This is a genomic window from Actinophytocola sp. NPDC049390 (assembly GCF_044466355.1).
Lineage (GTDB): Bacteria > Actinomycetota > Actinomycetes > Mycobacteriales > Pseudonocardiaceae > Actinophytocola.
The window spans coordinates 203,220-294,774 of sequence record NZ_JBITMQ010000002.1 but is presented as its reverse complement, the minus strand read 5'-3'; the positions used below and the strand labels follow the sequence as shown (position 1 = coordinate 294,774).

Genomic DNA, 91,555 nt, shown 5'->3' with positions numbered 1-91,555 from the left:
GGTTTTTTTTTCTGGTTGCTATAGTTGTGCCAGCGCCGTCTGCCCCGACGCTATGGGCTCCCCCCGCGGGGCGGGGGGGCGGGGCCCCGGGGGGGGGGGGGGCGCCCCCCCCCCCCCCCCCCCCACACCTCCACATCCTGCGCCGGGTCGTCCGGCGTCGCCGAAGGGGGTTCGCCCGATGCGCCTTCCCGGTCTCGACGTGCCGAGGGAGAGCAGGCTGCTGGTGTTCGTCGGGCTGGTCGACGCGATCGGCACCGGGCTCTACATCGCGGGTTTCGCCGTCTACTTCACGCTCAGCGCCGGGCTGTCGGCCACCGAGGTCGGGCTCGGCCTCACCATCGCGAACGCGTGCGGGCTCGTGACGCTGACCCCGCTCGGCATGCTGGCCGACCGCATCGGCCCCCGCGCCGCCTCGATCCTGCTGCACTACTGGCGCGGGATCGGGTTCGTCGCGTTCGCGTTCGTCGGCGACTTCGTGTCGTTCCTGGTCGTGGCCTGTTTCGTGGGCATCCCGACCAGGGCCATCGACCCGGTCAGCCAGATGTACGTGGACCGGCACATCGGCAAGGACCTGCGCATGCGGGTGATGTCGGTGATGCGTGTGGTCTACAACATCGGCTTCTCCGTAGGCGGACTGCTCACCACGGTGATCCTCGTGGTCGGCACCCGGCCCGCGTTCCTTGTGATCGTGCTCGGCAACGGGGCCACGTTTCTGCTCGCCGGGTTCCTGCTGGCCAGGGTGCCGCTGCTGGCCGACGACCCGCCGGACCGGCGGACGGCGCGCGGCTGGCCGCGGTCGCTGCGGCAGGGCAGGTACCTGGTCGTCACCGGCCTCAACGCGGTGCTGGTGCTGAACACGACCGTCCTGACGCTCGGCATCCCGCTGTGGGTGACCACGCGCACCGACGCGCCACCCGCCGTCGTCGCGCCGCTGATGGTGCTGAACACGGTGCTCGTCGTGCTCCTGCAGGTGCGGCTGAGCAAGGGCACCGACACCCGCGAGGGCGGGGTCCGCGCGCTGCGGTGGTCGGCCATGGCGTTCGCGGCCTGCATGGTCGTCCTCGCGCTGTCGGCACCGCTGGCCCCGGCCGGCGCGGTGGTCGCCGTCGTCGTCGCGACCGTGCTGCTGACGTTCGGCGAGCTGTGGCACTTCGCGGGCAGGCTGTCGGTCTCCTACGCGCTGGCGCCCCGGGAACGGCAGGGCGAGTACCTGTCGGTGTTCTGGCTCGGCTCGGCCGCCGCGCTCATGGTCGGCCCCGTACTCATCACCGCCGGGGTCGTGGAACAGGGCGTGACCGGCTGGCTGGTACTGGCCGCCGTATTCGCCGCGGTCGGGCTGTTCATCGGGCCCGCGGTCGCCGCCGCCGCACGGCAACTGGACGGGACCGACAAGGAGGTGACGTCCCATGCGGCGTGACGACCTGCCCCTCGGCACGCTCGTCGAGCGGCGGCTCGTGCCGTTCGCGGGCGAGGGGTCGGGCGAGGGCGAGCTGGCGTTCGGGCAGATCGGTCTGTGGCAGGCGCTGGCGACGGGCGTGTCACGGACGGTCGCCCACGTGGCGCGTCCCGCACCCGGCACGACCGTCGACGAGGTCGCCGACATGCTCGGCTTCATGGTCGGCAGGCACCAGGCGCTGCGCACCACGTTCGTGCTGCGCGGGGACGGCAGGCGGCCACGGCAGCGGGTCGCCACGAGTGGCGACCTCCCGCTGCTGGTCGTGTCCCCCGGCGAGCACGACCCGGCCGAGGTCGCCGAGGCGCTCTCGGCGCACTGGCAGACCGAGCTGTTCGACTACGAGACCGAGTGGCCGGTGCGGATGGCCGCGGTCGTCGCGGACGGCGACATGGACGGCGACATGGACGGCGCTGCGGTGACCCACCTGGTGACCGTCATCCTGCACACGTCGATCGACGCGTTCGGATTCAGCGTCCTGGCCGCCGACATCGGTGCGCGCGACCCCGTGACGGGCGCGCCCGCCGGGCCCGTCACCGCGCTCGCGCCCCTCGCGCAGGCCGCCAGGGAGGCGACACCCGCGGGCAGACGGCAGAACCAGCGGTCGCTCGACTACCTGGAGCGGGTGCTGCGCACCGCCCCCGCACACCTGTTCGGTCCGCCGCGCCACGACGGTGAGCCGCGGTTCGACATCCTGCGCTACCGGTCGCCCGCCATGAGCCTGGCCGCGCGCGCCGTCGCCGCACGGGAACGCATGGACGACTCGCCCGCGCTGCTCGCCGCGTTCCTCGTGGGCGTCGCACGCGTCACCGGCGCGACGTCACCGGTGACGATCATGACGGTGAGCAACCGGTTCCGGCCCGGCTACGCCGAGTCGGTGAGCGCGCTGATCAAGGTCGTCCCGTTCGTGCTCGACGTCGCGGACCTCACCGTCGGCGAGGTGGTGCGGCGGTCCGCCGCCCGGTCGATGAGCGCGTACCTCAACGCGTACTACGACCCCGACGACCAGGACGAGGTGGTCGAGCGGGTGCAGCGCGAGCGCGGCGTGGTGTTCGACCTGGCCTGCTACTACAACGACCACCGCCAGCGGGACCGCGTCCACGCGGGCGCCGAGCCGCCCTCGGCGGACGACATCCGTGCCGCGCTCGCGGACAGCGAGCTGACCTGGCCGAACGAGGTGTCGGTCCCGAGGACGAAGCTGTACCTGGACATCGACGACCAGTCCGGTGCGGTCGAGCTGACGCTGTCCGCGGACGCGCGGTACCTCTCCCGCGCGGACATGACGGCGCTCGCGCAGGCCATCGAGGAAGCTGCCGTGCAGGCGGCGCTCGACCAGGGACGTGCCGCGGTCGAGCGGCTGCTGGTGCCGTTCGCGGGCGAGGGCTCCGGCGAGGGCGAACTGGCGTTCGGGCAGCTCGGTCTGTGGCAGTCCATCGTGGAGTCCGGCAGTTCGAAGACCGTCGCGTATGTCGCCGACGCCGCCCCCGGCACGACCGTCGCGGCGGTCGCCGACATGCTCGGCTTCATCGTGTCGCGGCACCAGGCGCTGCGCACCACGCTGCTCCTCCGCGGTGAGGGCCGGCCACCCCGGCAGCGGGTCGCGGCGCGCGGCGAGATCCCGTTGCGGGTGGTGGCCGCCGGGGAGGACGGCCCGGTGGCGGTGGCCGAGGCGCTCTCGGAGCGGTGGCAGACCGTTCCGTTCGCGTACGAGACCGAGTGGCCGGTGCGGATGGCGGCGGTCGTCGCGGGCGGCGCCGTCACGCACGTGGTCACCGTCATCCTGCACACCGCCATTGACGCGTTCGGGTTGAGCGCGCTCGTCGCCGACATCGGCGCACGAGACCCGCTGACCGGTGCCCCCGCGGGCCCCGTCACCGCCCTGCCGCCGCTCGCGCAGGCCGCCAGGGAGGCGTCCCCGGCGGGCCGCAGGCAGAACGACCGGTCGCTGCGGTACCTGGAACGCGTCCTGCGCACCGCGCCCGCGCGCCTGTTCGGGCCACCGCGCCACGACGGCGAACCGCGGTTCGAGGTGGTCCGTTACCGGTCGCGAGCCATCGCCATGGCGCTGCACGCGGTCGCCGCACGCGAACGGTGCGACGACTCACCGGCGTTGCTCACCGCGTTCCTCGTCGGCGTCGGCCGCGTCACCGGCGTCAACCCGCTCGCGACGATCCTGTTGGTGAGCAACCGGTTCCGGCCGGGACTGGCCGACTCGGTCAGCTCACTGCTCAAGGTCACCCCGTTCGTGGCCGACGTCGCGGACCGCACGGTCGGCGACACCGTCCGGCTCGTCGCGTCCAGGTCGCTCAGCGCCTTCATGAACGCCTACTACGACGCGTACGAGCAGGAGGAACGCATCCGGCGGATCGAGCGCGAACGTGGCGAGGAACTGGACCTGTCCTGCTCGTTCAACGACCGGCGGCAGGGGGACCGCGTGCACGCCGGCGTGCCAGCCCCGGGCGACGACGAGATCCGTGCCGCGCTCGCGGGCAGCGAGTTCTCGTGGAAACAGGACGCGAGCATCCCCAAGGCGAAGCTGTACCTCAGCATCGACGACCCGCCCGGCGCGGTCGAACTGGTGCTGTCGGCGGACCGGCGGTACTTCAGCCGCGCGGAGATGACCGCGTTGGCCCTGGCGATCGAGGAGGTGGCCGTGCAGGCGGCGATCGAACCGGGCACCCCGACCGGTGTCGGCAGTGCGGTGGCGGCGGAGGCGGCCCGATGACCTCGGCAGTGGACACGGCGGTCGGGCTGTACCGGACGGTCCGGCTGATCCGGCGGTTCGAGGAGCGGGCGATCGAGCTGGTGCGCTCCGGGGACATCGTCGGCGGCATCCACCCGTACCTCGGGCAGGAAGCCGTCGCCGCGGGCGTCTGCGCCGCGCTCGGGGCCGACGACCTCGTCACCGGCACCCACCGCGGCCACGGCCACGTGCTGGCCAAGGGCGCGGACCCGGCCCGGATGATGGCCGAGCTGACCGGCCGCGTCACCGGGCTCAACAAGGGCCGCGGCGGGTCCATGCACGCGGCGGACTTCGGTGTCGGGATCCTCGGCGCCAACGCGATCGTGGGTGCCGCCGGTGCCATCGCGGCCGGCGCGGCGTGGGCACGGCAGCGGCTCGGCACCCCGGCCGTGGCCGCCACGTTCTTCGGTGACGGCGCGGTGAACGAGGGCATGCTGCTGGAGGCGTTCAACCTGGCCGCGCTGTGGCGGGTGCCGGTGGTGTTCGTGTGCGAGAACAACGGCTACGCCACCACCATGCGCGTCGAGGAGGCGGTGGCGGGCAGCATCATCGGGCGGGCCGAGGCGTTCGGCATCCCGGCGTCCGTCGTGGACGGACAGGACGCGGAGGCGGTGCTGTCCGCCACGTCGGCGGCGGTGGCGCGGGCACAGGCCGGTGAGGGGCCGTCGTTCCTCGAGTGCCGCACGCAGCGCTTCGACGCCCACCACACGTTCGAGCACAAGGTGCGGCTGCGGTACCGCACCGACGAGGAGCTCGCGGCCATCCGGTCCCGCGACCCCGTCGACATCCAGGGCGCACGGCTCGACGACCCCGTCCGCGCACGCGTGGACGAGGAGGTGGAGTCGGTGCTCGCGGCCGCGGTCGCGTTCGCGCTGGAGAGCCCGTTCCCCGACCCGGTCACCGCGCTGGACCACCTGTACGCGAGCGGGTTGACCCCGCGGCCCGGGAGTGATGTCTGATGCCGTGGCTGTCCTACCAGAAGGCGCTCAACCGGGCACTCGCCGACGCGATGGCCGCCGACGACACGGTGTTCGTGCTCGGCGAGGACGTGCGGGTCGCGGCGTCGAACGTGACCACGGGCCTGGTGAAGCGGTTCGGGCCCGACCGGGTGCTCGACACGCCGCTGTCCGAACAGGGGTTCACGAGCTTCGCCACCGGCGCCGCGCTCGCCGGGATGCGGCCGGTGATCGAGTTCCAGATCCCGGCGCTGCTGTTCCTGTCGTTCGAGCAGATCACCAACCACGCGCACAAGTTCTCGCTGATGACCGGCGGGCAGTGCCACGTGCCGGTGACCTACGTCGTGCCGGGGTCGGGGTCGCGCACCGGGTGGGCCGGGCAGCACTCCGACCACCCGTACAGCCTGTTCGCGCACGTCGGCGTGAAGACGGTCGTGCCTGCCACGCCCACCGACGCGTACGGGCTGCTGCGGTCGGCCGTCCAGGACCAGGACCCGGTCGTGGTGTTCGCGCCGTCGGCCGCGCTCGGGGTCCGCGAGGACGTGGACTTCGCGACGCTCGCACCCGTGCCGCTCGGGGTCGGCCGGGTGTGCCGCGCGGGCTCGGACGTCACGGTGGTGGCCGTCGGGCAGCACGTGCACGACGCGCTCGCGGTGGCCGACGACCTCGCGGGCAGCGTGTCGGTCGAGGTGTTCGATCCCAGGACGCTCTACCCGTTCGACTGGGACGGCCTGACCGCGTCCGTGCGCAGGACGGGGCGGCTCGTGGTGATCGACGACTCGAACCGGACGTGCGGGATCGCGGGCGAGGTGATCGCGACGATGTCGGAGCGGGTGCGGCTCGCCGCGGCGCCGGTGCGGGTGACCCGGCCGGACGGCGCGGTGCTGCCGTTCTCCCTCGAACTGGACCGGGCGACCCAGCCCAGCAGGGCGCAGCTGGCGGCCGCCGTCAACCTCACGGTGAAGGAAAGGTAGTCATGGCAGTGGTTTCGGGGGCGTGGGAACGGCTGGACTCCGATGTTCGATCCGCCATGATCGAACGTGGTCGGGCGAACTGGACCGGTATCTACGAGGGTGTCGCCACGAAGAACAAGCGATGGCGGCCGTTGCGTCCGCCGGTGATGACGCGTGCGTCGTATTCGTCTTTGACGTCCTTGACCGCTCGGCTTGCCGGACTGGTGCTCGACGCGTGCCGGCGACGGGCGTCGACGGTGGGGGAGTTGCGGGAGCGGCTCGGGGTGCCTGCCGGGTTGATCGAGTTCCTCGACGAGTCGGCGCCGTTGACCGACGACCTGGTCGTGGCTGTCCGACCGGACGTGCTGATGTCCGACGGGGTGCCGAAATTCGTCGAGTGCAACGTGGACAGTGCGTTGGGGGGTGCCTTCGACTCGGACGGGATCGCTCGGCGGTTCCTGGCCGCTTACTCGGACGTGCCGGTGTCGTTGTCGGTGCCTGATTCCGCTGTGGACGCGCGGTTTCACGCCATGCGGGACCAGTTGGGGCTGGGTTCCGGTGCCACTTCGGTGATCTTGTTCCACATGGGGAGTGACTATCCGGACACCCAGGACGGGCATACGTTGATCAAGCTGCTGGAGCCCGTGCGGGATCGGGGGCGGGCCGCTGGGCTTGACGTGGTCGTGTACCCGTTGGAGTGGTTGACGTTCTCCGATGGTCGGTTGTGGGCTGGGGAGACCGCGCTTGACTCGGTGATGCGGATGTTCATTCCACAGGACGTGCCGCATGGTGCCGGGTACGACGCTCTGGTGGCCGCGCTTCGTGTCGGGGCTACTCGGATGTTCACTCCTTCGGCTACGTGGTTGCTGGCCAACAAGGCCACGTTCGCCTGGTTGTGGGAGGACGTCGAGCTGTTGCCGGCTTCGGATGCCGATCTCGTGCGTGCCCATGTGCCGTACACGCGGTTGGTGACCGGGGTTGACGTCGGGCCGCGAGCGGGTCTGGTGTTGAAGCCGACGGGGACGTATGGCGGGTCCGGGGTTGTGGTGGGGCGGGAGGTGTCCGACTCGTCGTGGGAGTCCGCCTTGCGTTCGGCGGTTGGCTCGGGTGGGCATGTCGTGCAGGAGTTCGTGCCGGTGGATCGGTTGGACATGTCGTTCGTCGAGGTGGCTACCGGGTCGGTTCGGTCTGCTTCCGTGCCTTACTGTGTGGCGCCGTATCTGTTCGGAGGGCGGGCGGCTGGGGCCTATCTGCGGTTCGCTGTGCCTGATGCGGCTTCCGGGTCGATTGTGAATCTCGGGCAGGGGGCGTTGACCAGTGGGTTGCTGTTGACTGACGGGTGAGGTTTCCCTCCGGGGATCCCCGCCGGACGGGCTTGGCCTCGGACATGCGCCGGGCTGGTTCAGTTGCCCCTCGCGTGCTGGCGCGTCTTCTCCAGGTGGGTGCCCAGTGTGCGTACCGCTTCCGCCAGGGCTATCGCGTCGCTGCGGGCGTTGCCGTGGCGGCCGTCGCTGCTGTACAGGTTCGGGTCCGTCGCGGCTGGGTGGGCGGTGAGGTTCACGTGCAGGGTGCCCAGTTCCTCGGCGATCGCCTTCGTGCGTTCCGAGAGGGTCTGCATTCGCTTGCGCAGGCCGGGGCGGAGCCAGTCCGCGATCTCTGTGGACGGGGAGTACGAGACGTTGTACAACCCCACCGTGATCACCTCCGCGCCCGACTCCTGCAGTGCCACCACCATGGTGCGGAGCTCGTCGGCCACCGGGTCCGGGCGGTACGTCGCCGGGAACGCGTCGTTGCCGCCGCACACGACCAGGGCAAGGTCGGGGTGGAACGCCAGTGCCGGGACCAGTTGGCGTTCCCGGATCTCTCTGGTGCGGAGGCCTCGGTGACCGAGGTTCAGGTACTCGAAACCGGGTGCGGTCGCGCGCAGTTCGGCGGCTATGCGGTCGGCCAGCTGTACCTCGCTGTAGCCGGGTACCGGCTCGGCGAGGCCTTCGGCGACACTGTCGCCGAGCACGGCGAACCGGCGCCACGGGTGGCCGGCGAGCAGGCGGGCGCTTTCCCCTTCGCGCAGGCAGTAGGGGTCTTGCGACTCAGCGGAGGTGCACATGTCAACTCACGAGGATACAGATCGGGGCCCTTCGCGGGCCGGGAAGAATACGGTGACTGCCATGGACTTGCGGGATCTGCGGGAACCCGACCGGCGCGTGCTCGCGGTCACCACGGGCATCGTCGAGCAGGTGCGGGACGACCAGCTCGACCTGCCGACCCCGTGTGACGGCTGGACAGTGGCCGACCTGCTGCGCCACATGGTCGGCAACAACAACGGGTTCGCCGCCGCCGCGCTCGGTGAGCCACCGGCCGCGGAGGTCTGGGACGGTGTGCACGTCACCGACCCGGTGGGGGAGTTCGCCGCTTCCGCCGCTCGGGTGGACGACGCGTTCGCCGCCGTGGAGCCGTTGGCCGGGACGTTCGCCGTGCTCGGGTACGGGGACGTGCCCGCCGGTCAGGCCGTCGGCATGCACTTCATCGACTACCTCACCCACGGCTGGGACGTCGCCGTGTCGATCGGGGCCGACCCGCGGCTCGACGAGGAAGCGTGTGCCGCGGTGCTGCGGATCGGGTCCGGGTGGCCGTTGGACTCGCCGAAGATCTGGGGACCCGGCACCGCGTTCGGGTACCGGGTCGAGGTGCCCGACGACGCACCCGTCGCCGACCGCATGCTCGGGTTCCTCGGCCGCTCCCCGCGGTGGCCGAAATGACACCTGATCACCCGGCCCCGCCGACGCGGGCGGGTGGCGGCGTCGCCGCGCCCGCGCTCCGGCGCCACGACCACACCCACGGCGCCGCGGTGGCGAGCAGGCACAGCACGCCCGCCACGAGGATCGCCGGGTCGATGCCCAGCCCGGTGACCGCGAGACCGCCGAGCACACCGCCGATCGGGATGCCGGTGAACGTGATCGCCGTGCACACGCCGAACGCCCGTGTCTGCAGCTCCGGCGGCACCCGTTCGTACAGCATCGCCCCGATCACCGGGTTGACCGCGGCCATCGCGAGACCCGACAGGAACATCACCGCACACACCACGACGACCTCGTGGGTGAGGCCCAGCACCAGCAGCCTGGGGGCGCCCGCGAGCAGCGCGCCGAACATGAACGTCTGGTACATCGGCAGCTTCGGCGAGATCGCGGTGAACACCACGCTGCCGAGCACGGCACCGGCCGCGAACGTGCCGAGCACCAGACCGAGCGCTTCCGGTGTGTGCAGCACCTGGTCCACCCACAGCGGGACGAACACCGCGATCCCGGCCTGGTTGAACATGTTGAGCGCGAGCAACATCACGATCATGCTGGGCAGCAGGTCGTCCCGCCACAGCACCCGGAACCCGCCGCGCAACGCGACGAAGTACCGTTCCGGGGCCTGCTGGGGGAACGCGTCCTCGGGCAGCCGCACCAGCACCGCGACCACGAGCGCGCACAACGCGAACGACACGGCGTCCACCCAGATCGCGCCGAGCGGGCCCACCCACGCGATGAGCAGGCCGCCCGCCGCGCTGCCCAGCAACATGGCGGTGCGCGAGAAGCCCTCGTAGGCCGCGGTCACCCGGATGACCTGGATCCCCGCCTCCTCGGCGAGCGGACGCAGCATCACGTGCTTGACCCGGTCCCCGAGACCCCTGGTGGCACCGGCGACCGCCACCAGCACGAGCAGCCACCCGAACCCGAGCTGCGGCGCCGCGGCGATGCCCGCCATGGCGAGCGCGCTGCCCGCGTCGGTGACGATCGTGGTGCGGCGGACGCCGAAGCGGTCCGCGAGCGGTGCGGCGAGCACGCCGGACAGCACGTACGGCAGCATCTCCGCGCCCGCGACCAGCCCCATCTTCGTCGCGCTGCCGGTCGTGACCAGCACCAGCCACGGGATCGCCAGCATCGACACCCTGCTGCCGAGCACCGACACCACGTCGGCGGCGAACAGCGCGACGAACCTCCCCCTCGCGGTCATGGAGCTAGCCACCGATCTCCACAGGCGGGTGCTCGGTGGCGTAGCGGGTGCGCAGTGCCTTCTTGTCGATCTTGTTGGCCCTGGTGAGGGGCAGCCTGTCGACGAACTCGACGGCACGTGGCTGCCACATGTCGTTCAGCTCCGCGCCCACCAAAGCGGCCAGCTCGTCGCCGGTGACCGTCGCACCGTCGACCGGCACCACGTACGCGTGCACGACCTCGCCGACCACCGGGTCCGGCACGCCGATCACCGCGGCCACCCGGACCTGCGGGTGCGCGGCCAGCACGTCCTCGATCGGTCGCGAGTAGATGTTCCACGACCTGCGGTGCGTGATGATCATGTCGGTGGTGCGGTCGACGATGTAGACGAAGCCGTCCTCGTCGAGGTGGCCGACGTCGCGGGTGCGCACCCAGCCGTCGACGAGCGTCTCCGCGGTCAGCTCGGGGTCGCCCCAGTAGCCGGCGAAGTTCAGCCTGCTGGCGATCCAGATCTCGCCGTCGACCCCCGTCGGGACCGGGTTGCCGTCCTCGTCGCGGATCTCCAGGCGCACGTCGCCGTACGGGGTGCCCGCCGACCGGATCCGCTGCGGGTGCTCGGGATCCTCGGTCAACCCCGGCAACGCGGTCGTCACCACCGACTCCGACAGTCCGTACACGATGCGGATCACCGGACCCCACAGGCCGATCGCCTGCCGCAAGCGTGACGGGGCGGCCGGGCCCGCACCGATGTTGAACATGAACATGTGGCTCATGTCCGTGGTCGCGGCGGCCGGGTGGTCGAGCACCTCGTAGAGCATCGGCGGGGACATGAACGTCGAGTTGACCTTCTCGCGGGCCACGGTCGCGAGGAACCGCTCGGGCGTCCACGCGTCCTCGAGGAACAGCACGCCGCCGGTGAACAGGTTGACGAACGCGGTGATCTGGCCGCTGACCAGCCACATCGGCGAGCTGGACAGGTGCCGCAGCAGTGGCGCGCCCGCGGCGGTGAACTGTCCTTCCGCGATCGCGAGCACCTGCTGGAAGAACGTGTGCGGCAGGTGCACGAGCTTCGGCGCGCCGGTGGTGCCGCTGGTCTGGAACACGGCCTCGGGCTCGACGTCCTGGTTCGCGAGGTCGCCCGGCTCGGCGTCCTCCTGTGCCGCCAACAGGTCCGGGCCCGCGCCGCCGGGGCCGAGGCAGAACACCGGCACGTCGAGCGACGCGCCGATCTCGGCGCCGAACTCGCCCTGCGTGCGCGGGTCGTAGACGAACGCGTCGGCGTCACAGCGCTGTACGTAGTCGAGGATCTCGCGACGCGCGGTGACCGGCGCGACCCAGAACGAACGACACCCGAGCAGGTGGACCGCGAGCTGCAGAACCGGACCTTCGAGCGGATTCGCGACCATTATCAGAACGTTCGCGCCCGGTGCGACGCCGAATGCCCGCAACCCGGCAGCCATTCGGAGCACAAGGGTGCGTAAATCGGTATACGAAAGGCGTCGACCGTCCTGGACGACGGCCTCCCGGTCGCCGTAATCGGCGAACAGTTCCAACGCGCGCGTCACATACGGTTGCGTCCGTTCGGCCGCGATATCCATACCCACTCCGCTCGTCCATTCGGCGAAATCACGCGCGGTGACGGGCCCCCGCGATTCGGAGTGGAGAGTACCCGCCGCGCCGGGGTGGAGCCAGGGTGATTTGCCCTTGTGGGCGGCGCTTCGCGGCCGCGTCGTAGCTCCCGGCTATCGGTGAATCGCGCTCGGTTCCCGCGTAGTGCGGATGGGTTTGAATGATTGGTCTGGTCATACGAGTACATTGGTGCCGATCGCGCGGGAGGATTGACCGCGAATCGCGGCGGCGGCTACGTTCCGGGCCCATCACACGCGACGGCCTTCGCACCGGCCGTGCTCAGGCTTTTCCTGGAGGTTCCACCGAATGAAACACCCGAAGAAATGGCGGTCGCTGATCGCCACGGGGGCGTTGACCGCGGTCGTGTCGACCGTGCTCGTCGCCAACGCGGGCGAGGCGGCCGAGGCGCGGGAGGCCCGGCACGGCTCGGACAAGGACTGGGTCGGCAGCTGGGCTGCCGCCGTCACCAGGGGCAACCTGAGTGGATCCACCTTCGTGGGCCTGAACAACCAGAGCGTGCGGATGATCGTCCACGGCTCGGTCGGCGGCTCGAAGGTCCGCATCCGACTGTCCAACCTGCACGGCGAGAAGTCGGTCACGGTCGGCCGTGCCACCGTGGCGAAGCCGAACACCGCGACTCCCGAGCTGTCGGACATCGACCCGGCGACGACGAAGGAGCTGACCTTCGGCGGGGCGTCGTCCTTTGTCATGCAGAAGGGCGCCGAGCTGCTCAGCGACCCCGTCGACCTGCGTGTCGGCAACGACCAGGACCTGGTCGTGAGCGTCTTCTTCCCGACCTCCACCGGCCTGACCACGTTCCACTCGACCACCCGGCAGAACAACTTCGTCGGCCCCGGTGACCTGGTGAGCGACCCGGGCGGCGCGGGCTACACGACCACGCGCACCTGCTGCTGGTTCTTCCTGGCCGGCGTCGACGTGCTCCGCGAGGACGCGGCCGGGTCGGTCATCGTGTTCAGCGACTCGCTCGCCGACGGCCACGGCACCACGTTCAACGGCAACATGCGCTGGCCCGACCAGCTCTTCGACCGCCTGCAGCGCAGGGTCGACCGCGACGACCTGCCCGGCGTCCTGAACATCAGCCGTGGCGGCGCACGCCTGAACCACGAGGCCATCGAGCCGGGCGACGGCGGGTTCCCCGGGTTCCCCGAGCTCGGTGACAACGCGTTCTCCCGGCTGAACGAGGACGTGTTCTCCGAGACCGGCGCGCACGCGGTCATCGTGAGCCTCGGCGTCAACGACATCTGGATGAACAACGACTCGGCCGACGCGATCATCGCCTCGCTGCGTCAGCTCAACCAGCAGATCCAGTCGCGCGGCTACACGACGATCTTCGCCACCATCGGCCCGTTCAACGGCCTCAACGGCGGCACCGCGCTCGTGTGGACGCCGGAGAAGGAGGCCACGCGCCAGGCGGTCAACGACTACCTGCGCGACCACCGCGGCGAGTTCGGCGCGGTCGTGGACTTCGACGAGATCGTCCGCGACTCGGCCGACCCGACGAAGCTCAAGGCGGAGTACGACCCGGGTGACCACATCCACCCGAACGACCGGGGCTCCAAGGCGCTGGCGGACGCGATTCCGTTGCACCTGATCGTGCGCTGACTCACAGGGTCCCGGTGGCATTCGTGCCACCGGGACCGCTCACGTTCGTAGAAGAAGGGACGACAAGGGAACGTGGAAGCCGACGCCATCGTGGCGGACCTGTACACACCGCAGGCCCGGCACGACCCGAACCCGTGGTACGCCAAGCTGCACGAGCTGGGCCCCGCCTCGCCGCTGGACCCCGCCACGAGTGTGTACTCGGTGGTGGCGAACGGGTTCGACGCCGTCGCCGACGTGCTGCGCGGGCCACGGTTCCTCAAGGGCATCGGCCCGAAGGACAAGCTGCACCACCCGGTGCTCGCCACGCTGTCCCGTTCCATGATGTTCAGTCTCGAACCCGACCACGGCCGGATGCGTGGCCTGTTCAACAAGGTCTTCACCCCGCGTCGCATCGCTGGGCTGGAGAACGACCTGATCGGCGCGATCGACGGGCTGCTCGACCGCATGGCCGAGCTGGGCGCGGGCGGCGAGCCGGTCGACTTCATCGCCGAGTTCGGTTACCAGTTCCCCACGAAGGTGATCGGGCTGCTGCTGCACCTGCCCGAGTCCGACCTCGGGTGGTTCCGCGAGCGGGCCGAACGCATCGACCGGTACCTCGACCTGGGCGGGAAGACCGACGACAAGCTCTCCTCGGCGGACGACGCGGTGAACGAGCTGACCGAGTACTACCTGAAGCTGATCGACGACCGTCGCCGCGACCCCGGGGACGACATCATCAGCCACCTCGTCGGCCTCATCGACTCCGGCTCGGACAGGATCACCGACATCGAGCTGGTCGCGAACCTCGTGGTGCTGCTGAACGCCAGCTTCGTGACCACCATGAACCTGCTCGGCAACGGGCTCCTCCCGCTGCTCGCGCGGCCGGACCTGGTGGACCGCGTGCGTGCCGACGCCGACTTCGCGTCGCGCTGCGTGGAGGAGATCCTGCGCTACGACAGCCCGGTGCAGCTGCTGTCGCGCATCGCGGGGGAGGACACCGGGCTGGCCGGGGTGCCGATCGCCGAGGGCGCCGACGTGCTGGTGCTGATCGGCGCGGCCAACCGCGATCCGCGCAAGCACGCCGACCCCGGCACGTTCGACCCCGACCGCGCCGACCTCGGGCACCAGAGCTTCGGCGGCGGTGCGTACTTCTGCCTCGGCGCCGCACTGTCCAGACTGGAGGGACGGCTCGCGTTCCCCAGGCTGTTCCAACGGTTTCCGGACCTCGCGGTGGCGGGCGAACCGACCCGCGGCGACGGGTTCCTGCTGCGCGGGTACAGCGTCATCCCGGTGACCACCGGAGGTCACGGTGCCGCTTGACCCGCGATTCGCCGCGATGCGCGACGAGCGCGTGCGCCGCGGCGCGACACCGCTGTACGAGATGACCCTCGACGAGGCCCGCGCGGCCGACCTCGCCGACATCCGTGCCGCCGCCGGTGCGGGTGAGCCCGTGCACGAGGTGACCGACCGGACGTTCCCCGGCCCGGACGACGACCGGCCGGTGCGGATCTACCGGCCGTCCGCCGACCGTCCACTGGGGACGCTCGTGTACTTCTTCGGCGGTGGCTGGACCCTGGGCGGCATCGACACCTCAGACGGGGTGTGCCGGGCGCTGGCCAACGCGGCCGGGTGCCTGGTCGTCACACCCGGCTACCGGCTCGCACCCGAACACCCCTTCCCCGCGGCGGTGAACGACTGCGTGGCCGCGGTGTCCTGGGTCGTCGACCACGCCGACGAGCTCGGCGCAGACCCCGGCCGCATCGCGGTCGGCGGCGACAGCGCGGGCGGCAACCTCGCGGCGGTGGTGTCGCTGCTCGCCAGGGAGCGGGCGCTGCCGATCGCGGCGCAGATCCTCGTGTACCCGAACACGTGCCACCACGCGGACACGGAGTCGTTGCGGGACAACCACGACCGGTACCTGTTCAACCGCCATTCCGTGGACTGGTACTGGCACAACTACCTTCCCGACCCGGCGGACGGCCGCGACCCGAGGGTGTCGCCGCTGCTCGCTCACGACCTGTCCGGGCTGCCGCCCGCGCTGGTGATCACCGCCGAGTACGACCCGCTGCGCGACGAGGGCGAGGAGTACGCCGAGCGGATGCGGCAGGCCGGTGTGCCGGTCGACCTGACCCGCTACGACGGGATGGCGCACGGGTTCTTCACGATGTCCGGTGTGCTGCCCGACGCACGCCGTGCCGTCGTGCAGGCGGCCGAGTACCTGAGGAAGACCGTGTCCGATGGCGCGTGAGGAACCGCTGACCGTCGCCGACGTCGCGCGACTCGCCGAGGCACGGTTGACGAAGGAGCTGTGGGACTACGTCGAGGGCGGCAGCGGCGCGGAGATCACACTCGCCGCGAACCGCGCCGCGCTCGACGCGGTCTCCGTGCTGCCGAGGGTGCTGACCGGCGCCGGCACGGTCGACCCGTCGACCCGCCTCGTCGGCACCGACGCCGCGCTGCCGCTCGCGGTGGCGCCGATGGCCTACCAGCGGCTGCTGCACCCCGACGGTGAGCAGGCCGCCGCCGAGGCCGCGGCGGCGGCCGGGGTGCCGTTCGTCGTGAGCACGCTGTCCAGCGTGTCGGTGGAGGAGATCGCGAAGACCGGCGCCACCACCTGGTTCCAGCTGTACTGGTTGCGGTCCCGTGACTTCGTCGCCTCGCTCGTCGCCCGCGCCGAGGAGGCGGGCTGCGCGGCGCTGGTGGTGACGGTCGACGTGCCGATCATGGGCAGGCGGCTGCGGGACCTCCGCAACTCCTTCGCGCTGCCCGGGGACGTGGTCGCCGCGCACCTCGACGAGGGCGTCGTCGGCCGCGCGCACGACCAGGTGGCGGGGGAGTCCGCGATCGCCGCGCACACGGCGGCCGCGTTCGTACCCGGTCTCACGTGGACGGACGTGTCCTGGCTGCGGGAGCGCACGTCACTCCCGTTGGTGCTGAAGGGAGTTCTCGACCCGAGAGACGCCGAGCTGGCCGTCGAGTCCGGTGTGGACGCGGTGGTCGTCTCCAACCACGGGGGCCGTCAGCTCGACGGCGCGACCCCCAGCATCACCGCGCTGCCCGCGATCGCCGAGGTGCTCGCCGGCCGCGCGGGCGTGCTGCTGGACAGCGGGGTCCGCAGTGGTACCGACATCCTCCGCGCGCTCGCGTGCGGGGCGGACGGCGTGCTGGTCGGCAGGCCCGTGCTGTACGGGCTGGCGGCCGACGGCGCCCGCGGTGCCGGTGGTGTCCTTTCCCTGCTGGCCGAGGAGTTCCGCGCCGCCATGACCTTGGCCGGGTGCGCCGACACCGGCGCGGTGCGGGCGCTGTCCACCGTTCGAACTGCGAGGGCCTGATGAGTGTCGCCGACCTGCCGGGTCAGCTGTCCGAGGAGCCGCCGGTGGCGCTGGCGTCCGTGACCGACCTGCCGACGCCGCCGCCCGCACGGACGGACCTGAACACCGCGGACCTGCACCCCTCGCTCGAGGACCCGGCGCTGAACTCGATGAACTTCCTCAACGAGGTCGCGAACCACTACCCGGACGCGGTGTCGTTCGCGGCGGGCCGCCCGTTCGAGGAGTTCTGGGAGGTCGACGAGCTGCCCCGGTACCTCGCCCGGTTCGGTGACCACCTGCGCCAGGAGCGCGGGTACACCGAGGAGCAGGTCCGCAGGACGCTGTTCCAGTACGGCCGTACCAAGGGCATCGTGCACGACCTCGTGGCGAGGAGCCTGGAGCTGGACGAGGGCGTCGTGGCCGACCCGGAGTCCATTGTGGTCACCGTGGGCTGTCAGGAAGCCATGGTGCTGGTGCTGCGGGCGTTGCGGTCCGGGCCGCGGGACGTGGTGCTCGCCGTCTCGCCGACGTACGTGGGGCTGACCGGCGCCGCGCGGCTGGTGGACATGCCGGTGCTGCCGGTGGCGAGCGGCGAGGCCGGTGTCGACCTCGACGACCTGCTGGCCACCGTGCAGCGGGCCCGCGCGGCGGGGTCGCGGCCGCGTGCGTGTTACGTGATGCCGGACTTCGCGAACCCGTCCGGGGTGAGCATGTCGGCGAAGACCCGCGAGGCGCTGCTCTCGTTGGCCCGCGAGGAGGACTTTCTCCTGTTGGAGGACAACCCGTACGGGTTGTTCCACGGGGACGGCGACCGGGTACCGACGTTGAAGGCACTGGACACGCAACGTCGGGTGGTGTATTTGGGGTCGTTCGCGAAGACGGTCCTGCCGGGCGCCCGGGTCGGGTATGTGGTCGCCGACCAGACGGTCACCGGTGCGGACGGGTCCGTGCGGTTGCTCGCGGACGAGCTGTCGAAGATCAAGAGCATGCTGACCGTCAACACGCCCGCCCTCGCCCAGGCCGTCGTCGGCGGGAAGCTGCTGGAGCACGGGTGCAGTCTGGTGCGGGCCAACCGGCGGGAGCGGGAGATCTACGCCGCCAACCGGGCGCGGGTGGTCGACGGGCTCGCCGCTCGCTTCGGTGCTGGGGGCCCGGTGCGGTGGAACGTGCCCGCCGGTGGGTTCTTCGTGGTGGTGACCGTGCCGTTCGTCGTGGACGACGCGTTGCTGACGCGGTCGGCGCGTGACTACGGGGTGTTGTGGACCCCCATGCACCACTTCTACGACTCGGGGGAGGGGCGTGACGGGGTGCGCGCCCTGCGGTTGTCGTGCAGCGTGGTGACGCCGGAACAGATCGAGGACGGTCTTGATCGGCTGGCCCGGTTCGTCGAGGACGAGCTGGCCCGGCGCCGGTGACGCCCGGCCGCCGGTGAGCGGTGGGCCTACGCCTGCCGGTTCGCTCGCGCTGCGGGGGCGTGTCCGACCTTCGCACGACCCGGTCCACCGGCGGTTTCCCCGATTGTTCGGCGGCTAGGAAAAGGCTTTCCCCGGGAGCGGTGACTGCGCCGATCGGGCGTTGTTCATGAGGAAAGCCCTTGCCTAGCGGTTCGCGGCGTATCACACTGGGCGGCACGCGCCACACGTCGATCACACCCCCGGTGGTCGGGCGGCCCGCACCCCGCGTGCCGTCCACTGTGGCGTGCCCGGACCTGCCGTTGGTCAAAGCCGACCCGCGAGAGGATGCCCATGCCCGTCTTACGGAGAACGGCCGCCGTGGTGCTGATGGCGCTGCTGGCGAGCCTGCTCGCTGCCACCCCCGCCACCGCGCACACGAGGTTCACCGTCCTCGTGTTCTCAAAGGTCACGAACTTCTACCACGACTCCATCCCGGCGGGGATCGCCGCGATCCGGGACCTCGGCGAGAAGCACCACTTCGCGGTCGAGGCCACCGACGACGCCTCGGCGTTCACCGACGAGAACCTCGCCAGGTTCGACGCGATCGTCTTCAACAACACCAACTCCACCCCGGAGGCCGGTGACCTGCTCAACGCCGACCAGCGGGCCGCGTTCCAGCGGTACATCCGCGCTGGTGGCGGCTTCACCGGCATCCACGCCGCGTCCGCGAGCGAGCGCGACTGGGCCTGGTACGAGGGCCTGGTCGGCGCCATCTTCGAGAACCACCCCGCGCCGCAGGTGGGCCGGGTCAAGGTGCTCGACGGTACCCATCCGTCCACGAAGGACCTGCCGCAGCTGTGGGAGCAGCAGGAGGAGTGGTACAACTGGCGGGTCAACCCCACCGGCAAGGTCCACACGCTCGTGCAGATCAAGACCCGTGACGGGGTCACCGGCCTGAACGAGGGCGTGGACCACCCGTGGTCGTGGTGCCAGCGCTACGACGGCGGCCGCTCCTGGTTCACCGCGGGCGGGCACGCCGCCGAGAAGTTCTCCGACGCCTGGTTCCGCGGCCACCTGCTCGGCGGCATCGAGTGGGCCGCCGGCGCCAAGCCGGGGGACTGCACCGCGACCCAGACCGGCAACTTCCAGCGCGTCCCGCTGGTCGACGAGGGCCTCGCCGACCCGTTCGAGCTGGCCGTCGCACCCGACCGGCGCGTGTTCTACATCCAGCGCACCGGTGCGCTCAAGGTGATCGACCAGGCCACGCTGACCGTGACCACGGCGCTCGACTTCGCCTACACCCCGGAGATGACGAGCCAGTCCGACGGCCTGCTGGGCCTCGCGCTCGACCCGAAGTTCGAGAAGACCAACTGGCTCTACCTGCAGTACTCCGACAAGGAGAAGAAGCAGGTCAACGTCTCCCGGTTCACCGTGTCGGCGGACAACACCGTCGACCCGGCCACCGAGAAGCGGTTGCTGGAGATCCCGACCTACCGCGACGAGGGCCGCGCCAACTCGCACATGGCCGGGTCGCTCGCGTTCGACTCCCTGGGCAACCTGTACATCGCCACGGGCGACAACACCGACCCGTTCGCCTCCGACGGCTTCGCGCCGACCGACGAGCGGGCGGGCCGCCGCGCCTGGGACGCGCAGGGCACCAGCGCCAACACCAACGACCTGCGCGGCAAGATCCTCCGGATCACCCCGCGCCCGGACGGGACCTACACGGTCCCCGAGGGCAACCTGTTCGCGCCGGGCACGGAGAAGACCCGGCCGGAGATCTACGTGATGGGCATGCGCAACCCGTTCCGCATCACCGTGGACCCGAAGACGAACGCCCTGATGGTCGGTGACTACGGCCCGGACTCGCGTTCGGCGAACCCGGACCGCGGCCCCGCGGGCACCGTCGAGTACCTCCGGGTCACGAAGGCGGGCAACCAGGGCTGGCCGTACTGCACCGGGAACAACACCCCGTTCCGCGACTACGACTTCGCCACCGGCACGTCCGGCCCCGCCTACGACTGCGCGGCGCCGGTGAACGACTCGCCGAACAACACCGGCCTGCGTGACCTGCCGCCCGCCCAGCCCGCCTGGGTCTGGTACAGCTACGCGACCTCGGCCGAGTTCCCCGAGCTGGGCTCCGGCGGCGGTGGCCCGATGGCCGGTCCGGTCTACAAGTACAACCCGGGCAACCCGATGGTCACCAAGTTCCCGGAGTACTTCGACGGGAAGTGGTTCACCTACGAGCTGACCCGGCGGTGGTTCAAGACCATGTCGGTGCAGGAGAAGGACCAGAGCTTCACCGACCCGCGGTTCCCCGACGCGAAGGCGGGCGACCTGCACTCCATCAACGGCGTCTTCGCCGACATGTCGTGGACCCAGCCGTTCGAGGCGGACTTCGGGCCGGACGGCTCGCTGTACGTGATCGACTTCGGCGCGGGCAGCGGCACCGGCCGCGGCGGCACCAACGAGGGCTCCGGCATCTACCGGATCGACTACGTCGCGAACGGGCGGGCGCCGACCGCGGCCGTCAGCGCGTCCGCCGAGTCCGGGCCCGCGCCGCTGGCCGTCCAGTTCTCCAGCGAGGGCTCCGGCGGCGGCTCCGGCGAGCCGGTCACCTACGCGTGGGACCTCGACGGCGACGGGGACACCGACTCGACCGACCCGAACCCGTCGTTCACCTACACACAGCCCGGCCAGTACCGGGTGCTGCTGACCGTGACCAGCACGACCACGGACCTGACCGCGGTCGCCGCCACCACGATCACGGCGGGCAACACCCGGCCCGAGGTGCGGATCGTGTTCCCGCCGCACGGCGGCATGTTCGACTGGGGCGCGACGATCCCGTTCGAGGTCCGGGTCACCGACCCGGAGGACGGACAGATCGACTGCTCGCGGGTCGTGGTGCAGTCCCAGCTGGGGCACGACGACCACCTGCACCCGATGGACAACGTCACCGGCTGCACCGGCACGGTCCGGACCGACACCGGTGACAGCCACGGGCCGGGGCAGAACCTGTACGCCGCGGTGAGTGCGCAGTACACCGACGGCGGCGCGCCGGGCGCACCGGCGCTGGTCGGCTCCGCGCACGTCACGCTCGAGCCCAAGCACAAGGAGGCTGAGCACTTCGAGCGCACCGGTGGCGTGCAGGTGCTGAACCGGACGGACGCGTCGGCCGGGAAGCGCCTCGGCGAGATCGAGCACGGTGACTGGGTGGCCTACGACCCGGTCAACCTGACCGGGATCGACTCGGTGACGGTCACCGCGTCCTCCGGCGGCATCGGCGGGAAGATCGAGTTCCGCGCCGACGCACCGGACGGTGCGCTGCTGGGCTCGGTCGACGTGGCGAACACTGGCGGGTGGGGCACGACCGTGGACCTCACGGTGCCGCTGACCGACCCGGGCCGCACGGTCACGTTGTACGCGGTGTTCGTGAACCCGAACTGGACGCCGGAGGGGGCCGACCTCATGTCGGTCGACGAGCTGCAGTTCAACGGGCAGGGCGTCAACCAGTGAGCGAGGACCGGGCGGGCACGGTGCGAGAACCGTGCCCGCCCGGTCGTCACCAGCATCGGATGGGTGCCCATCACGGAGGAACGCCACCGGGACCGCACTGGCCACGGCGAGCGACGTGCGGACCATGGCCACGGCGGACTGGTCGGTGGCCGACACGGTCGCCCACGTCGGCACGATCGCCGACATGTACGGCCGTCAGGAGCGGCGGCGCGGCTTCCTGGCGCTCTGCCGGTGCCGGTTCGTCTGCTGGGGCCGGGGTTTGCGGGCCGTGGCGCGCTTCGGTTCCGCCGGTGGCTGCGCACGGCCACGGGTGCTGTTCACCGTCCGTCCCCGGACGATCCCGATGAACTGCTCCATGAGGTCGGTGGTCTCGTCCTCCGGCCACGACAGCGCGACCCTCGACTGCGGCGCGTCCGGGAACGGCCGGTACGTGAGGTCCCTGCGGTGGTGCAGGCGGGCGAGGGACTGCGGCACGACGAGCAGGCCGACACCGGCCGCGACCAGTTCGACCGCCTCCGCGGTGGTGGCGGGCCGGTGCGCCGCGGGCACGCCGGGAGGTCCGGGCCAGTCGAGGGTGTCGTCGAGCGGGTGCAGCAGCACGCTATCCGAGATGTCGGATTCCGCGATCTCGTCGGCGGCGGCCAGGTAGTGGTCCTTCGGCATGACGACCACGGTCGTCTCGGTGTAGAGCGGGATCGCGTGCAGGCCCGTCCGGTCGATCGGCAACCGCAGGAGGACCGCGTCCGCGTTCCTCTCGCGCACCAGGCCGGCGGCGTCCGCCGGGGACACCTGGACCAGTTCGAGCGGCACGTCGGGCACGCGTTCCGCCCAGACACGCACCCATTTCCCGGGCGTCACGCCGGGCACGTAACCGAGCGTGAACGATGCGGGAGCGTCCGGGCAGGTCACGTGGGCAGATTACCCGGCGTGCACGGCGCCGCCGCACGGCCCGTTACCCTCGTGCGATGACGTCGCGCAAGACACCCCAGACGATGAAGCCCGCGACCGCGGCGAAGAAGCTGGGGGTGTACCTCGAGGCCACCCCAGACGAGTTCCGGGCCGGTGCCGTCTCACGCGACGACCTGAACGCGATGCAGGCCGATCCGCCGGAGTGGCTGCGCGACCTGCGACGCAACGGCCCCCACCCGAGGCAGGTCGTGGCGGCGAAGCTGCGGGTGTCCATCAGCGGCCTCGCCCGCGCGGGCATCACCGCCCCGCTCACCACCGAGCAGATCGACGAGTTGAAGGCGGCCAACCCCGAGTGGCTGCGGCGCGAACGCGCCACCCAGGCCGAGGTCCGGGACGAGGCGGCGCGGCAGAAGACGGCGGGGCAGCGGCGCGACTGAACCCGCGCGCCGTGGCGTTGCTCACGGCGGGGGAGCAGTTTCGGAATTCCTGTTGCGCGGACGGGGCTTCGGCCGATGTGTCCGGCAGCCGAAACCTCCGTCCGTGCCCGGACACCGGGGTCGAGGTGCTGCCGAAGTGCCGTCGAAGTGCCGTTGAGAGGCCACCCCATGCGCGCCGATCTCCGCAGGCTGCTCCGTCCGGGCAACAGCCCACTCGTGCGTGACGTCGACCGCGTCGAGCGCACCACCGTGCTCGCGTGCGTCCTCGTCGCGGTGCTGCTGATCCCGGTCGCGCTGACCGCCGGTGCCCTGACCTCCCGGGTGCTCGCCGACGCGGCGAGGGCGGAGGCCGCCGCCCACCACCGGACCGTCGCGGTCCTCACCGAGGACGTGCCCGCCGCGGGGGCACGGGGTTACGCCGTTGGCACCACGCCGTCCGTGCGTGCGCGGTGGCGGCTGCCGGGCGGCCCCACCGGCGTCGGCGTCGTGCCCGTTCGCAACGGCATGACCGCGGGGGACACCGTCGAGGTGTGGCTGGACCGGTCCGGCAGGCCGACCGACCCGCCGATGTCCACATCGGACGTGGTGGGCACGGGCATCGCGGTTGCCGTGTTCGGCTGGCTCGGCGCGGCGGCGTTGCTCACCCTGGCCGGTTACGGCCTGCACGCCCGGTTCGAGCGGCGGCGGATGCGGGGCTGGACGGACGAGTGGGCCGCTCTCGAACGGGAACGGACCCAGTGAGCGTCGTCGCAGGCACGGTCGTCGGGACCAAGTCCTCTGGCGTGAACGGGGACGGGCAGGTTCTGTTCTCGGCAGGGGCCGAAGGAGGCGACACGCGGTGGACGAGATGACGGTGGCCGCGGTGATGACGACGAGCGTGGTGGCGGTGGTCGCGGAGACGTCCGTCCCCGACGTGGTCGCCACGATGACCGAGACCGGACTGAGCGCGCTGCCGGTGGTCGACGCGGACGGCCTGCCGCTCGGTGTGGTGTCCGACGCGGACCTGCTGCCCGTGTTCGAGCTGCCCCGCCCACGCGGACGTACCGCGGTGGAGCTGATGGGCGGGCCGGTCCGCGCGGTGCACACGGCGGAACCGGTGAGCTTCGTCGCCGACGTGTTCGCCCGCAACGGGATGCGCAGGTTGTTCGTCACCGACTGGGACGGCAGGCTGGTCGGTGTGGTCTCCCGGCGCGACCTCCACCGGACCGGCGCGAGGTCGATGGCGGCGGGCCGTCAGGTGGCGGTGACCTGACGGGGCATGCCGTACGGGCCGGGCGTCCTGGGATGACATCCTGTGCGCATGGGCCGTGACGAGATGAGGGCCGGCGACAGTGACCGCCAGGCCGTCGCCGACAAGCTGAAGCAGGCGCTCGACGAGGGCCGTCTCGACCTCGCCGAGTACGACGAACGCCTGCAGCAGACCTACGCCGCCAAGACCTACGGTGACCTGAACGGTTTGCTGGACGACCTGCCCGGCGTCAACCTGCCCGAGCGGGCCGCGGCCACCGAGCCCGCGGCGCGGACGGACGCGCCGCGGCCCCAGCTGTCGTCAGCGCGGGCCGGGCAGCTCGTGCGGGCGTGGCTGGGCGGGTTCGGCGGCATCTTCGTCCTCGGCTCGGTGATCTGGCTGGTGTCGAGCATCGGGTCGGGGGAGCTCCAGTACTTCTGGCCGATGTGGCTGCTCATCCCGATGGTCCTCGGCGGCCTCGGCCGGTTCGGCCAGGGCGGCAGGCGCGACGGCTGACAGGCGCGGAGTGACACGGACCCCGACGCCGGGAGCGGACGGTGCCTGGTCACGGACACACCGAGCGATAGGGCAGGCCCTGCACGTACTGGTCCCACTCCGCACTGGTGATCGGGTCTCCCGCGGTGGCGCAGACGTGGTCGATGGCGCGCTGTGGATCGACGAGCCACAGCCGGGTGATCCGATCGTTGCCGCTGCCCGCGAGAACGTGACCGTCCGGGCTGAACGCGACGGAGTTCACCCCACCGGTCGGCGCGGTGAGAGTGGCCAGGTGCCGGGGTTCACGGACGTCGGCGACGTCCCACAACCAGATGGTGCGGTCAGCGGTACTCGCCGCCAGTAGCCCCCCGTCCGGGTGGAACGCGACGCTGAAGACGTAGTTGCTCGGCCCGGTGAGGATCGGGCCGACGGGGGTCGGTCGCCTGCGGTTCGTCACGTCCCAGAACCGCACGGTCTTGTCCGAGCTGCCCGCGGCGAGCGTCCCGCCGTCGGGGCTGAAGGCGACGGAGTACACGTAGTTGCTCGGCCCGGTGAGCGTCGCCAGCGCCTCGGGCGACGTGGGGTCCGCGATGTCCCACAGCCGTACCGTGGTGTCCACGCTCCCCGCGGCGAGTGTGCGGCCGTCCGGGCTGAAGGCGATCGAGTAGACGTAGTTGGTCGCGCCGATGAGGGGGATCGCCTGGCCAGGCCGCGCCGGATCGGTGACGTCCCACAGCCACACGGTGTTCTCGTCGCCGCCCGCGGCGAGCGTCCGGCCGTCCGGGCTGAAGATCACGAACTCGGACTGCGTCGTGAGCCCGGTGAGTGGGGCTCCGACAGGCACCGGGCGCGCGGGATCGCGCACGTCCCAGAGCTGGGTCCCGCCGTCGAGCCCGCCGGCGGCCAGGAGACGACCGTCCGGGCTGAGCGCGACCGCACCCACGGACCGGTTGGCGGGCTTCGGGTTGTGCACTGGCTGGCCGAGTCGCCTCGGTCGTTCGCGATCGGTGATGTCCCAGGACCTGATCTGGCCGTCCGCGCTGCCACTGCCGGTGAACAGGACCGTGCCGTCGGGGCCGAAGAGCGCGCTGAAGACGGTGTCCGAGGACTCGGTCATGGTCGGACCGGGGACCGTCCACAGCCGTGCCACACCGTCGGACGCGCCAGTGGCCAGTGTCGCCCCGTTCTCGGCATAGGCCACCGCGGTCACCGGCGTCGGGTGGGGCAGGGTGTGGCTGGTGGTGCGGGTCGCGAGGTCCCACAGCCGCACGGTCGCGTCCGAACCACCCGCCGCGAGGGTGCGCCCGTCGGGACTGAAGGTGATCGCGTTGATCCAGCTGGTCGCGCCGGTCAACGGGGCGCCTGCCCTGTCCGGCGCGTCGCGGCGGGTGAAGTCCCAGAGGTAGACGTTCTTGTCGGCACTGCCCGCGGCGACGGTACGGCTGTCCGGGCTGAAGGCGACCGTGAACACCTTGCCTCCCGGCCCGGTCAACGTGGCGAGCGGCCGCGGCCGACGTGCCAGGTCCCAGAGCCGCACGGTTCCGTCGGCGCCGCCCGCGGCGAGCGTGCGGCCGTCCGGGCTGAACGCCACGGCTTGGACGTAGTCGTCGAACCCGCGGAGCGTTCCGGCGGCCACGGGTGTGCCGACATCCGCGACGTGCCACAGGTGGACCGCGTTGTCCGCACTGGCCGCCGCGAGAGTGTGGCCGTCGGGGCTGAAGGCGATGGAGTAGACGGTGTTGCCCGCGCCCGTCAGGTGCCCGAGCGATGTGGGTTTCGCGGGATCGGTGACGTCCCAGAGCCGGACGACCCGGTCGCCTCCCGCAGCCGCGAGCACGTCGGCGGCCGGGTTGAACGCGACGGCGAAGATCGTGTCGGTGGCGCCGGTCAGCGGGTTGCCGAGCGGCGCCGCGCGCGACCGCTGGTGCAGCCGCCACAGCCGGACCGTCCGGTCGCTGCCCGCGGCGGCCATGAGACGCCCGTCCGGTGTTATGGCGACGGCTTGCATCGCACCCTCGGGCCCGAGTACGCGGGTGGCGGTGGGGGCGGCCGTGGCGTCGAGCAAGCTTGCCCTGGCCTCCGGGGTCGGGCTGATCGCGTAGGCCGCCACCGCCAGCTGCTTGGCCAGGGACGCGTCGTGGCCGCGCAGGCGGTTGGCCTCGCCGGCGACCTGACGGGAGATGGCCATGTCGCGTTCGGCGATGGCGATCGTGCGCTGCTGGAAGACGTAGGCGGTAAGACCACCCGCGATGAGCACCAGCACGGCGAGTGCCGCGACGAGCCGCCGAAGCACGGCAGTTCGCCGCCGCTGTTGACGTTGTTCCGACTCCTGCTCCCGGACGCTCGCCGCGAGGAACTCGCGTTCCAGTGCGTTGAGGTCGCCGTCGTGCCCGCTTCCCGCCGCCCACTCCTGGGCGGTCGCAAGCTTGCCGCCCCGGTAGAGCGCGCCGGGGTCGCGATCGGTGTCCTGCCAGACCTTCGCGTCGTGGGCGAGCCGACCGTGCACGCGCAGGCCCGCGCGGTCGGCATCGATCCAGCCCCGCAGCCTCGGCCAGGCGGTGAGCAGAGCCTCGTGGGTGATGTTGACGGTCTCGGTGTCGGCGGTCAGGAGGCGCTGTTCCACGAACGTGTCCAGCACCTCGCCGACGGCAGCGCCCTCGTCGTTGTCGCCCTCGGTGAGGATCTCGGCGTACGACACCCGCCGTCGGGCGTCCGCCACCCGGTCCCCGAGATGGACCAGTCGCAGCAGCAACCGGCGGGCCACGCGTTGCTGCGCCTCGGTGAGCCGGTCGAACACGGCGTCGGCGGTGCACGCGATCGCCTCGGTGATCCCGCCGGTCGCGGAGTAGTCGGCGATGGTCATCGTGCCGCGCCGCGCTCGGAGCCAGGTGGCGTGCAGCGCGTGAGACAACAGTGGCAGGGCGCCGGGTTCGTGGGCGGACCCCGGGGAACCGTCCGCACCGGGGTCCAGTTCGTGCAGGAGCAGTTCGACGAGGCCGTCGTCGATGTCGAGGCGGGCCGATCGGGCCGGCTCGATGATGGTGCTGCGCAGCTCGGCCGCGGTCATCGGCCCGACCACGACCTGGGCGTGCTGGAGCGCGCCGAGCAGTTCGGGACTCCGCGCCGCCTGGGGGTAGAAGTCGGCGCGCAGGCCCAACACGAGCAGAACGGCCCGGGGTCCCTGTCGCAGGGCGGTCAACTCGGCGAGGAAAGCGCGGCGCGCCCTGGGGTCCGGGCACAGGATGAACAGTTCCTCGAGTTGGTCGACGACGACGAGGAGTCCGCTGTCGTCCGGTGCGGCGGCGAGCCGGCGCGCCAGCTCGGTCCTCGGGTGGGCGCCGGGCGTGAACAACACGGGACGCCAGACGTGCACGTCCGGCACCGGTGACTCACGACCGCACAACGCCGGGATCAGTCCGGCCCGCAGGAGCGAGGACTTCCCGGAACCTGACGGCCCGACAACGACGACCGGATCACCGTCGGGCCACTGCCCGACCACGCGGTCGAGCAGGACCTGGATCAACGACTCGCGGCCGTGGAACCACTGTGCGTGCTCGGGTTCGAAGCTTTCCAACCCACGGTAGGGGACCGGGGCGTCGGACGGCCGCCTGCCGGGTGCGCGCCGCACCTGGTTCAGCACCCGGCGCCATTCGTGCAGTTCCTCATCGTCGTTGACACCGCAGGCGCGCAGGATGTCGGTGAGCAGGCTGACCGGTTTCACCGGTGGCAAATGGCGGCCGCTGAAATAACCACCGGCCGTGCTGTCGGGAATTCCGGCGGATTTCGCGACGTCTCGGACCGTGAGCCCGGCGAGTTCACGGACCGTGGTGAGTGCTCGGGCGAAGTCCTGCCGTGATCTCACGTCCGCCAACGTCGTCTTCGGGCCGTGCTCGAAGGTAGTGTCCGCCACGGGATCTCCTGGAGTGGGGGATGTGCCCCGGATATCGCGAGCAGATGGACATCGCGACGGTATGTCCTGTAACTGTCCCGTAGTTGGCCACTCCACGAGTTCGGTAATGCCCGTACAACTCCGTACAGGTGGTCGTTGGCCTGACTTGTACTGGTGTCGCCGATGTCCTTCACGTGCGGCAGCATTGGCCGTTTTACTCCGTGCATGGAGAGGAGGGCCAGATGACCGACCTGCCCAACCCGGTGCGTGCGGAGCGGCGCGACGTCCTGCGGCTCGCGAGCACGCGGGCGGTTTCCGACCGGGCCGCCACGGAATTTCCCGGCTGCGTTCCGGTGCACCGCGCGATCGTGGGGATTGACGTGGTGAACTCGTCCGTGCGAGTCAACCCGGCGAAGGGCCTGCTCCGACACCGAATGCACGGAATTCTCGAGGAAGCCCTGTCTGCGAGCGGAATCACGGACCAGAAGCGGGATGCGGTGGTCGACCGAGGCGACGGTGCGCTGGTTCTGGTCAGACCCCTCGACGAGGTGCCGAAGACGGTTCTCCTCGCGGAGGTGGTTCCCGCGCTCGAGCACCTCCTCGCCGAGCACAACACGCGTGATCCCCGGCACGGGTTCCAGTTGCGGGTGGCCGTGCACGCGGGGGAGGTGCACCACGACAGGTGGGGGCCGTTCGGGGAGTCGCTCGACCTCACGTGCCGTCTGTTGGACGCACCCGTGCTGAAGGCGACGCTCGCCGACGTCGACGTGCCGCTGGCGCTGGTGGTTTCCGACGATTTCTACCGGTCCGTCGTCCGGCACGGCTATGACGACGTCGACAGCACGCCGTTCACTCCGCTGGTGCGCGTGGAGGTGGCGGGGGCGAGTCACGCGGGCTGGATCAGAGATGTGCGGCCCGCGAGTCCGGCCGGCTGGTAGCCTGCAAGTAGAACACGTTCTACTTTGTGGGGTGCGCATGCGGTTCGGGGTCGTGTTGTTCACCAGTGACCGTGGGGTTGCGCCCGCCGCGTGTGCCTCGGCGGCCGAGGACGCCGGGTTCCACTCCTTCTACGTGCCCGAGCACACCCACATCCCCGTGCGGCGGGACGCCGCGCACCCGAGGACCGGCGGCGCCGAGCTGCCCGACGACCGGTACCTGCGCACCCTCGACCCCTGGGTCTCGCTCGCCATGGCGGCCGCCGTGACCTCGTCGATCCGGCTCGCCACCGCCGTCGCACTGCCCGTCGAGTCGGACCCGATCACCCTGGCCAAGACGATCGCCTCGCTCGACTTCCTCTCCGGCGGGCGGGTCACGCTCGGGGCCGGGTTCGGGTGGAACACCGACGAGCTCGCCGATCACGGCGTGCCGGCCAGGTTCCGGTACACCGCCCTGCGCGAGTACGTCGAGGCGATGCGCGCGCTGTGGACGCAGGACGTCGCCGCCTACGACGGGCGCTTCGTCTCCTTCGGTGGCAGCTGGGCCTACCCCAAACCCGTGCAGGAGCACGTGCCGCTCCTCGTGGGGGCGGGCGGGACCGACCGGACGTTCGGCTGGATCGCCGCCAACGCCGACGGGTGGATCACCACCCCGTACGAGACCGACATGGCCGACCGGGTCCAGCTCCTCCACAAGCACTGGGCCGACGCGGGCCGCACCGGCAAGCCGTACGTGGTCGCGCTCGGTGGGCGGGCCGATCCCGGGCGGGTGGCGGACCTCGCCGCGCTCGGGGTCGACGAACTGGTCATCGGGCTGCCCGACAAGGACGAGGACGCCGTGCTCGCGTCCATCGCCAAGATGGGCGCGCGGCTGCACTGACGCCCGGCGAACACGACGGTGGCGGGCACCCGCCGGGCACCCGCCACCGTCGTGTTCAGCTCACACCGTCGTCAGCACGGACCCATGTCGAGCCACGAGCTGGTGGTGCCGGGCTCCTCACCGTAGGAGTACCAGTTCGCGAGGATCCAGACGTGGCCGTTGTGGCTCACCTCGTCGCCGAAGAAGTACAGCGCCGACGCGCTCCACGCGGTCGTGCCGTCGCACGCGGGCGGCTCGCCCGGGTCGCCGGGGTCACCCGGGTTCGGGTCGGCGCCCTCGCCGACGAACAGCAGGTTGTTCGGCGAGCCCGCGCCCGCGTTGGTCACCTTGCCGATGCTGGCGAACTCCTTCAGCGCGGTCTGCACCGCGGCCGGGGCCGCGTCCGGGTGCGAACCGAGGTACACCGCGGCGGCACCGGCCACGTGCGGGGTCGCCATCGACGTGCCGCTGATCGTGTTCGTCGCGGTGTCGCTGGTGTTCCACGCCGAGGTGATGTCGCGGCCCGGCGCGAAGATGTCCGTGCAGGAACCGAAGTTCGAGAAGGACGACCGCGCGTCGGTCCGGTCGGTCGAGTTCACCGTGATGGCCTCCGGCGTGCGCGCCGGGGTGAAGTTGCAGGCGTCCGCGCTCGAGTTGCCCGACGCGATCGCGTAGGTCACGCCGGAGCTGATCGAGTTGCGGACGGCGTTCTCCAGCGTGGCGTTGGTGCCGGAGGCACCGAGGCTCATGTTCGCCACGGCCGGCTTCGCCGCGTTCGCGGTCACCCAGTCGATGCCCTGCGCGACACCGGCGAGCGTGCCGGAGCCCTGGCAGTTCAGCACCTTCACGGCGACCAGGTCGACCTGCTTCGCGACACCGTGCGCGGTGCCGCCGACCGTGCCCGCCACGTGCGTCCCGTGGCCGTTGCAGTCGGTGTTGTTGGAGTCGACCGTGTTCGTGCCCCACGTCGCCCGGCCGCCGAAGTCACCGTGGGTGGTGCGGATGCCGGTGTCGATGATGTAGGCGGTCACACCGTTCCCGGCGTTCGGGTAGGTGTAGCTGGAGTCGAGCGGCAGCGTGCGCTGGTCGATCCGGTCCAGACCCCACGACGGCGGGTTCGGCTGCGTCTCCAGCGCCTTGATCACGCGGTTCTGCTCGACGTAGGCCACCGACGGGTCGGCGGCCGTGCGCTTGGCGTCGGTCTCGCTCATGGTCGCCGCGTAACCGCGCAGAGCGGTCTTGTAGGTGTGGGTGACCTTCGCGTTGTGCGCCTGCGCGACGCTCGTGGCCGAGGCGGACGCCCCGTCCTTGAACACCACGATGTAGCTGTTCTTGATCGTGCCCTCGGCGTCGGTGCCGAGGACCTTGCCCTCGGCCGCCTGTGCCGGAGTGACGAACGCGAGGCTCACCGCGGTGACCGCGGCGGCAACTGCACCCGCCCTCAGCAGTTTCACGCTTTTCGGACGTCTCATGTCCGGTCCTCCTCAATGCAGGGCGTGCGCGGCGCCCGTGCCCTGGGAGGGCCGCACACGTGAAGGACGATCACCGTGTGGTGATCCACTCCCATCCAAACGCACTGATCGGACAACATTCAACGGTCTGGGAACGGGTAGGGCTGAAGGACCCCCAAGATCCGGCCGCGTGGCCTAATCCTGATCACACCGGAATCGATCAGGCACCGTACGCGCGGATGATCGTCTGCGTGACCGTGCTCCCCGCCGAGTCCGTCGCGTGGGCCCGCAGGGACACGTACCGCGCGCCTCGCGGGTGGTCGATCGTCGCCGTGCCGCCGTCGGGCCGGTCCACCGCGACCGGCACCGGCCGCCACGTGCGGCCGTCGTCGAACGAGGCGTCCACCGTCAACGTGGTGAGCGCGGCCGCGGGCGCGTTGAACGGGCGTTGCACCGTCACCGGGACCACGGCCCGGCCGGCGGTCGTCGCGTTCTCGCGGTCCAGGTCCGGCGGGGCGAACCGCACGGCCATCAGCGGCAGGCCGGTGCCGTCCTTGCCCTTCGGCTTCGGGTCCGGGTCCTCCGGCGGGCGGGCCGACGTGAACGTCCACACGCACGAGATCCGCGTCGAGAACTCCGACACGTCGTCGCGCCGCGACTCGACCTCCAGCCGGTACGCGGACGGCTCGGCGGGCACCTCGAACTGGCCGACGCCCGGCTGGCCGGTCTCGCCGACCAGCACGCCCTCCCGGTACAGCGCCGTCCGTCCGGACTCCACCTCGGACACCCCGGCCCGGTCGAGGCCCGCGTCGGAGTACAGCGGCAGGGTGAACCCGACGACGTCCCCCGACCGGCTCGCGAAGACGCCGTCGGCGGTGAAGCCCGGACCGAACACGGCCGTGTTCCACTCCTCCGCCGCGACCGCGCCCGGCCGGTGGTCGACCGGGCCGCCGGTCAGCACGGTCTCGGTGTGGACCTGCTTGTCCACGAACGCCCACTGCTGCAGCTCACCCGACCACCGCAGGCCGTCGACGTTGTGGAACTCGGTGCGCGACAGCGGGAGCAGGAACCCGAACCCGAAGCCGTTGCCGATCCCGGCCCTCGGTTCCTGCGCGAGCCACACCTTCGTGCCGCGCTTGCGGTCCGCCTGCGACCGGTAGGTGGCCCGCACCTCGGCGAGGTCGCCGTCCACGACGTGGCGTGCGAAGCCGGTCGGCACGGTGCCGTAGCCGAACCACGCCAGGTTGTAGGTCACGGTGCTGCGTGACACGTCGCCCCGCCCGTCCGGCACGGCCCACACGCCGCCGATGCTCGTGATCAGCTCCTCGTCCGGCACCGGGTCGCCGACCTGGCCGACGTCGATCCGCTCGAGGTCGTCACCGAGCACGCCGGTGCTCACCGAGTTCCTCGGCGTGAACCGGTTGTAGGCCACCGCGACCGCCTCCGCCGCCACCCCGGCCCGGTCGAACGTGACCGTCACCGGGCGCGCGGTCCTGGCGTCGAGCGTGACGGTGGTGTCGGCCCGCACGTCGACCGTCGGGTGCACCACCTTCGCGGAGTCGAACAGGGTGCCGCCCGGCCGCGGCGTGCTGATCGCGGCGTCCACGTGGTAGCGGCCCGCCCGCACCCGCAGCGTCCCGGCGCCGCCGATCCCCGGCACCGGCCGGTACCGCGCCTCGTCGAGCCCGAAGACGAACGAGAAGTGGTCGTCGGTCGGCGCGCCGGTGCCGTCGAGCGTCCGCAAGGTGAGGTCGTAGCTCTCGGGTTCCCGGTCCACGGCGACGGGCGTGACCACGTGTACGCCACTGCCGTCGGTGGCGACGATGTGCGCGCCGAACGCGCCCTCGGCCGCGGGGAGCGCCGTGTCGACCGTGACCGCCACGTCGGCCGTGCCCCGGGCGGGGACGGTCACCGTCTGCGCGGAGAGCCGGAACATCCCGTCCGGCACCGGTTCGCCGCCGGGGCCGCGCGTGGACAGCGTGAGCCGCAGCGTGCGCGGCGAGTCGCCGTCGTTGCGGTAGGTGACCGTCCTGGTCACCGGTGCGTCGTCGTCGTGCGGCCACACCGCTCGTCCCACCGAGACGGTCGACGGGGTGGCGGCCACGTCCTGCGCGACGGCGCGCGCCGCGTCCACCCGGCCCGCGCCCTGCTCGTACACCCCGGCGTCCGCGCTCGGCTCCGCCGACCCGATCAGCGCCGCCTTCAACCGCGCGCCGGTCCAGTCGGGGTGCCGCTGCGCCAGCAGCGCGGCGGACCCGGCCACGTGCGGGGTCGCCATGGACGTGCCGCTGAGCGTCACGTACCGGTCGTGGCGGCCGCCCCGGCCCGAGAACCGGGACCGGGCCGCGGTGATCTCCACCCCCGGCGCGGTGATCTCCGGTTTCAGCGCGGCGTCGTGCACCCGGGGCCCGCGGCTGGAGAACCCGGCGACCGCGTCCTGGTCGTCGACCGCGCCCACGGCGAGCGCGGCGTCGGCGCTGGCGGGGGAGGAGACCGTCTCGGCGCCGTAGCCGCCGTCGTTGCCCGCGGCGACCACGAACAACGTGCCGTACTCGGCCGACAGGCCGGCCACGGCCAGTTCGAGCGGGTCGTCGGCGGCCGTGTCGGGGCCGCCGAGGCTGAGGTTCACGATCTTCGCCCCGTTGGCGGCGGCCCACTCCATGCCGGCGAGGATCGCCGACTCCGGGCAGCCGTACCCGCCGCACACCTTGCCGACCAGCAGTGTCGCGCCCGGCGCGACGCCCTTGTGTGTGCCGCCCGAGGCCGCGCCGGTGCCCGCGATGGTCGACGCGACGTGCGTGCCGTGCCCGTCGGTGTCGCGGACGCTCCGGTCCGACGTGAAGTTCTTCATGGCGCTGATCTGCCTGCGCAGGTCGGGATGCGTGTCGTCGATCCCGGTGTCGAGCACGGCGACCGGCACACCCGCGCCCGTGTAACCCGCCGCCCACGCCCGAGGGGCGTTGATCCGCGGGACGCTCACGTCGAGGCTCGGGTGCCGCAGCCCGTCGAGCCAGACGCGGCCGCTGCGTGCCCGCCAGAACTCGGCGGTGCCGGACTTGGGCTGGCGCACGGCCACGGCGTCCACACTGGACAGCGTGACGGCCGCGCCGGCGCCCGCCGGGCCGCCCTGCACGATCAACGGGATGTCGGCACGTCGGGCGTCGCCGTAGCCGTCCCGCAGGAGCGCGGCCACGTCGAACAGCCGCCGGTCGACCTGCCCGGTGCGCACGTCGGTCCACGCGTCGCTCGGCACCACCAGCAGCGAGTCGGCCACCGCGGTCGTGGCGAAGTGCAGGTGCTCGCGGCCAGGGCCGGCGGTCACCTGCGGCACCAGGTGCCCGCCGATCTCGCGCACGGTCACGTGGTCGCCGGTGACCAGGGTGACCGCGCCGACGTACCTGCTCGCCGTGGCGGGTTCGGTCACCGCGTGCCCCGGCACCGGTGACCCGCCGAGGGCGACCACCGCCGCGAGCAGCACCGTCGACAACTTCGCCCCGACCCGCATGGCGCCTCCCGGCTCGTGTGTTCCTTTCAAACAAACCGGTCGGCGCCGCGCCGTCAAGCCGCCGAAGGGACCGATCACCTCGTGGACGCCCGCACGTTGGCGATCCGCGTGGGGGCACCGCTTGATCGGTCAGGGCATGCCGTAACCGTGCTCGACGATGCGCGTGGCCATGCCGGCGTAGGCGCCCTCGTCCTGGGGCGCGAAGGTGGCCAGACCGTCGACGTACCGGTTGAACATGCAGAACGCGGCCGCGATCAGCACGGTGTCGTGGATCTCGAGGTCGGTCGCGCCCTCGGCACGCGCGGCCTCTACGAGGTCGGTGGTCACGTTCTTGCCGCCCTCCTGCACGGCGCCCGCGATGTGCAGCAGAGCCCGGAGCTTCGGTGAGACCGGTGCGGCTGCGAGGTTGTCGCGGACCTGGTCCACGAGCGTCATACCGGTCGGCAACTGGGCGGCCGCGAACGCCGAGTGCGACGAGCAGCAGAAGTCGCAGTCGTTGAGCCCGGACACGTAGGCCGCGATCAGCTCGCGCTCGCCGGGGGTCAGCGGGTGGGGTTGCTTGCGCAGCAGGACTTCCGCCAACTCGTTCAACGGTTGCCCGGTCTCCGGCCGGAACCGCATGGGCCCCGTGATGCCGGGAAACCGCTTCTCGTCGACGCCGAGATCGATGTGTGCCATGGCCTCGAAGCTAACGGCGGCGCGGTCGTCGCGACAGCTCGCACCAGCGGCGGTCAGCACACCGTCCAGCGAACCGCGCACGGTGGTCTCGGTCTGGCACACGGTCCGCGTCGCGGGCGAGATGCTCGGGAAGCCCACCCCGAGGTGACGGGTGCCCCGGCCTCGTCGCGTGCGAGGATGGCCGCGCATGTCGTGCCTGATCAGGCACGACATGCGCGGCCACAGCGACGACAGCGACGAGGGGAGCGCGGTGAGCGGCGACATCTGGCACGAACAGTTCGGCGAGTCGCCCGGCTACCTGGACTTCGCGCGGGTCGGGCCGCCCTCCCGCGCGGTGCTGGCGGAGAGCGCGGCGTCGCTCGCCAGGCTCGCGGCCGCCGACGCATCCACAGTGGACGACCTGATGGCGTTCGACGCGCGGGCACGGCGGGCCGTGGCCCGGTTGTGCGGCGCGGACGAGGGCCGCGTGGCGCTCCTGCCGCACACGAGCCAGGGCCTGTTCCAGGCGGCGTTCAGCGTGCCCGCCGGTGCGGTGCTCGTGTCGGCGTCCGAGTTCCCGGCCAACACCTACCCGTGGGTGCGCGCCGAGCAGGCGGGCAGGCTGACCGTGCACCGGCTGCGCCCACCGGACGGCCGGGTCACACCGGCGGCCGTGGCGGCCGCGTTGACACCGGACACGACCGCGGTCACGGTGAGCGCGGTCGACTTCCGCACCGGCTACCGGGCCGACCTCGCCGCGCTGCGCGAGGTCGTCGGCGACCGGCTCCTCGTGGTGGACGGCATCCAGGGCGTCGGCGTCGTCGACGAACCGTGGGCCGCGGCCGACATCCTCGTGTGCGGCGGGCAGAAGTGGCTGCGCGCGGGGTGGGGGACAGGGTTCGCCGTGCTGTCCGAGCGCGCGCTGCGCCGGACGGCGCCGCTGCTGTCGGGGTGGACCGGCGTCCGGGACGCCGGCGTGTTCGACGACGAGATCCACGACATGGCGCCGGGTGCGGCGGCGTGGTCGGTGACCAACCTCAGCCCGGTGACCGCCGGTGCGCTCGCCAGGGCGCTGGAGCTGCTGGAGGAACTCGGGCCCGCGGTGGTGTCCGGCCGCATCGCGGACCGGGTGGCCGAGCTCGACGACGTGCTGCGCGCCGCGGGTGCCGAGATCGTGTCGGCGACCGACCGGCGGGCCGGGATCCTGTCCTTCCGCGTGTCCGGCCATGCCACCGAGGACGTGGCGGCGGCGCTGGCCGACGCGGAGGTCACGGCCACGGTGCGCCCGGACCAGATCCGGCTGTCCCCGCACGCGTCGACCGGCCCCGGTGCCGTGGCACGCGTCCGCGCGGCGCTCGCCGGCCTGCGACGCGCCGCAACGTCCACGCGGTGACCACCGTGCCGGGCCCCTGCGAACGGCACCTCCACGCCGCCATCGCCTGGTGCGCGCCGCTGCTGCGGGCCGCCGTGACCGGGTTGTGCGGACTGTTCGGGCTCGCCGGAAACCCGGGTCCGGCGCTGCCGCTCGCCGTCGTGCTCGTCGTGGTGGCGACCGCCCTGCCGTGCGCGCAGAGCCGGTGGCACGCCGCCGCGCCGTCCGTGTTCCTCACCGGGACCGCCGCGGTCGTCGTCCTCGTCGGGCTCAGCCAGGTCGTGCTCGGGGCGCAACCGAAGAGCGGCTGGCTGTTCGCCATCGTCTCCATCACGGCGGTCACCTGCTACAGCGAGTGGCCCACCCGGCCGGTCGCCGGGCACGTGCTCGCGGGCCTCGCCATCGCGGCGCACAGCGCGGGCTGCGTCCTCGCCGGAACCGGTGTGCCGGCGACCGGCCCCTGGGAACTGGTGGTGCAGGCGCTGCTCGCGTGGACCGGGCTGGTGCTCGTCCGGCACGCCGCGCGGTTGTGCGACCGGCTCGTGGCACGGGCCGAGCGGCGGCGGGTCGCCGCGGCCGCGGAACGGGCACAGCGCACCGCCGACCGCGCCTACCTCGCGATGCTGCACGACACCGCGAGCACGACGTTGCTCATGGTCTCCACCGACACGACCGGCGACTTCGGCTGGCTGCCCGCCGCCGCGCGCCGGGACGTCGACGTGCTCACCTCCCACCCACCGGACCCCGACCGGGACGTCGACCTCGCCGAACTGCTCGCCACGCTGACCGGCTACCCGGGCCTCACCGTCCGCACCGACGTCACCGGCCCGCTGACCGTCCCGCCGAGACCGGCGTACGCGATCTACCACGGCGTGCGCGAGGCCCTGAGCAACGTCCGGCGGCACGCGGGCGACCGCACACCGGCGCTCACCGGGTACGACCGCGACGGGCAGGTCGTGGTCCGGCTGGCCGACCAGGGCCGTGGGTTCGACCCGGACCTGGTCCCCGCGCACCGCCGGGGGCTCGCCGAGTCGATCCGCGCCCGGATGGCGGCGGTCGGCGGGGTCGCCGAGGTGCGGTCCGCGCCCGGGGCGGGCACGACGGTCGAGTGGACGTGGTCGCGTGGTTGACCCGACCTACATCGAACGCAGGCTCGCGGCGACGATCACCGTCGTGCTGCTCGCCGTGGCGCTCACCGTCCAGGTGGGACTCAACGGCCAGGTGCTGTTCGCACCGGCGGGCGGTTCGCGCACCGAGCTGGTCGTGTACGGCTTCCTCGCGGTGCTCGGCGGCGTGAGCGCGGTCGCCCTGTACGTGCGGGGCCGGGTCCCGGGTGTGGTCAGGTGGCCGGGCGTCGTCGCGCTGCTCGGCTGCTCGGTCGCGCTGTCGGCGGACCTGTCCGACGCGCTGTGGCCGCGGCACTGGTCGATCGGCCTGATCGGGTGGTACGGCCTCGTCCTGCTCTACGACCTCGCCATCGGCTGGGTGGTCGCGTTGCTCCTCGCGCACTCCGCGATCGTGGGCTGGCCGGTGCTGGTGCACGGGACGGCCGCGGAGACCGCGGACATGGCCGTCGCGCTGGTGTCGGTGGCCGGTTTCCAGGTCGGGGTGGCGTTGAGCGCGCGGCTCGTGCGGTCGATCGCCCGCAGGGCGTCCCGCGCCGCACTGGCGGAGGAGCGGCAGCGCATCCGCGACGAGGAGGCGGCCGCCGCCGCCCGCAACCACGAACGCCGGTACGCCGACCTGCGTCCCACCACCATCCCGCTGCTCGCCGGGCTGGCCGACGGCAGCCTCGATCCCCGTGCCGACGACGTGCGCCGCCGGTGCGCGGTCGAGGCCGCGCGGATGCGCAGGTTGCTGAGCGAGGGCCACGGCGAGGGGGTGACCGATCGGCTCGCGCACGAGCTGGGTGCGATCGTCGACATCGCGGAACGGCACGGCGCCTCCGTGCATCTGACGGTGCGGGGCACGCCGGGTGACGTGCCCGAGCACGTGCGCCGCGACCTGCTCGCGCCGATCTCGGAGGCGCTCGTGACGGCGCGGTCACCTGCCCGGGTCACCGTGCTGCACGCACCGGACCAGGTCCGGGTGAGCGCCCGGTGCGCGGCCCCGGAACTGCCCATCACCCCGCCCGAACAGGGCGAGGTGTCGCTCGTCGAGTCCGTCGCGGACGGACAGGTGTGGTTGGAGACGTCATGGCGATCACGGTGACGGTGGTGGACGACCACCCGGCGATCCTGTCCGGGGTGCGGGCCTGGTACGCCGAGGCGGCGACGCCGATCGAGGTGATCGCCGCGGGCACGACGGCCGACGTGGCCTGGACGCCGCCCGGCGACCAGGCCGACGTGGTCGTGCTCGACCTGAACGTCGGCGCGGGCGACGCGCCGTACCAGCGCGCGGTGCGGCGGCTCGTCGACGCCGACCGCAAGGTGATCGTCTACACCATGCAGGACAGCGAGGACGTGGCGCTCACGTGTCTCGACCTCGGGGTGAGCGCCTTCCTCACCAAGGCCGAGGGGCGCGAGCACCTGGTGGCCGCGACCATCTCCGCCGTGGAGAACCGCCCGTACCTGCCGCCCACGCTGGCGGGCGCGATCGCCGCGGACCTCGGACCGTCCCAACCGCGACTGTCCGATCGGGAGCGTGAGGTGCTCACGCAGTGGTTCCAGTGCGAGTCCAAGCAACTCGTGGCGGACCGGATGAACATCACGCCGCGGACCGTCGACACCTACCTGGACCGGGTCCGGGTCAAGTACGCGAACGTCGGCCGTCCCGCGCCGACCAAGGCGGCGCTGCTCGCACGGGCCATTCAGGACGGTCTCGTCGGACTCGACGACCTGTAGCCGAATTGAGGGGTGTTCACCCGACACCGCCGCGTCGCGGCGCTCCCTAGCATCGGCGACACGTGCGGCCGACCCTGCTTCCGGCCGCACGGCCTACCTGTCGCCGTGTCGGAAACCGCGAGAATACGAGCCGCGTCGAATGTCAACCCCCGCCGTTCCACCCCCGTACGACCCCAACGCCGAGTTTCCCCCGAAGACGGTCAAGAACGTCAAGATCGCCGGGATCGCCGCACTGGTCACCGTGTTCGCCGCCGTCGCGATCTTCATCGTGGTGAAGGTGCTCAACCCGCCCGCGCCCGCGTTCGCCGCGGGTGACTGCGTCGAGGTCGTCAACGGAGGCCAGTACGCGGCACAGATCGAGAAGGTCGACTGCGGGTCGGACGCCGCGCTGTACGAGGTCGGCGTGTACCTCGACGACCCGGACGCCGAGTGCCCGGGCGAGGACTACGCGCGGTACCAGCAGACCGGCGGGAACCAGCAGTCGTACCAGCTCTGCATGATGCTGAACGTCGCCGACGGGGACTGCCTCGAGATGCCGATGATCTCGGCGGGCCAGGAGAAGAAGGTCGCCTGCGCGAGCGACGAGGCCAACGTGGCGGTCACCAAGGTCATCGAGGGCACCGCCGACAGGTCCGGCTGCCCGGCGGAGTCCGCCGAGAACGCCCGCGTCTACCCCGACCCCAAGCGGACCGTCTGCCTCGGCCGCGCACCGGTGTGAGCCGGTAGCGGACGTTCGTCGAGACCGGAAGCCTCCGGACGGTGGTGCGCTGCCGCACCGCAACCCGGAGGCAGACGCGGCGGCCTCGGCGAAGAAGAACGGGCAGGCCGCGACCACCGTCGCGACCTGCCCGTTTCGCCGCGGCGCGATTCACCAGCGCGGCACGGTGAACCCGCCTGCCGCGACCGGAGCGCGCACCGCCGGGCCGGTCAGGGTCGACCGGTCCGGATCGCGGAAGCCGAGCGCGGGTACGGGCCGCACCGCGCACCGGCGTGGCCGCTGTCCAGCCACGACCAACCCCGCCACCGCACCCGGCACGGCGACCGCGAGGACCGCGCCCGTGTGGCCGCGACCGTGCTGCTCACACTGCGTGGCACCCCGTTCGTCTTCCAGGGCGAGGAGTTCGGCCTGTCCGACGCGGTGGTCCCACCCGAGCGCCGCCGGGACCCACTCGGCCGCGACGGCTCCCGGGCACCCGTGCCGTGGACCCCGGAGCCCCGCCACGGCTGGGCGGGCGAGCCGTGGCTGCCGTGGCCACCGCACGCGGACGTCCGCAACGCGGCGGCACAGCGCGCCGACGGGACGAGCGTCCTGTGGCTGTACCGGAAGCTGATCGCACTCCGCCGCGACCACCCCGACCTGCGCGACGGCGACCTCACGGTGCTGGACGGACCGGACGACGTGCTCGCCTACCGTCGCGGCACGCTCACGGTGGTCGCCAACTTCGGTGACCGGCCCGTGCCGGTGCCCCACCGCGGCCGGGTGCTGATCACGTCCGGGGCAGCCGGTCTCACGGACGGGTCGCTGGCCCCCTGCGAGGCCGTGGTCCTGGGGCCTGACCTGGGTTAGTGTGGGCCGGAGACCACAGCGACGTGGACGGCAGGGAATCCGGTGGAGCGGGAACAGTTGGAGCCGGCGGTACCCGTCGGTGAGGATCCGCGCCGGTACGCGCGAGTCCTGGCGAAGGTGCACGAGGCCGCCCTCGCCGGCGCCCGGCCGCCCGCACGACCCCGTTCCGTGATCGAGGCGTCCTGGGCGCGGGTGACCCGTTTCGGCGTCGACCCGGACCAGGACGCGACGTCCGATCGGCTCGGCACCGCCGAGGTCGAACACCGCCGCCGCGCGTCCGGGCTCTCCGCCGTGCTGTCCGTCCTGCGGTCCGGGCTCGTGTCGGTCGCGGACGAGGCGGCGCACATCATGGTCGTCGTCGACGCAGAGGGTCGCGTGCTGTGGCGCGACGGGAGCAGCGCCGTGCGCAGGCAGGCCGACCGCCTCGGGTTCGTCGAAGGCGCCTGCTGGGGTGAGGACACCGTCGGCACGAACGCCATCGGCACCGCGTTGATCGTGCGCCAGCCTGTGCAGGTGTACTCGGCGGAGCACTACGTGCGCACCCACCACGCGTGGACGTGCGCCGCCGCCCCGGTCCACGACCCGAAGAGCGGGCAGCTGCTCGGCGTCATCGACGTGAGCGGGCCCGCCGCGAGCGTGCACCCGAGCACCCTCGCGCTCGTCGACGCGGTCGCGAAGCTGGCTGAGGCGCAGCTGTCGGCCGCGCACTACGCGGACCTCGAGCAGCTGCGCGCGGTCGCCACCCCGATGCTCGCGCGCACGGACGGCCCGGTGCTGGTCACCGACCCGCACGGGTGGGTCGCCGCGGTCGCCGGGCTGCCGCCGGTGAACCGGGTGCTGGTACCGGAACACGTCACGGACGGTCTGGTCTGGCTGCCCGCGATGGGCCCGTGCACCGCGGAACCGTTGCCGGGCGGCTGGTTGCTGCGCCCGCGGACCGAGGAGAGCGCACCACCGGCACAGGTGGCGCTGGACCTGCGTGACCGGACACAGTGGACGGTCAGCGTGCGTGGCCCGAGCGGGGAGTGGGAGCACCGGCTGACGCCGCGGCACGCGGAGATCCTGTTCGTGCTGGCGGACAACCCGTCCGGCCGCTCCGCCCCGGAGCTGGCCGAGGACCTGTTCGGTGACGCCGGTTCCACGGTCACGGTTCGCGCCGAGATGTCGCGGCTGCGCCGCCACCTCGGCAGCGTGCTGGAGCACCGTCCGTACCGGTTCAGTGATCGCGTCGAGGTGACCGTGCGCAGACCGGCGCGGCCCGCCGACCTGCTGCCCGGCTCGCTCGCCCCGGCCGTGGTGCGGGCACGCGCCACCGGGAGCTGACTGCAACCCGGCTGCAACCGTTGGTCCCGCCGTCGGCACGTACGACAGTGCTCGTGCGGTGTTCGCCGCATCGGTGCGATCAGCCGAAGGAGCCTGGACCATGCGCGCAGCGGTGTACCGAGGACGCGAGGACGTAGCGGTGAAGGAGGTACCGGAGCCGGAGTGCCCGCCGGGCCACGTGAAGATCCGGGTGAGCCACAACGGGATCTGCGGCACGGACCTGCACGAGTACTACGCGGGCCCGATCTTCTTCCCCACGGAACCCCATCCGCTCACCGGCATGTCGATCCCACTGGTGATGGGCCACGAGTTCTGCGGCGTCGTCGTCGAGGTCGGTGACGGCGTCGACGGGGTGGCCGAGGGGGACCGCGTCGCCGTCGAGCCGATCCACCGCTGCGGCGAGTGCCCGCCGTGCCGGGCTGGGCGGTACAACGTGTGCAGACGGATCGGTTTCCACGGCCTGATGGCCGACGGTGGACTGGCCGAGTACACGGTCGTGCCGAGGCACATGCTGCACACGTTGCCGGACACGGTGAGCACCGAACTGGGCGCGATGGTGGAACCGATGGCCGTCGCCTACCACGCCGCGCGACTCGGGGAGTTGACCCCGGGCGAGCACGCGGTGGTGTTCGGCGCGGGCCCGATCGGCATCGGCCTGTGGTTCGCACTGCGCGGCCAGGGCGTCGAGGACATCACGATCTGCGAACCGTCGGCCGAACGCCGCCAGGCGATCAGCGACCTGGGCGCACGGGACGTCATCGACCCGACCCAGATCGACCCGGCCCACTACGTGATGAGCCGGACCGACGGCAAAGGCGCGGCGGCGGCGTTCGACGCGGCCGGGGTCAGGGCAAGCGTGGAGTCCGCACTGGACTGCCTGGGCGCCCGCAAACCGCTGGTGTCGGTGGCGATCTACGAACGCCCACTGGAGACCACGCTGCTCAAGCTCGTGCTCGCGGAGACCCGCATCCAGGGCTCCCTGTGCTACACGTCGGACGACTTCGCCGCGGTGATCGACCTGATGGCGCACGGCCACTACCGCACGGACGGCTGGGTGACGCACATAGACCTGGACGACCTCCACGAGGAGGGCTTCGAAGCCCTGCACGCGGGCAGAAAGATGAAGGTCCTGGTCGACCTCTGACGGGGGCCGGTTCCGTTTGCAAACGCGCCCGGCTACTGGTCTCGTCGTTCGAGTTCGGTCATGCTTGTGCACGTGACCAGGTGGCGACCGATTCATCCGAGCAAGACCATCGTGAGCGCGGTCTTCGCCGGGATCCCGGGGCTGCTCCTGATCGTTCTCCTGTTCTCGGTCGTCACCGGATCCGGGACGGGCGCGACGCGCGACCTGGTGATCGCCTGCGGCCTGGTCGCGTTGTTCACGCTGGGGGCGTGGCGAATGACCCGGACGGGCATCTACCTCAGTGACCGAGGGGTCCGCATCCAGCACCTCGCGGACAGCGACGTCGTCGAATGGGCCGACGTGCTGCGGGTCGTCGTGCGGACCCGGCAGAGCGGGTGGTCGTTCTTCACGACACAGATCGAGGAGATCTGGCTCGTCGTGCGCGACGGCGACCCGGTCGGCACCGCGGTCATGCGCGCGCCCGACCGCCCGTGGGACGGGCGGCCACGATGGGGCGTCAACTTCGCGATCACCAGCGACCCGGCCTTCTACCAGACCCTGACCACACTCGAGGACGGGCTCGCCCGCTCACGGGAAGCGGTCAACGGCAGCTCGTAAACCGTCGACTCGCCGCGGACCGCCTGTCGGGCGAGGACACAACGCGGACCGTTGCAACCCCTTGCAACCCTGTCCCGACAGCCGCCGCCCGTCGTTCAATCCCGGGCATGACGGCGGTAGGAATCGTGGCGAACCCCGCCTCGGGCCGGGACATCCGACGGCTCGTGGCAGGCGCGTCGGTGTTCCCCACAGCCGAGAAGGCCAACATGGTCCAGCGCATGCTCGGCGCACTGGCCACGGTGAACGTCACCACCGCGTACGTCTCCGTCGACCTGGGCGGCATCTCCGCGAAAGTGCTGCGCGCGGTCCGGCACCGTCCCGCGCACGCTGCCCCGTGGCCCGAGGTCCGGTTCGTCGACGACGACACGATCACCGGCCGAGCCGAGGACACCACGAACGCGGTGCACCGGATGGTCGCGGCGGGTGCCGACGTGATCATCTGCCTCGGCGGCGACGGCACGGCCCGCGTCGCGACCGCCGCCCTCCTCGACGGACCAGGCCACGACATCCCGCTGCTGCCCCTGTCCACCGGCACCAACAACGCCTTCCCCGAACTACGCGAGGCCACCGTCGCGGGCCTGGCCGCCGGGCTCGTCGCGACCGGCGCCGTCGACCCCGCCCTCGCGACGAGCCGCGCGTCGGTCCTCGCGGTGACGTGCGGGGACCGCACCGAACCGGCGCTCGTCGACGTCGGCGTCGCCACCGCCCGCCACGTCGGCGCCCGCGCGCTGTGGGACCCCACCGCGCTGACCGAGCTGTACTGCACGTTCGCCGAACCCGACGCCGTCGGGCTGTCGTCCGTCCCGGGACTGCTGTGCCCCAGCCCCCGCGACAAGCCCGACGGCGTCGCCCTCCGACTGTGCCCGGTCGAGGAGGCGCCGACCGTCGTGCACGCGCCGATCGCACCCGGGCTCGTGCTGCCCGTCGGTGTGGCCGAATGGCGGCCGTTGCGGGTCGGTGAACGGGTCGAGGTGGCCACCCGTACCGGCGTGGTCGCCGTCGACGGTGAACGTGAGATCGAACTGCACGGCACGGTGCCCGCGACCGTGCGGCTGCGAGGGGACGGCCCGCGTCGCGTCGACGTCACGGCCGTCATGGACCAGGCGGCCAGGACGGGCCTGTTCCGCCAGATCGCCGGACGCTCCGGAAAGGACAGTCAACGATGACGACCACCCGACCAGCTGGCACCGTGCAGGGGCTCGACGAGACCGCGCTGCTCGACGCCTACCGGACGATGCGCACGATCCGCGAGTTCGAGGAACGCCTGCACGCCGAGTTCGCGACCGGCGAGATCCCCGGTTTCGTGCACCTGTACGCGGGCGAAGAGGCCTCCGCCACCGGCGTGTGCGCGCACCTGGACGAGCGCGACTCGATCGCGAGCACCCACCGCGGTCACGGTCACTGCATCGCCAAGGGCGTGGACGTGAAGGCGATGATGGCCGAGATCTACGGCCGGGCAACGGGAACCTGCCGCGGCAAGGGCGGGTCGATGCACATCGCCGACCTGTCCAAGGGCATGCTCGGCGCCAACGGCATCGTCGGCGGGGGCCCACCGCTCATCTGCGGCACCGCGCTTGCCGCCAAGCAGCAGGGCACCGGCGGGGTCGGGGTCGCGTTCTTCGGTGACGGCGCCAGCAACCAGGGCACCACGCTGGAGGCGATGAACCTCGCGTCGGTGTGGCACCTGCCCGCGGTCTTCGTGGCCGAGAACAACGGCTACGCCGAGGCGACCGCCAGCACGTGGTCCGTGGCCGCCGACAACATCGCCGACCGCGCCGCCGGGTTCGGCATGCCCGGCGTGATCGTCGACGGGTTCGACTTCTTCGCCGTACACGAGGCGGCGGGGGAGGCCGTCGCACGCGCCCGCGACGGCGGCGGCCCGACGCTCATCGAGATCACGTTCACCCGCTACTTCGGCCACTTCGAGGGCGACCAGCAGACCTACCGCGCCGACGAGGTCGCGCACGCACGCGAGACGCTGGACTGCCTGAAGCGCTTCCGCGCACACGTCACCGAGGCCGGGCTCCTCGACGCGGGCGCGCTAGACGGCGTCGACACGCAGGTCGCCGACCTCATCGAGGCGGCCGTCGCCGAGGCGAAGGCGGCGCCGACACCCACCGCCGCCGACCTGACCACCGACGTCTACGTGAGCTACTGAGGAGCACCGCCATGGCACGCACGATCAGCTACCGCGAGGCGATCAACGAGGCGCTCGCGCAGGAGATGGAACGGGACCCGTCGGTGATCGTCCTCGGCGAGGACAACGCGGGCGGGCAGGGCAGCCCCGGCGACGACGACGCGTGGGGCGGCGTACTCGGTGTCACCAAAGGGCTCTACCACCGGTTCCCCGGCCGGGTGCTGGACACGCCGATCAGCGAGTCCGCGTTCATCGGCGCCGCGATCGGCGCGGCCACCCGCGGCATGCGCCCGGTGGCGGAGCTGATGTTCATCGACTTCATGGGCGTCTGCTTCGACCAGATCTTCAACCAGGCGGCCAAGTTCCGCTACATGTTCGGCGGCAACGCCGTCACCCCCGTCGTGGTGCGCACGATGTACGGCGCGGGTCTGTCCGCGGCCGCGCAGCACTCCCAGTGCCTGTACCCGATCTTCACGCACATCCCCGGCCTGAAGGTCGTGCTGCCGTCGAGCCCGTACGAGGCGAAGGGCCTGCTGGCGCAGTCCATCCGGGACGACGACCCGGTGATCTTCTGCGAGCACAAGGCGATGTACGACGTCACCGGTGAGGTGCCGGAGGACAGCTACACGATCCCGTTCGGTGAGGCCAACGTCGTACGCGACGGCGACGACGTGACGATCGTGGCGCTGGGCCGCATGGTTTCGGTCGCCGAGTCGGCCGCCGCCGAACTGGCGGGCCAGGGCGTCGAGGCGGAGATCATCGACCCGCGCACCACCAGCCCGCTCGACACGGACACGATCCTGGAGAGCGTCGAGAACACCGGGCGGCTCGTCGTCGTCGACGAGGCCAACCCGCGCTGCGGCATGGCCGCCGACATCTCCGCGCTGGTCGTGCAGGAGGTGTTCGGCGCGCTGCGCGCCCCGATCGAGATGGTGACCGCGCCGCACACACCGGTCCCGTTCGCGCAGCCGCTCGAAGAGCTGTACATCCCCGACGCGCAGAAGGTGCTGAGCGCTGTCAAGAAGACCATGGACTGGACGCGCCCGTGAGTGACATCAGGAAGGTCACGATGCCCAAGTGGGGCCTCTCGATGACCACCGGCAAGATCACCGAGTGGATCGTGGCGGAGGGCGACGAGGTCGCCGAGGGTGACGAGCTGGCCGACATCGACACCGACAAGATCGCCGGCGCGCTGGAGGCCGCGGCACCCGGTGTGGTGCGGCGGATCATCGCCGAGCTGAACGAGGACGTCCCCGTCGGCGCCACGATCGCGCTCATCGCCCCGGCCGACGTGCCGCAGGAGGAGATCGACGCGGCCGCCCGCACCGCGCGGGAGGAGCTGGACTCCGGCGTCGTCGAGGACGTCGCCGGCCCGGTGACCGGCACGGTGCGGGTGGACGGCAGGAACCTCGCGTACGCCACCCTGGGCGAGGGGCCGGAGACCGTGCTGCTCGTGCACGGCTACGGCGGCGACAAGAACTCGTGGCTGTTCGTGCAGGAACCGCTGTCCGCGGCGGCGACCGTCCACGCCATCGACCTGCCCGGCCACGGCGAGTCGACGAAGGACGTCGGCGACGGCTCCCTGGACACGCTCGCCGCCGCCGTGCTCGGTTTCCTGGCGGAGCGCGGGATCGAGCGCGCCCACCTGGTCGGTCACTCGCTGGGCGGTGCCGTGGTCACCGCGGTCGCCGCGCGCGAACCCGGCCGGGTCGCGTCGCTGACCCTGGTCGCGCCCGCCGGCTACGGCGACCGGATCGACGCCGAGTACCTGCGCGGGTTCGCCGCGGCCGCGTCCCGCCGCGAGCTCAAGCCGCACCTGACGAAGCTGTTCGCCGACCCGGCCCACGTCACCCGCCAGCTCGCGGACGACCTGATGAAGTACAAACGTCTCGACGGCGTGCAGAAGGCTCTCGACACACTGCTGGGCACGCTCCTCGCCGGGGACGGCCCCGGCATCGACGCCGCCCCGCTGCTGGCCGAGGTCGACTTCCCGGTGCGGGTCGTGTGGGGGCGGGCGGACCAGGTCCTTCCGGTGACGAACGCGGACGCGCTACCCGGCGCCGTCGTGATCGACGACGCCGGGCACATGGTCCACATGGAACGCCCGTCGGCAGTGGTCGACGCCGTGACCGCCGCCGTGCGGGGGTGATCGGTCAGGCCACGCGGATGCGGAAGATCGCGACCCGCGCGTCATGGCCGTCGACGCGCATGTCCACGGTCTTCGTGCCGCGCAGCTCCAGCTGGACCGCGCCGTTGCCGCGCATCCAGTTGACGCGGTCGATGCCGTTGAAGAAGACCCGGTGCTCGGCGTCCCAGCCCGTCGCCTTCACGTAGTTCGGGTTGTTGGTGTCCGCGGTCCAGATGACGAGGCGGCCCTGCCGGTGGTGGGCGAGCACGCGGTCTTTGTGGACGCCCTTGTGCTTGTTCCACTCGTCACGCAGGTCGGTGCGCTGGTCGCCGTTGTAGGCGTTCGCGATGTAGTGGGTGTTCATCATCGCGAACTCGAGTGCGGTGTGCGTCTCGTGGCGCACGACGACCTCGGTGATCCAGCGCGGCGGCGTCACGTGCGCGATGCCGCCGTGCACGAACGTCGCCTTGGACGCCACGACCCGCCACGGCCGCGGGATCGAGATCGGCACCCGGAACGCGGTGTCGTGCCGCAGGAACGCGTTCCGGTAGAGGCTGCCGAAGTACCTGTCGATCATCGCGGGCTCGCCGGTGTCGCCCTCGCGGATCTCCTGCCAGCCCACCAGGGGCCGCGCCACGTCGTCCGCGTTCCGCACGTCGCGGATGGCGGCCTCCCGCGCGCCGAGGTTCTTGCGGCCGATGTTCGCGGTGACGATCGGCAGCCGGATCCAGTCGGTCGCGGCCGAGGCCGTGCCCGCCCCGGCGATGGTGCCGAGCACCGCACCACCGCCGAGGACGAGCGCCTTGCGCCTGCTGAGTTCCACGGATGTCCCTTTCTCCCGACAACTCGGTGGGACGAATTCTGTCAGAGTGTCACAGTGTCCGTGGTGGTTTCGGCGCTACGGCAGGTCGACGAACGGCGCGAGGAACGTCCGGGCGGTCGGGGTGTCGGTCCGGTAGACGACGTTCGTGGCGTAGCACGGGGCGTCGCCGGTGATCGTGGTCGCGACGAGCACCAGCTCGCCGTCGAGCACCGCGAAGTTGGGGCCGCCCGAGTCGCCGTAGCAGGCGCCGCCGTTGCCCTGCGGCGCGGTCATCGCGAGCCGCAGCCACGTCTTGTTGAGCGCGTCGAACGACTCCGGTGCCTTCATGCGGACTCCGCCGCCGGGGTGGGTGTGGCCGCCGGGGCCGCGCCGCGCCTCCTGGGTGCCGTACCCGGCCACGACGAAGTCGGTGGCGTCGAGCCCCCGCGGGCCGAGTTCGTCGAGGCGGCCGGCGGTCGGCAGCGTGGCGGGCGTGAACGACCAGCGCGCCGCCATCTGCGCGGCGGGCACCTCGACCACCGCGATGTCGTGCGAGTCCGCGGAGTTGCCCGGGTAGCCGGCCTCGGTGTGCGCGACGCCCTCGACGCCGACCGCCCGCGCGACGGCCGCCGGGTCACCGGGGTGCGCCTCGGCGGCGTCGTCGAGACCGGTCTGCACGTCCTGGTCCAGCGAGACGTAGAACCGGACGTTCGCGGGCCACGTGAAGGGCGCGGTGCAGTGCGCGGCCGTCAGGAAGGTGTCGGCGTCGACCATCGTGCCCGAGCAGACCCAGTCCACCCGGTCGGGCGTGGTCGGGTCGTCGTCGTTGTCCCAGGTGGCGACGAGCGCACCGACCTCGGTCCGCTCCGGCGCCGGTGTCGCGTTGTACGAGTTGATCGCACCGGCGGGGGCCGCCCCGGCCATGACCAACGCGACGGCAGCGGCGGACGAGCCGAGCGCCGCTGTGGACAGTTTTCGCATTGTGGGTCCTTCTTTCACCTGGCCCCCCAGGTGCCGTCGCCACATTCAACACCACGGCGGGCGCGCACGGGCGAGTTCCGCGGCAGGCCTCCCTACGATGTCCGCATGGCGCTGATCCACCGTGCGACCCTGACCCCCACGAAGCTCGAACTGCTGTCCGCCACGCTGCCCGGCAGGCCGTGGTACGCCGCGTCCGGCGACCTCGATCGCGTGGCCGCGTACCGGTTCGACGACCCGGCGGGCGCGGTCGGGATCGAGACGATGCTGGTCCGCGGTGGCGACGGGCCGGTCCACCAGGTGCCGCTCACCTACCGCGCCGCGCCGCTGGCCGGTGCGGACGCCTGGCTGCTCGGTACCGCGGAGCACTCGGTGCTCGGCACGCGCTGGGTCTACGACGCGGTCGGCGACCCGGTCTACGCCGCGGTCCTCGCACACGCGATCCTCACCGGCGCCGGCCAGGCCGAGGAACTCGTCGACGGCGTGGAACGGCGGGCACCCACCATGGCCGTCGCGAGCACCGCGGTCGCGGGTGCGACCGCGCCCGCCGTTGGCTCGGTCGTGCGCGTCGGCGGTGACGACCCGGTCGTGATCGTCACCGACACCGTCGAGCTGACCGTGGTCCGCCGCCTCGACGCGGGTGTCGCGCTCGCGGGCACCGTCCTGACCGGCGCGTGGCCGGGGCAGGACACGCCGGTGCCGTTGGCGTCCGCGCTCGCACCGTAGGATCCGACCATGGCGAACCGGTCGTACCTCTACAGCATCGGCAACCGGCCCGAGTCCTGTGAGGACCGGCCAGAGACGATCTCCGGACTGTCGGAATGGCCGTACGCCGTCCCGTTCTCCTACCGGGTGCTCATGTCCGGGGACCCGCGGCTGTGCGCCTCCCTCATCTCGGACGGCTTCGAGGACGACCCGCCGGAGCGCAGGACCCGGCTGTACGCCATCAGCGGTGACTTCGACACCGGCCACGCGCGGCTGACGAAGTTCTGCGCGGCCCTGCGCGTCGCGGGCGCCGCCGTCGACGCCCTCCCGGACGACCCCGCCGAAGCCGGCGCCGTGCTGGCGAAGGCCGCCAGCGAGGAGGCCGACTCCCCGCTGGCCGCCTGCCACGGCCTCGTCCTCGACGACGGCTTCGACAACACCCGCGACCGCAGGACGGAGCACCCGATCGGCCTGAGCTGGTGGACCGACGTCCTCTACTTCGCGCTGTGGAACAGGGCGGAGTTCGCGGCGAACGCGTAACCCCGTCAGCCGGTGAACGAGTACGGGCCGAAACGGCCCCACGCCACGAGCGCGGACAGCACGAGCAGCACGAGCGGCATCGCGATCACCTTCGCCTCGTCGCGGCGCAGGTGCGTGGCGATCGCGCCGACCATCAGCGCCACCAGGCCCACGCCCGCCAGGGGCACCAGCACGGGTGCGATGTCGACCACGGCGGGCAGCACCAGCCCGACCGCGCCGAGCACCTCGGCCGTGCCGATGCCCTTGATGGCGCCCGGGCTGTACCCGGCGAGGGCCGCTCCCGTCGGGGAGGCGACCAGCTTCTCCTTGGACTGGGCCAGCTTCGCGAGGCCGCTCATCAGGAAGATCGCGGCGAGCAGGCCCGCGACGACCCACAGGGTGATGTTCATGCCTACCCGACGAGATGGCCCGTCGTAATGTCAGGCCTGACGTTCCGGGGCGCCGCCCCGTCGACCCGGACGAGGAGAGGAGCGCGATGAGCGACCCGGCCCTGAGCGCGGTCATGAGCGAACGGCGTCAGCTGATCAACCTCGCGTACCGGCTGCTCGGCTCCCTCGCCGACGCGGAGGACGTCGTGCAGGAGACCTACGCCCGCTGGTACGCGATGTCGGCCCGCGAGCAGGAGGCCGTCGCCTCACCCGGTGCGTGGCTGACGACGGTCGCCGGCCGCATCTGCCTCGACCTGCTCCGCTCGGCACGGGTCCGCCGCGAACGCTACGTCGGCGAGTGGCTCCCGGAACCGGTGCCCGAGCACACCGAGTGGGCGGGCGGCGCCGACCCGGCCGACCGGATCACCCTCGACGAGTCGGTCACCATGGCGTTCCTCGTGGTGCTGGAGTCGATGACCCCGGCCGAGCGCGTGGCGTTCGTGCTGCACGACGTGTTCCGGTACTCCTTCGCGGAGGTGGCCGAGGTCGTGGGCCGCACCCCGGCGGCGTGCCGCCAGCTGGCGTCGTCGGCCCGCCGCCGCGTCACCTCGCTGGAGGTGCCCGCGACCCCCGCCGCCCGCCGCGCCGAGGTGGTCCGCGACTTCAAACAGGCGTGGCAGTCCGCGGACATCGACGCCCTGGTCGGCCTCCTCGACCCGAGCGTCACCGCCGTCGGCGACGGCGGCGGCCTCGCCTCCGCGCTGCCCCACCCCGTCCAGGGCGCCGAACCGATCGCCCGCTTCTTCGTCGAACGCATGGGCGCGCTGCCCGAGGCGGTGCTCGTGGAACGCACGGTCAACGGCCAGCCCGGCCTGGCGGCGCGACTGAACGGCAGAACCGTGGCGGTGCTGGCGTTCGACATCACCGACGACCGGATCACGCGGATCTGGGCGGTGCTGAACCCGGAGAAACTCCGCCCCTGGACGTAGGCCTCAGCCGCCGCGGTGCCAGCTCCGCAGCTTGTCCGGGTTGAGGACGATCCACACCGCGGTGACCTGGGTTCCGGCGACGCTCACGGTCGCCACGGCGACGGCGCGGCCCGCGCGGCGCAGCGTCAGCCCGGTGCGGCCGTTGACGGGTTCGACGGCCAGCACCGCACCGGCCCGTCCCGACAGCAGCGCCGCGACGAACCGGGCGACCTCCCACGCGCCCCGGATCGGCCGGACCGGCGCACGTACCTTCCCGCCGCCGTCGCACACGACCACCGCGTCGTTGGCGAGCAACACGGCGAGCGCCGCGCTGTCGCCCGCGTCGCAGGCGGCGGCGAACCGGCGGGTGGCCCGGTCGTGCGCGGCCGCGTCGGACGGGAGCACCGGCGGGGGCACGTGCACCGGCCCGGGCAGGGCCGGGGCCGCCGTCCTCGGGCGGTCGGGGTCGAGCAGTTCCAGGGAGATCTCCGCCGCGGCCCGCGTCAGCCACGCCCGCGGCGACAGAACGCCGGCGCGGTCGTCGTCGCCGAGTGCGTACCAGCGGCGGTAGGTCTCCTGGACGAGCCACTCCGCGGTGCCCGCCGAGTCGAACAACCACATCGCGATCCCGAGCAGGTGCCGCCGTTCGTCGAGCATCTCCGCCAGTGACTCGGCACCGGCGTCAGACACGGCCCGCCGCCGTGAGCTTGTCCGGGTTCATCATCCAGAGCACCCGGTCGATGCCCTCGGCCGACGCGGTGACGGTGAGCACCGCGAACACCGTGCCGCCGTTGCTGAGCAGCGCGGCCGCCTGCCCGTTCGTCGTCCCCCACGACACGTCGACCCCCGCCCAGAACCGGTCCGCGAACGCGCGGTGGTACTTCGCGACCCTCAGCCTGCCGACGACCGGGATGCGGGAGGCACGCACGGCACCGCCGCCGTCGGAGTAGCTGACCACGTCGGCGGCGAGGACCGCCTCCAGCGCGGCCAGGTCGCCCGCGCGGGCGGCGGAGACGAACGCGGTCAGCAGCGCGCGTTGCCGGCCGCCGGTCACCGGGGTGCGGCGGCCACCGGCCACGTGCTTGCGCGCCCTGCTCACCAGCTGCCGCACCGCGGGTTCGCTGGCCTGGAGGATGTCCGCGATCTGCCCGTACGGGTAGTCGAACGCCTCCCGCAGCACGTACGCGGCGCGTTCGCTGGGGGTCAGGCGCTCCAGCAGCAGGAGCACCGCGAACCCCAGCGCCTCACCGCGCTCGGCACCGAGGTGCGGGTCGGCGCTCGTGTCGACGGGTTCCGGCAGCCACGGGCCGATGTAGGTCTCCCGGCGGACCCGCGCGGTCTGGGTGGCGTTGATGGCGAGCCGCGTGGTCGTGGTCGCCAGGAACGCGGCCGGGTTGGTCACCGAGGCGCGGTCGGTGTAGGTCTGCCAGCGGACCCACACGTCCTGCACCAGGTCCTCGGCGTCCGACGCGCTGCCCAGCATGCGGTACGCGATCCCGAACAGGCGCGGCCGCACCTGCGCGAACACCGCCGTCGCCTGTTCGAGACCGCCTGGCCCAGCGGTGTCCGCCACGATCGTCGCCCCTGTCCGGCCGCTGTGTCGCCGCCGACGGGAAGTATCCGCCGACGGCCTTTCGGACAGCTATGACAGGGCAGCCGCGCCGCGTGTGACAGCGGTGCGCTACCCGCGTTCCCCGGGTGGGCGGATGCCTGGCGGGTCGACGGTGGTCGGTTCGCCCGGGATCGCTCAGGACTCCTCCGTGCCCGCGTGTGCGCGGCGATCGCGGCGCTGCGCCAACTCGGCCTCATCCACCAGCGTGAACATCGGCTGGTCCGGGGCGAACAGCATCGTGACGGTGAACCGCAGCGCGACGTCGGCACGGTTGTTGCCGTCCTGGTAGTGGATGACGTCGCCGCCCGGCTCCCAGAACGCCTCGCCCGCCCGCAGCACGCGGGGCGGCTCGCCTTCCAGCTCGAACAGCATCTCTCCCTCCAGCACGTAACCGAAGGCGGGACCGGAGTGCCGGTGCGGCGGGGCGCCGGGATCACCGGGCGGGTACTCGATGACCACCGTCATGCCGTGCGCGCCCGCCGGGATGAACGGCGGCGCCACGTCCTGCAGCGTGGTGAGCGCGGTCTGCCACGCGGTGGACCGCGTTGTCTGCTCGGGCATCGCGGCCCCTACTTCCCGGCCCAGTCGCGGTAGCGGATCGTGCCGAGTGTCGCGCCGTCGCCGGGCACCAGCGTCCGCTCGCCGGGCACCACGCCGAAGTAGCGGGCCTCCGGGTCGGCGACGACCACTCGAGGGTCGCCCTGGGCGGCGAGGATCTCGGTGAAGAACTCGTCCATGCGGAACCGTTCCGGGCCGGCGATCTCGACGCGCCCGCGCACCGGTTCGCCCACGGCGATCCGGCCGACCGCGGCCGCGACGTCGTCGCTCGCCATGGGCTGGAAGTACACCGGCGCCAGCCGCACCGTGCCGTCCGCGGTGGCCTCGTCGGCGATCCGGGGCACGAACTCGAAGAACTGCGTCGCGTGCACGATCGAGTAGGGGACCGGCGACTTCTCGATCAGCGTCTCCTGAGCCTGCTTGGCGCGGAAGTACCCGCTGTCCTGCAACCGTTCCGTGCCCACCACGGAAAGCGCGACGTGGTGGCCCACACCGGCCTCCGCCTCCGCCGCGAGCAGTGTGCGGGTGGACGTCTCGAAGAACGCCATCACCGCCTCGTCCTCGAAGGACGGTGAGTTCGACACGTCGACCACCACGTCCGCGCCGGCCACCGCGTCGGCGACGCCCTCGCCGGTGAGCGTGTTCACCCCGGTGCTCGGGGCGGCGGCCACCGCCTCGTGGCCGTGCTCGACGAACCCCCGCACGAGTTTCGACCCGATCAGCCCGGTACCGCCGACTACCACGATCTTCATCGCGAACCCCTTCCTCGCTGTCCCGCCGGATGCGTTCGGCACCCGGTCGCCAGCTCAGACAGGACAACCCGGCGGGCTGTGACAGCCACAGCGGGATTTCTCGTACCTGTCACACATCGCGACGCTGCCCTGTCTCAGCTCACGCGACCGACCGAGGAGCGACGCCGTGCCGGCGACGAACACCGGCTGCTGACCATGGTGCAGATGGCCGGGGTGCTGGTGCTCGCCGCGGGCGTGCCCGCCGCGGCCGACGGCGACTACCTGGCCGTCACCGCCGGGTACCTCGTGATGCGGCTCGGGCTCGTCAGCCAGTGGCTGCGGGCGGGCGTCGAGGACCGGGCGCGCAGGCGGACCGCGGTGCGCTACGCCACCGGCATCGGCGTCATGCAGGTCGGCTGGGTCGCACGGCTCGTCCTCGCCGAGGCCGGTGCCCTGTCGGCGATCGGGCAGCCGCTGTCCTTCGTGGGCCTGGCCGTCGCCGAGCTCGCGGTGCCGAGGTGGGCGGAACGCCCCGGCCCCACGAACTGGCATCCGCACCACATCGCCGAACGCTACGGCCTGTTCACGATCATCCTGCTCGGCGAGAGCGTGCTCGCCGCGATCACGGGCGTGCGCGGGGCGCTCGAGTCGGCGGCGATCGGCGGCTCGTTCGTGACGATCGCGGTCTGTGGTCTCGTGCTGCTGTTCGCGTTGTGGTGGCTGTACTTCCTGGAGCCCGCCGGGGAGGGCCTGGCCGACCGCCGCCGCCGGTCCTACCTGTGGGGCTACGGCCACTACGGGATCTTCGCCGCGCTCGCGGTGCTCGGCGCCGGCCTGGAGGTCGCGTTGCCGACGGGCGTGTTCCTCGTGTTGCTGTGGCTGGTCACCGTACCGCTCGTGCCGCGGCCCGTGGTGCGTGTTGTGCTGTCCTGCGCCACGGTCGTCCTGCTGCTCCCGCTCGCCGCACCGTTCACCGGGGTCGCGCCCGTGGTGGCGGGCATCGCCGCGTCGTGTGCGCTGCTCGTCGCGTACACCATCGCGTCGGCGCGGAACCGGTTCGCCTGACCCGGTCACCGTCCCGTCCTTGCCCACGGCCGGTGCGCGTGTCACCGTGGTCGGGATCGCCGAGTTGGAGCCGACCTGGGGGTGCTCTGATGCGTGGGAAGATCCGTCGTGCGCTGGTTGTGACGACCCTGCTGGTGTTCGCGACGGGCGCGGTCTCCGCGCCCGCGGCCGCCGAACAGGGACCGGTCGCACACTTCGTCGTGCTTGGTGTGGAGGGGAAACCGCTCGACCGGGTGGTGGCGGCCGTCGTCGCGGCCGGGGGCCGGGTGTCGCGGAGCTGGCCGCAGATCGGCGTCGTGGTCGCCACGTCCCCGGACGCCGCGTTCGCCGCCGCGGTGCGCGGCAGGCCTGGTGTGGTCGCCGCGGGCAACACCCGCAACCTCGCGGAACTGGACGAGGGGGCCACAACCGCACGCCGCGCGGAGAGCACGCCGGTTGCGCACGTCGGTGAGGAACCGCTCGACCAGTACCAGTGGGCGCTGCGGCAGATCGGCGGCGACCGCGCACACGAGATCACCGACGGCAACCGGGACGTGCTGGTCGGCGTGCTGGACAGCCGGATCCACGCGGACAACCCCGATCTCGCGCCCAACATCGACGAGACCGCCTCCGTGAGCTGTGCGGGCGGCGTCCCGAACACCTCGCGGGCCGCGTGGACCGCCCCGCCGGACGCCACCTTCGCGCACGCCACCGCCGTCGCCGGGGTCATCGCCGCGGCACGCAACGGGGTGGGGATCGCCGGTGTCGCACCGAACGTGCGCATCGCCGCGGTCGCGTTGTCCGACAACGGGTACGTCTTCCCCGAGGAGATGATCTGCGGCTACGTCTGGGCCGCCGAACACGGCGTGGACGTCACCAACGCGTCGTTCTCCGTCGACCCGTGGGTCCGGTGGTGCGACGACGACCCGGACCAGGCGGCCGCGGCGGCGGCGATGATGCGGGCGATCGACTACGCCGCCGACCACGACGTGGTGAACGTCGCCGCGAGCGGCAACGCGAACTGGGACCTCTCGCACCCCGTCCTGGACACCTACAGCCCGGTCAACGGTGAGCCGGTCGAACGGCTCACCGGGCACGGCTGCAGGCAGCTGCCGACGGAGGCACCGGACGTGCTGATCGTGTCCGGGGTCGGTGCCGACAAGCTCAAGGCCCAGTACTCGAACTACGGCATCCGGGACGTCGACCTGACCGCGCCGAGCGGCGACGGGAACCAGATCCCGGACGTCCCGGGCGGCAACCCGGGCGTCATCACACCGGTCAACCTCGGCGAATGGGGTTTCTTCGGCGGCACCTCCGCAGCGGCGCCGCACGCCGTGGGCGTGGTCGCGTTGCTGCGCGGCACACATCCCGACTGGTCGGCCCAGCGGGTGATCGCCGCCGTGCAACGGGACGCGGACCGGCTGCCCTGCCCGCCCGGCGGCGTGTTCGACCCGGACGGCACCGGTGAGTGGCTCGCCCACTGCGAGGGTGGCCGGTCGGGGAAGGGCTTCTACGGCTCGGGCCTCGTCGACGCCCTGGCCGCGGTGGCGACGGGCGACCCGGGGCGGGACGGCACCGGCTGACCGCTGCCGCGTCTGGCACGATCACCGGGGTGTTGAGCGAAGAAGCGGCCGACCTCGTCGCCCGGTACGACCTGGCGCCGCTGCCGGTCGAGGGCGGTCTCTACCGGCGGACGTGGGCGGGTCCGGAGGACGGCGACGGGCGTCCTGCCGGGTCGGCGATCATGCTGTTGCTGTCCGCCGAGGAGGACCACTTCTCGGCCCTGCACCGGCTGCCCATCGACGAGGTGTGGCACTTCTACCGCGGCGACCCGCTGGAACTGCTGCTGCTCGACCCGGACGGCACCGCCCGGGTCGAGGTGCTCGGACCGGGCCGGGACCAGCACGTCCAGCTGGCCGCGCCCGCCGGCACGTGGATGGGAGCGCGGGTTCCGTCTGGCTGGGCGCTGTGCGGCACGACGATGGCACCCGGTTTCGTGCCCCGCGACTACGAAGGCGCCGATGCGGACACCCTGGTGGCCCGGTACCCGTCGGTCGCCGACCGCATCCGCGCACTGTGCCGCCCGGACCGTCCGCACACGATGCCCGACGATGTCGACGCGTGACCCCGCGCTGCCGGACCTGACCGGCACGGCGACGCTGGTGACCGGCGCGAGCGGGAACATCGGCGGCGGGATCGCGTGGCGCTTCGCCGAAGCGGGCAGTGCCGTCGTCGTCCACTACCACCGCGGCGCGGCACCGGCCGAGGCCCTCGTCGCCCGGATCGAGGCCGAGGGCGGCACCGCGACCGCCATCCGGGCGGACCTCTCCGACGCCGCCGCCTGCCACGACCTCGTCCACGCCGCCGCGGCATGGGCGGGCAGGCTCGACACCCTGGTCAACAACGCGGGCGTCCAGCCGGTCGAGGACCTGGCGGACATGACCGCCGACCGCTGGCGCGCCGTGCTGGAGACCAATGTGGACAGTGCGTTCTCCTGCACACAGGCCGCCGCCGAGGTCATGGCGGACGGCGGCGGCGTCATCCACGTCGCGTCCATCGAGGCGACCCAGCCCGCGCCCGGCCACGCGCACTACAGCAGCGCGAAGGCCGCCCTGGTCATGCACGCCCGCGCCGCGGCGCTCGAGTACGGTCCGCGCGGCGTCCGTGTCAACACGGTCTCACCCGGCCTGATCGACCGCTCCGGCCTCGCCACCGACTGGCCCGACGGCGTCGCACGCTGGCACCGCGCCGCACCGCTGACCCGCCTCGGCACCCCGGCCGACGTCGGCAACGCGTGCGTCTTCCTGGCCTCACCGCTGGCGAGGTGGATCACCGGCCACAACCTGGTCGTCGACGGCGGCGTCTCGGCCCGGCCGACCTGGTGAGGACCGCGGCCGTGATCGCGTTCGGGGGAACGAGGTGAGCCGGGCGGTCGGAGCGGGTACCCGGGCATGACCAAGTCCGCCCCGGAGGTGCCATGGAACTGCTCGGTGTGCAGCTGCCCGACCCGCTGACCAGCGTTGGCCGTCTGGCGCGGGGGCTCGGTGGCGTCGCGTTCGCCGGGCTCGACCGGCTGACCGGCCGGGCGGGCAGGCGAGCCGTGTGGACGTGCCCCGGGCGGGTCTACGTGGCCGCGCAGGGCGTGCACGGGCCGAGTGGTGCGGCGGTCGCGCGGCGGATCGAGCGGCGGCTGGCCGCGCAGCCCGGGGTCGCGTGGGCACGGGTCAACGCGCCGACCGCCCGGGTCGTGATCGGCGTCGAGGACCCGCCGCCCCGCACCGATGTGCTGGTCCGGGTGGTCGAGCGTGCCGAGGAGGAACCGGACGACGAGGACAAACTGGCCGAGGACGCGCTGCACCATCCCGCGGACGGCACGACGCGCACCCGGCTGCGGTCGACCGTGCTGGTCGACGCGGTCGGCATGCTGCTGGGGGCGGTCAACAAGATCGCGCCGTGGACGCCCCTGCCCACCGAGGTCGCCGGGCTGCTGTCGGCGGTCAACATGCACCCGGCGACACGCCGGTTCGCGGGCGAGCGGATGGGCAGCCACGAGAAGGCCGACTCCCGCCTGTCCATGGCCACCGCCCTGGTGCACGGTCTCGCCGCGGGCGGCGAGGGCACGGCACTCGACCTCGCCACCCGCGTCGCGCAGTGGCGGGAGGCGAAGGAGTACGAGCGGGCCTGGTGCGTGGCCGAGCCGTCGCTGGTCGCCGGTCCCGACGCGGCGGGCGCCGACGCGATCGTCACCGAACGCCCGCGGCCGCTGCCGGACGGCGAGGTCGAACGGTACGCACGCAAGGCACTGGCCGCCGGCGCCGCCGCCGCCGCGATCGCCACCCCGTTCGCCGGGCCGCGGCGCGCGCTCGGGGCCGGGCTCGCCGCGCTACCCAAGGCACCCGCGACCGGCCGTGCCGCGTTCGCCGCGCAACTCGGGCGGGTGCTGTCCCGCCGCGGTGTCCTGGTCATGGACCGCACCGTGCTCCGCCGCCTCGACCTGGTGGACGTGCTCGTCGTGGACACCGACGTCCTCACCACCGGCCGACGGCAGCTCACCGACCTCGTGCCCGTTGGTGACACCGAAGGCGCCGCGCTCGCGACCACCGTGTTCGACCTGTTCGACCCCGACGACCCCACGGCCGTCCGCAACGGGCGGGGCTGGCGCCTCGGTCCCGTCGACGACCTGGACCTGACCGGCGACACCGCGCAGGCCGAGCGGACGCGGTTGCGTGACTCCGGCGCGGAGGTGCTGGGCCTCGCCGAAGGGGACCGGCTGCGCGGCCTGGTCGTCGTCGGGCAGGAGACCGCGCCGGGTGCCGACGGGCTCGGCACCGCCGCCGCGCGCGCCGGGCTGCGGGTGGTCCGGCACGACGACGGGAACCCGGTCGCGGCCGTGCGGTCGCTGCAGGCGGACGGGCACGTCGTGATGCTGGTGTCCGCGGACCGGCAGGCGCTCGGCGCGGCCGACTGCGGCATCGGCGTGCACCGCGACGGCACGGCCCCACCGTGGGGCGCGCACCTGATCACCGGCGCCGACGGGGCCACCGACCTCGACGCCGCGACGCTCGTCGTCGCGGCCACCCAGACCGCGCGACTGGTCAACCGGGACAGCACCCGGCTCGCCGTCGCCGCCACCGGCATCGGCGCCGTCAACGCCCTGAACACCCCGGTCCGGTCGGCGTCGCGCAGCATGCGGGCGGTAAACACCGGCGCCGCACTGGCGTTCGTCGACGGCACCTGGCGAGCAGGACGGCTCAAGACCGCGACGGTGGGCACGCCGACCATCCGGGCGAACACGCCGTGGCACCTCATGCCCGTCGAGGTCGCGCTGGACCGGCTCGGCACCCGGCAGGACGGCCTGACCGCGGACGAGGCGCGGCGCCGCCCGACCGCCGGGCACGACGGCGGCGACGGCGGGGAGACCGGGTTCGCGAAGGCGTTCCTCGCCGAACTGGCCAACCCGCTGACTCCGGTGCTGGCCGGGGGCGCGGCCCTGTCCGCCGCGGTGGGGTCACCGGTGGACGCGGCACTCGTCGGCGCGGTCGTGTCGGTGTCGGCGCTCGTCGGCAGCGTGCAGCAGACCAGGACCGAGCGGGCGCTCGCGAAGCTGCTCAAGCGTTCCGCCGTGCGCGCGACCGTCCGCAGGGACGGCGCGGAACGCGAGGTCACGGCCGACGAGCTGGTGGTCGGCGACGTGGTGGTGCTCGGTGCCGGGCACGTCGTACCCGCCGACTGCAGGCTGCTCGACGGCGCGGGCGTGGAGGTCGACGAGTCGTCGGTGACGGGCGAGTCGCTGCCGGTGGTCAAGGACCCGGCGCCGGTCGTCGCCGCCGAGATCGCCGACCGCGCCTCGATGCTGTACGAGGGCACCACGATCTCGAGCGGCTCCGCCGTCGCCGTGGTGGTCGCGGTGGGGGACGACACCGAGGTCGGGCGCGGCATGGCGGCCGCTCGCGCGTCGGCGCCGACCACCGGCGTGGAAGCCAGGCTGGCGGAACTGACCGGCAAGAGCCTGCCCCTGGCGCTGGGGTCGGCCGCGGCCGTCGCGGGCGCGGGGCTCCTGCACCGGGTGCCGCTGCGCGAGACGATGGGCGCCGCGGTCAACCTCGCGGTCGCGTCCGTGCCGGAAGGGCTGCCGTTCCTGGTCAACGCGGCGCAGCTGGCCGCGGCCCGGCGGCTCGCCGCCCACAACGCGCTGGTTCGCAACCCGCGCACGATCGAAGCGCTCGGCCGCGTCGACGTGCTGTGCTTCGACAAGACCGGCACCCTCACCGAGGGCAGGCTCGCGGTCAGCGAGGTGGACGACGGCCGCGTGACCGCGCCCGCCGGACAGCTGTCCGAGTCCCACCGGCAGGTGCTCGCGGCCGCGGTCCGCGCCACCCCGCACGCCGACGACCCGGCGGAGATGAGCCACCAGACCGACCGCGCGGTGGTGACCGGTGCCGAGCGGGCCGGGGTGAGCGCGGGCGAGCGGTGGCGGCCGGTCGGCGAGGTGCCCTTCGACCCGTCGCGCGGCTACCACGCGGCTGCGGGCACGTCGAACGGTGCCGCGGTGCTGAGCGTGAAGGGTGCGCCGGAGGTCGTGCTGCCCCGCTGCGCCAGGCACGGCGACGGGCAGCCGCTCGACGCGCGGGCACGAGAGCGGCTCGAGCACCGGTTCGAGGAGCTCGCCGGCGCCGGGCACCGCGTGCTGGCCGTAGCGGAACGCACCGTGCCCGGGACCGACGGGGACATCGACGACGATCTGGTGACCGACCTGACGCTGCTGGGTTTCGTCGCGCTGTCGGACCCCGTGCGCGAGAGCGCGCCGCCCGCGGCCGCGAAACTGCGGGACGCGGGCGTCCAGATCGTCATGATCACCGGGGACCACCCGGCGACCGGCGAGGCCGTCGCGGGCCGCGTGAACGGCGAGAACGCGGACCTGACCGTGCTGACCGGTGCCGAGATCGACGAACTGGACGACGACGCGCTCGCCGACGAGCTGCGGTCGGTGGACGTCATCGCCCGCTGCAGCCCGGCGCAGAAGGTGCGGATCATCGAGACCTACCAGCGGCTGGGCAAGGTCGTCGCGATGACCGGCGACGGTGCCAACGACGCGCCCGCCATCCGGCTCGCGGACGTCGGCATCGCGCTCGGCAGGCGCGGCACCCCGGCCGCCCGCGCGGCGGCGGACCTCGTGGTCACCGACGACCGGCTTGAGACGATCATCGCCGCCCTCGTCGAGGGCCGGGCGATGTGGGCGTCGGTGCGGGAGGCACTGGGCATCCTGCTGGGCGGCAACGTCGGCGAGATCGCGTTCACCGTGCTCGCCTCCGTGCTCACGGGACGGTCCCCGCTGACCGCGCGGCAGCTGCTGCTCGTCAACCTGCTCACCGACCTCGCGCCCGCGCTCGCGATCGCGTTGTCCCGCCCGGAACGGCAGTCGGTGGCCGACCTGCTGCAGGAGGGCCCGAGCGCGTCCCTCGGCAAGGCACTGACCCGCGACGTCACGAACCGGGCGGTCGTGACGACGCTGGGCGCGGGCGCGGCGTGGACCGCGGCCCGGTTCACCGGGCGTGGCCGCAGGGCGTCCACGGTGGCACTCGCCGCGCTCGTGGGTACCCAGCTCGCGCAGACGTTGTCCGCGGGCGGTGGTGACCGGACCGTGCTCATGGCCGGGCTCGGGTCGGCGGTTCTGCTGGCGGCCATCATTCAGACGCCGGGCTTGAGCCAGTTCTTCGGCTGTACGCCGTTGGGGCCGGTGGGGTGGAGCATCGCGCTGGGCAGCGCGGGTGCCGCCGGTGTGCTCGGGCGGGTGCTCGAGTGACGGCCGTCAGTTCTGGCGGATCTTCTCGGCCTGCGTGAGGAGGGCGTGTGCGACGGCGATCGCCTCGTCGGCGGTGAAGCTTGCCCAGACTGTGTCGTGGTTCTCGTCGTCTATGCGCAGCACCACGCGCTCTATGCACGGGGTTGACGGGATTCGGAAGCGGCCGGCGCTCAGTCGCCGGCCGCAGTTGGTGACCAGCTGAGTGCGGTTGGCGTCCATCCGCTTCACCTCCATGCCTTGGTACTGCATGCAGCGCTTGGGTTCGTGGATGTATTCCGGGTTTCCCTCCCGGGGCCTCGCCGGACGGGCTGATCTGGGGGAGGGGCCTTCCGGTTCGGGCTTGTTGTGGTTTGGCAAGGACGGGCTGCCCTCCGGGGGGTCCTCGCCGGACGGGCAAGTCTCGGGGAGGGGGCCTCACGATTCCGGCGTGTTGAGATTTGGCATGGATGGGTCTGCCTGCCCTCCCGTCGACCTCCCTCCGGGCTATCACACCGCGTCAAGGGGCCGGGCTTATGGACGGGGTGTTTCGGGCAGGGCCCCTTGACCCGGTGTGATCGGGCTTCGCCAGGTCGACGGGAGGGCAGGCAGGCCGTCTTTGTGGGCTTGCGCCCGGCTTGCTTGGGGCTGGGGGCCCGCTTCGCGGGCGGTTCAATGCCCTGAAAGACGCTTTCGGGACACTCAACGTCACGAACGCGGCTTTCGCGGCCCGCGGGTGCCGTTACTCGGTCAGGACGCAGTGGGTGCGGTTGTAGATGGTGGGCATGCACTTGTTGCAGTGGGTGCACAGGGACGGGGTGCCCGGTGTGGTGGCCAGGCGCCTGGGGAGGTCCGGTTCGCGCAACAACGCTCTCGCCATGGCCACGAACGCGAATCCTTCCGCCATGGCGGTGTCGATCGTGTCGCGGCGGGTGATGCCGCCCAGCAGGATCAGGGGCAACGTCAGTTCTCGGCGGAACCGGCGGGCGTGGTCCAGCAGGTACGCCTCCCGGAACGGGTAGTGCTGCAGGAACCTGTGGCCGGTGAGCCTCAGTCCCCACCGCAGCGGTGGGGGGAACGCCGCGGCGAACTCGCGGACCGGGGCGTCGCCGGTGAACAGGTACATCGGGTTCAGCAGGGAGCTGCCCGCGGTCAGTTCCAGTGCGTCCACGGTGCCGTCGCGTTCCAGCCACGCCGCCACCTGCAGGCTCTCCTCGACCCGCAGGCCGCCGCGCACCCCGTCGTCCATGTTCAGCTTCGCCGTGATCGCGATCCGGTCGCCGACGGCGTCGCGGACCGCGCGGGTGACGGCCAGCGCCAGGCGGGCGCGGTTGGCGAGGGGGCCGCCGTGGTCGTCGTCGCGGTGGTTGAGGCGGGGGCTCAGGAACGCGCTGACCAGGTAGTTGTGTCCACAGTGGATCTCGACGGCGTCGAAGCCCGCGGCGACCGCGAGGCGGGCGGCGTTCGCGTGTGCTTCGACCACCCGGTCCAGGTCCGCTTTCGTGGCGGCCCTCGTCATGCGGAAACCCAGTGGGGACAGTGCTGTTGCCGGTGCGAGGGCGGCGGCCCGGTTGGACGCGGCGTTCGCGACCGGGCCCGCGTGCCCGATCTGCGCGGCGACCGCCACGCCTTCGGCGTGGACGGCGTCGGTAAGCCTGCGCAGCCCGGGCACCGCCTCCGGGCGCAGCCAGATCTGCCGCCGGTGCGTGCGACCCTCGGGGGAGACCGCGAGGTACGCGACGGTGGTCATGCCGACGCCACCGCGTGCCGGTGCCCGGTGGAAGTCGATCAACGCGTCGGTGACCAGCGCGTCCGGGGTGACGCCCTCGAACGTGGCGGACTTGATGATCCGGTTCGGCAGCGTGACCGGGCCGAGCCGGGCGGGAGCGAACGCGTCGGGCACCATCACGGCCCGTCCAGGCCCGCGATCACGAAGGCGCGCAACGAGTCCGGCTCCGTCGGCTCGGCCGGCACGTCCGCGAGCGGGTCGCCGTGGTGGTGGAGGATGAGGGTGAACGCCATCGCCCAGCGGCGGCGTGCCTCCCGGACGGTCAGGTCCGGTCGAGCCTCCCGGAGCAGGTCGACCCACGGAGAAAGGTCGAACCACCGGTCCGTGAACGCCGGGGCGCGGCGGCCGAGCACGAACCGGGCCAGCAGGTGCAGGCGCAGCCTGCCGACCGGGTCCGCCGCCAGACCGGTCAGCGGGCCGAGCACCACGTCGACCAGCTCGGCCACCGACGTCGTTCCGGTCAGCTCGGCGAGGCGGGGCTGCCAGAGCGGGCCGAGCCGCTCCTGCAGGAGCGTCGCGACGAGCGCCTCCTTGGACCCGAAGTGGTAGTGCACCGCGGCCGGGTTCATGCCCGCCGCCGCGTTCACCGCCCGCACCGACAACCGGTCGTACCCGGCGGTCAGCAGCTCCTGCTCGGCGGCGGCGAGCAGACGGGCCCGCGTCGACGCCTCGGTCAGTTCGCTCACCCGTCCAGCAGACCACATTCCCAACAGTGATTCAATCAGTGATTGAGATCGCTGTGGTGAGGGACCAGAAGTCCGCGTAGCGGCCGTCCCGCCCGAGTAGCTCCTCGTGGGTGCCCTGTGCCACGATCCGCCCGTCGTCGAGGAACGCGACGCGGTCCGCGCGCTGGACCGCGCGCAGCCGGTGCGCCACCATCACCACGGTCCGGCCGGCCGCCAGGCGTTCGACGCCCTCGTGGACCGCCGCCTCGTTCGCCGGGTCCAGGGCCGAGGTGACCTCGTCCAGCAACACGATCGGCGCGTCCCTCAGCAACGCCCGGGCGATCGACACCCGCTGGCGTTCCCCGCCCGACAGCAGCGCGCCGCCCTCGCCGACGGTCGTCGACCAGCCATCTGGCAGTCGGTCGACCACCTCGTCCAGCCGGGCCGCGGTCGCCGCCGCGCGGACCGCCTCGTCGTCGGCGTCCGGGCGGCCGAGGCGCACGTTCTCCTCGATGGTCCCGTCGAACAGGTACACGTCCTGGAACACGAACGCGATCCTCGACATCAGGTCCTCGGCGGCCATGGCGCGCACGTCCACGCCACCCACGCGCACCGCGCCCGAGGACACGTCGTGGAACCGCGCCACCAAAGCCAGCAGCGTGCTCTTGCCCGCGCCGGACGGGCCGACCACCGCCAGCCGCTGTCCTTCCCGCACGGTCAGCGACACGTCCTCGAGCGCACGGAAGCCGACCGCGTCGAACTCCAGGTCGTGCCGCGACGGGCGCACCGGCGACGGCGGTGCCGGCAGCGGCTCGGTGCGCAGCACCGCGTCCAGCCGTGTCAGTTCGGCACGGGCGCCGCGCAGCTTGCCCGCGATGTCGGTCAGCGACAGCAACGGGTCCGCGCAGCGGGCGGCCAGCACCAGGATCGCGACGACCTCGGCGCCGCCGATGTGCCCGCCGAGCGCCAGGTACGCGCCCAGCACCAGCAACCCGGTGAACATCGCCTGCACCACGAACGCCAGCCCCACCGCGCCCGGCAGCGCCGACACGACCGTCCGGCGCGACGCCCGACGCAGGTCGCGCAGCGCGTCGTCGAGCAGGCGGAACCGTTCCGTCGTCCGGCCGCCCGCCCGCAGCACCGGCTGGGCCCGCAGGTACTCGATCACCCGGCCGGTCGCCTCGTGCTCGCGTTCTGCGCGTGCCGCGTCGGCGGCGGACGTCGACCGGCTCGTCCACACCTGGATCGCCGCGACCACCGGGGCGGCCGCCAGTGCGGCGAGGCCCATCCGCCAGTCGTGGGCGAGCATCACGACGACGATCGTCAACGGGGTCACGCACGCGGCGATGAACGGCGCCAGCAGGTGCGCGATCACGCCCATCGCGTTCAGGACGCCGCTGCCCGCGAGCACCGACAGCTCCCCGACCCGCGCCGGGCTGTACCAGCCGATCGGCAGCCGGGCCAGGTGGTCGCCGAAGCGGTGGAACATGCCGTGCAGCAACGTCGTTCCCGCGCGGAATCCGGCCAGGTCGCTGACGTAACGCAACACGGCGTACCCGGCTACCGCGGCGCCGAACGCGATCAACGGCGGCCACGCGTCGCCCGGTGTGCTGCCGAGCAGCGCCCGCAGCACCGGCACGAGCAGCGCGTACGACAGCCCCTCGACGATCGCGGTCGTGGTCATCAGTGCGACGGTGCGGCGCACCGGTCCCGCGTACTCGTGGCCCAGTACGCGCAGCAGCATGCGGATCATCGGACGTCGCCTCCTGCGTGGGATCGCCAGAACGCGGCGAACCTCCCGTCTCGTGCCAGCAGTTCGGCAGGTCTGCCGCGCTCGGCGATCACGCCGTCCGCCAGCACCACGACGGTGTCGGCGTCGGCGACGGTCTCCAACCGGTGCGCGATGACGAGGATCGTCCGGTCGCCCCCGAGCGTCGCGAGTGCCCGGCGCACCGCGTGTTCGGTCCGCGGGTCGGCGAACGCCGTCGCCTCGTCGAGCACCAGCACCGGGGTGTCGGCGAGCAGCGCGCGTGCGAGGGAGATCCGCTGCGCCTCGCCACCCGAGAGCGTGATGTCGTCGCCGAGCACCGTGTCGTAGCCGTGCGGCAGCTCAAGGATCCGGTCGTGGATCTGTGCGAGCCGGGCCGCCCGGACCACGTCGTCGTGGCCGGCCCGCGGCACCGCCAGTGCGATGTTGTCGGCGACCGACGCGCGCAGCAGTCGCACGTCCTGGAACACGAACGACACCAGCCGGTGCAGCTGCCCGCCGCCCATCGAGCGCAGGTCGGCACCGCCGATCGAGACCGAGCCGTGCGTGGGGTCGAAGAACCGCGGGAGCAGCCGGACCAGTGTGGACTTCCCGCTGCCCGACGGGCCGACGACCGCGGTGACCGTGCCCGGTTCGAGCACCAGGTCGACACCGCGCAGCACCTCGTGCCCTTCGTCGTAGCCGAACCGGACGTCCCGCAGCTCCACCCGGTGGCCCTCGGGTGTGACGGGGTGCGCCGGCTCCGGCAGCGGCGGAACGTCGAGCACCGCCCGGATCCGGCCGACCGCGCGCCGGGCCGCCTGCAGGTCGTCGAACCCGTGGCCGAGCGCGGCGACCGGCGCGGTGAGGCCGAGCCCCAGCAGCAGGAAGGGCAGCAGGTCGGCGGGGGCCAAGCCACCACCGGTGATCAGCGCCGCGCCGCCGACGAGCACGACCAGCAGCACGAACGGAGGCGACAGCGCCAGCTGCATCGCCGCCGCGACCGGCGCCAGTCCGGTCACCCAGCGGTAGAAGGTGCGCACGAAGTCGTCCACGGCCGTGACGAACCGGCCGTGTGCGCGTCCGGCGCCGCCGAACGCCTTGACCACCGCGATGCCCTGCACGAACTCGACGACCGAGTCGGCGATCCGGCCCATCGCCGCGTCGAACTCCTCCTGCTCACGCAGCCGCACGGGCCGCAGCAGCAAGGGCACCGCGGCGACGGCCAGCACCACCGGGACGAGCGTGATCAGCGTGAGCCGCCAGTCGATCGTGACCAGGTAGGCCAGCGACACCAGCGGCACCACGAACGCGGCGACCAGCTCACCGGGGGAGTGGGCGATGAACGGGTGCACGGCGCCCACGTCCTCGCCGACCACCTTCGCCAGCTCGCCGGTCCGGCGCTGGGAGAACCAGCCGATCGGTACGCGCCCGAGCCGGGTCGCCAGCTCTCTGCGGAACGCCAGCTGGATCCGGTCGTCGAGGAGGTGCCCCACGCCCGACGACGCGGTCGTGAACAGCAGCCGCACGAACAGGCCGAGCGCACCCGCGACGACCGCGAACCAGACGCGTCCGTGGTCGACCGGGCCGGGCACCAGCAGCGCCCGGCCCAGTTCGACCACGGCGATGAGCGGCGCCAACCCCGCGACGGCGCCGATCACCTGCAGGACGACCACGGTCGCGAAACCGGGCAGGTGCGGGCGGAGCAACCCGGCCCGGTCAGACATCGCCGCACATCGCCTGGGTGTGGAGGGCGGGGAGCGCCTCGTCGAGGGGGCTCGGCCTGCGCCAGCGCACGAGGTTCACCGCGGCCGCCATCCGGCGCGAGCCGTCCTCGCGGATCATCGCCGTGGCCCCGGCGCCCCACACCGTGCCGTCGCTGACCCACACGGTCCGGCCGTCGGGGAGCGTGGACCGCCGCAGGCCGAGGCCGTAGTCGATCTTCTCGCCCACCTGGCTGATCACGGGTGCGGTCCGCCGCATCTGCGCGAGCGACGCCGCCGTCACGACCTCGCCGCCGAACAGCAGCCCCATGAACCGGTTGAGGTCCGCGAGGGTCGACACCAGCGAGGCGGCGGGCCCCGCCCACGACATGTCGTAGACGCTGTAGTCCTGCGGCGGGTCGATCACCCCGAACAGCGCCTCGTACATGCGGGGGCGTGGCTGGCCGATCTCCGGTCCCTCCGGGAACCAGGTGTGTTCGAGTCCGGCGCGCTCGATGACGTCACGGGTGACGTACTCCTCGGCGCCGACGCCGGTGACCGCCGCCAGCAGCTGCCCGACGAGCAGGTAGTTCGTGTTGGAGTAGGTGCCCGGGGTGCCGCCGGGCTCGTTCCCGGCGGGGGCCGCGAGCCCCAGTTCGATCAGTTCGGCCGGGTCGCACCGCCGGAACCGGTGCTGGTCGATGCTCGCCGCCGAGACCTCGCGGCTCGTGGGCAGCCCGCGCAGCGACGGGAACGCGTAGGGGAGGTACTCGGCGAACCCGCTGGTGTGGTTCATCAGCATGCGCACCGTGACGACATCGCCGCGTACCAGCTTCGGCAGGTAGCGGGAGACCGGCGCGTCGAGGTCGATCTTGCCCCGCTCCACCTGCCGCATGACCGCGGCGCAGACGAACGTCTTGGTGACGCTGCCGACGCGCAGCCGCAGGTCGGTCGTCATGGGCCGGCCGGTCTCGAGGTCGGCGACCCCGGCGGCGCCGCGCCACACCTGCTCACCGTCGCGGACCTCCACGGCGACACCGGGCATCCCCGCGTGGTGGACGGCGTCCAGAGCGGCTCTCAGCATGGCCGCCTCACCCGGCCAGACCGCGGCGCAGGGCCGCGCCCAGCTCGGCGAGCTGCCGCTGCGACACCTCGGCGGACACGATGGCCTGCGACCCGTGGAACGTGCCCGCCCACTGGTGCAGCTCGACCGACACCCCCGCGCGGAGCATGCGCACCGCGTACTCGATGTCCTCGTCGCGGTTCGGGCACAGCTCCGCCGTGCCGACGTACGCGGGCGGCAGACCGGACAGGTCCTCGGCGCGGGCCGGTGCCGCGTACGGCGTGGCCGGAGCGCCGCCGAGGTAGTGCCGCCACGCCGCGGCGACCTTGTCGCGGTTCATCCACGGCGTGTCGATGGCGTTCCGCGCCGACCAGGACTCCTGCCGGTCGTCGAGCCCCGGCTGGTTGAGCAGCTGGAAGCAGATCCGCGGGCCCTGCTCGTCGCGGGCCTTCAACGCCACACCGGCGGCGAGCCCGCCGCCCGCGCTGTGCCCGCCGACGGCGACGCGTTCCGGGTCGACACCCAGCTCTGCAGCGTGGTCGACGGCCCAGCTCAGCACCGCGTAGGCGTCGTCGAACGCGGCCGGGAACGGGTTCTCGGGTGCCAGGCGGTAGCCGACGGAGATGACGACCGCGCCCGACAGGTCCGCGAGCCGCGCGGCCCACGGGTGTTCGGTGTCCACGGTGCCCATGACGAAACCGCCGCCGTGCAGCCAGACGATGGCGCCGTGCGCCTCCTGTGGCCGGTAGATCCGTACCGGCACCGCCGGGTCGGCGGGCACCATGACGTCCTCGACCGTCATGCCCGACACGTCCGGGGCGGGCACGGAGACGGCCAGCCCGGCCAACATCTCGCGCGAGCTGACCGGGTCGGCCAGATCGGCCTTCGGGAACAGCGGGACGAACGCTTCGAGTTCCGGATCCATGCCGACCATCCTGGCGACCGCCGCCGTCGAGGTCGTCCGCCACGCGTCGCGCATGCCGGCCGGTTCGCGCACCGATCGTCGCTATCCTGCGGACATGGAGGCACTGGCCGAGCGGTTGTCGCAGCTGGACACACACGTCGAGGGCGCGCTCCGGGTGGTGATGTTCTACGACACGCTCATGCGCAGGCGGGTGGACCTGCCGGCGCTGGCGCGGTCGTCGGCCGGTCTCGCGGAGTGCGTGGTGGGTCTCCGCCTGCACGGCACCGGCCGCGTGATCCGCTACTCGCCACACGGCACGGCGGCGACCGACCCGCCGAGGACGCCGTCCCTGACGGTGCCGATCACGCTCGACGACGAGGAGATCGGCACCGCGTGGCTGGAACGACCGGACGCGTGCGGTCTGCTCGACGAGGTGGTGCTGGACCGGCTCGCCATCGCGGCGGCCGCGGTCGTCGAGCGGTACGGCCCGGCCCGCACCACGATGGCCGACCCGGCGCTGGTCGAACTGGCGATCAGCGGCGACAGCGACGAGGCGGCGCGCCACCGGGCGTTGCGGCTGCTCGGGTTCGCCGCCGACCTCCCGATCCGCGTGGCGGCCGTGCGGGCGGACCTGCCCCTCGACCAGGTCGGCGGCCTGATCTGCCCCGGCCGCCCGGTGAAGGCGGCGCCACTGGCCGACGTCGGCGTCATCCTGGCCACCACGATGGACCCGGCGCGGTTCCCGGCGGGGGTGCGGGCGGGCATCGGCGTCGCGGCCAGCCCCGACCGCTCGTGGCAGGAGGCGCGCACCGCGTTGCGGTTCGCCACCGCACGCCAGCCGGTCGTCGAGTACGAACGGCTGGGCGCCCTGGCGTTGCTGGCACACGTGCCCCCGGAAACCGTCCGCGGCAACGCCGACGTGGCGGCGATCGGCCGCCTGACCGGGAACGACCTCGACACGCTCGACGCCTACTGCGCGACCGGCTCGCTGCGCCGCGCCGCGGACCTGCTGCACCTGCACCACACGAGCGTCGCCCGTCGGCTCGAACAGGTCGGGCAGTCGCTGGGGATCGAGCTGACCGGGCCCGCGGGCCTGACCCGGGCGCGGCTCGCCCTCACCGCGTGGCGGCTGCACGAGCGGGTGTCTTGACGCCGCACCCGTCCTGTTGTCAACATCTACGCAGACGTTGACGATCGGAGTCGTGATGGGTGTGCTCAGCGGCAAGGCGGCCATCGTGACCGGGGCCGGTCGAGGGCTCGGCCGCGCCTACGCGCTGGACCTGGCCGCGGCGGGCGCGTCGGTGGTGGTCAACGACGTCGACGAGGCCGAGGCGCGGGCCGTGGTCGACGACATCACCGCCGCGGGTGGGGTCGCGGTCGCCAGCGGGCACGACGTGAGCGACCCCGAGGCCGTCGACGCGTTGGTCGCCCGCTGCGTGGCGGCGTTCGGCAGGCTCGACGGCCTGGTCAACAACGCGGGGCTGTACCACGAGGCGCGGCCGTGGGACGAGACTCCGCACGCCATGCGCCGGGCGGTGCTGGTGAACGTGCTCGGCGCGCTGCAGTGCCAGGCCGCGGCGAGTGCGGTCATGCGGGACGGTGGCGGCGGCGCGATCGTCAACGCATCCTCCGGTGGCATGTTCGGGTTTCCGAGCGTGTCGACGTACGCCGCGACCAAGGGCGCCCTGGCCGCGCTCACCTACAGCTCGGCGCTCGACCTGGAGGCGGCGGGCATCCGCGTCAACGCGATCTCGCCGATGGCGCTGACCCGGATGACGGCGCACGCACTCGGCCGCGACCTCGCGCCGTCCACACAGGACGCACCGCCGCTCGCCGGGATCGAGGACAAGGCCCCCGAGTCGGTGGCGCCGCTCGTGACGTTCCTGCTCAGCGACCTCGCCGAGGGCATCACCGGCCAGTTCCTCCGCTTCGACGGGCGACGCGTGTCCGTGGTGACCACGAACGCGTTCGCCGACCACCCGCACGTGACCGCCGCCGGGTGGACCCCGGCGTCACTGGCCGACGCGTTCGCCGGTCCGCTCGCGCGGCACCTGCAGCCCTACGGCGTCGAACGCCGGCTGCCGCCACGCGTGCGCGCCTGACCGGGTCAGCCGCCCGCCATCGAACCCACCACCAGGAACGGTTCGGAGCCGTCCGCCACGCGGGCGGGCAGCGGCTTGCCGGGCGGGTCGTGCGAGAGGTCCTCCTCGCACGCGAAGTACCGGACGAAGGCCCGCCTGCGGCCGGTCGCGGTGTCGCGGATGGTGCCGCGCAGCACGGGATAGCGCGTCTCCAGCGCCGTGAGCACCGTGGCCGTCGTGACCTCCTCGTCGACGTCGACGCGCACCTCGCCGTCGACGCCCGCGAGACGCCGCAGGTGGGTGGGCAGCTTGACGCGCACACTCACAACGTCTGCACCTCCACCGACAGCACGGCGGGCAGGTGGCTCACGATCGGGGACCACGTGTCGCCCGCGTCCGGGGAGCAGAAGACCTGGCCGCCGGTGGTGCCGAAGTAGATGCCGCAGTCGTCCAGGCGATCGATGGCCATGGCGTCCCGCAGGACGTTGACGTAGCAGTTCTCCTGCGGCAGGCCCTTCGTGAGCGGCTCCCACTCGTCGCCGCCGGTGCGGGACCGGTACACGCGCAGGCGGCCCTCCGGCGGGTAGTGCTCGGAGTCGCTGGTGATCGGGACGACGTAGACGGTGTCCGGTTCGTGGGCGTGCACCCCGATCGGGAACCCGAAGTCGGTCGGCAGGTCACCGCTGATCTCCCGCCAGTTCTCGCCCGCGTCGTCGGAACGCATCACGTCCCAGTGCTTCTGCATGAACAGCGTGTCCGGCCGCGACGGGTGCATGGCGAGCCGGTGCACGCAGTGGCCGACCTCGGCGTCGGGGTCGGGGATGCCGTCGGAGACCAGGCCGCGGTTGATCGCCTGCCAGGTCTTCGCGCCGTCGTCGGTGCGGAACGCGCCCGCGGCCGAGATCGCGATGAACAGCCGCTGCGGGTCGGTCGGGTGCTGGAGGATCGTGTGCAGGCACAGCCCGCCCGCGCCCGGCCCCCACGACGGCCCCGTGCCGTGCGCGCGCAGGCCGGGCAGCTCGTGCCAGCTGCCGCCGCCGTCGGTGGTGCGGAAGAACCCGGCGTCCTCGATGCCCGCGTACACGAGGTCCGGGTCGGACAGGGACGGTTCGAGGTGCCACACCCGCTTGAACTCCCACGGCACCTGGGTCCCGTCGTAGTACTGGTGCGTGCCGGGGTCGCCGTCGTAGTCGAAGTCCTTGCCCATCGGCCGCCACGTCGTGCCGCCGTCGTCGGAGCGCTGGATGAGCTGGCCGAACCACGCCGTGTTCTGCGACGCGTAGAGGCGGTCGGGATCCACGGGCGAGCCCGCCACGTGGTAGACCTCCCAGCCACCGAAGTGGGGACCGGAGACGTTCCACTCCTTGCGGGTGCTGTCCGAGGTCAGCACGAAGGCCCCCTTGCGGGTGCCGACGAGCACGCGAACGCCGGTCATGACTTCCTCCTGAGGTCGGGTCGTCGTTGACACGCGCGAGTGTCGCACCGCCCACCGACAAAAACAGAGACGAGACGCGGACCGACACGATCGGGGTACGCACGGTCGCCGGAACCAGCCTGGCGGCCACGCCCCGCCGGTACGCCCGAACGGGTGGCGCCCGTCGCCGACGTCGGCTTCGAGGGCGGGTGATCCCCCTGGTGCGCGGCCGGTGGCCACGGTAGAACCGGTGTATGGCCGATCCGCACACGGCGGTGCTGCGTGAGGTGCTCGTGCGCTACCTCGACGCGTGGACACCGTCTGTGCTGCGGTCGCACCGCCGCGCCACCTACGTCGAGGCGGGCCGCGACGACTCGGCCGCGTTGCGGGTCTTCGGCGAGTTCGCCGACCGGCTCGCCGGGCACGAACTGGACGTCGTGCTGCTTTCCGCGGGCACGACGCCCGCGGAAACCCCGCCGGGGCTGTCGGTGCGGGCGGTCGACGATCCCGCCGACCTGACGGTGACCGGCCCGGTGCTGGCGCACGTCGACGCCACCGAGGGCGGTGTGCTCGACGAGCCGGCCGCGTGGCGGCTCGTCGACTCGCTGCCGCCGGGCAAGGGACGTGAGGTCCTGCTCGCGCTGCCACCGGCCACCGAGGAAGACGTGCGCGCCCACCGGGTATGGCTGCGGGACGCGGGCCTGGCGTACGCGGTCACCGTGGAACTCGCCGACGACGACGGGAACTCCCGGCTGCTGCTGTTCGCCACCGGCAGCGACAAACACCTCACGACGTTCAAGAACGAGCTGTGGGCCGCCGACGAGTTCGCGGGCATCCGCTACCGCGACCCCCGCGACGCCGAACACGCGCTCGTCGACATCTCGCTCACCCCGCAGCTGCTTCCGCTGCGCCGCGTACTCCTGGACGAGCTCGCCCGCCGGGGCAGCTGCACGGTCGCCGACCTGCAGCGGCACACCCTGCACGAGACGATCTACCGCCCCGCGGACACGATCGGCGTGCTGACGGCCGCGGCCTCGGCGGGCGCGATCAGCCGCGAACCCGCGAAAGGCCGCCTGACGCCGAAGACCGTCGTCCGGTCGGTGACGTGAAAAATCGGTTCCGCGCACCGTCCTGTTCCACTACTGTGCTGCCGATCACGCATCAGCGAGACGCACAGGGAGGCCGGCCGTGTTCCGTCACGACGCCGTTCTCCGTGCGCGGTTCGAGGTGATCCTGATCTCTCCGGGTCTCCGGAGCCGGCTGCGCGCCCGGTCCCGGACCCGGTGACGAACCCACGCTGACACCGTCCGTGTGCGGCTCGTCCCGCGCATCGCGCCGACCTTTTCCGGATCACCTGTGGAAGGCCATTCCGTGCGATCGCTGAACGCTGTCCGCAACCTCGGCATCCTCGCCCACGTCGACGCGGGCAAGACCACCATCACCGAACGGATCCTCTACGCGACGGGCACCACCCACAAACGCGGCGAGGTCCACGACGGGACGACCGTCACCGACTTCGACTCCCAGGAGCGGGACCGTGGCATCACCATCTTCGCCGCCGCGGTGAGCTGTGCCTGGGACGGCCACTGGCTCAACCTCATCGACACTCCCGGGCACGTCGACTTCTCCGACGAGGTCGAACGTTCGCTGCGGGTGCTCGACGGCGCGGTCGTGGTGTTCGACGCCGTCGCGGGTGTCGAGCCGCAGAGCGAGTCGGTGTGGCGGCAGGCCGACCGGCACGCCGTGCCGAGGATCGCGTTCGTCAACAAGATGGACCGCGCGGGCGCCGACCTGGACGCGGCCGTCGAATCGATCAGGCAACGGCTGCACCCGGTGCCGCTCGCGGTCCAGTTACCCATCGGAAGAGAGGACGGATTCATCGGTGTGGTCGACTTGCTGGAAATGCGTGCCGTGCGGTGGGTCGACGACTCGAAGGTCGAAGGACCCGTCCCGGACGCCTTGCTGGCCGAGGCACGGCGCCGGCGGCACGAGCTCGAAGAAGCGGTGGCGGAACGACATCCGGCCGCGATGGAGGAGTTCTGCGCCGAGGCTGCGGTCTCCTCGGCGACGTTGACGGCGGCACTGCGCGACCTGACCCTCCGCGGTGACGTCGTGGTCGTGCTGTGCGGTTCGGCCTACCGCAACCGCGGGATCGAGCCGTTGCTGACCGCCGTCGTCGAGTACCTGCCCTCGCCAGAGGACGTGCCCGGCGTCGACCCGGCGGCACCGTTCGCCGGGCTGGTGTTCAAGGTGGTCGCGACGGCGACGGGGCGGATGACCTATGTGCGCGTGTACTCCGGCACCCTCCACAAAGGAGAGACCGTTGTGGACGTCGGCGCGGACCGCCGGGAGCGGATCGCTCGCATCCTGCGGGTGCGGGCGGACCGGCACACCGAACTCGAGCACGCGACGGCCGGTGACATCGTCGCCGTGGTCGGCCCGAAGCACGCCCGCGTCGGCGCCAGCCTCTGCGCGCGGTCGGCCCCGGTCCTCCTCGAACCGCCGTCGGCCACCGAACCGGTGGTGTCCGTGGCGGTCGAGGTACGCAGGTCCGCCGACACCGAACGGTTCGCGGCGGCGCTGGCGCAGCTGGTCGAGGAGGACCCGTCGCTGACCGTCCGGAACGACGCGCAGACCGGGCAGACCGTGTTGTCCGGCATGGGAGAGCTGCACCTGGAGGTGGCCGTGGAGAAGATCCGTCGCAGCCGCGGCCTGGCGGTCGCGGTCGGCCGGCCCGAGGTGGCCTACCGGGAGACGGTCGCGTCCGGCGTGACCGGGTCGGTGTTCCGGCTCGTCAAGCAGGACGGCGGCCCCGGCCAGTTCGCCCACGTCGTGCTGGACGTCGCCCCGAGCGGACAGGACTTCGTGTTCCGGTCGACCGTTGTCGGCGGCCGGGTACCACGCGAGTACGTCCGCGCGGTGGAGGCCGGTTGCCGGGACGCGTTGTCCGAAGGCCCGCTCGGCGGTCACCCGGTGACCGGGCTGGAGGTCACGCTCACCGACGGGGCCACGCACCAGAACGACTCGTCGGAGATGGCGTTCCGCTCCGCGGGCAAGCTCGGGCTGCGGGAGGCGTTGCGCGCGTGCGCGATGACGTTGCTGGAACCGGTGTCCGAGGTCGCGGTCACCGTGCCGGAGGACGACATGGGCGGCGTGCTGGGTGACCTGGCCATGCGCCGGGGCAGGGTCACGGCGTCGACCGCACGCGGCGGCACGGTGACGATCACCGCGACGGTGCCGCTGGCCGAGCTGTTCGGGTATGCCGACCGCCTGCGCAGCCGGACCCACGGGCGGGGCACGTTCACCGCCCAGCCTGCCGGCTACGCCCCGGTCCCCGCGAAGGCGAAGGCCGGATGACGTCACGGGTGGCCCCGTCCGCACGGGCGGGGCCACCCACCACCGTCGTCTGGAGCGCGGCCTGGTTTTCCTAGACTGCGCACCACTCGAACGGGGGAGCGGCATGGCCGAGGGTGTCTCGCGAAGAACGGTGCTGCTGTCCGGTGGGGCGCTCGCGGCCCTGCTGGCGGGCGGGGTCCTCGCGGTGTCCAACGCCAGACGAACACCGGACACGCCGTCGTTCGCCACGCCCGACCTCGACGACCTGCCGGTGGCCGACGTTCCCGCACCGACCACGCGACCGGTGGCGGTCGTGTACTGCGCGGGGTGGGACGCGGCCGCACGTGTCCCCGTGTCGCCGATGTCCGAGGCGGTCGCCCGTGCCCAGGACACCGCGGGCGCGCAGTACGCCGTGGTGGCGTTCGTCGACGGGAAGGCACGGGCGGTCGTGGAGGTGTGCTGGTCCGCCCACCACGCCGAGCTGTGGAACGTCGACGACCGCGGCCGCCGGTACCGGGGTGTCGCGTACCGGCGGTGGCCGGACGAGCGGCTGCGGCTGTTCGAGGTCCGCAGCTGGCACTACCCGGAACCGGGCACGCCGGAGTTCGACGGCGACGAGCCGGCGTTCCGGGCGCGGGCGCTGTGGGACGGCGGCGAGATCGACCGGGTCGACATCTCGGTGGCTCGGGACGACGGCCTGCTGGAACTCGTACGGGAGGGCGCGGACTGGCCGGAACCGGTGCGTCCGGAGCAGAACATGGCCGTCCCCGCGGTCGGCGACTGGCCGACACTCGCCGGGACGACCGGTCCCGTCACCGTCCGGTCCGGTCCCGACGCCGTCCCGGACCGTTTTCCGTGGCGTCCGCCGCGACCGCTGCGGCCCCGCCACGTCACCGAGATGACCACCGAGGGCACGCGGTTCACCACGGAGGAGGGCGAGGTCCTCACCATCGAACGGGTCGGGGCGGGCACGATCCGCCTGCCCAGCGGGCGCCTGGTGGTCGCGGACCCGGGCTGGCTCGACGCGGACTCGGTGGCGCTCGCCGACGCGGTGCCACCCGGCGAGTACCCGGTGGACGTGTTCCGCGTCGACAAGTGGGGCAGCGTCGCGTGCCGGGTGCGGGTGACGGACGCACCGGTCGCGTCGTGGCACCTCGCGCTGCGCGACGGGGACGACGAACTGGCGCTCGGCGACGGCGAGTTCTACGGCAACCCGGTGGACACCGCCACCATCGGGCTCGTCGACGCCGACGGCGTCTCGGCCTACCAGGAGGCCGAGATCGAGGACGTGCTGAGCCGCGCGTCCGAGCGCGCCTACCGCACGATCTCGGACCCGGAGACCGGCACCGACCTCGTCGTCGTGGCCGGCTGGACCGACGGTGCGTACCCGACCTGGCTCGGCCGCACCGAGGACGGCGCCATCGCCTGCTTCGTCGTGGACTTCATGATCCCGGACGTGGACACCGGCACCCCCGGCTGATCACGGCGGGACTCACGGCCTCGTGCGCCGGTCGACGACCGCGGCCGCGACGATGGCGGCGCCGACGGCCAGCGCGGCCAGGGCGAGCGGGCTCGCGAGCGGTGCCGACAACGCGAGCGCGACGCCCGGGGCGAGGTGCCGGGAACGGCCGCGCCGCCACAGGTCGACCGTGGCGGTCACGAGCGTCACGACCGCGAGCGCCAGCACCGGGGTGAGCACCAGGGAGAAGATCGCGACGTAGCCGTGCGGGTCGTCGTCGGCCACCACGCTGTCGTCGCCGCTGACCAGCCGCACGACCCTGGTCACGGACCAGCCCGCGACGGCGAGCCCGGCGAGGAGCAGACCCCGCCGGGCCGCCATGGGAAGGGCACGCACGGCCGGTGCGCTCTCGTCGGCCATGCCCGCCACGGTAGTGAGCGGATCAGTCCCGCACGGCCAGTTCGCCGAGTTCGGACCAGTCCTGCTGCGGAACCGTGGCGTTGACGATGCGCGGGGTCTCCGCGAGGTGCGGCGGCAGCGTCTCCCGCGCGGCCGCGAAGTGCGCCGACCGGACGTGTTCGCCGCCCGCGTCGTCGTCGCGGAACGCCTCGACCAGCACGTACTCGTTCGGGTCGTCGACGCTGCGGGACCAGTCGAACCACAGGCACCCCGGCTCGGCCCTGGTGGCCTCGGTGAACTCGCGGGTGATCGCGGGCCAGTCGTCCGCGTGCTCCGGCAGGACGCGGAACTTGGCGGTGATGAAGATCATGACGCTCCTTCGGGACGGGGTTGGGCCGGACCGGGCTTCGACAATATGTCGCCGGCGAGACGTCGCGGGGCCGAGGTCCGCACCCGCGCCCGTGACGGCTGCCCTTAGGGTTGGATCTTGGTGGGACCCGACCGGGAGGGGTGTGGATGGCGAGCCAGTTCGGCCCGCTGCTGCGAGGGTTCCGGGTGCGGGCTGGGCTGACGCAGGAGGCGCTGGCCGAGCGGTCGGGTCTCGGCGTGCGCACCGTCCGGCGCCTGGAGACCGGCGACCACACCGACCCGCGCATGGGTACCGTCGACGCGCTGGCCGCCGCGCTCGGGCTCACCCCGGCCGAACGGGTCGACCTCCTCGCCGCCGCCGACAGGCACCCGCCGGTCGTCCCCGTCGAGCAGCCGCGGGCCGACCCGGTGCCCTCGGGGCGGCCCGATCCGCTCGCCGAGGCCGCCGACCGGCTCGCCTACGAACTGCGTGCCCGGCTGCGCCGCGAAGAGGAACAGCGGCAGATCCACGACCCCGTTCCGCTGCCGGTCCGCTGGACCGCCGCGCCCGGCGAGCTCATCGACTCCTGGCTCAACGTCCGGCGGGCCGGACCGGGGGAGTCGGCCGAGCCGGTGCCGCTGGCCGGCGAGCTGGACGACATCGTCGGCGTCTACCGGCGCATCCCCTCCGGGCGGTTGGTGGTGCTCGGCCGCGCGGGCTCCGGCAAGACGATCCTCACCATCCGCTTCGTGCTGGGCATGCTCGACGCGGCCACACCGGCCGACCCGGTGCCGGTGGTCTTCTCCGTCGGCTCGTGGCACCCGGCCACCACCCCGCTGCGGGACTGGCTGATCGCCCAGCTCCTGCGTGACCACCCGGGCCTCGCCGCGCCGGGCCCCGGCGGCGTCACGCTCGCCGCGGCACTCGTGGAGACCGGCCGGATCCTGCCCGTACTGGACGGATTCGACGAGATCGGGCACGGCCTGCACCGCGCCGCGCTCGCCGCGCTGAACACCACGACCCTGCCGCTGGTCGTGACCAGCCGGATCGACGAGTACCGCGCCGCGGTGGCGTCGACCGACGTGCTGACCTCGGCCGGTGCGGTCCTGCTCGGTGACCTGACGGCGGCCGACCTGGCTGACTACCTGCCTCGGACGACCCGCAAACGCCGGGAGACGGGCACGGCGTGGGAACCGGTGCTGGCCGGGGTCCGCGACCACCCGGACGGCGACCTCGCGGCCGTGCTGACCACGCCGCTGATGGTGAGCCTCGCGCGGACCGTCTACAGCGACACGCCCGACCACGACCCGGCCGAACTGCTGGACACCGGCCGTTTCCCCACCGCGGAGGCGATCGAGCGGCACCTGCTCGGCACGGTCGTGCCCGCGGCGTACCGGCAGCCGGGCGGACGCACCCACGACGTGGACCGGGTCGAGCACTGGCTCGGGTTCCTCGCCCACCACCTCGACCGGCTCGGCACCCACGACCTGGCGTGGTGGCAGCTCGGCAACCGGATGCCGGCGTGGCTGCGGATGATGGTGAGCGGGATGGTGCTGGCCCTGGCCGCCGGGATCCTGTCGGCGTGCGTGATCGGCCTCATCCACGCGTTCGGGGTCGGCTCACCGGACGCGGGACTGGGCAACGGGCTGTCCGCCGCGCTGGCCGCCGGGCCCATGGAGGGCCTCGCGGTGGGGCTGACCATCGGGCTCGCGCACGGTGCCGTGCTGGCGTTCGGCGGCACCGTCTTCGCCCCGTCGCGGGTGCGGCTCCAGCTGCGGGGCCGCAGCAGCTCGAGGACGATCTTCCTGCGACGGCTCGCGGTCGGGTGTGCGGTCGGGGCCGGGCTCGGCGCCGGCCTCGGCATCGCGAACGTGCTGGGCGCGACGTTCTGGATCGTGGGCCGCATCGGAACCTCGATCGACGCCACCGTGGGGTTCGGGCTGGCGTTCGGGCTCATCTGGGGCCTGTGCTGGGGCGTGCTGGCGAACTTCGAGGCGCCCGTGGACATCAGCACGGCGGTCAGCCCGGTGAACCTGCTCGGTGTGAACCGCCGCAACGTGGCCGTCCAGTCGGTGGTCTTCGGCCTGGTCACGTGCCTCGGCTACACGGCGACCGTCGCCGTGGTGCACGGGCCGCGGCTGGGGTTGCTGTACGGGTTGTCCTACGGGGTCGCGCTGGGGCTCGCGGTGGGGTTGTGCGTGGCGAGCCTCACCGCCTGGGGGACGTGGTTCCTGTTCGCGCGGGTGTGGCTGCCGCTGAACGGTCGCGTGCCGTGGTCGCTGCCCTCCTTCCTCGAAGACGCGTACCAGCGGGGTGTTCTGCGCAGGTCAGGGGCGGTGTACCAGTTCCGGCACGCGCGTCTGCAGGACCACCTGACGCGGTCGTTCCGCTCGCGCCGCGCTGGATGACCCCCACCCGGACTCGCATGGTCATGCATCACCATGCATAATGACTCTCGTGTCCAAAGTGCTCACCTCGCTCCCTGTCGGCGAACGCGTCGGCATCGCCTTCTCCGGCGGCCTCGACACCTCCGTAGCGGTCGCGTGGATGCGCGAGAAGGGTGCCGTGCCGTGCACCTACACCGCGAACATCGGCCAGTACGACGAGCCCGACATCGACTCCATCCCCGGGCGCGCCGCGGCGTACGGCGCCGAGCTGGGGCGGCTCGTCGACTGCCGGGCCGCGCTGGTCGAGGAAGGTCTCGCCGCGCTCGCGTGCGGTGCGTTCCACATCCGCTCCGGTGGCCGCGTCTACTTCAACACCACACCGCTGGGCCGCGCGGTCACGGGCACCCTGCTGGTACGCAGGATGCTCGAGGACGACGTCCAGATCTGGGGTGACGGGTCCACGTTCAAGGGCAACGACATCGAGCGGTTCTACCGCTACGGGCTGCTCGCGAACCCGTCGCTGCGGATCTACAAGCCGTGGCTCGACGCGGAGTTCGTCGGTGAGCTGGGCGGCCGCAAGGAGATGTCCGAGTGGCTGGAGAGCCGCGGCCTGCCCTACCGCGACAGCACCGAGAAGGCCTACTCCACCGACGCCAACATCTGGGGCGCCACCCACGAGGCGAAGTCGCTGGAACACCTCGACACCGGCATCGAGATCGTCGACCCGATCATGGGCGTCCGCTTCTGGGACGCCGAGGTCGAGATCCTGCCCGAGGACGTCACCATCGGCTTCGAACAGGGCAGGCCGGTCACGATCAACGGCCAGGAGTTCGACTCGGCCGTCGACCTGGTGATGACCGCCAACGCCATCGGCGGCCGCCACGGCATGGGCATGTCCGACCAGATCGAGAACCGTGTGATCGAGGCGAAGAGCCGCGGCATCTACGAAGCGCCGGGCATGGCGCTGCTGCACGCGGCGTACGAGCGCCTGGTGAACGCGATCCACAACGAGGACACCCTGTCGAGCTACCACCACGAGGGCAGGCGGCTGGGCAGGCTCATGTACGAGGGCCGCTGGCTGGACCCGCAGGCCCTGATGCTGCGTGAGGCGCTCCAGCGCTGGGTGGGCACCGCCGTCACCGGCGAGGTCACCCTGCGCCTGCGCCGCGGCGAGGACTACTCGATCATGGACACCACGGGCCCCGCGTTCAGCTACCACCCGGACAAGCTGTCCATGGAACGCACCGAGGACTCGGCCTTCGGTCCGGTGGACCGCATCGGCCAGCTCACCATGCGGAACCTGGACATCGCCGACTCGCGCGCCAAGCTGGAGCAGTACGCGGGCCTTGGCATGGTCGGCAGCGGACACCCGACGCTGATCGGCGCCGCCCAGGCCGCGTCGACGGGCCTGATCGGCGCGATGCCGGAAGGCGGCGCGGAGGTCATCGCGTCCCGCGGGAAGGTCGCGGAGGACGACGAGCTCCTCGACCACGCGGCCATGGAAGCGGGCAACGACTGACGGTTCAGGAAAGGAGGGCCGGGCGGCGGCGGATCGCGAACCACAACCCCGCCGCACCGGCCACCGCCAGCACCGCGTACACGGCGAGCAGGGCCGGGGGAGTGGTCCCGGTCAGCGTGTCGCCCAGCGCGACGGCCGCGGCCGTGCCGGGCAGGCTCCCGACCATGGTGCCCGCCAGGTACGGCCGCGCCCGCACGGACGACAACCCGCACGCGTAGTTCGTCGGCAGGAACGGGATCGCCGGGATGATCCGCAGCGACGCCACCGCCAGCCAGCCGCCGCCGGTCAGTCGTGCGTCCACGGCCCGCACCCGGTCCCGTTCCAGGTACCGCGCGACCAGCCGCCTGCCCACCGACCGCGCGAGCGCGAAGCTCCCCAGCGCGCTGACCGCGGTGGCCGTCAACGCCACCGCCACGCCGACCACCGGACCGAGCAACAGCCCGGACGCCAGCGAGAACACCGTCCGCGGAATGGGCACCATCGTGGCGACCACGTACGCGACGAACAGCAGTACGGGGGCGGCCCATCCCGCGCCCGAGACCCACGACCGCAGCTGTGCCGGGTCGGGCACGGGCAGCACGACGGCCGCGACCACCAACGCCGCGAGCAGCCCGACGGCCACCAAGATCCCCACTCGCGGCACCCGGCCAGTGTAGTCGGCCCAGCGCCCCGTCCACGCGACACTAGTGTCCCGAGTCGAAAGTTCGGCACGCTTCTCGGCGGCCCAGCTTCCCGCTGGCGGCGTTGCCGATCCACCCAAGTACAACCCGGTACGAGGGAGGATCGGCGCCTTGCCAGCGGAAACCTGGATCCGCCGATAAGCGCACCAACTTCCGACTCGGGACACTAGCGCGAGCGGGCCGCCACGAGCTTGGCGTACCGCGCACCGGCCGCGAGCAGCACCAGCCCGGCGACGAGGAACGCCGCCACCCGCGCCATGCCGTCCAACGAGGACAGGTCGAACAGGACGAGCTTGGCGAGCGCGGCGATCACCAGCGACAACCCGGCGACCCGCATGACGCCGGAGTCGATGCCACGCAGCAGGAGCACGAGGGCGCCGACGGTCCACGACACGGTGACGAGCACGTGCCCGAGCAGGAACCCGTCGCGGTCGGGGGAGATCAGCAGCCCGACGGCGACGAGCGCCGCGGTGGAACCGTAGAGGGCGACCAGCCCGGCGGGCACCCAGCCGTGCGGCGTGTGTTCCTCGGCGGAGAGCACCTCGAGCCGGAACCCGGCCCAGCACAGGACGATCACGGCCGCGGCGAGCACGACGCCGGTCAACCCCAGGGACACGGCGGTGCTGGTGTCGAGCACCCACGCGGGCGGCCGGGTGACGAGCGTCGGCCGGACCGGGTACGCGAGCGCGATGACGAACCCGATGAGGCCGAACAGCGCCGCCGGCGCGAGCGCGGCGGCGAGCCGGACGCGCACGGCGAGCACCGCGACGAGCAGCGCCTCGGCGAGGAATGCGATGGCGCGCGCGTCCCCGTCGAACGCGGTGGCGGTGGCCTGCACGATCGCGAGCGACCCGATGCCACCGGCGGACAGGGCGAAGACCGGTCGCATCGCCGTGCGGTGGCCCAGCGCCCAGACGCCGATGAGGAGCGCGCCGACGGCCGCGGGCAGGATCGTCGCGCCGGGGCGGGGGAGCAGCAACGCGGCGAGCATCCCGGGCACGGGCGCGAGGTAGAGGACGATGAGCGCGAACTCCTCGTCCGGCCTGCGCAGCGTGGTGGCGGTCGCGAGCAGGATGACGACCGCGCTGGTCACCCCGGCGAGGACCGCCGTGATGGTCGCGTCCGCCCCGATCTGTCCGGCGAGCCCCACGTTGACCACCGCCGCCACGACGGGCGGCACACCGGCGGCGAGCAGCAGCTGCCCCCACCGCTTGGCGAGCTGGACGGGCGTGGTGCCCGCCAGGAGCACGAGCAGGAAGCACAACAGCAAGGTGTCGAACCCGCCGGTGATCACGGGCGCCGACACCGCACAACACACGACGACGAACACCGCGAACAGCTGCGACCCCCACCGCCCGGCCAGCGCGACGCCACCGGCGGTCACCGCGAGCCCGGCGACGAGCCCACCCCACGCGGGGAGGAACCGGTAGAGCGAGGTCGCGGCCACGACGTCGAGGTAGAGGACGGCGACACCGGTCGCGGCGAGGGCGTAGGCCCCGGTGCGGGCGGCGGGTGTGCGGTGCAGGCGGGTGCCGATCCCGGCGAGCACGAACCCGAGACCGGCGCCGAGCAGCACCCGCGGCAGCGGGCCGAGATAGCCGCGCTGGATGGCGAGGATGAGGAGCAGCACGACCCCGGCGAGGGTGACCACGCCACCGGCCCAGGCGAGGATGCGGCTGCCGGCACCGTCGCGGCTGAGGCGCTCCCAGACCGTGGGGCCGGGGGGTGGCGGCGGCTGGTGCGGCGGATACCAGGGGGTCGGCTGGACGGCGGGCGAGCCGTGCGGACTCGGTGCGGGTTGGGGCCGCGGCACGGCGGGCGTGCTGAGCGGGCTCGGCGCCGGCTGGGGGTGCGGGGCCGTCGGCGTCGGACTCGGTCCTGGTTGGGGGTGCGAGGCGGCCGGGGTGACGGGTGCGGGCCTGGCGGCGGGCGCGTCGGCGACGTTGTCCTGTACCGCCGGTTCGACCTGCAAGGCGTGTAGTTCCGCGCCGATCTCGCGCAGGCGGGCGCCGACGTCGAGCAGTGCGTCGGCTAATCGGGGCAGGGATGCCGATATGTGGTCAGCCATGCGCCTCAGTACATCGTCCGCACCCCGGCCGCCGGATCCGTACGACTACTCAGCCCGACGTCACGATGCGGTCACCGCGCTCGGCGAAATGACGTCGTGCCAGCAGCAGCATCGCTCCCGCACCCACCAGGGCCAGCACCGACAACGCGACGAACGGCAGCGGCCGCGGTGAAGCACAGTGTGGTCACCGCCAGGTACGGCACCAGTACGGCCGCCGGGACGACCAGCGCCAGCGCGCACGCCACGCCCCACACCGCCCACAGCACACCGGACAGTGCCATCACACGCGTACGGGTCAGGGCCCGCACCATCCGCACCGCCGTCGTCTGACCCACGGCGAGCAGGATCGTGTTGCCCGCCAACAGCGGCCCCACGACCCAGTCCGGCGCCGGCAACCCCTCGGCCACGTACACCGGCAGCGCCAGCCCGAGGAACATGCCGCACAGCGCGAACACCGTGTTGGTCGCGATCAGCCCCAGGTAGGGCCGGTCGGCCAGCAGCACCCGGTACCCGCCGTCGGCACGGGCGGCCGGGCGGTCGTGGGTGACCCGCACCAGCAGCACCAGCAGTGCGGCGAGCAGGAACGTGACCGCGTTCGCCGCGACCGCGAGCCGGAACACCGTCGGCGTCCCGATGCCGAGCAGCAGCCCCGACGCCAGCCCGCCGACGCCGAGCCCGGCCGTCTGCGCCATGCCGACCAGGGCGAACCAGCGTTCGGGGGCCTTCCCGTCGCCGTCTCGTTCCGCCAGTTCCGCCACCAGCGAGAACACCGACGACCAGAACACGCGCTGGCCCGCCGCGGTGGCCGTCGCCGCCACCAGCGACGTCACCGGTCCGGTCACCGCGAGGTAGGCGGCGAACCCGGCCGCCTGCAGCAGGTGCGCGGCGACGACCACGGGTTTCGGGCCGAACCGGTCGACGAGGTGACCGGTGACGACCGGCATCGGAAGGCTCGCCGCGGCGGCGACGCTGAGCAGCACGCCGACCGTGGCCAGGTCGATCCTCGGGACCCGGGCGACGTACAGCAGGGACAGCGGCACGAACGTGCCCGTGCCCAGTGCGTCGACGGTCAGCGCCGCGAAGAACGGCACGTTGCGCCCGGCCATCTCGCCCCCCAGCAACTCGCGCGGCACTGGAGTATTCCCGGACGTCCCGGCACGCCCGCCGCCGGGTGGTGCACTATCTAGGGTGTGAGTCCCGAAGATCCGGAGCGGTTGTACGTCGCGTTGGGCCACAACCGCGGTGACTTCCAGTGGGATGCCCCTGCCAACCGCGCGTTGCTCGCCCAGCACCTGCTGTGGTGCCTTGACCAGCGCGAACGCGGGTGGTTGCTGCCCGGCCAGGTGCCCACGGACAACCTCACGATCTTCGCGACGACCTCGCGCGCGGAACTGGAACGGGGGCTGGACCTCGACCCGCTGGTGGTCGCCGGGGTGCGCCGGTACGCGATCACCGGCTGCCAGCACGCCGAACAGACGTGGGTCCCCCAGACACAGGACCCGCACTGGCTGCGGTCCTAGTCCCCGCCGAGACGCTCCACGAGCGCGTCCAGCACGGGCACCTGCCCCTTGACCAGCTTCTCCCGCGCGACCTCGACCGGCAGCCACTCGGCCCGGTCGACCTCGGGGAACTCCTGCGTCCGACCGGACCCGCGCGGCCACTCCAGCTCGAACGTGTTGGACCGGAACCCGGCGAGATCGAAGTCACCCTCGACGGCGAACGTGGTGACCGACTTCCCACCCGACTGCTTGACCGTGCCGAGGGGCACGACCTCCCCGTCCGGCGGCGCCGAGCCCATCTCCTCGGCGAACTCGCGACGCGCGGCGGCGAGCGGTTCCTCGCCGTCGGTGTACTCGCCCTTCGGGATCGACCACGCGCCCGCGTCCTTGCGCGCCCAGAACGGCCCGCCCATGTGTGCGATCAGCACCTCGAGCCCGTCCGCGCCGTGGCGGTACACGAGGAACGCGGCGCTGGTCTTCGGCATGCCGACACCCTAGGGCACCTGACCCGGCACGCCGACGCTCCGTGAGAGGGTCCAGCCATGACTGATCCACAACACCCGTACAGCGACGCGGTGGTCGCCAACGGGCTCGTGTTCGTGTCGGGGTCGCTGCCGCTCGCGGCGGACGGTTCCGTGGTGCCCGGGGGCCGTGCTGCCATGGACGCCGCGATGGCGCAGCTGGAGCAGCGCATGGCGACCGTCGGTGTGGGGCTCGCGGACGTCGTGAAGCTGACCTACTTCGTCACCGACATGGCGCTGCGCGACTTCGCGAACGAGCAGTACATCGAGCTGTGGAACGAGCCGAGGCCCGCGCGCACGGTGGTCGGCGTCGCCGAGCTGCCCCGCGGCGCCGTGGTCGAGATCGACGCGGTCGCCAGGGTCCGGTGACCGGGGCACGGTCCGCGTGGTGAGCCAGTAGCGTGGACCTCCACGTCTCGAAGGTTCCGCTGGGAGGATCGATGGCTGCACCGGGCGAGACCGGCGAGCAGGTCGGCGGTGTGCGGGAGGTCAAGTCGGCGGCGCGCACGCTGGAGCTGCTGGAGCTGCTGGCCGCGCGCCGCAACAAGCCCGCGCGTCTTCGTGAGCTTTCCGAGGCGCTCGGCATGCCGCGCAGCAGCTGCTACGCGGTCCTCCGCACGCTCACCAAGTACGGCTGGGTGCGCACCGACGCGTCCGGCACGCTGTACGGCATCGGCATCCGCGCCCTGCTCGCCGGCACGACGTACCTCGACACCGACCCGTACGTGCGGATCGCGAAGGCGGCGCTCGACCGGCTGGGTGAGCAGCTCGACGAGACCTTCCACCTCGGCAGGCTGTCCGGGGTCGACGTGGTGTACCTGGTGACCCGCGAGTCCGGGCAGTACCTGCGGGCCCACAGCCGCGTCGGCAGGCGCCTGCCCGCGTACTCGACCGCGCTGGGCAAGGCGCTGCTCGCCGAGCTGGACGGCCCTGACCTGCCCGAACACCTCCCGGCCGAGCTGGCGCCGCTCACCGAGCACACGATCACCGACCGCGTCACGCTCGTCGCCGACCTCGCGAAGGCCCGCGACCAGGGCCACGCGGTCGACCGCGAGGAGAACACCACCGGCGTGCAGTGCTTCGCCGTCCCACTGCGCTACGCCGAACCGTCGGCGGATGCCATCAGCTGCTCGGTCCCCCTCGCCCGCCTCACCCCGGCCCGGGAGAACGACATCGTCACCGCGCTGAAGCGAGCCAGAGACCAGATCGAACAAGAAGCAATGGCCCTGGAACTAGGCCAACTGGACCACTGACCCGCGAGTCGCGCGCCAGAACATAACGAGTTGTGTGTTTCTGGGCTAATGTCGCCCTGGCCGCAAAACACAAAACCGACTGAGCCCCCCGCCCCACCCCGAGGTGGTGGGCGGGGGCACCGGG

General features: G+C 72.5%; 80 protein-coding genes and 1 pseudogene. 50 read left to right on the top strand and 31 right to left on the bottom strand.

Annotated elements, in window-relative coordinates:
* The first annotated feature begins 178 nt into the window (after positions 1-178).
* Genes ACIBVP_RS07525 through ACIBVP_RS07505 form a run of 5 tightly spaced genes read left to right on the top strand, consistent with a single transcriptional unit; the run spans position 179 to position 7,448 of the window.
* Entirely contained in the window at positions 179-1,417 is a 1,239-nt protein-coding gene (locus ACIBVP_RS07525; protein ID WP_396105179.1) for an MFS transporter, read from the top strand.
* Complete coding sequence (locus ACIBVP_RS07520) at positions 1,407-4,178, top strand: condensation domain-containing protein (protein ID WP_396105178.1); 2,772 nt, start codon at positions 1,407-1,409, stop codon at positions 4,176-4,178. Before ACIBVP_RS07525 ends, ACIBVP_RS07520 begins: the two co-directional genes overlap by 11 nt.
* Positions 4,175-5,155, top strand: a complete 981-nt coding sequence (locus ACIBVP_RS07515; protein WP_396105177.1) for a thiamine pyrophosphate-dependent dehydrogenase E1 component subunit alpha — start codon at positions 4,175-4,177, stop codon at positions 5,153-5,155. Before ACIBVP_RS07520 ends, ACIBVP_RS07515 begins: the two co-directional genes overlap by 4 nt.
* Complete coding sequence (locus ACIBVP_RS07510; RefSeq protein ID WP_396105175.1) at positions 5,155-6,126, top strand: alpha-ketoacid dehydrogenase subunit beta; 972 nt, start codon at positions 5,155-5,157, stop codon at positions 6,124-6,126. The genes ACIBVP_RS07515 and ACIBVP_RS07510 overlap by 1 nt, the downstream gene beginning before the upstream one ends.
* Before the next feature lie 2 nt (positions 6,127-6,128).
* Entirely contained in the window at positions 6,129-7,448 is a 1,320-nt protein-coding gene (locus ACIBVP_RS07505; RefSeq protein ID WP_396105174.1) for a hypothetical protein, read from the top strand.
* A gap of 59 nt (positions 7,449-7,507) precedes the next feature.
* On the opposite strand, the gene ACIBVP_RS07500 is transcribed toward ACIBVP_RS07505, so the two are convergent.
* On the bottom strand, positions 7,508-8,212 hold the full coding sequence (locus tag ACIBVP_RS07500; protein ID WP_396105173.1) for an SGNH/GDSL hydrolase family protein: 705 nt from the start codon (positions 8,210-8,212) through the stop codon (positions 7,508-7,510).
* Between the two features lie 61 nt (positions 8,213-8,273).
* On the opposite strand from ACIBVP_RS07500, the gene ACIBVP_RS07495 reads away from it, so the two are divergent.
* Positions 8,274-8,864: a TIGR03086 family metal-binding protein gene (locus ACIBVP_RS07495; protein ID WP_396105172.1), complete on the top strand. Its 591-nt coding sequence runs from the start codon at positions 8,274-8,276 to the stop codon at positions 8,862-8,864.
* A gap of 7 nt (positions 8,865-8,871) precedes the next feature.
* Here ACIBVP_RS07495 and ACIBVP_RS07490 read toward each other — a convergent pair whose 3' ends face one another.
* Positions 8,872-10,104: an MFS transporter gene (locus ACIBVP_RS07490; RefSeq protein WP_396105171.1), complete on the bottom strand. Its 1,233-nt coding sequence runs from the start codon at positions 10,102-10,104 to the stop codon at positions 8,872-8,874.
* A gap of 4 nt (positions 10,105-10,108) precedes the next feature.
* Positions 10,109-11,680 (bottom strand): class I adenylate-forming enzyme family protein, encoded by a 1,572-nt coding sequence (locus ACIBVP_RS07485; protein WP_396105170.1) that lies wholly within the window; start codon positions 11,678-11,680, stop codon positions 10,109-10,111.
* 337 nt (positions 11,681-12,017) lie between these two features.
* Here ACIBVP_RS07485 and ACIBVP_RS07480 point away from each other — a divergent pair, with 337 nt between their 5' ends.
* From ACIBVP_RS07480 to ACIBVP_RS07455, 6 genes are all read left to right on the top strand, one after another.
* Positions 12,018-13,334 carry a GDSL-type esterase/lipase family protein gene (locus ACIBVP_RS07480; RefSeq protein WP_396105169.1) on the top strand — a complete coding sequence of 439 codons (1,317 nt, stop codon included), beginning with the start codon at positions 12,018-12,020 and terminating at the stop codon, positions 13,332-13,334.
* A gap of 72 nt (positions 13,335-13,406) precedes the next feature.
* On the top strand, positions 13,407-14,633 hold the full coding sequence (locus tag ACIBVP_RS07475) for a cytochrome P450 (protein ID WP_396105168.1): 1,227 nt from the start codon (positions 13,407-13,409) through the stop codon (positions 14,631-14,633).
* Positions 14,623-15,561: an alpha/beta hydrolase gene (locus tag ACIBVP_RS07470; protein ID WP_396105167.1), complete on the top strand. Its 939-nt coding sequence runs from the start codon at positions 14,623-14,625 to the stop codon at positions 15,559-15,561. The genes ACIBVP_RS07475 and ACIBVP_RS07470 overlap by 11 nt, the downstream gene beginning before the upstream one ends.
* Positions 15,551-16,645 carry an alpha-hydroxy acid oxidase gene (locus ACIBVP_RS07465; RefSeq protein ID WP_396105166.1) on the top strand — a complete coding sequence of 365 codons (1,095 nt, stop codon included), beginning with the start codon at positions 15,551-15,553 and terminating at the stop codon, positions 16,643-16,645. Before ACIBVP_RS07470 ends, ACIBVP_RS07465 begins: the two co-directional genes overlap by 11 nt.
* Complete coding sequence (locus tag ACIBVP_RS07460) at positions 16,645-18,039, top strand: PLP-dependent aminotransferase family protein (protein WP_396105165.1); 1,395 nt, start codon at positions 16,645-16,647, stop codon at positions 18,037-18,039. Before ACIBVP_RS07465 ends, ACIBVP_RS07460 begins: the two co-directional genes overlap by 1 nt.
* A 330-nt stretch (positions 18,040-18,369) precedes the next feature.
* Positions 18,370-21,534 carry a ThuA domain-containing protein gene (locus ACIBVP_RS07455; protein WP_396105164.1) on the top strand — a complete coding sequence of 1,055 codons (3,165 nt, stop codon included), beginning with the start codon at positions 18,370-18,372 and terminating at the stop codon, positions 21,532-21,534.
* A gap of 195 nt (positions 21,535-21,729) precedes the next feature.
* Here the strand turns inward: ACIBVP_RS07455 and ACIBVP_RS07450 are convergent, their stop codons facing one another.
* Positions 21,730-22,443: a LysR family substrate-binding domain-containing protein gene (locus tag ACIBVP_RS07450; RefSeq protein WP_396105163.1), complete on the bottom strand. Its 714-nt coding sequence runs from the start codon at positions 22,441-22,443 to the stop codon at positions 21,730-21,732.
* Between the two features lie 56 nt (positions 22,444-22,499).
* Between ACIBVP_RS07450 and ACIBVP_RS07445 the strand changes: the two genes are divergently transcribed.
* From ACIBVP_RS07445 to ACIBVP_RS07430, 4 genes are all read left to right on the top strand, one after another.
* A complete protein-coding gene (locus tag ACIBVP_RS07445; RefSeq protein ID WP_396105162.1) occupies positions 22,500-22,880 on the top strand; it encodes a DUF5997 family protein in 381 nt (126 codons plus the stop codon).
* A 168-nt stretch (positions 22,881-23,048) separates the two neighbouring features.
* The gene (locus tag ACIBVP_RS07440; protein WP_396105161.1) at positions 23,049-23,621 is read left to right on the top strand and encodes a hypothetical protein; all 573 of its coding nucleotides are present in this window, start codon (positions 23,049-23,051) and stop codon (positions 23,619-23,621) included.
* A 106-nt stretch (positions 23,622-23,727) separates the two neighbouring features.
* Positions 23,728-24,132 carry a CBS domain-containing protein gene (locus tag ACIBVP_RS07435; protein ID WP_396105849.1) on the top strand — a complete coding sequence of 135 codons (405 nt, stop codon included), beginning with the start codon at positions 23,728-23,730 and terminating at the stop codon, positions 24,130-24,132.
* A 48-nt stretch (positions 24,133-24,180) separates the two neighbouring features.
* Positions 24,181-24,624: a DUF1707 domain-containing protein gene (locus ACIBVP_RS07430; protein WP_396105160.1), complete on the top strand. Its 444-nt coding sequence runs from the start codon at positions 24,181-24,183 to the stop codon at positions 24,622-24,624.
* A gap of 49 nt (positions 24,625-24,673) precedes the next feature.
* Here ACIBVP_RS07430 and ACIBVP_RS07425 read toward each other — a convergent pair whose 3' ends face one another.
* Complete coding sequence (locus ACIBVP_RS07425) at positions 24,674-28,513, bottom strand: helix-turn-helix domain-containing protein (RefSeq protein ID WP_396105159.1); 3,840 nt, start codon at positions 28,511-28,513, stop codon at positions 24,674-24,676.
* Positions 28,514-28,734: 221 nt separating this feature from the next.
* Between ACIBVP_RS07425 and ACIBVP_RS07420 the strand changes: the two genes are divergently transcribed.
* A complete protein-coding gene (locus tag ACIBVP_RS07420) occupies positions 28,735-29,430 on the top strand; it encodes a hypothetical protein (RefSeq protein WP_396105158.1) in 696 nt (231 codons plus the stop codon).
* A gap of 37 nt (positions 29,431-29,467) precedes the next feature.
* Entirely contained in the window at positions 29,468-30,307 is an 840-nt protein-coding gene (locus ACIBVP_RS07415; RefSeq protein ID WP_396105157.1) for an LLM class F420-dependent oxidoreductase, read from the top strand.
* Between the two features lie 71 nt (positions 30,308-30,378).
* Here ACIBVP_RS07415 and ACIBVP_RS07410 read toward each other — a convergent pair whose 3' ends face one another.
* From ACIBVP_RS07410 to ACIBVP_RS07400, 3 genes are all read right to left on the bottom strand, one after another.
* The gene (locus ACIBVP_RS07410) at positions 30,379-31,758 is read right to left on the bottom strand and encodes a S8 family serine peptidase (RefSeq protein ID WP_396105156.1); all 1,380 of its coding nucleotides are present in this window, start codon (positions 31,756-31,758) and stop codon (positions 30,379-30,381) included.
* A gap of 199 nt (positions 31,759-31,957) precedes the next feature.
* Complete coding sequence (locus tag ACIBVP_RS07405; protein WP_396105155.1) at positions 31,958-35,242, bottom strand: S8 family peptidase; 3,285 nt, start codon at positions 35,240-35,242, stop codon at positions 31,958-31,960.
* A 129-nt stretch (positions 35,243-35,371) separates the two neighbouring features.
* The gene (locus tag ACIBVP_RS07400) at positions 35,372-35,920 is read right to left on the bottom strand and encodes a carboxymuconolactone decarboxylase family protein (protein WP_396105154.1); all 549 of its coding nucleotides are present in this window, start codon (positions 35,918-35,920) and stop codon (positions 35,372-35,374) included.
* Between ACIBVP_RS07400 and ACIBVP_RS07395 the strand changes: the two genes are divergently transcribed.
* From ACIBVP_RS07395 to ACIBVP_RS07370, 6 genes and pseudogenes are all read left to right on the top strand, one after another.
* A complete protein-coding gene (locus ACIBVP_RS07395; protein ID WP_396105153.1) occupies positions 35,919-36,068 on the top strand; it encodes a hypothetical protein in 150 nt (49 codons plus the stop codon). The genes ACIBVP_RS07400 and ACIBVP_RS07395 overlap by 2 nt on opposite strands.
* 63 nt (positions 36,069-36,131) lie before the next feature.
* Positions 36,132-37,277 (top strand): annotated as a pseudogene (locus ACIBVP_RS07390) (aminotransferase class V-fold PLP-dependent enzyme); the annotation flags it as partial.
* Between the two features lie 11 nt (positions 37,278-37,288).
* Positions 37,289-38,401, top strand: a complete 1,113-nt coding sequence (locus tag ACIBVP_RS07385) for a sensor histidine kinase (protein WP_396105152.1) — start codon at positions 37,289-37,291, stop codon at positions 38,399-38,401.
* Positions 38,394-39,482, top strand: a complete 1,089-nt coding sequence (locus ACIBVP_RS07380) for a hypothetical protein (RefSeq protein ID WP_396105151.1) — start codon at positions 38,394-38,396, stop codon at positions 39,480-39,482. Before ACIBVP_RS07385 ends, ACIBVP_RS07380 begins: the two co-directional genes overlap by 8 nt.
* Entirely contained in the window at positions 39,467-40,114 is a 648-nt protein-coding gene (locus tag ACIBVP_RS07375; protein WP_396105150.1) for a response regulator, read from the top strand. The genes ACIBVP_RS07380 and ACIBVP_RS07375 overlap by 16 nt, the downstream gene beginning before the upstream one ends.
* 139 nt (positions 40,115-40,253) lie before the next feature.
* The gene (locus ACIBVP_RS07370; RefSeq protein ID WP_396105149.1) at positions 40,254-40,832 is read left to right on the top strand and encodes a hypothetical protein; all 579 of its coding nucleotides are present in this window, start codon (positions 40,254-40,256) and stop codon (positions 40,830-40,832) included.
* 150 nt (positions 40,833-40,982) lie between these two features.
* Here the strand turns inward: ACIBVP_RS07370 and ACIBVP_RS07365 are convergent, their stop codons facing one another.
* Positions 40,983-41,123 (bottom strand): hypothetical protein, encoded by a 141-nt coding sequence (locus ACIBVP_RS07365; RefSeq protein WP_396105148.1) that lies wholly within the window; start codon positions 41,121-41,123, stop codon positions 40,983-40,985.
* Between ACIBVP_RS07365 and ACIBVP_RS07360 the strand changes: the two genes are divergently transcribed.
* The 8 genes from ACIBVP_RS07360 (at position 41,061) to ACIBVP_RS07325 (ending at position 49,031) form a co-directional block, all read left to right on the top strand.
* The gene (locus ACIBVP_RS07360; protein WP_396105848.1) at positions 41,061-41,681 is read left to right on the top strand and encodes a DUF3459 domain-containing protein; all 621 of its coding nucleotides are present in this window, start codon (positions 41,061-41,063) and stop codon (positions 41,679-41,681) included. The two genes, ACIBVP_RS07365 and ACIBVP_RS07360, sit on opposite strands and share 63 nt — an antisense overlap.
* 42 nt (positions 41,682-41,723) lie before the next feature.
* The gene (locus ACIBVP_RS07355) at positions 41,724-43,004 is read left to right on the top strand and encodes a GAF domain-containing protein (protein WP_396105147.1); all 1,281 of its coding nucleotides are present in this window, start codon (positions 41,724-41,726) and stop codon (positions 43,002-43,004) included.
* A 100-nt stretch (positions 43,005-43,104) separates the two neighbouring features.
* Positions 43,105-44,148, top strand: a complete 1,044-nt coding sequence (locus ACIBVP_RS07350) for a 2,3-butanediol dehydrogenase (protein ID WP_396105146.1) — start codon at positions 43,105-43,107, stop codon at positions 44,146-44,148.
* 72 nt (positions 44,149-44,220) lie between these two features.
* Positions 44,221-44,745, top strand: a complete 525-nt coding sequence (locus ACIBVP_RS07345) for a hypothetical protein (RefSeq protein WP_396105145.1) — start codon at positions 44,221-44,223, stop codon at positions 44,743-44,745.
* Positions 44,746-44,852: 107 nt separating this feature from the next.
* Positions 44,853-45,911: an ATP-NAD kinase family protein gene (locus ACIBVP_RS07340; RefSeq protein WP_396105144.1), complete on the top strand. Its 1,059-nt coding sequence runs from the start codon at positions 44,853-44,855 to the stop codon at positions 45,909-45,911.
* Positions 45,908-46,903 carry a thiamine pyrophosphate-dependent dehydrogenase E1 component subunit alpha gene (locus ACIBVP_RS07335; RefSeq protein WP_396105143.1) on the top strand — a complete coding sequence of 332 codons (996 nt, stop codon included), beginning with the start codon at positions 45,908-45,910 and terminating at the stop codon, positions 46,901-46,903. Before ACIBVP_RS07340 ends, ACIBVP_RS07335 begins: the two co-directional genes overlap by 4 nt.
* Positions 46,904-46,914: 11 nt before the next feature.
* A complete protein-coding gene (locus tag ACIBVP_RS07330) occupies positions 46,915-47,931 on the top strand; it encodes an alpha-ketoacid dehydrogenase subunit beta (protein WP_396105142.1) in 1,017 nt (338 codons plus the stop codon).
* Complete coding sequence (locus ACIBVP_RS07325) at positions 47,928-49,031, top strand: acetoin dehydrogenase dihydrolipoyllysine-residue acetyltransferase subunit (RefSeq protein WP_396105141.1); 1,104 nt, start codon at positions 47,928-47,930, stop codon at positions 49,029-49,031. Before ACIBVP_RS07330 ends, ACIBVP_RS07325 begins: the two co-directional genes overlap by 4 nt.
* 4 nt (positions 49,032-49,035) lie before the next feature.
* Here the strand turns inward: ACIBVP_RS07325 and ACIBVP_RS07320 are convergent, their stop codons facing one another.
* Complete coding sequence (locus tag ACIBVP_RS07320) at positions 49,036-49,833, bottom strand: hypothetical protein (RefSeq protein ID WP_396105140.1); 798 nt, start codon at positions 49,831-49,833, stop codon at positions 49,036-49,038.
* 75 nt (positions 49,834-49,908) lie between these two features.
* Positions 49,909-50,793 (bottom strand): trypsin-like serine protease, encoded by an 885-nt coding sequence (locus tag ACIBVP_RS07315; protein ID WP_396105139.1) that lies wholly within the window; start codon positions 50,791-50,793, stop codon positions 49,909-49,911.
* A gap of 105 nt (positions 50,794-50,898) precedes the next feature.
* Between ACIBVP_RS07315 and ACIBVP_RS07310 the strand changes: the two genes are divergently transcribed.
* Positions 50,899-51,516 carry a hypothetical protein gene (locus ACIBVP_RS07310; RefSeq protein ID WP_396105138.1) on the top strand — a complete coding sequence of 206 codons (618 nt, stop codon included), beginning with the start codon at positions 50,899-50,901 and terminating at the stop codon, positions 51,514-51,516.
* A 9-nt stretch (positions 51,517-51,525) separates the two neighbouring features.
* Positions 51,526-52,035 carry a hypothetical protein gene (locus ACIBVP_RS07305; protein WP_396105137.1) on the top strand — a complete coding sequence of 170 codons (510 nt, stop codon included), beginning with the start codon at positions 51,526-51,528 and terminating at the stop codon, positions 52,033-52,035.
* 5 nt (positions 52,036-52,040) lie between these two features.
* On the opposite strand, the gene ACIBVP_RS07300 is transcribed toward ACIBVP_RS07305, so the two are convergent.
* On the bottom strand, positions 52,041-52,424 hold the full coding sequence (locus ACIBVP_RS07300) for a DoxX family protein (RefSeq protein WP_396105136.1): 384 nt from the start codon (positions 52,422-52,424) through the stop codon (positions 52,041-52,043).
* 86 nt (positions 52,425-52,510) lie between these two features.
* Between ACIBVP_RS07300 and sigJ the strand changes: the two genes are divergently transcribed.
* Positions 52,511-53,392, top strand: a complete 882-nt coding sequence (gene sigJ, locus ACIBVP_RS07295; RefSeq protein WP_396105135.1) for an RNA polymerase sigma factor SigJ — start codon at positions 52,511-52,513, stop codon at positions 53,390-53,392.
* 3 nt (positions 53,393-53,395) lie between these two features.
* Here the strand turns inward: sigJ and ACIBVP_RS07290 are convergent, their stop codons facing one another.
* From ACIBVP_RS07290 to ACIBVP_RS07275, 4 genes are all read right to left on the bottom strand, one after another.
* The gene (locus tag ACIBVP_RS07290; protein WP_396105134.1) at positions 53,396-54,061 is read right to left on the bottom strand and encodes a hypothetical protein; all 666 of its coding nucleotides are present in this window, start codon (positions 54,059-54,061) and stop codon (positions 53,396-53,398) included.
* The gene (locus tag ACIBVP_RS07285; RefSeq protein WP_396105133.1) at positions 54,054-54,944 is read right to left on the bottom strand and encodes an RNA polymerase sigma-70 factor; all 891 of its coding nucleotides are present in this window, start codon (positions 54,942-54,944) and stop codon (positions 54,054-54,056) included. Before ACIBVP_RS07285 ends, ACIBVP_RS07290 begins: the two co-directional genes overlap by 8 nt.
* A 174-nt stretch (positions 54,945-55,118) precedes the next feature.
* Positions 55,119-55,544 carry a cupin domain-containing protein gene (locus ACIBVP_RS07280; protein ID WP_396105132.1) on the bottom strand — a complete coding sequence of 142 codons (426 nt, stop codon included), beginning with the start codon at positions 55,542-55,544 and terminating at the stop codon, positions 55,119-55,121.
* Between the two features lie 8 nt (positions 55,545-55,552).
* Positions 55,553-56,293: an SDR family oxidoreductase gene (locus ACIBVP_RS07275; RefSeq protein WP_396105130.1), complete on the bottom strand. Its 741-nt coding sequence runs from the start codon at positions 56,291-56,293 to the stop codon at positions 55,553-55,555.
* Between ACIBVP_RS07275 and ACIBVP_RS07270 the strand changes: the two genes are divergently transcribed.
* The 5 genes from ACIBVP_RS07270 to ACIBVP_RS07250 all read left to right on the top strand — a co-directional run bounded on the left by ACIBVP_RS07270 (position 56,219) and on the right by ACIBVP_RS07250 (position 64,619).
* Complete coding sequence (locus tag ACIBVP_RS07270) at positions 56,219-57,337, top strand: low temperature requirement protein A (RefSeq protein ID WP_396105129.1); 1,119 nt, start codon at positions 56,219-56,221, stop codon at positions 57,335-57,337. The two genes, ACIBVP_RS07275 and ACIBVP_RS07270, sit on opposite strands and share 75 nt — an antisense overlap.
* Before the next feature lie 89 nt (positions 57,338-57,426).
* Complete coding sequence (locus tag ACIBVP_RS07265; protein WP_396105128.1) at positions 57,427-58,899, top strand: S8 family peptidase; 1,473 nt, start codon at positions 57,427-57,429, stop codon at positions 58,897-58,899.
* A 29-nt stretch (positions 58,900-58,928) separates the two neighbouring features.
* Positions 58,929-59,441: a cupin domain-containing protein gene (locus ACIBVP_RS07260; RefSeq protein ID WP_396105127.1), complete on the top strand. Its 513-nt coding sequence runs from the start codon at positions 58,929-58,931 to the stop codon at positions 59,439-59,441.
* Positions 59,428-60,201, top strand: coding sequence for an SDR family NAD(P)-dependent oxidoreductase (locus ACIBVP_RS07255; protein ID WP_396105126.1), 774 nt, complete (start codon positions 59,428-59,430; stop codon positions 60,199-60,201). Before ACIBVP_RS07260 ends, ACIBVP_RS07255 begins: the two co-directional genes overlap by 14 nt.
* Positions 60,202-60,293: 92 nt before the next feature.
* A complete protein-coding gene (locus ACIBVP_RS07250) occupies positions 60,294-64,619 on the top strand; it encodes an HAD-IC family P-type ATPase (protein ID WP_396105125.1) in 4,326 nt (1,441 codons plus the stop codon).
* 6 nt (positions 64,620-64,625) lie between these two features.
* On the opposite strand, the gene ACIBVP_RS07245 is transcribed toward ACIBVP_RS07250, so the two are convergent.
* From ACIBVP_RS07245 to ACIBVP_RS07215, 7 genes are all read right to left on the bottom strand, one after another.
* Complete coding sequence (locus ACIBVP_RS07245; RefSeq protein ID WP_396105124.1) at positions 64,626-64,838, bottom strand: hypothetical protein; 213 nt, start codon at positions 64,836-64,838, stop codon at positions 64,626-64,628.
* A gap of 499 nt (positions 64,839-65,337) precedes the next feature.
* Positions 65,338-66,498 (bottom strand): NADH:flavin oxidoreductase, encoded by a 1,161-nt coding sequence (locus tag ACIBVP_RS07240; RefSeq protein ID WP_396105847.1) that lies wholly within the window; start codon positions 66,496-66,498, stop codon positions 65,338-65,340.
* Positions 66,499-66,500: 2 nt separating this feature from the next.
* Entirely contained in the window at positions 66,501-67,070 is a 570-nt protein-coding gene (locus ACIBVP_RS07235; protein ID WP_396105123.1) for a TetR/AcrR family transcriptional regulator, read from the bottom strand.
* 31 nt (positions 67,071-67,101) lie between these two features.
* Positions 67,102-68,802, bottom strand: a complete 1,701-nt coding sequence (locus ACIBVP_RS07230) for an ABC transporter ATP-binding protein (protein WP_396105122.1) — start codon at positions 68,800-68,802, stop codon at positions 67,102-67,104.
* A complete protein-coding gene (locus tag ACIBVP_RS07225) occupies positions 68,799-70,523 on the bottom strand; it encodes an ABC transporter ATP-binding protein (RefSeq protein WP_396105121.1) in 1,725 nt (574 codons plus the stop codon). The genes ACIBVP_RS07230 and ACIBVP_RS07225 overlap by 4 nt, the downstream gene beginning before the upstream one ends.
* Positions 70,516-71,583: a serine hydrolase domain-containing protein gene (locus ACIBVP_RS07220; protein WP_396105120.1), complete on the bottom strand. Its 1,068-nt coding sequence runs from the start codon at positions 71,581-71,583 to the stop codon at positions 70,516-70,518. Before ACIBVP_RS07220 ends, ACIBVP_RS07225 begins: the two co-directional genes overlap by 8 nt.
* 7 nt (positions 71,584-71,590) lie before the next feature.
* Positions 71,591-72,487: an alpha/beta hydrolase gene (locus tag ACIBVP_RS07215; protein ID WP_396105846.1), complete on the bottom strand. Its 897-nt coding sequence runs from the start codon at positions 72,485-72,487 to the stop codon at positions 71,591-71,593.
* 94 nt (positions 72,488-72,581) lie between these two features.
* Here ACIBVP_RS07215 and ACIBVP_RS07210 point away from each other — a divergent pair, with 94 nt between their 5' ends.
* Together ACIBVP_RS07210 and ACIBVP_RS07205 are read left to right on the top strand one after the other, a co-directional pair.
* Positions 72,582-73,616, top strand: a complete 1,035-nt coding sequence (locus tag ACIBVP_RS07210; protein ID WP_396105119.1) for a PucR family transcriptional regulator — start codon at positions 72,582-72,584, stop codon at positions 73,614-73,616.
* A gap of 55 nt (positions 73,617-73,671) precedes the next feature.
* Complete coding sequence (locus ACIBVP_RS07205) at positions 73,672-74,568, top strand: SDR family NAD(P)-dependent oxidoreductase (RefSeq protein ID WP_396105118.1); 897 nt, start codon at positions 73,672-73,674, stop codon at positions 74,566-74,568.
* Between the two features lie 5 nt (positions 74,569-74,573).
* On the opposite strand, the gene ACIBVP_RS07200 is transcribed toward ACIBVP_RS07205, so the two are convergent.
* Together ACIBVP_RS07200 and ACIBVP_RS07195 are read right to left on the bottom strand one after the other, a co-directional pair.
* Positions 74,574-74,873, bottom strand: coding sequence for a MoaD/ThiS family protein (locus ACIBVP_RS07200; protein WP_396105117.1), 300 nt, complete (start codon positions 74,871-74,873; stop codon positions 74,574-74,576).
* Complete coding sequence (locus tag ACIBVP_RS07195) at positions 74,870-75,982, bottom strand: WD40/YVTN/BNR-like repeat-containing protein (protein WP_396105116.1); 1,113 nt, start codon at positions 75,980-75,982, stop codon at positions 74,870-74,872. Before ACIBVP_RS07195 ends, ACIBVP_RS07200 begins: the two co-directional genes overlap by 4 nt.
* Before the next feature lie 233 nt (positions 75,983-76,215).
* On the opposite strand from ACIBVP_RS07195, the gene ACIBVP_RS07190 reads away from it, so the two are divergent.
* The 3 genes from ACIBVP_RS07190 (at position 76,216) to ACIBVP_RS07180 (ending at position 80,777) form a co-directional block, all read left to right on the top strand.
* On the top strand, positions 76,216-77,070 hold the full coding sequence (locus ACIBVP_RS07190) for a hypothetical protein (RefSeq protein WP_396105115.1): 855 nt from the start codon (positions 76,216-76,218) through the stop codon (positions 77,068-77,070).
* Positions 77,071-77,332: 262 nt separating this feature from the next.
* The gene (fusA, locus tag ACIBVP_RS07185; RefSeq protein WP_396105114.1) at positions 77,333-79,318 is read left to right on the top strand and encodes an elongation factor G; all 1,986 of its coding nucleotides are present in this window, start codon (positions 77,333-77,335) and stop codon (positions 79,316-79,318) included.
* 103 nt (positions 79,319-79,421) lie between these two features.
* The gene (locus ACIBVP_RS07180) at positions 79,422-80,777 is read left to right on the top strand and encodes a DUF4241 domain-containing protein (protein WP_396105113.1); all 1,356 of its coding nucleotides are present in this window, start codon (positions 79,422-79,424) and stop codon (positions 80,775-80,777) included.
* 12 nt (positions 80,778-80,789) lie between these two features.
* Here ACIBVP_RS07180 and ACIBVP_RS07175 read toward each other — a convergent pair whose 3' ends face one another.
* Entirely contained in the window at positions 80,790-81,176 is a 387-nt protein-coding gene (locus ACIBVP_RS07175; RefSeq protein ID WP_396105112.1) for a hypothetical protein, read from the bottom strand.
* A 22-nt stretch (positions 81,177-81,198) separates the two neighbouring features.
* Complete coding sequence (locus tag ACIBVP_RS07170; RefSeq protein WP_396105111.1) at positions 81,199-81,525, bottom strand: putative quinol monooxygenase; 327 nt, start codon at positions 81,523-81,525, stop codon at positions 81,199-81,201.
* A gap of 146 nt (positions 81,526-81,671) precedes the next feature.
* Here ACIBVP_RS07170 and ACIBVP_RS07165 point away from each other — a divergent pair, with 146 nt between their 5' ends.
* Both ACIBVP_RS07165 and argG read left to right on the top strand, forming a co-directional pair.
* Entirely contained in the window at positions 81,672-83,912 is a 2,241-nt protein-coding gene (locus ACIBVP_RS07165) for a helix-turn-helix domain-containing protein (protein WP_396105110.1), read from the top strand.
* Between the two features lie 49 nt (positions 83,913-83,961).
* Entirely contained in the window at positions 83,962-85,410 is a 1,449-nt protein-coding gene (argG, locus tag ACIBVP_RS07160) for an argininosuccinate synthase (protein WP_396105109.1), read from the top strand.
* A 4-nt stretch (positions 85,411-85,414) separates the two neighbouring features.
* Here argG and ACIBVP_RS07155 read toward each other — a convergent pair whose 3' ends face one another.
* The 3 genes from ACIBVP_RS07155 to ACIBVP_RS07145 all read right to left on the bottom strand — a co-directional run bounded on the left by ACIBVP_RS07155 (position 85,415) and on the right by ACIBVP_RS07145 (position 89,291).
* Complete coding sequence (locus ACIBVP_RS07155; RefSeq protein ID WP_396105108.1) at positions 85,415-86,053, bottom strand: TVP38/TMEM64 family protein; 639 nt, start codon at positions 86,051-86,053, stop codon at positions 85,415-85,417.
* Positions 86,054-86,256: 203 nt separating this feature from the next.
* A complete protein-coding gene (locus ACIBVP_RS07150; RefSeq protein WP_396105107.1) occupies positions 86,257-88,158 on the bottom strand; it encodes a DUF2339 domain-containing protein in 1,902 nt (633 codons plus the stop codon).
* A 71-nt stretch (positions 88,159-88,229) separates the two neighbouring features.
* Positions 88,230-89,291 (bottom strand): MFS transporter, encoded by a 1,062-nt coding sequence (locus tag ACIBVP_RS07145; RefSeq protein WP_396105106.1) that lies wholly within the window; start codon positions 89,289-89,291, stop codon positions 88,230-88,232.
* A gap of 57 nt (positions 89,292-89,348) precedes the next feature.
* On the opposite strand from ACIBVP_RS07145, the gene ACIBVP_RS07140 reads away from it, so the two are divergent.
* Positions 89,349-89,678 (top strand): hypothetical protein, encoded by a 330-nt coding sequence (locus ACIBVP_RS07140; RefSeq protein WP_396105105.1) that lies wholly within the window; start codon positions 89,349-89,351, stop codon positions 89,676-89,678.
* Here the strand turns inward: ACIBVP_RS07140 and ACIBVP_RS07135 are convergent.
* Positions 89,675-90,142 (bottom strand): NUDIX domain-containing protein, encoded by a 468-nt coding sequence (locus ACIBVP_RS07135; RefSeq protein ID WP_396105104.1) that lies wholly within the window; start codon positions 90,140-90,142, stop codon positions 89,675-89,677. The two genes, ACIBVP_RS07140 and ACIBVP_RS07135, sit on opposite strands and share 4 nt — an antisense overlap.
* Before the next feature lie 57 nt (positions 90,143-90,199).
* On the opposite strand from ACIBVP_RS07135, the gene ACIBVP_RS07130 reads away from it, so the two are divergent.
* Positions 90,200-90,547, top strand: a complete 348-nt coding sequence (locus tag ACIBVP_RS07130; RefSeq protein WP_396105103.1) for a RidA family protein — start codon at positions 90,200-90,202, stop codon at positions 90,545-90,547.
* A 71-nt stretch (positions 90,548-90,618) separates the two neighbouring features.
* A complete protein-coding gene (locus ACIBVP_RS07125) occupies positions 90,619-91,431 on the top strand; it encodes an IclR family transcriptional regulator (RefSeq protein ID WP_396105102.1) in 813 nt (270 codons plus the stop codon).
* The last annotated feature ends 124 nt before the right edge of the window (positions 91,432-91,555 follow it).

What these genes read in the sequence shown, in the direction of transcription:
- ACIBVP_RS07525 (WP_396105179.1), top strand. Translation starts at nt 179, where the DNA reads ATGCGCCTTCCCGGTCTCGACGTGCCGAGGGAGAGCAGGCTGCTGGTG.
- ACIBVP_RS07520 (WP_396105178.1), top strand. Translation starts at nt 1,407, where the DNA reads ATGCGGCGTGACGACCTGCCCCTCGGCACGCTCGTCGAGCGGCGGCTC.
- ACIBVP_RS07515 (WP_396105177.1), top strand. Translation starts at nt 4,175, where the DNA reads ATGACCTCGGCAGTGGACACGGCGGTCGGGCTGTACCGGACGGTCCGG.
- ACIBVP_RS07510 (WP_396105175.1), top strand. Translation starts at nt 5,155, where the DNA reads ATGCCGTGGCTGTCCTACCAGAAGGCGCTCAACCGGGCACTCGCCGAC.
- ACIBVP_RS07505 (WP_396105174.1), top strand. Translation starts at nt 6,129, where the DNA reads ATGGCAGTGGTTTCGGGGGCGTGGGAACGGCTGGACTCCGATGTTCGA.
- ACIBVP_RS07500 (WP_396105173.1), bottom strand. Translation starts at nt 8,212, where the DNA reads ATGTGCACCTCCGCTGAGTCGCAAGACCCCTACTGCCTGCGCGAAGGG.
- ACIBVP_RS07495 (WP_396105172.1), top strand. Translation starts at nt 8,274, where the DNA reads ATGGACTTGCGGGATCTGCGGGAACCCGACCGGCGCGTGCTCGCGGTC.
- ACIBVP_RS07490 (WP_396105171.1), bottom strand. Translation starts at nt 10,104, where the DNA reads ATGACCGCGAGGGGGAGGTTCGTCGCGCTGTTCGCCGCCGACGTGGTG.
- ACIBVP_RS07485 (WP_396105170.1), bottom strand. Translation starts at nt 11,680, where the DNA reads ATGGATATCGCGGCCGAACGGACGCAACCGTATGTGACGCGCGCGTTG.
- ACIBVP_RS07480 (WP_396105169.1), top strand. Translation starts at nt 12,018, where the DNA reads ATGAAACACCCGAAGAAATGGCGGTCGCTGATCGCCACGGGGGCGTTG.
- ACIBVP_RS07465 (WP_396105166.1), top strand. Translation starts at nt 15,551, where the DNA reads ATGGCGCGTGAGGAACCGCTGACCGTCGCCGACGTCGCGCGACTCGCC.
- ACIBVP_RS07460 (WP_396105165.1), top strand. Translation starts at nt 16,645, where the DNA reads ATGAGTGTCGCCGACCTGCCGGGTCAGCTGTCCGAGGAGCCGCCGGTG.
- ACIBVP_RS07455 (WP_396105164.1), top strand. Translation starts at nt 18,370, where the DNA reads ATGCCCGTCTTACGGAGAACGGCCGCCGTGGTGCTGATGGCGCTGCTG.
- ACIBVP_RS07445 (WP_396105162.1), top strand. Translation starts at nt 22,500, where the DNA reads ATGACGTCGCGCAAGACACCCCAGACGATGAAGCCCGCGACCGCGGCG.
- ACIBVP_RS07440 (WP_396105161.1), top strand. Translation starts at nt 23,049, where the DNA reads ATGCGCGCCGATCTCCGCAGGCTGCTCCGTCCGGGCAACAGCCCACTC.
- ACIBVP_RS07435 (WP_396105849.1), top strand. Translation starts at nt 23,728, where the DNA reads ATGACGGTGGCCGCGGTGATGACGACGAGCGTGGTGGCGGTGGTCGCG.
- ACIBVP_RS07430 (WP_396105160.1), top strand. Translation starts at nt 24,181, where the DNA reads ATGGGCCGTGACGAGATGAGGGCCGGCGACAGTGACCGCCAGGCCGTC.
- ACIBVP_RS07420 (WP_396105158.1), top strand. Translation starts at nt 28,735, where the DNA reads ATGACCGACCTGCCCAACCCGGTGCGTGCGGAGCGGCGCGACGTCCTG.
- ACIBVP_RS07415 (WP_396105157.1), top strand. Translation starts at nt 29,468, where the DNA reads ATGCGGTTCGGGGTCGTGTTGTTCACCAGTGACCGTGGGGTTGCGCCC.
- ACIBVP_RS07410 (WP_396105156.1), bottom strand. Translation starts at nt 31,758, where the DNA reads ATGAGACGTCCGAAAAGCGTGAAACTGCTGAGGGCGGGTGCAGTTGCC.
- ACIBVP_RS07405 (WP_396105155.1), bottom strand. Translation starts at nt 35,242, where the DNA reads ATGCGGGTCGGGGCGAAGTTGTCGACGGTGCTGCTCGCGGCGGTGGTC.
- ACIBVP_RS07395 (WP_396105153.1), top strand. Translation starts at nt 35,919, where the DNA reads ATGGCCTCGAAGCTAACGGCGGCGCGGTCGTCGCGACAGCTCGCACCA.
- ACIBVP_RS07400 (WP_396105154.1), bottom strand. Translation starts at nt 35,920, where the DNA reads ATGGCACACATCGATCTCGGCGTCGACGAGAAGCGGTTTCCCGGCATC.
- ACIBVP_RS07375 (WP_396105150.1), top strand. Translation starts at nt 39,467, where the DNA reads ATGGCGATCACGGTGACGGTGGTGGACGACCACCCGGCGATCCTGTCC.
- ACIBVP_RS07370 (WP_396105149.1), top strand. Translation starts at nt 40,254, where the DNA reads ATGTCAACCCCCGCCGTTCCACCCCCGTACGACCCCAACGCCGAGTTT.
- ACIBVP_RS07350 (WP_396105146.1), top strand. Translation starts at nt 43,105, where the DNA reads ATGCGCGCAGCGGTGTACCGAGGACGCGAGGACGTAGCGGTGAAGGAG.
- ACIBVP_RS07340 (WP_396105144.1), top strand. Translation starts at nt 44,853, where the DNA reads ATGACGGCGGTAGGAATCGTGGCGAACCCCGCCTCGGGCCGGGACATC.
- ACIBVP_RS07335 (WP_396105143.1), top strand. Translation starts at nt 45,908, where the DNA reads ATGACGACCACCCGACCAGCTGGCACCGTGCAGGGGCTCGACGAGACC.
- ACIBVP_RS07330 (WP_396105142.1), top strand. Translation starts at nt 46,915, where the DNA reads ATGGCACGCACGATCAGCTACCGCGAGGCGATCAACGAGGCGCTCGCG.
- ACIBVP_RS07315 (WP_396105139.1), bottom strand. Translation starts at nt 50,793, where the DNA reads ATGCGAAAACTGTCCACAGCGGCGCTCGGCTCGTCCGCCGCTGCCGTC.
- ACIBVP_RS07310 (WP_396105138.1), top strand. Translation starts at nt 50,899, where the DNA reads ATGGCGCTGATCCACCGTGCGACCCTGACCCCCACGAAGCTCGAACTG.
- ACIBVP_RS07305 (WP_396105137.1), top strand. Translation starts at nt 51,526, where the DNA reads ATGGCGAACCGGTCGTACCTCTACAGCATCGGCAACCGGCCCGAGTCC.
- ACIBVP_RS07300 (WP_396105136.1), bottom strand. Translation starts at nt 52,424, where the DNA reads ATGAACATCACCCTGTGGGTCGTCGCGGGCCTGCTCGCCGCGATCTTC.
- sigJ (WP_396105135.1), top strand. Translation starts at nt 52,511, where the DNA reads ATGAGCGACCCGGCCCTGAGCGCGGTCATGAGCGAACGGCGTCAGCTG.
- ACIBVP_RS07280 (WP_396105132.1), bottom strand. Translation starts at nt 55,544, where the DNA reads ATGCCCGAGCAGACAACGCGGTCCACCGCGTGGCAGACCGCGCTCACC.
- ACIBVP_RS07275 (WP_396105130.1), bottom strand. Translation starts at nt 56,293, where the DNA reads ATGAAGATCGTGGTAGTCGGCGGTACCGGGCTGATCGGGTCGAAACTC.
- ACIBVP_RS07265 (WP_396105128.1), top strand. Translation starts at nt 57,427, where the DNA reads ATGCGTGGGAAGATCCGTCGTGCGCTGGTTGTGACGACCCTGCTGGTG.
- ACIBVP_RS07255 (WP_396105126.1), top strand. Translation starts at nt 59,428, where the DNA reads ATGTCGACGCGTGACCCCGCGCTGCCGGACCTGACCGGCACGGCGACG.
- ACIBVP_RS07250 (WP_396105125.1), top strand. Translation starts at nt 60,294, where the DNA reads ATGGAACTGCTCGGTGTGCAGCTGCCCGACCCGCTGACCAGCGTTGGC.
- ACIBVP_RS07245 (WP_396105124.1), bottom strand. Translation starts at nt 64,838, where the DNA reads ATGGACGCCAACCGCACTCAGCTGGTCACCAACTGCGGCCGGCGACTG.
- ACIBVP_RS07230 (WP_396105122.1), bottom strand. Translation starts at nt 68,802, where the DNA reads ATGATCCGCATGCTGCTGCGCGTACTGGGCCACGAGTACGCGGGACCG.
- ACIBVP_RS07225 (WP_396105121.1), bottom strand. Translation starts at nt 70,523, where the DNA reads ATGTCTGACCGGGCCGGGTTGCTCCGCCCGCACCTGCCCGGTTTCGCG.
- ACIBVP_RS07220 (WP_396105120.1), bottom strand. Translation starts at nt 71,583, where the DNA reads ATGCTGAGAGCCGCTCTGGACGCCGTCCACCACGCGGGGATGCCCGGT.
- ACIBVP_RS07215 (WP_396105846.1), bottom strand. Translation starts at nt 72,487, where the DNA reads ATGGATCCGGAACTCGAAGCGTTCGTCCCGCTGTTCCCGAAGGCCGAT.
- ACIBVP_RS07210 (WP_396105119.1), top strand. Translation starts at nt 72,582, where the DNA reads ATGGAGGCACTGGCCGAGCGGTTGTCGCAGCTGGACACACACGTCGAG.
- ACIBVP_RS07205 (WP_396105118.1), top strand. Translation starts at nt 73,672, where the DNA reads ATGGGTGTGCTCAGCGGCAAGGCGGCCATCGTGACCGGGGCCGGTCGA.
- ACIBVP_RS07195 (WP_396105116.1), bottom strand. Translation starts at nt 75,982, where the DNA reads ATGACCGGCGTTCGCGTGCTCGTCGGCACCCGCAAGGGGGCCTTCGTG.
- ACIBVP_RS07190 (WP_396105115.1), top strand. Translation starts at nt 76,216, where the DNA reads ATGGCCGATCCGCACACGGCGGTGCTGCGTGAGGTGCTCGTGCGCTAC.
- ACIBVP_RS07180 (WP_396105113.1), top strand. Translation starts at nt 79,422, where the DNA reads ATGGCCGAGGGTGTCTCGCGAAGAACGGTGCTGCTGTCCGGTGGGGCG.
- ACIBVP_RS07175 (WP_396105112.1), bottom strand. Translation starts at nt 81,176, where the DNA reads ATGGCCGACGAGAGCGCACCGGCCGTGCGTGCCCTTCCCATGGCGGCC.
- ACIBVP_RS07170 (WP_396105111.1), bottom strand. Translation starts at nt 81,525, where the DNA reads ATGATCTTCATCACCGCCAAGTTCCGCGTCCTGCCGGAGCACGCGGAC.
- ACIBVP_RS07165 (WP_396105110.1), top strand. Translation starts at nt 81,672, where the DNA reads ATGGCGAGCCAGTTCGGCCCGCTGCTGCGAGGGTTCCGGGTGCGGGCT.
- ACIBVP_RS07150 (WP_396105107.1), bottom strand. Translation starts at nt 88,158, where the DNA reads ATGGCTGACCACATATCGGCATCCCTGCCCCGATTAGCCGACGCACTG.
- ACIBVP_RS07135 (WP_396105104.1), bottom strand. Translation starts at nt 90,142, where the DNA reads ATGCCGAAGACCAGCGCCGCGTTCCTCGTGTACCGCCACGGCGCGGAC.
- ACIBVP_RS07130 (WP_396105103.1), top strand. Translation starts at nt 90,200, where the DNA reads ATGACTGATCCACAACACCCGTACAGCGACGCGGTGGTCGCCAACGGG.
- ACIBVP_RS07125 (WP_396105102.1), top strand. Translation starts at nt 90,619, where the DNA reads ATGGCTGCACCGGGCGAGACCGGCGAGCAGGTCGGCGGTGTGCGGGAG.